The 115,343-nt window shown below is 44.5% G+C and carries 97 protein-coding genes (2 of these 97 cut by a window edge); 43 read left to right on the forward strand and 54 right to left on the reverse strand.

Translation table 11 applies throughout. The features are described 5' to 3' along the window. The 3 genes from K7R11_RS09610 to K7R11_RS09620 all read right to left on the reverse strand — a co-directional run. On the reverse strand, positions 1 to 145 hold the 5' end (the start) of the coding sequence (locus K7R11_RS09610) for a YggS family pyridoxal phosphate-dependent enzyme (RefSeq protein WP_224490332.1). 527 nt of this gene lie to the left of the window's left edge; only the first 145 of its 672 coding nucleotides appear in the window; the start codon lies at positions 143 to 145; its stop codon lies beyond the left edge, outside the window. Positions 146 to 413: 268 nt separating this feature from the next. Next, complete coding sequence (locus K7R11_RS09615) at positions 414 to 1,304, reverse strand: 3-hydroxybutyryl-CoA dehydrogenase (protein ID WP_224490333.1); 891 nt, start codon at positions 1,302 to 1,304, stop codon at positions 414 to 416. A 34-nt stretch (positions 1,305 to 1,338) separates the two neighbouring features. Then, positions 1,339 to 2,310 (reverse strand): Gfo/Idh/MocA family protein, encoded by a 972-nt coding sequence (locus K7R11_RS09620; protein ID WP_224490334.1) that lies wholly within the window; start codon positions 2,308 to 2,310, stop codon positions 1,339 to 1,341. A 142-nt stretch (positions 2,311 to 2,452) separates the two neighbouring features. Between K7R11_RS09620 and K7R11_RS09625 the strand changes: the two genes are divergently transcribed. After that, positions 2,453 to 3,094, forward strand: a complete 642-nt coding sequence (locus K7R11_RS09625) for a protein-L-isoaspartate(D-aspartate) O-methyltransferase (protein ID WP_224490335.1) — start codon at positions 2,453 to 2,455, stop codon at positions 3,092 to 3,094. Here K7R11_RS09625 and smpB read toward each other — a convergent pair whose 3' ends face one another. Then, positions 3,095 to 3,550 carry an SsrA-binding protein SmpB gene (gene smpB, locus K7R11_RS09630; RefSeq protein ID WP_224490336.1) on the reverse strand — a complete coding sequence of 152 codons (456 nt, stop codon included), beginning with the start codon at positions 3,548 to 3,550 and terminating at the stop codon, positions 3,095 to 3,097. A gap of 118 nt (positions 3,551 to 3,668) precedes the next feature. Between smpB and K7R11_RS09635 the strand changes: the two genes are divergently transcribed. After that, entirely contained in the window at positions 3,669 to 4,409 is a 741-nt protein-coding gene (locus K7R11_RS09635) for a DUF6503 family protein (protein ID WP_224490337.1), read from the forward strand. Here the strand turns inward: K7R11_RS09635 and K7R11_RS09640 are convergent. Next, complete coding sequence (locus tag K7R11_RS09640; RefSeq protein WP_224490338.1) at positions 4,378 to 4,938, reverse strand: SixA phosphatase family protein; 561 nt, start codon at positions 4,936 to 4,938, stop codon at positions 4,378 to 4,380. The two genes, K7R11_RS09635 and K7R11_RS09640, sit on opposite strands and share 32 nt — an antisense overlap. A 236-nt stretch (positions 4,939 to 5,174) precedes the next feature. On the opposite strand from K7R11_RS09640, the gene K7R11_RS09645 reads away from it, so the two are divergent. Both K7R11_RS09645 and K7R11_RS09650 read left to right on the forward strand, forming a co-directional pair. Continuing rightward, complete coding sequence (locus tag K7R11_RS09645; protein WP_224490339.1) at positions 5,175 to 7,325, forward strand: Ig-like domain-containing protein; 2,151 nt, start codon at positions 5,175 to 5,177, stop codon at positions 7,323 to 7,325. A gap of 20 nt (positions 7,326 to 7,345) precedes the next feature. Next, positions 7,346 to 9,109, forward strand: a complete 1,764-nt coding sequence (locus tag K7R11_RS09650) for a PorP/SprF family type IX secretion system membrane protein (protein ID WP_224490340.1) — start codon at positions 7,346 to 7,348, stop codon at positions 9,107 to 9,109. Positions 9,110 to 9,151: 42 nt separating this feature from the next. Here K7R11_RS09650 and hutI read toward each other — a convergent pair whose 3' ends face one another. Continuing rightward, a complete protein-coding gene (gene hutI / locus K7R11_RS09655) occupies positions 9,152 to 10,402 on the reverse strand; it encodes an imidazolonepropionase (protein WP_224490341.1) in 1,251 nt (416 codons plus the stop codon). A gap of 84 nt (positions 10,403 to 10,486) precedes the next feature. Here hutI and pta point away from each other — a divergent pair, with 84 nt between their 5' ends. Together pta and K7R11_RS09665 are read left to right on the forward strand one after the other, a co-directional pair. Continuing rightward, positions 10,487 to 12,580, forward strand: coding sequence for a phosphate acetyltransferase (gene pta / locus K7R11_RS09660; protein WP_224490342.1), 2,094 nt, complete (start codon positions 10,487 to 10,489; stop codon positions 12,578 to 12,580). Positions 12,581 to 12,601: 21 nt separating this feature from the next. Continuing rightward, a complete protein-coding gene (locus K7R11_RS09665; protein WP_224490343.1) occupies positions 12,602 to 13,786 on the forward strand; it encodes an acetate/propionate family kinase in 1,185 nt (394 codons plus the stop codon). Between the two features lie 2,103 nt (positions 13,787 to 15,889). On the opposite strand, the gene fumC is transcribed toward K7R11_RS09665, so the two are convergent. The 4 genes from fumC to prfB all read right to left on the reverse strand — a co-directional run bounded on the left by fumC (position 15,890) and on the right by prfB (position 22,132). Continuing rightward, the gene (fumC, locus tag K7R11_RS09670; protein WP_224490344.1) at positions 15,890 to 17,287 is read right to left on the reverse strand and encodes a class II fumarate hydratase; all 1,398 of its coding nucleotides are present in this window, start codon (positions 17,285 to 17,287) and stop codon (positions 15,890 to 15,892) included. A gap of 753 nt (positions 17,288 to 18,040) precedes the next feature. After that, positions 18,041 to 20,536 (reverse strand): TonB-dependent receptor domain-containing protein, encoded by a 2,496-nt coding sequence (locus K7R11_RS09675; RefSeq protein ID WP_224490345.1) that lies wholly within the window; start codon positions 20,534 to 20,536, stop codon positions 18,041 to 18,043. A gap of 123 nt (positions 20,537 to 20,659) precedes the next feature. Continuing rightward, complete coding sequence (gene arsC, locus K7R11_RS09680) at positions 20,660 to 21,001, reverse strand: arsenate reductase (glutaredoxin) (RefSeq protein ID WP_224490346.1); 342 nt, start codon at positions 20,999 to 21,001, stop codon at positions 20,660 to 20,662. Positions 21,002 to 21,031: 30 nt separating this feature from the next. Further along, on the reverse strand, positions 21,032 to 22,132 hold the full coding sequence (prfB, locus tag K7R11_RS09685; RefSeq protein ID WP_224490347.1) for a peptide chain release factor 2: 1,101 nt from the start codon (positions 22,130 to 22,132) through the stop codon (positions 21,032 to 21,034). Positions 22,133 to 22,301: 169 nt separating this feature from the next. Here prfB and K7R11_RS15095 point away from each other — a divergent pair, with 169 nt between their 5' ends. The 3 genes from K7R11_RS15095 to K7R11_RS09695 are packed head-to-tail and all read left to right on the forward strand — an operon-like array spanning position 22,302 to position 25,769. Next, positions 22,302 to 22,655 carry a hypothetical protein gene (locus tag K7R11_RS15095; protein WP_317196473.1) on the forward strand — a complete coding sequence of 118 codons (354 nt, stop codon included), beginning with the start codon at positions 22,302 to 22,304 and terminating at the stop codon, positions 22,653 to 22,655. Positions 22,656 to 22,661: 6 nt separating this feature from the next. Next, positions 22,662 to 24,716: a zinc-dependent metalloprotease gene (locus tag K7R11_RS09690; RefSeq protein ID WP_317196474.1), complete on the forward strand. Its 2,055-nt coding sequence runs from the start codon at positions 22,662 to 22,664 to the stop codon at positions 24,714 to 24,716. 12 nt (positions 24,717 to 24,728) lie between these two features. Beyond that, on the forward strand, positions 24,729 to 25,769 hold the full coding sequence (locus tag K7R11_RS09695) for a threonine aldolase family protein (RefSeq protein ID WP_224490348.1): 1,041 nt from the start codon (positions 24,729 to 24,731) through the stop codon (positions 25,767 to 25,769). A 29-nt stretch (positions 25,770 to 25,798) separates the two neighbouring features. Here the strand turns inward: K7R11_RS09695 and K7R11_RS09700 are convergent, their stop codons facing one another. Both K7R11_RS09700 and K7R11_RS09705 read right to left on the reverse strand, forming a co-directional pair. Next, entirely contained in the window at positions 25,799 to 26,131 is a 333-nt protein-coding gene (locus tag K7R11_RS09700; protein WP_224490349.1) for a YegP family protein, read from the reverse strand. Positions 26,132 to 26,248: 117 nt separating this feature from the next. Then, positions 26,249 to 26,572, reverse strand: a complete 324-nt coding sequence (locus K7R11_RS09705) for a YbaB/EbfC family nucleoid-associated protein (protein ID WP_224490350.1) — start codon at positions 26,570 to 26,572, stop codon at positions 26,249 to 26,251. A 134-nt stretch (positions 26,573 to 26,706) separates the two neighbouring features. On the opposite strand from K7R11_RS09705, the gene K7R11_RS09710 reads away from it, so the two are divergent. From K7R11_RS09710 to K7R11_RS09730, 5 genes are all read left to right on the forward strand, one after another. Continuing rightward, complete coding sequence (locus K7R11_RS09710) at positions 26,707 to 28,764, forward strand: S9 family peptidase (protein WP_224490351.1); 2,058 nt, start codon at positions 26,707 to 26,709, stop codon at positions 28,762 to 28,764. Positions 28,765 to 28,832: 68 nt separating this feature from the next. Beyond that, positions 28,833 to 29,873, forward strand: a complete 1,041-nt coding sequence (locus tag K7R11_RS09715; RefSeq protein WP_224490352.1) for a PLP-dependent cysteine synthase family protein — start codon at positions 28,833 to 28,835, stop codon at positions 29,871 to 29,873. Positions 29,874 to 29,884: 11 nt separating this feature from the next. Then, positions 29,885 to 30,751, forward strand: coding sequence for a cupin-like domain-containing protein (locus tag K7R11_RS09720; RefSeq protein WP_224490353.1), 867 nt, complete (start codon positions 29,885 to 29,887; stop codon positions 30,749 to 30,751). Continuing rightward, entirely contained in the window at positions 30,751 to 31,605 is an 855-nt protein-coding gene (locus tag K7R11_RS09725; protein ID WP_224490354.1) for an SDR family oxidoreductase, read from the forward strand. The genes K7R11_RS09720 and K7R11_RS09725 overlap by 1 nt, the downstream gene beginning before the upstream one ends. A gap of 81 nt (positions 31,606 to 31,686) precedes the next feature. Further along, complete coding sequence (locus K7R11_RS09730) at positions 31,687 to 32,946, forward strand: aminotransferase class I/II-fold pyridoxal phosphate-dependent enzyme (protein ID WP_224490355.1); 1,260 nt, start codon at positions 31,687 to 31,689, stop codon at positions 32,944 to 32,946. Between the two features lie 277 nt (positions 32,947 to 33,223). Here K7R11_RS09730 and K7R11_RS09735 read toward each other — a convergent pair whose 3' ends face one another. Together K7R11_RS09735 and K7R11_RS09740 are read right to left on the reverse strand one after the other, a co-directional pair. Beyond that, positions 33,224 to 34,369, reverse strand: a complete 1,146-nt coding sequence (locus tag K7R11_RS09735) for a GNAT family N-acetyltransferase (RefSeq protein ID WP_224490356.1) — start codon at positions 34,367 to 34,369, stop codon at positions 33,224 to 33,226. 12 nt (positions 34,370 to 34,381) lie between these two features. Further along, positions 34,382 to 35,341, reverse strand: a complete 960-nt coding sequence (locus K7R11_RS09740) for a transporter (protein WP_224490357.1) — start codon at positions 35,339 to 35,341, stop codon at positions 34,382 to 34,384. 195 nt (positions 35,342 to 35,536) lie between these two features. Between K7R11_RS09740 and K7R11_RS09745 the strand changes: the two genes are divergently transcribed. The 4 genes from K7R11_RS09745 to K7R11_RS09760 are packed head-to-tail and all read left to right on the forward strand — an operon-like array spanning position 35,537 to position 41,036. Further along, positions 35,537 to 35,809, forward strand: a complete 273-nt coding sequence (locus K7R11_RS09745) for a DUF4834 family protein (RefSeq protein WP_224490358.1) — start codon at positions 35,537 to 35,539, stop codon at positions 35,807 to 35,809. Positions 35,810 to 35,830: 21 nt separating this feature from the next. Next, positions 35,831 to 38,272: a hypothetical protein gene (locus tag K7R11_RS09750; RefSeq protein WP_224490359.1), complete on the forward strand. Its 2,442-nt coding sequence runs from the start codon at positions 35,831 to 35,833 to the stop codon at positions 38,270 to 38,272. A 2-nt stretch (positions 38,273 to 38,274) separates the two neighbouring features. Further along, positions 38,275 to 39,573: a glycosyltransferase family 4 protein gene (locus tag K7R11_RS09755; protein ID WP_224490360.1), complete on the forward strand. Its 1,299-nt coding sequence runs from the start codon at positions 38,275 to 38,277 to the stop codon at positions 39,571 to 39,573. Beyond that, on the forward strand, positions 39,573 to 41,036 hold the full coding sequence (locus K7R11_RS09760) for an oligosaccharide flippase family protein (RefSeq protein WP_224490361.1): 1,464 nt from the start codon (positions 39,573 to 39,575) through the stop codon (positions 41,034 to 41,036). Before K7R11_RS09755 ends, K7R11_RS09760 begins: the two co-directional genes overlap by 1 nt. Positions 41,037 to 41,091: 55 nt before the next feature. Here the strand turns inward: K7R11_RS09760 and K7R11_RS09765 are convergent, their stop codons facing one another. The 3 genes from K7R11_RS09765 to uvrA (K7R11_RS09775) form a co-directional block, all read right to left on the reverse strand. Next, the gene (locus K7R11_RS09765; protein WP_224490362.1) at positions 41,092 to 42,249 is read right to left on the reverse strand and encodes a hypothetical protein; all 1,158 of its coding nucleotides are present in this window, start codon (positions 42,247 to 42,249) and stop codon (positions 41,092 to 41,094) included. 384 nt (positions 42,250 to 42,633) lie between these two features. Then, positions 42,634 to 43,278, reverse strand: coding sequence for a peroxiredoxin-like family protein (locus K7R11_RS09770; RefSeq protein WP_224490363.1), 645 nt, complete (start codon positions 43,276 to 43,278; stop codon positions 42,634 to 42,636). Between the two features lie 76 nt (positions 43,279 to 43,354). Continuing rightward, the gene (uvrA, locus tag K7R11_RS09775; protein WP_224490364.1) at positions 43,355 to 46,132 is read right to left on the reverse strand and encodes an excinuclease ABC subunit UvrA; all 2,778 of its coding nucleotides are present in this window, start codon (positions 46,130 to 46,132) and stop codon (positions 43,355 to 43,357) included. Between the two features lie 236 nt (positions 46,133 to 46,368). Between uvrA (K7R11_RS09775) and K7R11_RS09780 the strand changes: the two genes are divergently transcribed. After that, positions 46,369 to 46,950, forward strand: coding sequence for an RNA polymerase sigma factor (locus K7R11_RS09780; RefSeq protein WP_224490365.1), 582 nt, complete (start codon positions 46,369 to 46,371; stop codon positions 46,948 to 46,950). Positions 46,951 to 47,175: 225 nt separating this feature from the next. On the opposite strand, the gene nth is transcribed toward K7R11_RS09780, so the two are convergent. Beyond that, positions 47,176 to 47,838: an endonuclease III gene (gene nth / locus K7R11_RS09785; protein WP_224490366.1), complete on the reverse strand. Its 663-nt coding sequence runs from the start codon at positions 47,836 to 47,838 to the stop codon at positions 47,176 to 47,178. A 43-nt stretch (positions 47,839 to 47,881) separates the two neighbouring features. Here nth and bcp point away from each other — a divergent pair, with 43 nt between their 5' ends. Further along, on the forward strand, positions 47,882 to 48,340 hold the full coding sequence (bcp, locus tag K7R11_RS09790; RefSeq protein WP_224490367.1) for a thioredoxin-dependent thiol peroxidase: 459 nt from the start codon (positions 47,882 to 47,884) through the stop codon (positions 48,338 to 48,340). A gap of 71 nt (positions 48,341 to 48,411) precedes the next feature. Here bcp and K7R11_RS09795 read toward each other — a convergent pair whose 3' ends face one another. Next, complete coding sequence (locus K7R11_RS09795) at positions 48,412 to 49,875, reverse strand: TonB-dependent receptor (RefSeq protein ID WP_224490368.1); 1,464 nt, start codon at positions 49,873 to 49,875, stop codon at positions 48,412 to 48,414. A gap of 84 nt (positions 49,876 to 49,959) precedes the next feature. Here K7R11_RS09795 and K7R11_RS09800 point away from each other — a divergent pair, with 84 nt between their 5' ends. The 4 genes from K7R11_RS09800 (at position 49,960) to K7R11_RS09815 (ending at position 54,474) form a co-directional block, all read left to right on the forward strand. Next, positions 49,960 to 50,724: an MBL fold metallo-hydrolase gene (locus tag K7R11_RS09800; RefSeq protein WP_224490369.1), complete on the forward strand. Its 765-nt coding sequence runs from the start codon at positions 49,960 to 49,962 to the stop codon at positions 50,722 to 50,724. A 17-nt stretch (positions 50,725 to 50,741) separates the two neighbouring features. Further along, positions 50,742 to 51,236, forward strand: a complete 495-nt coding sequence (locus K7R11_RS09805; protein ID WP_224490370.1) for a hydrolase — start codon at positions 50,742 to 50,744, stop codon at positions 51,234 to 51,236. Between the two features lie 49 nt (positions 51,237 to 51,285). Further along, the gene (locus K7R11_RS09810; protein WP_224490371.1) at positions 51,286 to 52,683 is read left to right on the forward strand and encodes a short-chain fatty acid transporter; all 1,398 of its coding nucleotides are present in this window, start codon (positions 51,286 to 51,288) and stop codon (positions 52,681 to 52,683) included. Positions 52,684 to 52,764: 81 nt separating this feature from the next. Continuing rightward, entirely contained in the window at positions 52,765 to 54,474 is a 1,710-nt protein-coding gene (locus K7R11_RS09815; RefSeq protein WP_224490372.1) for an N-acyl-D-amino-acid deacylase family protein, read from the forward strand. Between the two features lie 24 nt (positions 54,475 to 54,498). Here K7R11_RS09815 and K7R11_RS09820 read toward each other — a convergent pair whose 3' ends face one another. The 10 genes from K7R11_RS09820 to K7R11_RS09865 form a co-directional block, all read right to left on the reverse strand. After that, positions 54,499 to 55,488, reverse strand: coding sequence for a YitT family protein (locus K7R11_RS09820; protein WP_224490373.1), 990 nt, complete (start codon positions 55,486 to 55,488; stop codon positions 54,499 to 54,501). A 95-nt stretch (positions 55,489 to 55,583) separates the two neighbouring features. After that, complete coding sequence (locus K7R11_RS09825; RefSeq protein WP_224490374.1) at positions 55,584 to 56,636, reverse strand: lactonase family protein; 1,053 nt, start codon at positions 56,634 to 56,636, stop codon at positions 55,584 to 55,586. A 52-nt stretch (positions 56,637 to 56,688) separates the two neighbouring features. Then, positions 56,689 to 57,351 carry an alpha/beta hydrolase gene (locus tag K7R11_RS09830; RefSeq protein WP_224490375.1) on the reverse strand — a complete coding sequence of 221 codons (663 nt, stop codon included), beginning with the start codon at positions 57,349 to 57,351 and terminating at the stop codon, positions 56,689 to 56,691. Positions 57,352 to 57,379: 28 nt separating this feature from the next. Beyond that, positions 57,380 to 57,706: a DUF4870 domain-containing protein gene (locus K7R11_RS09835; protein ID WP_224490376.1), complete on the reverse strand. Its 327-nt coding sequence runs from the start codon at positions 57,704 to 57,706 to the stop codon at positions 57,380 to 57,382. A gap of 3 nt (positions 57,707 to 57,709) precedes the next feature. After that, entirely contained in the window at positions 57,710 to 58,972 is a 1,263-nt protein-coding gene (locus K7R11_RS09840; protein ID WP_224490377.1) for a dihydroorotase, read from the reverse strand. Next, entirely contained in the window at positions 58,969 to 60,894 is a 1,926-nt protein-coding gene (locus K7R11_RS09845; protein WP_224490378.1) for a BatA domain-containing protein, read from the reverse strand. The genes K7R11_RS09840 and K7R11_RS09845 overlap by 4 nt, the downstream gene beginning before the upstream one ends. A gap of 46 nt (positions 60,895 to 60,940) precedes the next feature. Then, a complete protein-coding gene (locus tag K7R11_RS09850; RefSeq protein ID WP_224490379.1) occupies positions 60,941 to 61,762 on the reverse strand; it encodes a patatin-like phospholipase family protein in 822 nt (273 codons plus the stop codon). Next, positions 61,752 to 63,248 (reverse strand): S10 family peptidase, encoded by a 1,497-nt coding sequence (locus tag K7R11_RS09855; protein WP_224490380.1) that lies wholly within the window; start codon positions 63,246 to 63,248, stop codon positions 61,752 to 61,754. Before K7R11_RS09855 ends, K7R11_RS09850 begins: the two co-directional genes overlap by 11 nt. A 109-nt stretch (positions 63,249 to 63,357) precedes the next feature. Next, positions 63,358 to 64,125 carry a TIGR02757 family protein gene (locus K7R11_RS09860; protein WP_224490381.1) on the reverse strand — a complete coding sequence of 256 codons (768 nt, stop codon included), beginning with the start codon at positions 64,123 to 64,125 and terminating at the stop codon, positions 63,358 to 63,360. Then, positions 64,125 to 64,817, reverse strand: a complete 693-nt coding sequence (locus K7R11_RS09865) for an ABC transporter ATP-binding protein (RefSeq protein WP_224490382.1) — start codon at positions 64,815 to 64,817, stop codon at positions 64,125 to 64,127. The genes K7R11_RS09860 and K7R11_RS09865 overlap by 1 nt, the downstream gene beginning before the upstream one ends. A gap of 179 nt (positions 64,818 to 64,996) precedes the next feature. Here K7R11_RS09865 and msrA point away from each other — a divergent pair, with 179 nt between their 5' ends. The 3 genes from msrA to K7R11_RS09880 are packed head-to-tail and all read left to right on the forward strand — an operon-like array spanning position 64,997 to position 66,461. After that, on the forward strand, positions 64,997 to 65,545 hold the full coding sequence (msrA, locus tag K7R11_RS09870) for a peptide-methionine (S)-S-oxide reductase MsrA (RefSeq protein ID WP_224490383.1): 549 nt from the start codon (positions 64,997 to 64,999) through the stop codon (positions 65,543 to 65,545). Next, positions 65,535 to 66,131 carry a GTP cyclohydrolase I FolE gene (gene folE, locus K7R11_RS09875; protein ID WP_224490384.1) on the forward strand — a complete coding sequence of 199 codons (597 nt, stop codon included), beginning with the start codon at positions 65,535 to 65,537 and terminating at the stop codon, positions 66,129 to 66,131. Before msrA ends, folE begins: the two co-directional genes overlap by 11 nt. 54 nt (positions 66,132 to 66,185) lie before the next feature. Continuing rightward, on the forward strand, positions 66,186 to 66,461 hold the full coding sequence (locus tag K7R11_RS09880; protein WP_224490385.1) for a hypothetical protein: 276 nt from the start codon (positions 66,186 to 66,188) through the stop codon (positions 66,459 to 66,461). Positions 66,462 to 66,466: 5 nt separating this feature from the next. Here the strand turns inward: K7R11_RS09880 and K7R11_RS09885 are convergent, their stop codons facing one another. The 11 genes from K7R11_RS09885 to K7R11_RS09935 all read right to left on the reverse strand — a co-directional run bounded on the left by K7R11_RS09885 (position 66,467) and on the right by K7R11_RS09935 (position 79,319). Then, a complete protein-coding gene (locus K7R11_RS09885) occupies positions 66,467 to 66,763 on the reverse strand; it encodes a DUF6787 family protein (protein WP_224490386.1) in 297 nt (98 codons plus the stop codon). Between the two features lie 29 nt (positions 66,764 to 66,792). After that, positions 66,793 to 67,254, reverse strand: a complete 462-nt coding sequence (locus K7R11_RS09890; RefSeq protein ID WP_224490387.1) for a DUF6146 family protein — start codon at positions 67,252 to 67,254, stop codon at positions 66,793 to 66,795. Positions 67,255 to 67,339: 85 nt separating this feature from the next. Beyond that, a complete protein-coding gene (locus K7R11_RS09895) occupies positions 67,340 to 67,972 on the reverse strand; it encodes a DUF937 domain-containing protein (protein ID WP_224490388.1) in 633 nt (210 codons plus the stop codon). 94 nt (positions 67,973 to 68,066) lie between these two features. After that, complete coding sequence (locus tag K7R11_RS09900; RefSeq protein WP_224490389.1) at positions 68,067 to 69,020, reverse strand: D-2-hydroxyacid dehydrogenase; 954 nt, start codon at positions 69,018 to 69,020, stop codon at positions 68,067 to 68,069. Positions 69,021 to 69,057: 37 nt separating this feature from the next. Next, on the reverse strand, positions 69,058 to 70,122 hold the full coding sequence (gene serC / locus K7R11_RS09905; protein ID WP_224490390.1) for a 3-phosphoserine/phosphohydroxythreonine transaminase: 1,065 nt from the start codon (positions 70,120 to 70,122) through the stop codon (positions 69,058 to 69,060). A gap of 282 nt (positions 70,123 to 70,404) precedes the next feature. Further along, the gene (locus K7R11_RS09910) at positions 70,405 to 70,923 is read right to left on the reverse strand and encodes a hypothetical protein (RefSeq protein WP_224490391.1); all 519 of its coding nucleotides are present in this window, start codon (positions 70,921 to 70,923) and stop codon (positions 70,405 to 70,407) included. Between the two features lie 215 nt (positions 70,924 to 71,138). Continuing rightward, positions 71,139 to 71,633: a hypothetical protein gene (locus K7R11_RS09915; RefSeq protein ID WP_224490392.1), complete on the reverse strand. Its 495-nt coding sequence runs from the start codon at positions 71,631 to 71,633 to the stop codon at positions 71,139 to 71,141. 266 nt (positions 71,634 to 71,899) lie between these two features. Beyond that, entirely contained in the window at positions 71,900 to 73,888 is a 1,989-nt protein-coding gene (locus K7R11_RS09920; RefSeq protein ID WP_224490393.1) for a helix-turn-helix transcriptional regulator, read from the reverse strand. A 121-nt stretch (positions 73,889 to 74,009) separates the two neighbouring features. Beyond that, positions 74,010 to 75,974, reverse strand: a complete 1,965-nt coding sequence (locus tag K7R11_RS09925; RefSeq protein ID WP_224490394.1) for a helix-turn-helix domain-containing protein — start codon at positions 75,972 to 75,974, stop codon at positions 74,010 to 74,012. Between the two features lie 7 nt (positions 75,975 to 75,981). Then, on the reverse strand, positions 75,982 to 77,970 hold the full coding sequence (locus tag K7R11_RS09930; RefSeq protein ID WP_224490395.1) for a helix-turn-helix domain-containing protein: 1,989 nt from the start codon (positions 77,968 to 77,970) through the stop codon (positions 75,982 to 75,984). A 287-nt stretch (positions 77,971 to 78,257) separates the two neighbouring features. Continuing rightward, positions 78,258 to 79,319 carry an acyl-CoA reductase gene (locus K7R11_RS09935; protein ID WP_224490396.1) on the reverse strand — a complete coding sequence of 354 codons (1,062 nt, stop codon included), beginning with the start codon at positions 79,317 to 79,319 and terminating at the stop codon, positions 78,258 to 78,260. A gap of 253 nt (positions 79,320 to 79,572) precedes the next feature. On the opposite strand from K7R11_RS09935, the gene K7R11_RS09940 reads away from it, so the two are divergent. The 4 genes from K7R11_RS09940 to K7R11_RS09955 all read left to right on the forward strand — a co-directional run bounded on the left by K7R11_RS09940 (position 79,573) and on the right by K7R11_RS09955 (position 85,920). Next, positions 79,573 to 79,926, forward strand: coding sequence for a 4Fe-4S dicluster domain-containing protein (locus K7R11_RS09940; RefSeq protein ID WP_224490397.1), 354 nt, complete (start codon positions 79,573 to 79,575; stop codon positions 79,924 to 79,926). Between the two features lie 93 nt (positions 79,927 to 80,019). Beyond that, entirely contained in the window at positions 80,020 to 81,111 is a 1,092-nt protein-coding gene (gene ychF / locus K7R11_RS09945; RefSeq protein ID WP_224490398.1) for a redox-regulated ATPase YchF, read from the forward strand. Positions 81,112 to 81,355: 244 nt separating this feature from the next. Beyond that, positions 81,356 to 83,218, forward strand: a complete 1,863-nt coding sequence (locus K7R11_RS09950) for a DNA topoisomerase IV subunit B (protein ID WP_224490399.1) — start codon at positions 81,356 to 81,358, stop codon at positions 83,216 to 83,218. Positions 83,219 to 83,307: 89 nt separating this feature from the next. Then, positions 83,308 to 85,920 (forward strand): DNA gyrase/topoisomerase IV subunit A, encoded by a 2,613-nt coding sequence (locus K7R11_RS09955; protein WP_224490400.1) that lies wholly within the window; start codon positions 83,308 to 83,310, stop codon positions 85,918 to 85,920. Here the strand turns inward: K7R11_RS09955 and K7R11_RS09960 are convergent. From K7R11_RS09960 to K7R11_RS09975, 4 genes are all read right to left on the reverse strand, one after another. Continuing rightward, on the reverse strand, positions 85,917 to 86,360 hold the full coding sequence (locus K7R11_RS09960) for an MgtC/SapB family protein (RefSeq protein ID WP_224490401.1): 444 nt from the start codon (positions 86,358 to 86,360) through the stop codon (positions 85,917 to 85,919). The genes K7R11_RS09955 and K7R11_RS09960 overlap by 4 nt on opposite strands. Positions 86,361 to 86,494: 134 nt before the next feature. Continuing rightward, positions 86,495 to 87,307: a TerC family protein gene (locus K7R11_RS09965; RefSeq protein ID WP_224490402.1), complete on the reverse strand. Its 813-nt coding sequence runs from the start codon at positions 87,305 to 87,307 to the stop codon at positions 86,495 to 86,497. Positions 87,308 to 87,311: 4 nt separating this feature from the next. Continuing rightward, positions 87,312 to 87,692, reverse strand: a complete 381-nt coding sequence (locus tag K7R11_RS09970) for a hypothetical protein (protein WP_224490403.1) — start codon at positions 87,690 to 87,692, stop codon at positions 87,312 to 87,314. A 90-nt stretch (positions 87,693 to 87,782) separates the two neighbouring features. Beyond that, a complete protein-coding gene (locus K7R11_RS09975; protein ID WP_224490404.1) occupies positions 87,783 to 88,214 on the reverse strand; it encodes a helix-turn-helix domain-containing protein in 432 nt (143 codons plus the stop codon). Between the two features lie 329 nt (positions 88,215 to 88,543). Between K7R11_RS09975 and K7R11_RS09980 the strand changes: the two genes are divergently transcribed. The 3 genes from K7R11_RS09980 to K7R11_RS09990 all read left to right on the forward strand — a co-directional run bounded on the left by K7R11_RS09980 (position 88,544) and on the right by K7R11_RS09990 (position 92,938). Then, a complete protein-coding gene (locus K7R11_RS09980) occupies positions 88,544 to 89,677 on the forward strand; it encodes a M14 family metallopeptidase (RefSeq protein WP_224490405.1) in 1,134 nt (377 codons plus the stop codon). 110 nt (positions 89,678 to 89,787) lie between these two features. After that, a complete protein-coding gene (locus tag K7R11_RS09985; RefSeq protein ID WP_224490406.1) occupies positions 89,788 to 90,267 on the forward strand; it encodes an Lrp/AsnC family transcriptional regulator in 480 nt (159 codons plus the stop codon). A gap of 85 nt (positions 90,268 to 90,352) precedes the next feature. After that, positions 90,353 to 92,938, forward strand: a complete 2,586-nt coding sequence (locus K7R11_RS09990) for a phosphoenolpyruvate carboxylase (RefSeq protein ID WP_224490407.1) — start codon at positions 90,353 to 90,355, stop codon at positions 92,936 to 92,938. Between the two features lie 38 nt (positions 92,939 to 92,976). Here the strand turns inward: K7R11_RS09990 and K7R11_RS09995 are convergent, their stop codons facing one another. The 5 genes from K7R11_RS09995 to K7R11_RS10015 all read right to left on the reverse strand — a co-directional run bounded on the left by K7R11_RS09995 (position 92,977) and on the right by K7R11_RS10015 (position 99,782). After that, on the reverse strand, positions 92,977 to 93,666 hold the full coding sequence (locus K7R11_RS09995) for an LOG family protein (protein ID WP_224490408.1): 690 nt from the start codon (positions 93,664 to 93,666) through the stop codon (positions 92,977 to 92,979). 9 nt (positions 93,667 to 93,675) lie between these two features. Continuing rightward, the gene (gene uvrA / locus K7R11_RS10000) at positions 93,676 to 96,507 is read right to left on the reverse strand and encodes an excinuclease ABC subunit UvrA (RefSeq protein WP_224490828.1); all 2,832 of its coding nucleotides are present in this window, start codon (positions 96,505 to 96,507) and stop codon (positions 93,676 to 93,678) included. Between the two features lie 279 nt (positions 96,508 to 96,786). Next, positions 96,787 to 97,494 carry a hypothetical protein gene (locus K7R11_RS10005; protein ID WP_224490409.1) on the reverse strand — a complete coding sequence of 236 codons (708 nt, stop codon included), beginning with the start codon at positions 97,492 to 97,494 and terminating at the stop codon, positions 96,787 to 96,789. 9 nt (positions 97,495 to 97,503) lie between these two features. Beyond that, complete coding sequence (ggt, locus tag K7R11_RS10010) at positions 97,504 to 99,186, reverse strand: gamma-glutamyltransferase (protein ID WP_224490410.1); 1,683 nt, start codon at positions 99,184 to 99,186, stop codon at positions 97,504 to 97,506. Continuing rightward, positions 99,183 to 99,782 carry an acyl carrier protein phosphodiesterase gene (locus K7R11_RS10015; protein ID WP_224490411.1) on the reverse strand — a complete coding sequence of 200 codons (600 nt, stop codon included), beginning with the start codon at positions 99,780 to 99,782 and terminating at the stop codon, positions 99,183 to 99,185. The genes ggt and K7R11_RS10015 overlap by 4 nt, the downstream gene beginning before the upstream one ends. A gap of 75 nt (positions 99,783 to 99,857) precedes the next feature. Between K7R11_RS10015 and glmM the strand changes: the two genes are divergently transcribed. Beyond that, the gene (gene glmM, locus K7R11_RS10020; RefSeq protein ID WP_224490412.1) at positions 99,858 to 101,249 is read left to right on the forward strand and encodes a phosphoglucosamine mutase; all 1,392 of its coding nucleotides are present in this window, start codon (positions 99,858 to 99,860) and stop codon (positions 101,247 to 101,249) included. Between the two features lie 132 nt (positions 101,250 to 101,381). Here glmM and K7R11_RS10025 read toward each other — a convergent pair whose 3' ends face one another. Then, positions 101,382 to 102,275, reverse strand: a complete 894-nt coding sequence (locus K7R11_RS10025; protein ID WP_224490413.1) for a lysophospholipid acyltransferase family protein — start codon at positions 102,273 to 102,275, stop codon at positions 101,382 to 101,384. A 53-nt stretch (positions 102,276 to 102,328) separates the two neighbouring features. On the opposite strand from K7R11_RS10025, the gene K7R11_RS10030 reads away from it, so the two are divergent. Further along, the gene (locus K7R11_RS10030; protein ID WP_224490414.1) at positions 102,329 to 102,970 is read left to right on the forward strand and encodes a rhomboid family intramembrane serine protease; all 642 of its coding nucleotides are present in this window, start codon (positions 102,329 to 102,331) and stop codon (positions 102,968 to 102,970) included. 93 nt (positions 102,971 to 103,063) lie between these two features. On the opposite strand, the gene K7R11_RS10035 is transcribed toward K7R11_RS10030, so the two are convergent. Beyond that, positions 103,064 to 104,173 carry a redoxin domain-containing protein gene (locus tag K7R11_RS10035; RefSeq protein ID WP_224490415.1) on the reverse strand — a complete coding sequence of 370 codons (1,110 nt, stop codon included), beginning with the start codon at positions 104,171 to 104,173 and terminating at the stop codon, positions 103,064 to 103,066. A 121-nt stretch (positions 104,174 to 104,294) separates the two neighbouring features. Next, positions 104,295 to 104,789: a hypothetical protein gene (locus tag K7R11_RS10040; protein ID WP_224490416.1), complete on the reverse strand. Its 495-nt coding sequence runs from the start codon at positions 104,787 to 104,789 to the stop codon at positions 104,295 to 104,297. Positions 104,790 to 104,858: 69 nt separating this feature from the next. Between K7R11_RS10040 and K7R11_RS10045 the strand changes: the two genes are divergently transcribed. Further along, entirely contained in the window at positions 104,859 to 107,759 is a 2,901-nt protein-coding gene (locus K7R11_RS10045) for an FAD-binding and (Fe-S)-binding domain-containing protein (RefSeq protein ID WP_224490417.1), read from the forward strand. Here the strand turns inward: K7R11_RS10045 and K7R11_RS10050 are convergent. Together K7R11_RS10050 and K7R11_RS10055 are read right to left on the reverse strand one after the other, a co-directional pair. Beyond that, a complete protein-coding gene (locus tag K7R11_RS10050; protein WP_224490418.1) occupies positions 107,748 to 108,527 on the reverse strand; it encodes a hypothetical protein in 780 nt (259 codons plus the stop codon). The genes K7R11_RS10045 and K7R11_RS10050 overlap by 12 nt on opposite strands. A 101-nt stretch (positions 108,528 to 108,628) precedes the next feature. Beyond that, on the reverse strand, positions 108,629 to 109,459 hold the full coding sequence (locus K7R11_RS10055; protein ID WP_224490419.1) for a UDP-2,3-diacylglucosamine diphosphatase: 831 nt from the start codon (positions 109,457 to 109,459) through the stop codon (positions 108,629 to 108,631). Between the two features lie 186 nt (positions 109,460 to 109,645). On the opposite strand from K7R11_RS10055, the gene aroC reads away from it, so the two are divergent. The 6 genes from aroC to K7R11_RS10085 form a co-directional block, all read left to right on the forward strand. After that, positions 109,646 to 110,710 (forward strand): chorismate synthase, encoded by a 1,065-nt coding sequence (aroC, locus tag K7R11_RS10060; protein WP_224490420.1) that lies wholly within the window; start codon positions 109,646 to 109,648, stop codon positions 110,708 to 110,710. Between the two features lie 15 nt (positions 110,711 to 110,725). Continuing rightward, positions 110,726 to 112,156: a dicarboxylate/amino acid:cation symporter gene (locus tag K7R11_RS10065; protein WP_224490421.1), complete on the forward strand. Its 1,431-nt coding sequence runs from the start codon at positions 110,726 to 110,728 to the stop codon at positions 112,154 to 112,156. A 321-nt stretch (positions 112,157 to 112,477) separates the two neighbouring features. Continuing rightward, on the forward strand, positions 112,478 to 112,846 hold the full coding sequence (locus tag K7R11_RS10070) for a histidine kinase (RefSeq protein WP_224490422.1): 369 nt from the start codon (positions 112,478 to 112,480) through the stop codon (positions 112,844 to 112,846). Then, positions 112,839 to 113,216, forward strand: coding sequence for a response regulator (locus tag K7R11_RS10075; RefSeq protein ID WP_224490423.1), 378 nt, complete (start codon positions 112,839 to 112,841; stop codon positions 113,214 to 113,216). The genes K7R11_RS10070 and K7R11_RS10075 overlap by 8 nt, the downstream gene beginning before the upstream one ends. Before the next feature lie 529 nt (positions 113,217 to 113,745). Beyond that, positions 113,746 to 115,041, forward strand: coding sequence for a carboxypeptidase-like regulatory domain-containing protein (locus tag K7R11_RS10080; RefSeq protein ID WP_224490424.1), 1,296 nt, complete (start codon positions 113,746 to 113,748; stop codon positions 115,039 to 115,041). Between the two features lie 103 nt (positions 115,042 to 115,144). Then, a protein-coding gene (locus tag K7R11_RS10085; RefSeq protein WP_224490425.1) for a hypothetical protein crosses the window boundary here: on the forward strand, positions 115,145 to 115,343 show its start. The gene runs 434 nt beyond the window's last position; only the first 199 of its 633 coding nucleotides appear in the window; the start codon lies at positions 115,145 to 115,147; its stop codon lies off the right edge, out of view.

The raw sequence follows: 115,343 nt of genomic DNA on the forward strand, positions 1-115,343 counted from the left end.
CCTGAACTTTATTTTCTCCGAAATCCCGGTGTCCGGCCTTGTAAGCCTCCATGATGTCTTCTTCCGGTTTCGTTTTTGAAACCGCAATAAGCTTTACATGTTCCGGTAGGTCCGTTGAAATTTCCTTGAGGTTTTCCGCTATCATTTGTATCGATGTTTTGCCTAATATATTAAAAATTCGCAGAGGGGAAGTCCGCTTTGTCAGCATATGTTTTTCCGGTGCAGGTTCCCTTGCTCTAAGGGTTACAAAAGCAGAGGCCCGGGAATAGTCCACCGGCAGATTTGCAGCGCATTCGCCCCCTATTTAATTCCTTCGGAGATTCTGTGCTATGCATTCGGACAAAGGACTTTAGAAACCTCGTTCCGCATGTGATGGTGAACCTCCGAAGGAATATTAAAAATCGTGTGCTGAATTATTTCAGAAACATGGACGATGGCTTTTCGGCCTTTCTGGATTCCGAATAATCGTAAAATCCTTCTCCTGACTTCACTCCGAGTTTACCGGCCATCACCATATTCACCAGCAGGGGGCAGGGGGCATATTTCGGATTTTTGAATCCGTCGTACAATACATGAAGAATAGAAAGACAAACGTCTAAGCCGATAAAATCGGCCAGCTGCAGTGGTCCCATCGGGTGGGCCATTCCCAGTTTCATTACCGTATCGATTTCCTTAACGCCTGCAACCCCGTTATAAAGGGTTTCGATCGCCTCGTTGATCATGGGCATAAGAATCCTGTTAGCCACAAAACCGGGGTAATCGTTCGCTTCCACCGGAACTTTGTTCAACTGCTGAGAGAGTTCCATGATGGCAGCGGTAACCTCGTCTGAAGTGTTATATCCTCGGATCACTTCTACCAGTTTCATGATAGGTACCGGGTTCATGAAATGCATCCCGATCACTTTTTCCGGCCGATTGGTTGCTGTAGCAATACGGGTAATGGAGATCGAGGAGGTATTGGTGGCCAGGATGGCTTCCGGCTTACAAACCTCGTCCAGTTGACGAAAAATTTTAAGTTTGAGCTCTTCATTTTCTGTGGCAGCTTCCACCACCAGGTCGGCATCCTTAACCCCTTCTTCCATATTCGTAAAGGTGGTGATCCCCTTGAGTGTGGCCTCTTTCCTGGCTTCGTCTATAGCCCCTTTGGAGACCATCCTGTCCAGGTTTTTACTGATGGTGCTTAGCCCTTTTTCAAGCGATTTTTCAGAGATATCGATCAGGTTTACTTTAAAATCGAATTGTGCGAAGGTATGGGCGATTCCGTTTCCCATGGTTCCGGCTCCAATAACTGCGATATGTTTCATGAACTATGTTGGTTTTTAGTGTTTGTTTTCCATTTTAGTGTTTTTGTTCTACGAGCCTAACGATCTCCATAGCCACTCTCAGGGCTTCTGTGCCCTGTTCCAGGGTTACAGGAGGCGTAGTGTTATTGTTGATGGCCTTTGCAAAGGCTTCCAGCTCATCGAGGATGGCATTGTTCTGGGTAACCTTAGGATTCTCAAAGTAGATCTGCTTTTTCTCTCCTTCCGCATTTTGCAGTACCAGGGCGTATTCCCCGGGGTTCTCCGGGGCATTTTTCATCTTGACCACCTCAACCTTTTTCTCCAGGAAATCAACGGAGATGTAGGCATCCCTTTGAAAGAACCTCGATTTTCTCATGTTTTTCAGGGAGATCCTGCTGGCTGTGAGGTTGGCAACACATCCATTTTCGAACTCGATTCGGGCATTGGCAATATCCGGGGAGTTGGAGATCACATCCACGCCACTGGCCACGATATGGCGTACCTTCGATTTGACCACACTCAGGATAATGTCGATATCGTGAATCATGAGGTCCAGGACTACCGGCACATCGGTACCCCGCGGATTGAACTCTGCAAGGCGGTGGGTTTCGATAAACATTGGATTTTCCAGCTTTTCTGCCACCGACATAAAAGCAGGATTAAACCGCTCGACATGGCCTACCTGGCCCATAACGCCTTTTTCGCGTGCCATTTCGATGATGGCACGGGCCTCTTCAACGGTTTTGGTAATGGGTTTCTCCAGGAAGATGTGTTTGCCTTTGCTAACCGCTTTTATAGCGCAGTCGTAATGCGAAAGTGTTGGCGTAACAATATCAACCATATCAACCCGGTCTATAAGTTCATCGATAGAACTGAAATAGGTATACCCGAATTCTTCCGAAACCTTTTTTGCATTATCTGCATCCGGGTCATAAAACCCGACCAATTCATACTGATCTGATTGCTGAAGTAATTTTAGGTGAATTTTCCCAAGGTGACCTGCACCTAGAACCCCTGCTTTAAGCATAGTGTATTATTTTCCACAAAAATAAACTTATAAAGGCATTCTTTCAACCGGATGCACTATAAATTTGGTAAACTAAGGTCATCAGAAGATCGAAAAACGGGGAATATTTTTAATTTTACCACCTGTTAAAACCCAGCCACTTTTGAAAGATAGCCTGAAACATCAGGGCATGAGAAATAAACTTGCCCAAACGGTTGAAGCCAAAGGAATTAAAGATAAAAAGGTGTTGAAAGCGATAAAAAGCATTCCGCGTCACCTTTTTATGGATAGTAGTTTTGAAGATCATGCCTACCAGGACAAGGCCTTTCCCATTGCGGCCGATCAGACGATCTCCCAGCCTTATACCGTGGCCTTTCAAACCGAACTTCTGGAGATAAAACCCGGGGATAAGATCCTGGAAATAGGTACCGGAAGCGGATATCAGACAGCGGTTCTGCTGGAAATGGGAGCCCAGGTGTTTACTATAGAACGCCAGCATGAATTGTTCAAGAAGACCAGCAGATTTCTTCCCAAACTGGGTTACAAACCCAAGCGTACGATCTTTGGTGACGGGTATAAAGGGTTGCCGGAAGAAGCGCCCTTTGACGGTATCATCGTCACCGCAGGTGCCCCATTCGTGCCCAAGCCTTTGTTGTCGCAGCTGGATGTAGGAGGGAAGCTGGTGATACCGGTAGGAGATGAGGTTCAGGTGATGACCAGGTTTATCCGCAAATCGGCAACTGAGTTTGAGAAGACGGAATACGGGGATTTTCGTTTTGTACCCTTACTGGAAGATAAGAACTGATCAGAACGATTTCTTGATTCGGTCTAATTGCCGCTTGCTGTCCCTGTCTTTTATAGTTTCCCGTTTATCGTAAAGTTTTTTACCCTTTGCCAGGGCGATTTCCATCTTGGCCAGTCCCCGGTCATTGATAAATACCCGCAAGGGAACAATGGTATTTCCTGAATTTTTGACCTGTTTATGCCACTTTCTCAATTCCTGTTTCTTAAGCAGGAGTTTGCGCTCACTCTTGGGCTGGTGATTGAAGTGGGTGGCATGAGTGTATTGCTGTATGGTCATATTGATCACAAAGAGCTCTCCATCCTCATTGAATTCGCAGAAACTTTCGGCAATGGAAGCCTTTCCCTGGCGTATCGATTTTATCTCTGATCCCGCCAGGACGATCCCTGCAATATAGGTGTCGAGGATCTCGTATTCAAAACGAGCCCTTTTGTTCTTTATGTTGATGTTATTCTTCATAGGCGTGGTCAAATTTAACATTAATTACCGAGAAAACTGTTTCCTGCTCCCCATGGATTTATTCCCGGTGAACCGTTATATTTGCAGCCGAAAGTTTTGAAAAATCAATTCAGGTACTATGAAAAAGACCCTCTTACTGATGCTTACCCTTACCGGATTGTATTCCTGTACCCCAAGCGCCGATGAAATCGTGGAAAAAGCCATGGAGCAAGCAGGTGCAGATCAATTCGATGGTAAAGAGATCCGCTTTGACTTCAGAGATAAGCATTATCGTTCTTATCGAAAAGATGGGAGATATCTGCTTGAACGTAGTTTTCAAAAGGATTCTATGGAGATCAGGGATGTTTTAACCAACGATGGTTTTGAGAGGTTTTCCAATGATAGCCTGATCGCGGTAGCAGACAGCATGGCTGTGAGATATTCAAATTCGGTGAATTCGGTGCATTATTTTGCTTATTTGCCTTATGGGTTGAATGCTCAGGCTGTAAATAAGGAACTGTTAGGCAAGGTCCGTGTAAATGATAAGCCTTACTATAAGGTAAAAGTCTGGTTTGATGAGCAGGGTGGCGGGTCTGATTACGAAGATGTGTTTTTGTACTGGATTGGACAAGAAGATTTCCAGATCGATTACCTCGCCTACGAATACCATACCAATGGAGGAGGTATCCGCTTCAGGGAGGCTTTTAACCGCAGAAATATCGACGGTATCGATTTTGTGGACTACCGTAATTATAAACCCGCTGCGCAGAAAGCAACGCTATTTACCCTGGACAGCCTTTATATGAATGATGGTCTTGAACTGCTTTCCCTTATCGAACTGAAGGACGTTAAGGTTGGTCCGTGTGAGGACTGCAAATAGGCTCCGGATGGAGTATAATGGGTCTGGCCTCACCTGCTAAATACTGCACGATGTATAGATTTCCGTTGTTCGAATCGTCAATATCAGGATATTTCTCAGTACCCATGAGCTGATTGACAAGTGCTGGGGTTGTATTGCTGTGACCAACCACAAGAACATGTTGTCCCTTATGCTTCTGCGACCAGTTCCTTAAATTGGTCGTATCCGGATCGTAAAGATCGATCTTCAATGCTTTAGCTTCAGCAACCGGTGTTACTGTTTGTACCGTTCTTTTATAGTTAGTGCTGTATACCGCAGTAAGTGGTACCTGGTTTAAGACTTCCTTCCAGTAATCCGCCCGCATGTGTCCCTTTTCTGTAAGTTCCGGATCCCTGTTTTCCGGATTGCTCCTGTCTTTTTCTGCATGACGAATCAGATAAAATGTAGTGGTCTCTTCCAATTTTGGGGATTCCATATTGTTGTGAACCTCCTGATCACAGGAAGCAAAAAACAGGATAAACATGTAAAACGACAGGTAAATTGGTCTCATTTCAGAAATTTTTTACCAAGATAAGTTTTTCTCCGATTAAAGCCCTAAAGTCTTGTAGGGTTGATGTTTCCGTAGCTGGGAAAGTCTTATTAGCATTTCTTAAAAAGTGCATTTCATCGAAAAAACAATGCAGATAATCGGAGTATTTAAATTGTTTACCTATCTTCATTTTACAAAATGTAGGAAAAATCATGTTCTGATTCATTATTTATCCTACTGCCCCAAAACCGAAGATTATGAAAAAACAACCATTATTAGTATGCATTTTGTTTTTTTATACGCTAATGGGCCAGGCCCAGAACCTACAGCAACCAGAACCGGGTTTTACCCATGCGTGTATCAGCAATTCCTTCAATGCTTTTGAAGTAGCCTTTTCCTTTACCGGAGGGGCATTTAACAGCGACAACGCGTTTATAATAGAACTTTCGGATTCGACAGGAGATTTCTCTGAAATTACCGTTCTAAAGACCGTAACCGATAAGAATAATGCTTATGAGTTTAAAACTGCACTGGAATTTCCTCAATCCTTATCGGGGAAAGGGTATCGGCTAAGGATCAGGGCTACCTCTCCGGCAATGGTGAGTGAACCAACTGCCGCCTTTGAAGCCTTTTATGTTCCAGACACCCAACTTATCCTTAATAATTACGAGGCCTCTAGTCTGTGTGCTGCAGAGCCTACGCTTCTTGAACTCAATGAAGACATTGCCGATTCCTATATCTGGTATAAGGACGGAGAAGTTTTCACCCAGACCGATGTTCCTTATTTGAATATTGAGCAGGCCGGTCAGTATTATGCAGAGCCGGATCTCGGAGCCTGTTCCGGATCCCTCATTTCGAATATTGTAACCGTAGATGCGCTGGATCCTATAACGGTGTCCCTGGGAGTGCCCCGGGAAATCGTTTCATGTACTAATGAAGACATTACATTAAAAGCTGCTTCCGACGACCCTTCGCTTACCTATCAATGGTTCAGGAACGACAGTCCGGTTGCCTCACCTGTTAACGGCAATTCTTCATATAGTTTCAGCACGGGAGAAACTACTTTCGGAAACTATTACCTGAAGGCTACCAATGTAAACGGCTGTTCTGCTGTAACAGCTACTGTCGTGGTAAGCGAAAAGGATCCGCTTCAAATCTCCCAACTAACCCCTGACCATGCCGTTATTCTGGGGAATACGAGTATGGATCTCGGTCTGGAGGCTAATAAATCCGGATTGGAAGTGGTATGGTACCGGGATGGCAATGAGGTGGATCGGGGGACAGACAGGTTACATCTCACGGTAAGCGGGGAAGGGGTATATGTAGCCGAGATCACAGACCCTGCGGGCTGTGGTACCTCTATGGTTTCTTCGGAGTTTTATGTATATGAGCCGGTAAGCTTTACTGCAGTGATTGGATTAGATGAGGAATATTCTCCTTGCGATAATTCCAATGCCAATATATCCCTGGAATCACTTTATGGATTGCTCTCCAATGGAGATCAGTTTCCGGTAGATTCTTCTCTATACCACAATTTTGAATTTAACTGGATCAGGGATGGGGAGCTCCTGTTGTCGGGCCCATCTCAAATTGCGCTTAACGATCATACCTATACCGGGGAATATGTTTTAGAGGTGGTTTATGCAGGAGAAACATTCTGGTCTGCTGCTCAGGAGGTTCATATCGGATTACCGGAAATAACCCTTGTTCAGGAAAATGCCCTGACCTGCCTGGAGGCAGCTGTGCTGAAGGTACCAGTAATGGAAGAGGTAATTTATACCTGGTACAGGGATGACATTATTATGTATTCCGGTCTGGAAGCTTCCTACGAGGCAGATCTTCCCGGGGTTTACAGGGTAGAGGCCGAGTATATGGGATGCCTGGTAAGTTCAGGAAAGAAAGACGTGGTGGCAGAGCAGGATGCTCTTGTAAATGTATTCCCGGGTGATCGGGTGGCATTAATTCCCGATCAGGAGGTAGCCCTGGTTGCCAGCGGGGCAGAAGCCTACACCTGGAGCAATGGGTCAGGAGAAATACTTTCTCAAAGTGAAACGCTGAATGTAAGCGATGAAGGTATTTATTACCTGACAGCGGTTACAGGTGGATGTGAAACTAAAAAGGAAGTGGAGGTATATTTCAACCTTACCACCGCCATACCCAATGTGGTGACACCCAACAGTGACCAGGTAAATGATCGATGGGTATTGCCGCAAAAACTTCTCGACGATCCCGAGCTGCAGGTGATTATCTGTGACTCTTATGGAAACCCGGTATTAAAGACCAATAATTATGATAACAGCTGGCCTTCTTCGGTGGAGCAGTTGTCTTCCGGGGATCCAAATTATTTCTACATCCTGAATAAGGGAGGTCGGAATATTCAGAAAGGAATGATTACCCTGGTCAGGTAAGGAACCTAATCCCTGGAATTATGGAAAAGAAACATATATATATAGCCATCCTTGTATTCCATTGGTTTGCCATGCTTGCTGCTCAGGAAGCAGATACGCCAACCATTGTAGACTGGAGGCAACACAATCTAACCAAGTACAACAGGATGCTGGTACATCCGGCCTACAGTGTGGTGGGGGAAGAGGGAACGGCCATCAGTTTCTGGAGCCGTATCCAGTGGACCGGAGTAAACAATTCCCCACAGACCTTCCTGCTGAATTATTCAGGGAAGGTCGGGGCCTCTTCCGGAGCTGGAATCGGACTCTATCAGCAAAATCTGGGATTGCTTACAGATTCTGGTATGTTAATGAATTATGCATACCGGGCGAGATTCAGTGAGCATACTTATCTTTCCTTTGGTATCAATTCAGCCCTCTTCCGGCGAGGCCTGAACAAAAATGCGGTAAGCTCGTCAGAACCCGACCCGGCAATCCTTGAAAACCAGGATGATTTCCTTTGGATCTTTATGCCCGGGATCAATCTTAGTATTGGTGGGGTGGATATAGGGGTGTATGCAGAAAACCTTTTTGATTATAACCTTAACGAGTCGAGGTCGGTTACAGGATTTGACCATAAGATCTACTCTGCCCAACTTGGGTATACACACGAATTTAAAAATGCCATTGGCCTTTTGGATGGGGCAAAATGGCGATCATTGTCTTATGCAAAGACGCAACCCAACAATCAACCCCAGTATGGAGGAAGTACCCTGTTGGACCTGCCCCGTTATGGCTGGTTGCAAATGGGATATAACAATGTATACGGTATTAATGGTGCCCTTGGGGTAAAACTCGGGGACGGGATTAGTGTGGGAGTGATCTTTGAGACGGGTACCAATCTGAGCAACCGTAATTTTGGTCCTACCTACGAAGCTATGGCTACTGTGGAATTAGGTGGTCGCAGAAACAGGAATTCCAGAAACGGTCTTGCAGCCTATGCCCCAAAAAAGGGAACTCAAAAGGTTGCCAACCAGGCTGATCAACAGAACCCGGAAGGTGACCATTCAAAAGCAGAAGATATACCAGTCACTCCCGGTGCCCCTTTAAAAAGAGTGTATGCCGTTTTTGGAGCCACTACTAAGGAAACACAAAAACAGGACACCCCTATGGTGGGGCGCCCGGTAAGTGTTGAGAATACTGGGGAAGAGATTGCTATTAAGAAAAAAGAAGATCAAAACCAGGACCTGGAACGGATCGTAGCGGAGGTTTTAAAGGATGAAATTACGACACCAGCGGAAACCACCGGGAGTACAAAGAAAAGCAAACCGCTGCCTTCTTTAACCGGATCCGGCCATCAGGAGATGCTGTCTCCTAAATCGGAAACGGATGTCCATCCGGATGCGGAAAAGACAGTTGTTGCAGCTACCTCCGTTATCAGGGAAAAGGCTGTACCTGCAGATAATGACAGTGTTCAGGAAGATGTGGCGGAAGCAGAATCAGAAGCTTTGGTTACCCGGAAGGTATTTGGAGAAACGACTTCGTACCGCACCTTAAAAGCTGCCACAGGAGTCGAAAAGGGATTCTACCTGGTAGTTAATGTTTTCTCCAGGGAACATTATTTTAAGGATTTTACCAGCGAACTCCGGGAAAAGGGATTTGAACCCCTCTACTTTAAAAACCCCGACAATGATTTTTGGTATGTATACCTGGCTTATGCCGATAATTATTACAGGGTAAAACAACTTCAGCGATCGCATCTGGATGGACAGTACAAACAAGACAAATGGGTGTTGTGGGTAAAATAGATGTAGTTTAGTATGAAAAAAAGGCCCGCCACGGGCCTTTTTTTATGCTTTTACTTCCGGAAATTCTTTTCCTTCAAGGATCACCCTGTCAATATTGTTGTTTCCAAAATCATAGGGGAGGTACTCGTAAGACGGTATTTCCCTGGTTATGATGAAACTGGCTTTTTTTCCTTTGGTGATGCTTCCATGAGAGGTGGAAAGTCCCATGGCATAGGCCCCGTTTACTGTTGCGGCGTTAATGGCTTCCTCCGGTGTCATTCTCATTTTAATACAGGAAGTGGCAACCGCCAGATTCATATTGCCGCTTGGCGCTGTTCCCGGGTTGTAATCGGTGGCAATGGCCAGGGGGAGTCCTGCATCAATGATCTTCCGTGCAGGCGTGTAGGGTATGGATATAAAGAAGGAGCACAGTGGCAGGGCCACCGGTATGGTGGAACTGTCCTTCAGGGCTTCCAGGTCGTTTTCATTTAAAACTTCAAGGTGGTCTACACTTAAAGCCTTGTTCTTTACAGCAGCCGGTATACCTCCAATAATGTTAAACTGGTTGACATGTACCTTTGGGGCGAGATCATATTGGGCAGCAGCTTCAAGGAGCCGTTCCATGTCTGCTACCGTAAAATAGCCTTCCTCGCAGAAAATATCAATATAATCCGCCAGTTTCTCCCTGGCAACCTCGGGCAGGATCTCATCGATTACCATATCCATGTAGCCTTCCCGGTTATTTTTGTAATTGGCAGGAATGGCATGAGCACCGAGGAAGGTTGATTTAATGCTTACAGGATATTCTTTTTGCAGTCGTTTAATTACTCGGAGCATTTTCAGTTCGGCTTCTTTGGTAAGTCCGTAACCACTTTTGATCTCTATAGCTCCGGTTCCCTGGGCAATTACCTGTTCCAGGCGCTGTCTCGATTGCTCATAAAGTTCTTCTTCGGAGGTTTTTTGCAGCCTTTCTGCCGAATTGAGAATACCACCACCCTTTTTGGCGATCTCTTCATAGGTGAGTCCGTTGATCCGGTCAACAAATTCCTGTTCCCGGTTCCCTGCGTATACCAGGTGGGTATGGCTGTCTATCCAGGTGGGAAGTACGAACCGTCCCTTCAGGTCGACCACCCTGTCTGCAATTTCGGTATTGACATACCGCATCTCGCCAAAGTCGGCTATGGTATCGTTTTCCACCAGTAAAAAAGCGTCCTGTAGCCTGGGAAGAATATTCATAGCTCTCCCTTTGAGAAGGGTTACATTTCTGTCTCTTACCTGTAAGAGTTCCTTTATGTTTATATAGAGTGTTTTCATGATCTGAGCCTTAAACTCAAAGGTATTAAAACATTTAGGAAAGCTCTTGGTAATAGCGTAAATTTGAAGTACAAAGCGCTATTTATGAATAAAGGAATTTATATCGCCACCCTGGAGGCCAACAGCGGAAAATCGCTGATCTCCCTGGGGCTGATGCGAACGCTCCTGGGTAAGACTTCAAAAGTGGCTTATTTCAGGCCTGTGATTGAGGACCTTCCTGAAGGAAAAATGGACAATCACATCGAAACCATTCTGAGTTATTACGAGCTTCCTATCCCTTATGAGGATTCTTATGCATTTACCCGTTCAGAAGTCATTCAGATGCGTAATAAAGGGCAATCGGGTGATATTATGGATGCCATCATAGACCGGTATAAGAAACTGGAGAGTCAATACGATATGGTGCTGGTAGAGGGATCCGATTTTTCAGGGGAAGGCAGTGTATTCGAATTCGATGTAAATGTACTTATAGCGAGAAACCTGGGATTGCCAACCATTATCGTAGCCAGTGGTGTCAATAAAACCAAGGAAGAGCTCCTGGGAAGTATGGAGATGGCTTACAAGACCTTTATGGGGAAGGATGTGGATGTGATCGCTCTCATCGCTAATAAGATTCAACCTGAAAACCTGGAGCTGGTTACCGGGGAAATGGGCAGGTTTCTGCCTGAGGAGGTGGAGCCCTTTGCCATTCCGCTGATGAATACCCTTTCCAATCCCACCATCAAAGAGATCATGGAAGCACTGGATGGAAAAGTGGTGATAGGGGAAGAATACCTGGATAACCAGGTGGGAAGCTATGGGGTAGGAGCCATGCAATTGCGTAATTACCTCAATCACCTCAATAACGACAGCCTTGTGATTACACCCGGCGACCGGGCAGATATAATCCTTGGGGCACTACAGGCCAATATATCCAGCAACTACCCGAGAATCTCCGGGATCGTGCTTACCGGAGGCCTGATCCCGGAAGAGTCGATCCTGAGACTTATCGACGGACTCTCGCAGGTGGTTCCTATTATATCGGTACAACAGGGTACTTTTAATGCCACCAACATGATCGGGGATATACAGGCCAATATCTATGCCAGCAGTATACAGAAAATAGAGACCTCTATCGATACCTTCATGAAATATGTCGATTTCGACGCTGTCATAGAGCATCTTATCAACTTAAAGCCAAGGGGGATTACCCCGAGAATGTTTCAGTACGATCTGATGAAAAGGGCCCAGAAGGAGAAAAAGCATATCGTCCTTCCCGAAGGTTCAGACGAAAGGATCCTGCTTTCCGCATCGCGTTTACTGGCGATGGATATCGTTGATATTACTCTTTTAGGAGAGCCTTCTAAAATAGAGGAAAAGATAACACAATTGGGGATCCAGTTTCCCAACCGACGTCCGCATATCGTTAACCCGGTTTCATCCGGGCACTTTGAAGATTATGTGCAGACTTTTTACGAGTTAAGGAAACACAAGAATATCAATATGGATATCGCCAGGGATATGATGAGTGATGTTTCTTATTTTGGGACCATGATGATCTACAAAGGCCATGCAGACGGAATGGTATCGGGAGCGGTACATACCACCCAACATACCATAAGGCCAGCCCTGCAGTTTATCAAGACCAAACCGGGGGTGAGTGTGGTGTCTTCCATATTCTTTATGTGCCTGTCAGATCGGGTTTCTGTATTCGGAGATTGTGCGATTAACCCGAACCCAACCGCAGACCAGCTCGCAGAGATCGCGATCTCTTCGGCAGACAGTGCAAAGGCATTTGGAATAGAGCCCAAAATAGCCATGTTATCCTATTCTTCGGGAACTTCCGGAAAAGGGCAGGATGTGGATCGCGTTAGGGAAGCTACCGAGATCGTTAAATCGAAACGACCGGACCTCAAGGTCGAGGGGCCCATTCAGTATGATGCTGCGGTGGATATGACCGTAGGCCGGAGTAAGTTACCCGATTCTGAAGTGGCCGGTCAGGCCAACGTGTTGATCTTTCCAGATCTCAATACCGGAAATAATACCTACAAGGCTGTGCAAAGGGAAACCGGAGCCCTTGCGATTGGTCCTATGCTTCAGGGCCTGAACAAACCGGTGAATGACCTGAGCCGTGGGTGTACTACCGATGATGTGTTTAATACAGTGATCATTACTGCTATTCAGGCGCAGGGTCTTTAATATAAAATTTTTGAAAATCATATGAACGCGATACTAGTTATTAACTCCGGTAGCTCCTCCATCAAACTTCAACTGATAAAAATGCCCAGTGAAAGTGTGGTAGCCTCGGGGCTTATCGAGCGTATAGGCCTGGAGAATTCGGCCCTGCACCTGCAAACGGGCAAGCATAAGATCTCCAGGGAGCTCAGCATCCCTGATCACGAAACCGGGTTAAAAGAAATTACCCGGTTACTCATGGATGAAGAACAGGGGGTTATCAGAAATACCTCGGAAATCACTGCAGTGGGCCACAGGGTGGTACATGGGGGAAGCGCATTTTCGGATACCATTGAGGTGAATGAGGAGGTTAAAAAGAGCATCAGGGATCTTTTTTCTCTTGCTCCCCTGCATAATCCGCCGAATTACAAGGGTATAGAAGTGGCAGAAAAAATATTCCCGGAAGCAAAACAGGTGGCGGTTTTTGATACGGCTTTTCATCAAAGCATACCCACCAGGGCTAAAAAATATGCCATTCCGAATGAGTTTCACGACAAATACGAGTTACAGGTCTATGGATTTCATGGAATAAGCCATAAGTATGTATCAGAAAAGGCAATGGAATTCCTGAAAAAGCCCAAGGGAAAATTTATAACCATTCACTTAGGGAACGGCTGCAGCATAACTGCTGTCAGGAACGGGAAGAGTATCGACCATTCCCTTGGATTTGGTCCTGTAAATGGCCTGATCATGGGAACGCGCAGTGGCGATATCGATCAGTCTGTGATCTTTTATATGATCGAAAAACTGGGGTATTCTGCGGCCCAGGTGAGTGAAATACTTCATAAGAAAAGTGGGATGCTCGGGCTAACCGGTTATAGTGATCTCAGGGATATTGAGGAGCGCGCAGCCGGGGGAGATGAAATGTGTCAGCTAGCCCTTGAGATGAACGCCTACCGGATTAAAAAATACATAGGAGCCTATATTGCCGCGATGAATGGAGTGGATGCTATCGTGTTTACTGCCGGAATAGGGGAGAACAGCGATGTATTGAGAGCCCTGGTATGCAAGGATATGGATTACCTGGGAATTACCCTGGAACCGTATAAAAATAACATTCGGGCCAAGGAGCCCAGGGTGATCAGTAAAGACAATTCCAAGGTCACCGTCCTGGTGGTTCCCACTAATGAAGAACTGGAGATCGCCAAGCAGGTGAACGCCTTACTGTAGTTGATATTACACTTCACCGTTAGAACTCCGGTATGTAAAGAGGTAACCCGGCTGGTGGGTAAATAGGCAGATAGGTAAGTAGGTAAGTAGGTAAGTAGGTAAGTAGGTAAGTAGGTAAGTAGGGTGGAGTCGTAAAGTCGTAAACCTGCCTGCCGGCAGGCAGGGTCGTGAAGTCGTAAACCTTGCAGCCGGCAGGATGTTAGCGTCGGGAAGATGAAGCAGCCCTTGATCCATCTATAATTTATCATCTATAATCCCTTACCTCGTACCTCCGTACCTCCGTACCTTCGTAACCTCGAACCCAAAAAATTACCAAATAACTCAATAACAGCACTTAACAACAATTAAGACTATTCTTACAACAATAATTTCCAAAACCCATGATGTGAATCTATATTAGAGGTGTTGTTAGTTCAATACTGATAAACAAGCCCCAAGATGTTGTCAGTTAGCATACCCCAAATTGATCTCAATAACTAACCTACATTATGAGTTACGAAAAAAAAGTTCCGGTGCCCCCCGGAACTTTTTTTTGATGCCTACCCGGCGGCAGGCAGGCTTGTGCCTCCGTAACTTTATTATGGAGATTGCCGCGTCGGCCCGAAGGCCTCCTTGCAATGACAGCAGTCAGGGTGGCAAATAGGCAGATAGGTAAATAGGGTGAAGTCGTAAAGTTGTGAAGTCGTAAACCTGCCAGCCGGCAGGATGTTAGCGTCGGGAAGATGAAGCAGCCCTCTCATCCATCTATAATTTATCATCGATCATCTATAATCCATAATCCCTTACCTCGTACCCTCGTACCTTCGTTGCAGGTTGGTAAATAGGCGGATAGGTGAATAGGGTGAAGTCGTAAAGTCGTAAACCTGCCATCCCTTACGGCAGGAAGTTAGAGTCGGGAAGGTGAAATAGCCCTCTCATCCATCTATAATTTATCATCGATCATCTATAATCCATAATCCCTTACCTCGTACCCTCGTACCTTCGTGGCTGTACAACAGGCAGGTTGGCAAATAGGTAAATAGGCGGATAGGTGAATAGGGTGGAGTCGTAAAGTCGTAAACCTGCCATCCCTTACGGCAGGATGTTAAAGTCGGAAAGATGAAGCAGCCCTCTCATCCATCTATAATTTATCATCGATCATCTATAATCTATAATCCATAATCCCTTACCTCGTAACTTCGTACCCCTGCTTGCATGGCTGCGGGCAGGCAGGTCCGTACCTCCGTACCTTTAATATGGAGATTGCCACGTCCCGCAAGGCGGGACTCGCAAAGTCGAACTGTTTCAGAATATATGCCTCGTTCCCCTGTCTTCTTGGTTGTACAACAGGCAGGTTGGCAAATAGGTAAATAGGTAAATGGATAAATAGGGTGAAGTAGTGAAGTCGTAAACCTGGCAGCCGGCAGGATGTTAAAGTCGGGAAGATGAATCAACCCTGGAATCCATCTATAATTTATCATCGATCATCTATAATCCCTTACCTCGTACCCTCGTACCCCTGCCTGCATGGCTGCGGTCAGGCAGGTCCGTACCTTTGTACCTTTAATAGGGAGATTGCCACGTCCCGCAAGGCGGGACTCGCAAAGACGAACTGTTTCGTAGTAGGTGCTTCGTACCCCTGCCTTCTTGGCTGTACAACAGGCAGGTTGGCAAATAGGTAAATAGGCGGATAGGTGAATAGGGTGGAGTCGTAAAGTCGTAAACCTGCCATCCCTTACGGCAGGATGTTAAAGTCGGAAAGATGAAGCAGCCCTGGAATCCATCTATAATTTATCAACTATAATCTATAATCCCTTACCTCGTAACTTCGTACCTTAAAAAAACACCAAATAACTCACTAACAATACTTCACAACAAATAAGGCTATTCTTACAACATAAATTTTCGCATCCCTGGGTGGGGTGGTATATTAGCAGTGTTGTTAGTTTGACTACTGATTACAACGCCCCAAAGATGTTATCAGTAAATCATAACCCGGATCCAAAATGAATAGTTAACCTGCTTTGGATTACAAAAAAAAAGAGTTCCAGTGCCCCCTGGAACTCTTTTTTTTTGTTGGTATGGCTATAAAGCGAAAACTGCTTTTCAGAGATTCGCGTTACTTCAGGAATTGGATCCTACCATATTTTCCGGTTTCACCCATTCGTCAAATTTTTCTGCAGTAAGGTATCCAAGGTCAAGGGCAGCCTCTTTGAGGGTGGTTCCTTCCTCGTGAGCCTTATTGGCGATCTCTGCGGCTTTATAATACCCGATCTTTGTATTCAGGGCCGTAACCAGCATCAGGGAATTGTTCACCAACTCCTTAATTCGCTTATGGTTAGGTTCGATACCTGCTACACAGTTCCTTTCGAAACTCACACAGGCATCTCCGATCAGGCGGGCAGATTGCAGCAGGTTGGCCGCCATCATGGGTTTAAACACATTAAGCTCGTAATGTCCCTGTGTACCTCCAACGGTTACGGCAACATCGTTACCCATGACCTGGGCGCAAACCATGGTCAATGCTTCGCTTTGTGTTGGGTTAACCTTTCCGGGCATGATAGAACTACCGGGTTCATTAGCTGGAATAATGATCTCACCGATTCCGGAGCGTGGTCCGGAGGCCAGCATTCTGATGTCGTTAGCGATCTTATTAAGCGATACTGCAAGCTGTTTCAGGGCGCCGTGAGTTTCCACAATAGCGTCGTGGGCAGCAAGGGCTTCAAATTTATTCTCAGCGGTTTTAAAGGGCAGTTCAGTGAACTTTGCGATATAATTGGCCACTACTTCCGCATAGCCTTCAGGAGTATTAATGCCCGTTCCTACAGCTGTACCACCAAGGGCGAGTTCAGAAAGATGCTCCAGGGTGTTGTTCAGTGCCTTAAGACCATGGTCGAGTTGAGATACATATCCTGAGAATTCCTGCCCCAGGGTTAGGGGAGTGGCATCCATAAGGTGGGTACGCCCGATCTTAACCACATTCCTGAATTCTTCCGATTTCTTCGCCAGCGTATCTCTCAAAAGGGTAACCCCTGGAATGGTGGTTTCCACGATCATTTTATAAGCGGCAATATGCATCCCGGTTGGAAAGGTGTCGTTAGACGATTGTGATTTATTGACATCGTCATTGGGCTGAAGGGTTTTTTCGCCTTCTCCTATGGTTTTACCGGCTATCTGGTGTGCCCTGTTTGCAATAACTTCATTTACGTTCATATTGCTTTGGGTACCCGAACCGGTTTGCCAGATCACCAACGGAAACTGGTCATCGTGTTTTCCTGCCAGGATCTCATCACAGGCCGCTGCGATAAGGTCGCGTTTTTCTTCAGAAAGAACTCCAAGTTCACAATTGGTATAGGCTGCAGCCTTTTTCAGAAAGGCAAAACCATAGACCACTTCAAGGGGCATGGAGGCCGGGGCCCCGATCTTAAAGTTGTTTCGGGAGCGTTCGGTTTGGGCACCCCACAATTTATCGGCGGGTACTTTTACCTCTCCCATAGTATCTTTCTCTATTCTGTATTCCATAGGATATATTGATTTTTTGTTGCACAAATTTACATTTTTTACAAGCCATTTCCGCCTTAAAACAGGGTTCATTTTTAAGGATGGAAAGGAAAGGGTAAACGGCGGATTTAGAATGAAGTACCTGCAATTCCAAAGGGTTTGAGGTGGGCAGGAAAGCCTGTGGTGGCAGCAGAAGATTCGCAGAACCCCAGAAATAATTCATGAAATACTGGGCATAAATAAACAAATCTGGTTATCTTTGACGCGAATTCAGAAAATTTCCGGAAACTATGTTCGAATTTGATCAGTATCTTGGCTTTTTAGCCTTCTTAACCATCCTGACCATCGGGTTTTGGTTAATGATCTTTCTCCTAACCTTCGTAATCCCTTATTGGGTGGGAGGTTCAATCATTGAAATGATCAAGGAAAAAAGAGCTGCTAAAAAAGCTGAGCAAGGAGAATAAAAAAAGGAAGCGAAAAGCTTCCTTTTTTTGTATTAAACCCTTCCCTTTTTCCTTCTCTCTGTCTCTTTTTTCAAAATGAATTGCACATCCATTTTGGAAGACTGTCTTTCAGGTGATGTCTGTTCCCTGTGTCCTGTTATTTCGAATGATTCAGATAGTGTGATTCGAAAGTAGACAGGGGGGAAGGAATCCCAGATACCTGAATTTATCTTGTTAACAGTAAGGCTTTGTACGGCCCGTTAGAATATAAAAGAGGGAAGCTTTTGCTTCCCTCTCTCTTTTAACAAGTATGTGTTTCCGATAGCACGGATCAGAATCCGCCTTCATCTTCAAAATCATCCCCTCCGCGATTTCGTTGTGCGTCCCGTTTGCTTTGGTTGAAGCGGTATACAAAACCGATCAGGAATTGCCGCTCTCTCCACTGGAATTCACTGTTGGAGGTAAAGAATTCTGTTTCCGTAAAAGACATCCTTCTCCGGGAGTTTAATAAGTCTCTTACGTTCATACTAATGGTGGCGTTGTCATTAAAAATGTCTTTTGCAAAGGCCAGGTCTAAGGAGAAAATTCCCTTGTTCCTGGTCTGTGAGTTTTCACTGGGTCCCCTGTAAAAGGCATTCGTTTGCCAATCAATTTTTCCGGGAAGGGTAACCTTGGAACTGAAGCGGGCGAACCAGCTGAAATTGGAAGCACCATAATCAATTCCGTTGTATTCTCCGGTTGTAATAAATTTAAAAACATTCACATTGGAGTTGATCCTAAGCCATTTTGCAGGATTCCAAAGAATGGCTGCTTCCCCCCCGTACCGTTCATTAGTGGCCAGGTTAATGGGGATGGTTCTGATGATATTAATACCGTCTGGCGTGGTGAGACCGGTATCTTCCTGCACCCTTTCAAAGGCTTCGGTCTCTCTTTGGAAATACACCGAAGTGGTCAAAGTAAGTTTATCCCATCGTTTCAGGTATCCCAGATCATAGGCATTGGCATATGCGGGATTCAGGTCCGGATTTCCCTGGAAGATATTGGTTCTGCTGGAACGCGAAGGGAAAGGATTAATGAACCATCCCCGCGGCCTGTTGATCCTACGGTTATACCCTAAGGTAATATTTTCGTTTTCGGCTAATTCCCAGGTAAGGTTCAGGGTGGGGAAGAGCCCGATAAAATTTTTATTAAAATTAGGGTCGAATGTGAGGCCCAGCTCTTCTTCAAGTGTGCTCTCGTCGAGTTCAGATTCTACCTTTCCTTTTAATTGGGTGGTTTCCATTCGAAGACCGGCAAGAAAGGAGAACTTTCCAAGTTTGGTCCCGTATTGAGTATACAGGGCATTAACATTTTGTTCGAAGGTAAAGATATTGGTAAGACCAAAGTTAGTCACAAATTCTCCCAGGCTTCTGTCGAGCGAATCCAGTTGATAATCGTTCACCGACTTTTCAAATGAACCCCGATATCCCGCCTCGAAACGTGCATCATCTCCAAGTGGCAGTACATAATCGGCCTGAATCAGGTAATCATCCTGGCTTTCTGTCTCAAAAACCCTTTCCTCTGCGACTAAAAACGGAGTAGGCTGTGTACGGTCTTCGCGGATCCCGGTATTTATGGTCTCATCATCGAAGGAATACTGAAAGTCTACGGTTAAATTGTGGCCTTCATCATTAAAATTATTCCTGTAATTCAGGGATACCTGGTAACTTTTGTCGTCCTCATTTTCTTCTTCCACCCGAACGGTCTGATCAAAGCCGCCGTCCCTGAAAAATCGATCGCTGCGATTTTCCGTGCGGTCTTTTTCATCTGATAAACGGGTAAAGAAACTGGCTGTTACCGATGATTGTTCGGTTAAAAAGTATTCTACCCCGATATTGGCGTTGAAACCATTGTTAAGACGCGAAATATCCCGGTCTTCTATGATCTTATCAAAAGTACCCTCGTTGTAATCATTCTCAAAGAAACCATTTCCGGGAGGTGCACTGTAGCTATAACCCAGGGTATTGAAGAAATTGAATTTTTTTGTTCTGAAATTTAAGTTGGTTGTGGTTTGGAATCGATCGGGATATCCCCCGTTTACCTGAACCGTACCGTTAAATCCCAGCGTCTTATCCCTTTTCAAAACAATGTTCAGGATTCCCGCAGTACCTTCAGCATCATATCTTGCAGATGGGCTTGTAATAACTTCAACGCGTTCAATGGCATCTGCTGGTAATTGCTGCAGGGCATCAGTAGAACCAAAACCTGCAAGGGCCGAAGGGCGCCCGTTGATCAGGATGCGTACGTTATCATTTCCTCTTAAGGAAACATTCCCTTCGATATCCACAGCTACAGAGGGTACATTGTTTAGTGCATCTGTTACGGTTGCACCGGCTGTGGTAAGATCTTTTCCTATATTGTAAACCTTTTTGTCAAGTTTGATCTCCACAGTGGTGCGCTCTCCTGTAACCTCTACGGCATCAAGAGTGGCGACATCCAGGGCCAGGGAGATGGTTCCAAGATCTACTCTGCCGCTGAGGGTCTTATTCTTTACTTCATAGGTTTTGTAGGAAATAAATTCTACCCGGATATTATAGTTCCCGGAGGGAGCTTCCACCTCAAAAGCGCCTTCTGCATTGGTAACGCCTCCCGTTACGGTATTGGAGTCATCAGTGCTTTCCAGCACCAGGGTAGCGAATTCCAGTGGAGTTCCATTATCTGCGTCTACTACTTTTCCTGTAACTGTGGTTTTACGTTGGTCGCCCTCACCCGGAGTTTGAGCGAAAGAGAGTGCTGTGCTGCATAAGAGAAGAAATAGCACACATTTGATCTTAAGATCCTGTTTCATAGTTAGTTAGTGTCTAATCTTTTTTCGAAATCGTTAGACACCAAATATAGATGAAGCACTAAACCCCCGCGGTTAAAGCATTGTTAAATAAAAACCGGTATGCTGGCATACCGGTTAATATTTTCATAAAATATTTTTAATGTTTTCGGGTGGCCTGCCAATTACGGCTTTAGCGTTTTTCACCACGATCGGACGTTCGATCAACCTGGGATGTTCGATCATGGCCCGGATGATCTCTTCATCACTCATAGACTTGCCTTTGTATTCTTCTTTCCAGATCTTTTCGTTCTTACGAACCAGGTCGATTGGGGCCATACCCAGGCATTTCAATACCTCTTTGAGCTCGGTTTCGTCGGGCACCGTATCGAGATATTTAATCACTTCGAACTTCTCCCCGGAATTCTCCAGGATCTCAAGACCTTCTCTTGATTTGCTGCATCTCGGGTTGTGATATATTTTAATCATAAGAATATGGATTTTAGGGTAAAATAATACTTAGATTTCCTCTTCCTTTTGTCCCATCATCATAAGGTATGCCTTTAAAAATCCATCCAGGTTACCATCCATTACTGCATCAACATTTCCGGTTTCATGTCCGGTTCTTACATCTTTGATCAGTTTATAGGGATGCATAACGTAGTTTCTGATCTGTGACCCCCATTCTATCTTCATCTTACCGGCCTCGATCTCATCCTTCGCCGCCTGTCTTTTCTTCAGTTCAATCTCATAGAGCTGCGATTTCAGCATTTGCATGGCCTTCTCCCTGTTCTCCAGCTGGGAACGGGTTTCTGAATTGTGGATCACGATTCCCGTAGGGTGGTGGGTCAGGATAGCCTTGGTTTCTACCTTGTTTACATTTTGTCCTCCCGCACCACTGGAACGTGCAAAATCCCATGAAATATCAGCGGGATTAATCTCAATTTCAATACTGTCGTCTGCCAGAGGGTATACATAAACCGAAGCAAAGGAGGTATGTCTCTTCGCATTGCTGTCGAAAGGCGAAATACGCACTAACCGGTGCACTCCGTTTTCCCCCTTAAGCCAGCCGAAGGCGTAATCGCCATCAAACTCCAGGGTTACTGTTTTAATTCCGGCCACATCGCCCTCCTGATGGTTCAGCTCTTTAATCTTGATGCCGTGTTTTTCACCCCACATAATATACATACGCATCAGCATTGAAGCCCAATCACAGCTTTCCGTACCACCTGCACCAGCGGTGATCTGCACCACGGCGCTCATGCTGTCGCCTTCCTCAGAAAGCATATTTCTGAATTCCAGGCTTTCTATTTGTTCCCGGGCTTTTTCATACTGGGTATCCACATCTTCTTCGGTGGCATCTCCTTCTTTGTGAAACTCGAGCAAAACCTCCAGGTCATTAACAAGGGTTTTGGCGGTGTTGTAATCTTCCACCCATTTCTTTTCGGTTCTCAGTGCCTTCATAATGACCTCTGCCTCCCTGGGTTTGTCCCAAAAATCCGGGGCAAAGGTCTTTTCCTCTTCATTTTGTATCTCAATAAGCTTAGCCTCTATATTGAGGTATTTCTTAAGGGCTTCCACCCGTTGGGCAAGGTCTTTAAATTGATCGGTAGTGATCATAAGGATCTAATTTTGCTCAAAAGTAAGATACTTTTTCCATACCTCCTATTACTCAAAAGTAACGGACTGAGGCGAGGAATGAATATTAGGGGTTTACAACTTTATAATGTAAGAATTGGTTTTAAATATTCTTTAGTTATTTTTAGGCTTCGTTTAAAACCCTACTAGTATGACACCAAGCTATAAAAAATCGGCTATGGCCTTTGCATTATTATTCCTGGTTGCTTTCACCGGAATTAATGCTCAGGAAACAAAAGTGAAAGACCTTGAAAAAACTTCCGGGTATTTTGATTTCTATTATAATGACGACAAAGGGAAGTTATTCCTGGAGGTAGACCGGTTGGATGAGGAATTCTTATATGTATACTCCCTCAAGACCGGGGTTGGAAACAATGATCTCGGTCTCGACCGCGGGCAGCTGGGAAATGAGCAGGTAGTTTATTTTACCAAATCCGGCAATAAGATCCTCCTGGTGCAGCCTAATCTTAAGTACCGCGCAGATTCAGAAAACCTGCAGGAGTGACAGTCTGTGGAGCAGGCTTTTGCCAGGTCTGTGCTCTACGGGTTTGAAATAGAAGAGCGCCTGGAAAACGGAAGTTATCTGGTAGACCTCACCCCATTTCTCATGGAAGACTGGCACGGGGTGGCCAGGAAAATCAAGGGTGCTAATGCGGGAAGTTACAGTCTGGACAAGTCGCGATCGGTATTGTGGATGGAAAACACCAAAAATTTCCCGGAAAATACGGAGCTGGAGGCTTTACTGACATTTAAAGGGGAGCCTAAGGGAAGAATGATCAGTTCTGTTACCCCTGATGCCCGTCTTGTTTCCGTGGTTCAGCACCATTCTTTTATCAAACTACCCGACAGCGATTATAAAACCAGGGCGTTTCATCCCGGAGCCGGGAACATCATGATGAGCTATTATGACTATGCAGGGGCCATAGGGACCGATCTGGTAAAACGACTGGCAATACGTCACCGTCTGGAGAAAAAAGATCCGGGGGCAGAGGTAAGCGAGGCGGTAGAACCTATCGTTTATTACCTTGATAACGGAACCCCTGAACCTGTTCGAAGTGCCCTGATGGAGGGAGCTTCCTGGTGGAATCAGGCTTTTGAGGCCATTGGGTACAAAGATGCCTTTCAGGTAAAAATACTTCCTGAAGATGCCGACCCTATGGATGTTCGCTATAATGTAATACAGTGGGTACACCGCTCTACCCGGGGATGGAGCTATGGTGCCAGTGTTACCGATCCCAGAACCGGGGAGATCATTAAAGGTCATGTGAGTCTGGGAAGCCTTAGGGTGCGCCAGGATTACCTGATCGCCCAGGCGCTTTTGGATAAACCCTTTGATCGGGATGGCGATCCGATGCTGGAGATCGCCCTGGCCAGGATACGGCAATTGGCTGCTCATGAAGTGGGGCATACCCTGGGCTTTACGCACAACTTTGCGGCCAGTATCAGCAACCGGGCTTCGGTTATGGATTATCCCCATCCCCTGTATGAGTTAAAGGGCGGACAGATCACCGCTCCTGAGGCATACGACAAAGGAATAGGAGAATGGGATAAGGTTACCGTAGCCTATTTATATGGAACTATTCCGGAAGGGGCAAATGAAAAGGCGTATCTGGATAAGGTGCTTGATTCTGCTGCAGAACAAGGGCTTCAGTTTATATCGGACAGCGATTCCCGGGCCAGGGGCGGGGCTCACCCATATGCCCATCTCTGGGATAACGGGAAGGATGCGGCACAGGCACTGAATGAGGTATTGGATATCCGCGAGAAAGGGATCAGCCAGTTTGATGCTTCCCACATTCAGGAAGGCGAACCCTACTCTGTCCTGGAAGATGTTTTCGTACCACTGTATCTCTTTCACAGGTATCAAACCGAAGCTGCTGTAAAAGTACTGGGAGGAGTAGATTACAGTTATGCCGTTAAGGGGGCTTCTGCTGTAATACAGCGACCGGTACCCGAAAAAATGCAGGAGGAAGCTCTTGATGCTTTGTTGCGTACGCTTTCTGCGGAAGAACTGGCCATTCCGAAGGCGCAATTAGCCCTTTTTCCACCACGGGCATACGGCTATCCCAGAACACGCGAGAGTTTCAAATCGAAAACCGATGTAGCCTTTGACCCTTACAGTGCGGCAGAAACGGCAGCAGATATGACACTGTCCCTCTTATTACATCCTTCCAGAGCCTCCCGGTTGGTACAGCAAAAGGCTTTTGATAAAAATTTACCGGGTCTGGAAGATTTGATGAAATCATTATTAGAGAATACCTTTGAAAAAAATCATAAGGATCCCTATCTGCAGGAAATTCAGCAAATGATAAATTTCCGGGTACTGGAACATCTTATGATCCTGGCCTCGGCCACCGAGGCGTACGGGCAGGTAAATGGCGTTGCCAGGTGGACCATCAATGAGATCGAAAATACATTGAAGAGTACCAATCGTTTACCGGAGTATTATTCCGTGGAGTATGTGAACCGTATCCGTGAGTTCAGGGAACACCCGGAAGAATTTAAGTTCACTCCGGCTAAGCCTTTACCTGACGGGGCTCCTATTGGAAGTTATTGTGAATTATAAGGAAGGAATACTATGGAAATAAACCTGATAAGTGATACGGTAACCAGGCCCTCAAAAGGGATGCTGGAAGCCATGATGCAAGCAGAGGTGGGTGACGATGTTTTTAAAAACGACCCTACTATTAATGCCCTGGAAGAAAAGGTGGCAAAACTGTTCGGAAAGGAGGCAGCCCTGCTTTTTCCAAGTGGAACCATGGCCAATCAAACCGCTATAAAACTACATACACAACCGGGAGATCAGCTTATCGCGGATAAATACGCCCATGTGTATAATTACGAAGGCGGAGGTGTAAGTTTTAACAGTGGGGTCTCGTGTAAATTAATAGACGGAGAGCGCGGAATGGTTACCGCCAAACAGGTAGAGGCTTCCATTAATCCACCGGACTTTTATCATAGTCCGAGAACTTCCCTGGTTTGCCTGGAAAATACGACTAACAAGGGAGGGGGTGCCTGCTGGGATCTTGAGGAGATGAAGGCCATTCGAAAGGTTTGTGATACACATGGGCTGAAATACCACCTGGATGGAGCCCGCCTTTGGAATGCCATGGTGGCCAGAAAACAAAAGCCCCAAGACTTCGGGCATCTTTTTGATACGATCTCTGTATGTTTTTCCAAAGGACTGGGTTGCCCGGTGGGCTCCATGCTGGTTGGTTCAAAGGAAGATATGGATAAGGCACTTCGTATCAGGAAGGTACTGGGCGGTGGCATGCGTCAGGCCGGTTACCTTGCAGCCGCAGCCATATATGCCCTGGATCACCAGTGGGAACGACTCGAAGAAGATCACCGGAAAGCGGAAGAGATCGCCGCAGTGCTGCGCACGTTACCCTTTATAAAAGGGGTGGAACCCGTAGAAACCAACATCCTGATCTTTAATATCACCGATGATGTGGATGAATCGGGATTTCTGAACACCCTTAAAGAACACGGCGTCCATATTATCAGTATGGGGCAGGGAAAATTGCGCATCGTGACGCATCTCGATTATACCGATACGATGCATCAGTATTTTCTGGACCTGATTCAACGTATACCAGTAAAAAAAGCGACCCTTTAGGAGTCGCTTTTTTTTCTTGATGATGTGTGTTATTCTACAGAAAGGTCCTTGATTTTCGCTCCTGCAGCGTGATTCTTAACCGAAGAAATTCCATTTTCCATCCCTGCTTCAGAGGTGTACATTTGAGAACTACCGATTACCTGGCCGTTTGCAGCCTTAAGGTTAAAATGAAATTTGCCGTTGGATGCTGTTTTTCTTTCGTATTTCCCGTCATCATCGGCATTGTCCATTACCGACTTTATTCCCTTTTCTGCCCCGTTCTTACTCTCGTACCCCTGGCTTGACAGTATGATCTGTCCGTTATTTGCCTTCAGGTTAAAGTAGAATTTTTGATTTTTGTCGCTTTGAAATATTTCAAACATGGGTTCAGGTATTTTTTAAGATTTAACTTTTAAGAACTTAAATATACCTCAAGTATGAAAAAATATCCCTTTACAACTTGTTAAGCGGGGTTTAAAATCCGTTAAAGTACAGTAGCCCTATTTAAACATATCCATTCCCGGAATATCGGGCATTCCCTCTTTGGCCACTGCTCCAAGCTCCGCCTCATTGACCTTGGTGGCTTTTTCGATCAGGTTGTTCACCTGCAGGATCAGATAGTCTTCCAACTGCTCTTTATCTTCCAGGAGTGAATCGTCGATCTCGATACTTTTCATTTCCCGGTTCGCTGTCATACTGAGTTTGAGCAGGCCATCATTACTTTCCTGGGTAACGATAACGGTATCCAGCCTTTTTTTGGTTTCTTCTATTTTTTTCTGGGTTTCCTTGATCTTGCCCATCATTCCCATTAAATCTCCAAACATGGTCTTTTTCTTTAAGATTAACGGGACAAAATTAATAATTTCACCGGGCAATTATTAAAACTTTTACCAGAAGCAGCAATTCTATACCGAAGTAGTATTTTTGTTGCCATTGGTTAAAAAGATGTATTAGATATATGAAGGTATTAAATGCCCCTGTAGCGGAGCAACGTCCGTTCAAGCTGGAAAAGCACGGTGATATCAGAGAGGACGAGTTCTATTGGTTAAGGGATCGGGATGCAGATGCGGTTATCGCCTATCTGAACGAAGAAAATGCCTATTATGAAGCGCAAACAGCTCATACAAGGGGGCTTAAAGAGAAGTTATTCCTGGAAATGCGCTCGCGTATCAAGGAGGACGATGAATCGGTACCCTACCATTATAATGGTTACTGGTATATTACCCGGTATGAGGAAGGTAAGGATTACCCCTTGTATTTCAGAAAAGCAGATACAGAAGGGGCGGAAGAAGAGTTGCTGTTTGATTGCAATGAAATGGCTGCCGAGCACAGTTATTTTCATCTCCGGGGCATCAATATTAGTCCGGATAACCGTTGGGTGGCCTATGGGGTGGATACGGTAGGGAGGAGAATTTATACCATCTATATAAAAAACCTGCAGACCGGGGTTTTTTATGAGCACGAGATCGAACATACCACCGGAAGCAGTGTTTGGGGAAACGACAATTCCACGCTGTTCTATACCAGAAAGGATGAAGTGACCCTGCGCTCAGACCGGATCTACCGCCATCAGTCGGGCTCGGACCCCGAGCGTGATGTGCTGGTGTATCATGAGGAAGATGAAACCTTTAACGCCTTTGTCTATAAATCCAAATCGAATCGCTATATTATTTTCGGATCGGAAAGTACCCTTACCTCAGAATACAGCATTCTGAACGCGGATGATCCTTTAGGCGCTCCGGTGGTGTTTCAGCCTCGGATCAGAGGATTGGAATATGGCATATCGCATTATGAGGATCATTTTTATATTCTTACCAATGCCGATAATGCGACCAATTTCAAGCTGATGAAAACCAGGACAGATGCTACGTCCAGGGAGCACTGGCAGGAGGTTATTGCACATCGTGAGGATGTTTTGCTGGAAGATGTGGATATCTTTAAAAAGTACCTGGTGGTGAGTGAGCGTAAAGAAGGACTTAACCTGATCCGTATCATCCGTTGGTCTGACGGTTATGAATATTTTATTCCTTTCGATAATGAAACCTATACGGCGTTTCCATCGACCAACCTGGATTTTGATACGGTCAACCTGCGTTATGTATATAATGCCCTTACTACGCCGGCAAGTACCATAGATTTCAATATGGATACCATGGAAAAAACCATCCTGAAAGAGCAGGAGGTGCTGGGTGGGAATTTCAATAAGGATCACTACGCTTCAGAGCGGATCTGGGTTGAGGCTGCAGACGGGGTAAAGATTCCGGTTTCAATTGTGTATCGAAAAGGCATAAAACTGGATGGAAAAAATCCGTTGTTGCTTTATGGATACGGGTCTTACGGAGCTATTATAGATCCGTATTTCTCCTCGGTACGACTGAGTTTACTGGACCGGGGCTTTATTTATGCCATAGCACATGTAAGAGGAGGGGAATACCTCGGCAGGCCTTGGTATGAACAGGGAAAATTATTGCATAAGAAAAATACGTTCTCGGATTTTATCGCCTGTTCCCGTTCCCTGATCGAAAGGGGGTATACCTCAAGCGAACATTTATATGCCATGGGAGGGTCTGCCGGAGGGTTGCTAATAGGGGCAGTGATCAATGAAGCTCCTGAATTATATAATGGGGTTGTGGCCCAGGTACCCTTTGTGGATGTGGTAACCACCATGCTGGATACGACCATACCGCTTACAACCGGGGAATTTGATGAATGGGGAAATCCGGAGGAAGAATCCTTCTATCATTATATCAAATCCTATTCTCCCTATGACAATGTAAAAGAGCAGAACTATCCTCATATGCTGATCACCACAGGGCTACATGATTCCCAGGTACAGTATTGGGAGCCTGCAAAATGGGTGGCTCGCCTTAGAGACCGGAAAACTGACTCTAATTCCCTGCTTTTTTATATTAATATGGATGCGGGGCACGGCGGTGCTTCCGGGCGTTTTGAGGCCTTGAAGGAGGAGGCAATGGAGTACGCTTTTCTCCTTGATTTAGAAGGTATAAGCATCTAATTAAAAAAAAATTTTAAATTTGCATCAATCCGAGTCCCTCCAAATTCTTTGGACCTAACTTGATATCTATGGAACAAAAGATTAAAGCTTACAACAACGTACTTGAGTTAGTAGGAAATACTCCTTTGATCAAACTCAATAAAATCACCAGTAATTTCGATGGTAACTTTTACGCTAAAGTGGAAGGATTTAATCCTGGTCACTCCTCTAAGGATCGTATTGCGCTCCATATTATTGAGGAAGCTGAAAAGCGAGGGGTATTGAAACCTGGGGACACCATTATTGAAACCACTTCGGGTAATACCGGTTTCAGTATCGCCATGGTGAGTATTATTAAAGGGTATGAATGTATCCTGGCGGTAAGCTCCAAGTCGTCTAAAGACAAGATCGACATGCTCCGTTCTATGGGGGCCAAGGTTTATGTTTGTCCTGCCAACGTAAAGGCAGACGATCCCAGGTCGTATTACCAGGTAGCCAGGCGGCTGCACGAGGAGATCAAGGGGTCGGTATATATTAACCAGTATTTTAACGCGCTCAATACAGATGCACATTACCGAACCACAGGACCCGAGATCTGGGAACAAACCGGTGGGGCCATCACCCATTTGGTAGCCTGTAGCGGAACCGGAGGTACTATTTCAGGTACTGCCCGTTTCCTTAAGGAAATGAACCCTGATATCCGTATCATAGGTGTTGATGCTTATGGGTCGGTCTTAAAGAAATACCATGAAACCAGGGAGTTCGACCCTGCAGAGATCTATCCCTACAGAATTGAAGGACTGGGAAAAAACCTTATTCCTACCGCGACTGATTTCGACGTAATTGATACCTTTGTAAAGGTGACCGATGAGGAGGCCGCCCATTCTGCCAGAGAGATTTCAAAAACTGAAGGGTGTTTTGTGGGATATACCAGCGGGGCTGCCATGCAAGCCGTTAAGCAACTGGCTGCAGAAGGTGAATTTAATGAGAAAAGCAACGTGATCATTATATTTCCCGATCATGGCTCGCGATATATGAGTAAGGTTTACAGCGATGACTGGATGGAGGAGCAAGGATTTTTTGACGCTGTGAATTCTGAACTGGAACAGGACATTCAATACGTGAAATAAATTATAATAACATGGAATTCGCCAAGGTAGAAAAAGTTGAAAAACTTGATCCCCTGGAATTCTATGAGCTTTACCTGCGTCCCTGCAAACCGGTTATTTTTAAGGATCTCGCCTCCGAATGGGCTGCCGTGAACAAATGGACCCTGGAATTCTTCAAGGAGCGATACGGGCATTGGGAGGTCCCCATGTACGATAGCTCCTATCACAATCCCGGGAAAGGATATATGAAACCCGTGGTCTATAAAAAATTCGGAGATTATCTCGATCTTATTGCAGCAGGCTCCACAGACCTGCGGTTTCATAATTTTCAGATCATGAAAAGGGCTCCTGAACTTTCAGGCGATTTCCAGATCCCTGATATTATGGATGGCTTTTTGCGGTTTGCTTTGATGTTCTTTGGAGGAAAGGGGGCTGCGCTGAACCTGCATTACGATATCGATTGTTCTCATGTGTTTCTCACCCATTTTCAAACCCAGAAAAAAGTTTTTCTGTTTTCCCCTGATCAGGGGCCATTGCTTTATCATTTGCCTTTTACCAATCACGCCCATGTGAACGTGCTCAATCCCGATTTTGAAAAATACCCTGCTTTTCGGATGGCTGAAGGCCTGGAAGCTATTATTGAGCACGGAGAAACATTATTTATTCCCAAGTTATGGTGGCATTTCGTATATTACTCCGAAAGTGGGTTTTCCCTGGCTTTAAGAGCCAATGATTCGTGGGCTACCAAAACCAGGGGAATATGGAATCTTGTAAGGCTGTTTACCATGGATAATGGTATGAATTTGCTTGCAGGAAATTCCTGGAAAACTTTTAAAGAGCAAACCGCTCATAAGCGGGCTGCAAATTACCTGAATCAAAACAGAAGAAAATCTGCTTAATGAAAAATATTTTGATCACCGGGGTTTCTTCCGGTATTGGCTATGGAACTGCATTGTATTTCCTGGAAAAAGGATACCGCGTTTTCGGTAGTGTAAGAAAGCAAAAAGACCTGGAAAGAATCGCTGAACGCTTTCCGGACCGGTTTATCGGACTGGTATTTGATACCACCTCTGATGAAGGCATTGCCGGTGCCCTGGAACAGGTTAAAGAAGTACTTGGGCCTGATCGCGGGCTTGATGTTTTGGTAAACAATGCGGGCATTTCTGTAAATGGTCCAATGGCCTACATTGCTGTTGACGAATTCAGGCATCAGCTTGAGGTTAATGTTTTGGGGGTGCTTCGGGTAACCCAGGCCTTTTTACCATTACTCGGTTTCGATAATTCCCTTCCCAAAGGTCATATTATAAATATAAGTTCCGGATCCGGAAGGGTTACAAGACCTTTTATGGGGCCGTATTCTGCTTCTAAATTTGCGCTTGAATCCATGTCGGATGCTTTTCGAAGAGAATTGATGGGCATGGGGATCAAGGTCACCGTGGTAGAACCGGGTCCGATCAAAACAGATATCTGGTCAAAGGCCAGGAAAGGCGATGAAGAAGTTAAATATTCCGGAACCGTTTACGGGGAGGTGTATCGCAATCTCGATAAGATGGTGGATAAAATGGAGGCCATGGCTCTTGATACCGAAGAAGTGGCTGAATTGATATATGATATTGCGGAAGGTAGGAAAAATAAGACCCGATACCTGATTGCTCCAAAGCGTTGGATGTTCCTGTTAGCCATCTATTTATTGCCAGACAGGACTCTCGACCGGATGTTTAAAAAGCAATTCGACGGGCTGGTTCGGCAATGATAAATATGTTATGATAAGAGTTTTAAATTCTTTACTTTTGCCAGCTGTTAAATAAGACAATCTTAAAAACACTCCATATACATGAGAGATTTATTTGATAGAATTATCGAAAACAAAGGGCCTCTTGGAAAATGGGCCTCACAGGCTGAAGGTTATTTTGTTTTTCCAAAACTGGAAGGACAAATTTCCAACAGGATGAAGTTTAATGGGAAGGAAGTAATCACATGGAGTATTAATGACTATCTGGGATTGGCCAATCACCCTGAAGTGATTAAGGCAGATGCCGAGGCTGCAGCCGAACACGGGGCAGCTTACCCTATGGGGGCCAGAATGATGAGTGGACATACCGATCTTCATGAACAATTACAAAACGAACTTGCAGCTTTTGTAAATAAGCAAGCTGCTTACCTGCTTAATTTTGGATACCAGGGTATCATGTCGGCCATCGACGCACTGGTAACTAAAGACGACATTATTGTTTACGACGTAGACTCGCACGCATGTATCATAGACGGTGTACGTCTGCATATGGGAAAACGCTTTACCTATCAGCATAACGATATGGAAAGCCTGGAGAAGAACCTGGAGCGCGCTACCAAAATGGCGGAGCAAACAGGTGGTGGGATCCTGGTGATCTCTGAAGGGGTTTTTGGTATGCGAGGAGAGCAGGGACGTCTTAAAGAGATCGTTGCGTTAAAAGAAAAATTTAAGTTCAGACTTCTCGTTGATGATGCTCACGGATTTGGTACTCTTGGTGCCACAGGGGCAGGAGCAGGAGAGGAGCAGGGAATACAGGATGGGATCGATGTATATTTCGCGACCTTCGCGAAGTCGATGGCCAGTATCGGTGCATTCCTTGCCGGAGATAAAGAGGTGATCGACTATCTGAAATACAACCTGCGTTCGCAGATGTTCGCCAAGTCGCTGCCAATGATCTTCGTAAAAGGAGCCCTGAAACGTCTTGATATGCTCAGGACTATGCCGGAGCTCAAGCAAAAGCTATGGGATAATGTGAATGCCCTTCAGAACGGACTGAAAGAACGCGGTTTTGATATTGGAACCACACAGAGTTGTGTAACTCCGGTATATCTTAACGGAAGTATTCCTGAGGCTATGGCCCTGGTAAAGGACCTTAGAGAGAATTACGGTATTTTCTGTTCTATTGTTGTGTATCCTGTGATCCCAAAAGGCCTCATTCTTTTAAGAATGATCCCTACGGCAACACATACCATGGAAGATATTCAAATTACCCTGGATGCTTTTTCAGCGATCCGTACCCGACTCGAGAACGGAACCTACAAGCGACTGTCGCAGGCAGTTGCCATGGCAATGGGTGAATAAAGAAACTGATCCTGTTTTAAATATTAGATCCGCCGGTATTTCCGGCGGATTTTTTTTGACTTTAACCTGCGGATTCAGGGAGGTAGTACAGAGACCTATGTGTTTAACTATTTTTATTATCCTTTAAGGATCGTTTTTAGTCTATACCAAAGCATAACCCATTCCAGCCTATCTGAACTGTCTGACAGGAGCAAAATAGCCTAAGGCACCTCTTAGAAATAACCGCAGTCATCATAAAGATGTCTGCGGGTTTTGAATTTAATTTTTGAATAAGGCCTTAAGCTTCAAATTTTGAAAGTTCTTTGCGATAGGTACGCCATTTCTTGATGAGCCTCGGGTCGTAATCCTTCCATAGGGCCTGTACCTGGTTATTGGTTTCCAGTTCGGGATTGGTTTCCACTACCTTGACGCCCTTGGCATTAAATAGATTGATCACTTCTTTGAAAATGATCGCGGTAATGCCCTTCCCGGTGTATTCCGGGCTCACTCCGATAAGCAGCAAGGTAGCCTTGTCGTTCTTTTTCATGGCTCGCATAAGGTGATAAAATCCAAAGGGGAATAGTTTTCCATTGGCCTTTTGAAGCGCCTTGGTGAACGAGGGCATTACTACGGAAAACGCGACGAGCTCCCCTTGTTTATCCGCGATAAGTGCGATATAGTCGGGGTGGATGAATTTCAGAAACTTTTGCTTGTAATGCGCTACCTGGTAAGGCTTTATAGGGGTAAAAGACTGTAAGGAACCGTAAGCCTTGTTCATAAGGTCAAAGATCTTATCGGCGTAGGGCAGGAGTTCTTTATTGGTTTTGAATTTTAATAGATGTAGCCCGAAACGTTCCATGACCAGGCCTGCGAACTTATCTACCTTGGGCGGCACCCCTTTGGGTACGTCTATTTCATATTCCTTCCAGTCGATCTCTTTGGTAAACCCGGCATCTTCCATCAGGGTGTTGTAATAGGGAGGATTGTAATAGGTAGACATGCTTCCCGGGCGGTCAAAGCCTTCCAGTAGCATCCCGGCCTTATCCATGTTGGTAAAACCGGCAGGCCCTTCAGCATATTCCAGACCCAGTTCCCTGCCTTTTTCTGCTACTTTTTTAAACAGTTTTTTTGCTACGGCCATATCATTGATGGCTTCAAACCAGCCGAATCGTATTTTTGGTTTCCCAAGTTCCTTAACCTCCGGCCAATTAACGATAACCGCGATCCGGCCAACAGGAGTATTATTTTTAAAAGCCATATAGAACCAGGCATCAGCTTCGCGGTAGGCAGGATTCTTCTCCGGATCAAAATTATCGATCTCTTCCTTTATGATGGGAGGCACCCAATTCGGGGAACTTTTATACAGTTCAAAGGGGAATTTCACAAATTGCTCAAGACCTTTCCTTCCGGCAATTTCCCTGATCTCAATCGTAGTATCACTCATATTCTCGTCCAATTAAAAGGATTTATTCCTTTTCTTATTTCTCTTCTGTTTTTTAAGAGCCTTCTTCTCGAATGAAGACATATTGTCTATTTTCTTTTTCGGGTCCTTGTGAAAGTCCAGGCGGTACGCCACCCCCATCTCTCCGAAATACCTCCCCGGAGTATCCTTTATGTTCAGGCCACCGGAAAGATCTACCTGCAGGTTTTTATTTAATAAGTGGGCAGCCCCAAGGCGAAATACTCCGTCTCCGTAAAAATCACTTTTAAACCCCTGGTGTTCCGCAAATAAAGACCAGCGCCCGTTACTAAGGGCATGGGTTAGCGTGATCACATAGTTCAATGCAGGATCATCGCCGGTAAATTTATCATAAATGAGGTTGGAAACCAAAACCCATCGTGGGGTTAGCTGGTGTTGTGCCGCCAGCATAACCTTTGGGCTTACGGTAGGTTCATTGGGAGGGAGGAAAGGGTTGTCTCCAAAATTAAAATTTGCCCCGGCATAAATGGCAATGGCCGGTATCAGGTTCTTCCATTGAAAAGAATTGTTGGCCTTCCAGCTGTAGATGTTGGGTTTGCTGCGCTCTTCATTTTTAAAAGGGTCATAGATCAGGTATTTTGCTCCTACCGTATTGTGCAGGAAATTAGTGCGGTTGTAGCTGGATGCCGGCAGGGTGGAATTGTCTGTAACCTGTTCATAGGCGGCACTACCATCTATAATGATCTCCAGTTGTTCAAAAAACAATCCGAACCGGAAGACATAATCCAACCCGAATTGATCAGCGCTGGTTCGTAGTCCAGCATGTTCCCTGTTTTCATAAAAAAAACCGTTTTCTCCCTGTATAACCCCTGTTCCAACACCGTAGGCGCTGTAGGAGGCACCGGGCCGGTTGGAGTTAATGGTATTGGTGTACTGGGAATAGCCGGGAAAGGCAAGCAGAACAAGAAGCAGGAGGCAGGTATATGGGCTTTTCATGGGTGAAAATTTTATAAGTTTCGGGGTATTATCTTTCGGTTTTACCGCTCTAAAATAATAAGATTGTGGCATTATTCCTTCTATGTTGAGAAACTCTGTTGTGATTATAACTGAAATCGGGGTAATTTATTATTTTTTTAAGGCGGCCCGCCATGGGAAACCCTTATTTTTGCGGTGTAATTCAAAACCAAAAGCATGCAGTTACTCAGAACATTGCTTATCATTTTGATGATCCTTTTCGGAATGAGAATTCTGGCCAGGCTTTTCGGGCCGTTTCTAGTGAAATATGCCTCAAAGAAGGTAGAGAAAAAATTCAGGGAACGCTTCGAAAAACAATATGGAGGCAGGAATCCGGACAGCAATTATAAGGAAGGTGAAACCATCGTTGAGCCTGATAAGACCACTCGAAATTCCAAAAATTCTTCAGAAAAAGTTGGAGAATACATCGAATTTGAAGAAATTGACTAACCTAACTAACTAGACGACTTAATGACAGACCAACTGAAAAAGGCAGTACCTCATTTTGTGGTACTGTTGTTGTTTATTGCAGCTTCTCTTTTTTACTTTTCTCCGGTTCTTCAGGGGAAACAGATCTTTCAAAGTGATATTGTTCAATACATTGGTATGGCCCATGAACGGGACCAGTACAAGCAGGAAACAGGGATCGAATCTTACTGGACCAACAGTGCCTTTGGGGGCATGCCTACCTATCAGTTAGGCGCAAATTACGCCCATAATTACATCAAGAAACTGGACCGTGCGCTGCGGTTTTTACCCAGGCCGGCAGACTATCTTTTTCTCTATTTTATAGGCTTTTATATGCTCATGCTGGTTCTCAGGGTACCCTGGAAGCTTGCTGCAGTCGGGGCACTTGGATTTGGTTTTTCCACCTATCTCATTATTATTCTGGGGGTAGGGCATAATGCAAAAGCCCATGCTGTTGCCTATTTTCCCTGGGTGTTGTCCGGTATCCTACTGGCGCTGAGAAAACGCTATGTTGCAGGGTTCCTGTTAACCGCCCTGGGTATGGCCCTTGAGATCAATGCGAATCACTTTCAGATGACCTATTACCTGTTGCTTCTTGTCCTGGTATTAGGAGGCGTATTTCTTTTTGATGCAATCAGAAAGAAAGAGCTCCCTTCTTTTTTTAAGGGGATAGGGGTTTTGGTGATTGCAGTTCTTCTTGCTATCGGAACCAATGCAGCGAACCTTCTTGCTACCAGTGAGTATACAAAATGGTCTACCAGAGGGGCCAGTACATTAACCATGGATCCGGAAGGGAACCCGGTTGAGCAAAGCAACGGACTGGATAAGGAATATATTACTGCATACAGCTATGGTATCCTGGAATCGTTCAACCTGTTTTCTTCCAGGTTGTTCGGAGGTGGCGATCAGGAAAATGCAGGGAAAGATTCGAATACGTATAAATTCCTGGTGAACCAGGGTGTAAATCCCGGACAGGCCGAGAATTTCACTAAAGCCCTACCCATGTACTGGGGCGGACAGCCTGGTGTTGCCGCACCGGCTTATGTGGGAGCCGTACTCTTATTTTTCTTTGTAGCAGGAATATTCCTGGTCAGGGAAAAACACAAATGGTGGTTGCTGGGCGGTGCCCTGTTATCGCTGGTACTTTCCTGGGGTAAGAATTTTGAAGCCTTAACCAATTTCATGATCGATTACTTCCCGCTTTACAATAAGTTCAGGGCCATTACCTCGGTGCAGGTCATTCTCGAGCTTTGTATTCCAGTACTGGCAGTATTGGCCATGGCGGCATTACTGGATAAATCGGTGGAGAAAGCTGTCAAGGAAAAGGCCATTACCTACAGTTTATTGATTTTCGGGGGATTAGGAGCGGTGTTGTTTTTATTAAAAGGAACCTTTGATTTTACAGGAGCCTATGATGAGTATTATGCCCAGTCTGTTGGACCGGAGGTGGTACAAATGATCGTGAGAGATCGAAAGGCATTCTATACCCAGGATCTTCTGAGGAGCCTGCTTTTTGTAGTGTTGTCCGGAGCACTGAGTTGGTTGCTGGTTCGTGGAAAATTGAAACGCGACCTGTTTATTGCAGGTGCTGGAATTCTCATACTTGCAGACTTGGTAACGGTAGATAAGCGCTATGTGAACGAGGAGGATTTTGTTCAGGCAAGGGTGATGAAGAAACCTTTTCAACCCGATGAGGCCGATCAGGAAATTCTTAAAGATCAGGGACATTTCAGGGTGTATGACACTCAGGAAGGTCTTAATGGCGCCGGAACTTCCTACTTCCACAACTCCATTGGGGGCTATCATGCAGCCAAACCGAAGCGAATTCAGGAACTGTTTGAATATCAACTGGCTCAAAATAATCCGGAGGTCCTCTCGATGTTCAACGTGAGATATATTAAAAGACGCGATGAACAAGGTCAGGTAGTTGCCATGAATAATCCGAATGCCAACGGGAATGCCTGGTTCGTGGAAGAGCTCGAAGCGGTAGAGAATGCCAATGCCGAGATGCAGGCACTTACCGGTCTTGACACGAGCAGAAAGGCTGTGGCAGACACCTCTTCCTGGGAAGAAAAGGAATGGAAGAAATATATCGGAAATTACGTGAAAGATTCTGCCAGTGCCATTTCCCTTGCGTCTTACGCCCCCAATAAAATGGTATACAAAAGTTCCAATGCACATGACGGGATCGCTGTATTTTCAGAAATGTTCTATCCACATGGTTGGGAGGTGAGCATCGATGGCTCAGAAACAGGACATTTCAGGGTTGATTATGCGTTAAGAGCTCTTTTTGTACCCGCCGGGGATCATGAGATCGTATTCGAATTTAAGCCTGAAGTGGTGCAAACGGGCACCACCATAGCCCTGATGAGTAATTTGTTGTTATTCCTGTGCTTTCTCGGAGGCATTTATCTGCTATTCGGGAAAAAGGCGATAAAGTCGTAACTGTGGAGCCGAAAACGCTAAAAAGAGTTCTTATCATAACCTATTACTGGCCTCCTGCCGGAGGCCCCGGGGTGCAACGCTGGCTGAAATTCGTTAAATACCTCAGGGAATTTGGCGTTGACCCCCTGGTATATGTTCCCGAAAATCCCAGTTACCCGCTGTTAGACCAGGACCTGATCAAAGAGGTGCCGGAGGATATCACAGTTTTTAAACATCCTGTATTTGAACCGTATTCCATAGCATCGGTATTTTCTAAAAAGGGAACCGAAGCCATGAGCAGTGGCCTGATAAAGGAAAAGGAACAAGGGATCAAAGAACGCCTGCTTTTATGGATAAGAGGGAATCTTTTTATTCCGGATGCCCGCAGATTCTGGATACACCCCTCGGTAAAATTTCTCGAACCGCTACTTGAGCAAAAACAAATTGATACAGTGGTCACCACAGGCCCTCCGCACAGCTTACACCTGATAGGATTAAAGCTTCAGAAGGAAACCAAGGTGAAGTGGATCGCAGATTTCAGAGATCCCTGGACCAGTATAGGCTATCATAAAAAACTGAAATTAAGCCGCTGGGCTGCAAAAAAGCATAAGCAACTGGAAAAAAAGGTGTTGAAAAGTGCGGATATCGTACTTGCCACAAGCCATACTACAGCAAAGGAGCTTGAAGGGATCTCAGGTAGGGGAGTTAAAACCCTGACCAACGGGTTCGATACAGCGGATACCCCGGTAGAGGTTGGCCCTTCTTCAAAATTCCGGCTTGCTCACATAGGATCCCTCCTTACCGGCCGGGACCCTAAAATTCTCTGGGAGGTACTGGGAGAATTGGTGGAGACTGAACGGAGTTTTAAGGACGACCTTGAGATCAATCTGGTTGGTGCTGTGAGTGAAGAGGTACTGCAATCGGTTAAAAATGCCGGCCTGGAACCCTTTCTGTTTGTGAAGGGATATGTATCTCATGACAAGGCCCTGCAATTGCAAAGGGAAGCCAGGGTATTACTGCTGCTGGAGATCGATTCAAAAGATACCCGCGGAATTATTCCCGGGAAACTTTTTGAATATATGGCTGCAAGGCGCCCGGTTTTGGCAATTGGTCCGGAAAACTGGGAAGCCGGAGAACTCCTTGCCGAAAGCAGGGCAGGAGCAGTATTTACCTATAAGGAGAAACAACCCCTTAAAGAAGCGGTAATTGAGCTTTACCGCAATTATAAGAACGGAACTATCTTCGGGGAAGAAACCCAAATAAGTCAATACACCCGAAAGGCCCTGACCGAAAAATTAGCCACCATTATTAAGGATATCTGATGGGAATCGTTAAAAAGCAATCTCTCGCAAATTTGATGAGTACCTATGTCGGTTTCGGAATAGGGGCAGTGAATACTATCTTTCTGTACACATACTTTCTAACCGATACCTATTACGGTCTGGTAACGTACTTGTTATCTACGGCTAACCTGCTTATGCCAGTTCTTGCATTTGGAGTCCAGAACACCCTCGTAAAATTCTATACGTCTTTTTCCGATACCGAAGAGCGACGAAAATTTACTGCCATGATGCTTTTTTTACCCCTGTTGGTTGCGGTAGTACTAGGAGGGATAGGGGTATTGACCTTTAAATTCATATCATCTTTCCTTACCGCTGGCAATGAGGTGATCTCTGATTATATATGGACCATTTATATTATTGGGTTTGCCATGGCCTATTTCGAGGTATTCTATGCCTGGGCAAGGGTGCATCTTCGATCTGTATTCGGGAATTTCCTCAAGGAGGTATTCCCCAGGATCTGCATTATGTTGCTACTGCTGGCAGTATCTGTGAAATGGCTGGACGTAAAAGCATTTATCTATTCCCTTGTATGGGTATACCTGCTGCGAATGCTGCTTATGGCGCTTAGTGCGGCCAGGACACAAAAACCGTCTTTAGAATGGGGACTGCCATCCAGGTGGGTGGATATTTTGAAATACACGGTTCTGATAATTATAGGAGGGTCGGTAGCCGCTGTTTTTCTTGATATTGACCGGTTTATGATCAACCAGTATGAGCACATTGAAAACATTGCATACTACAGTGTAGCGGTTTACATAGCAGTAGTTATTGCAGTTCCGGCAAGAGCACTGCATCAGATCACCTATCCGCTGACCTCTAAACTGATGAATGAACGCAACCACAGGGAGCTTGCTGAACTCTATCGCAAGAGCTCCATCAACCTGCTTGTGGTAAGCGGCCTCATTTTTGTTCTCATCATGGTGAATATTGAACAACTTTATATGCTGCTTCCGGATTCCTACCGTGGCGGAATTACCGTGGTATTTTTGATCTCCCTGGCGAAACTTAGTGATAATCTTATTGGAAATAACAATGCCATTATTTACAATAGTAACTATTACCGTATGGTTCTGCTTTTCGGTCTTTTACTGGCGGTTTTAACGGTGGTATTGAATATGATCTTTATTCCTTTGTGGGGTATAAACGGAGCTGCATTTGCCTCCCTTTTGGCCTTTCTCATTTATAATGCCTCCAAGTTATGGTATATTAAAAGAAAAATGGGCCTTTTTCCGCTTACAGGAAATACGGTAATGGTCTTTGTGATCATGTTTGCATTTCTGCTGGTGTTCTATTTCTGGAGCTTTCCTTTCCATCCCATCCTGAATATCATTCTCAAGTCAGTAATGGTGGTGGGGCTTTATCTTTACCTGGTGTACCACCTTAAGGTTTCCGTTGAGATCAATGAAGAGATCGACAGCTATATAAAAAAGGGGAAGCCTTAATTGGGTTCCCCTTTTTTGTTACACTAATCAAACTCATTAAAATTGCCTAAGTCTCTCAGGATCTGTTTTTTCTTCCTCTGGTGCTTCTGTCATTTTTTGCATTACCAGATTTTGATCTGGAAGAATAGGTCCTGCTCATGTTTTTACCGCTCTTTCGGTTATCCTTTTTGCTGTAGGCTCTGCTTTTTTTAACTGCAGCCCTTTGCGGTTTCTGATAACTATTGCGTTTCGTCCGGTTTACCGTAGTAGAGCGGGTTATGGTTTTTCCGCCCTTTTTAACTTCTGTAGTTCGGGTACTACTTACACGAACAGGCTTTTTATTTTTAGCATTGTAATTCCTGTTATAACCTTTTCCGGACGGATTCCTTCTTGGTTTGTAATCTTTGTTATACCCCCTGGTATTGTTGGCTACAGTTTTCTTTCTTCCGTTGGAATTCGGAGTTGATTTATTGTAGCCTCTTTTATTCTTTTCATACCTGAGGCTTCGATCTCTGATATCCCGTCTTACCTGAACATCTCTCCTGTTCACCACTCTGCGGTCATTCATATAAACACTACTTCTGGGGTTCTTACCCTTATGGTGATAGGTTCTTCCCACATTGGCATAGGCCCTTCTGTGGTTGTTGTTGTACGGTCTGTAATAGGTGTATCGTACAGGGTGGTAATACCTTCTGTAGGGTCTCGGATTAACGATACAAAACCTGGCTGCTGGTCGTACAAAGTAATTGTATACCGGTCTGTACACGAATTGTCTGTTATACACATTTACATATCCCTGGAATCTGCTAAATCCGCCATAGGCATCGTAATACACGTATAGGCCACCAATTCTGGAGACACGTCCCCTGTTGTACCATACATTAATATTCCCGATCCGGTTTACTCTGCCATAGAAATCATAATATACAGGAGTGTTTTCGATCTGGATCACTGCCCCGTAATCGTCATACTGAACCCAGGGGTCGTAATTGAATCCTGAATTAAAACTGATACTTACTCCCGGACTGTGGTATGCGGCACCAAGGTAGGAGGGTTGATCGATAAAAAAGTCGAACTCCCCATCTGGATATACTGAAAACGTAATACCGCCTTCAACGAATATCATGGAATTGGAATAACCAAAAGTTCGTTGTGAAGCCTCTCCGGTAGTTCCGGCCTGTATTGCTCCATAGCTCAAAAAGATGCTTAAAAATGTAATGATAACGTGTTTCATGATCAAAAGGGTTTTAAGGTTCAACAACTTTTGGTTGGTATTACTTTCTTACATTCAAACAGCGTGCCAAAATTGATGATGCCCGAATTTACTGGGCTGCAGAAGTGTTTGTGGGAATAGTATACTATTGGTAAACAGTGTTTTATAAAAAAAAACTCCACAATCCGATCTTAGCGAAACGGTATTGCGGAGTTTTTAAAACTAACCAACCAATAATCAAAAAATTAGCACTGGGCTAATACCTTTATGTTTTCAGATCAGAACCGTTTTAGAAGATGTACTGAGGGTACGGTTTAAAACTCCTCAGGTTAAGCTCTTCAGATTTTGGGTCCTGATGTATAGTATTGATTTCAAATAGTGTGCCAAAAAGTATTCAGACGATCGCTACAGGACTTTTAATGCGTCTTCAAGCGCTTTCGGCTCAGCCCTTTTGGTGTAATCTTCATTGGCATAAACGTAACGTACAATCCCGGTTTCATCAAGAATAAAGGTCGCAGGTACAGGGAGGTTCCAGTCGCTGTTTCCCTGGGATGTTTCGAGATCGATCCCGAAAGTACTGTAAACTTCCTTAAGGCTTTCAGGAACCTGGAATACCAGTCCGGCCTTTTTAGCCAATTCATGATCCTTATCACTGAAAACTTTAAAGTTCAGGTTGTTCTTTTCTGTAGTGGATAGTGAATTATCAGGGGTTTCAGGACTTATGGCAATAAGTTGTGCTCCCAGCGCCTTGAAATTTTCAAGTTCTTCCTGCATACTTCTCAATTCCAGGTTGCAATAAGGGCACCAGCCACCCCTGTAGAAACTGATAATGGTTTTGGTGCCTTCTATTTCCTTGCGGAGGGATACCGGTTGGTGGTGAGGGTCGGTTAATGTGGCATCCGGAAATGAAGCTCCTGTTTTGAGTATGGTGTCGGTGATGGCTTTTTCTTTGAGTATAAGGGTGGCCTGATCCATGACAGATAAGGCCTCTTCAGGTATTTTATTACGGTTGGCCTGGTTGAGGGCATTCAGTTTTTCTGTTAATGACATAATGTAAATTGATTTTAGATTCCTTAAATGGGTCGTTTAAGAAAACCGTACATTACCCTAAATCACAAAAAATCAGCTACAGCTTTTCCCGAAGGTACTTCCAGGTATGCCCCTTTTTAAGTGCAACTACCTCTTCAGGAGTTCCGGAAGCAACGAGTTGCCCACCATTTATTCCGCCATCGGGCCCCAGGTCTATAAGATAGTCTGCACATTTGATGAGATCCAGGTTGTGTTCAATAACCACTACCGAATGCCCTTTTGCGATCAGGGCATTAAAGGATGCCAATAACTTTTTGATGTCGTGGAAGTGGAGCCCGGTTGTGGGTTCGTCAAAAATAAACAGGGCTTTGTCACTGCTGTTCCCTTTTACCAGAAAGGAAGCCAGTTTGATCCGCTGTGCCTCTCCGCCGGAAAGGGTGGAGGAGGACTGACCAAGGGTAACATAACCCAAACCAACATCCTGAAGGGGTTTTAATTTATTTACAACCTTGGTTTCCTTGTTCGATTCGAAAAAATCAACGGCATCGTCAATGGTCATATTCAGGATGTCGTCTATGTTCTTTTCCTGGAATTTAACCTCCAGCACATCCTTTTTGAATCTTTTTCCACCGCAGGTCTCACACTCCAGGTGGACATCGGCCATAAACTGCATTTCTATGGTTACCTCGCCCTCACCTTTACAGGTTTCACATCGGCCCCCTTCAACATTAAAAGAAAAGTGTTTAGGCTTATAGCCGCGAATTTTAGATAATTTCTGATTCGAAAAAAGTGACCGGATATCGTCATAAGCTTTGATATAGGTGACCGGGTTGGAACGGGAGGAACGCCCGATGGGGTTTTGATCCACAAACTCCACTGATTTGAGCTTACCGAAATTCCCTTCTATAGCAGTGAACTGTCCGGCCTTCTCTCCATACCCTCCCGTTTCCTTTAAAACTGCAGGAAAAAGGATCTTCTTTACCAGGGTGCTTTTCCCACTTCCGGAAACCCCTGTAATTACGGTCAGGCAGTTCAATGGAAATCGGACATCCAGATTTTTGAGGTTATTTTCCCGGGCTCCTTTAATGTCTATATAAAAGCTTCCTTTTCGGCGTTTTTCAGGCAGGGCTATTGTTTCTTTTCCGCTCAGATACTTCCCGGTAAGTGAACTGTTTTTTAGCAGTGATGCATAACTGCCGGTTGCGACCACTTCCCCGCCGTGGGTTCCGGCCTCGGGTCCAATATCGATAATCTCATCGGCAGCTTTCATGATATCTTCGTCGTGTTCCACCACGATAACCGTATTGCCAAGATCGCGTAGGGATTTGAGTACGCCAATAAGTTTTTCGGTATCCCTGGGATGCAATCCTATACTGGGTTCATCCAGGATATACATGGAACCTACCAGGCTGCTTCCAAGGGAGGTGGCCAGGTTGATTCTCTGGGATTCACCTCCACTGAGGGTGTTGGATTTACGATTGAGAGTCAGGTAATCCAATCCGACATTACTTAGAAAATCCAGCCTGTTGTTGATCTCTTTTAACAGGCGATTGGCAATGGTGGTTTCATGCGCCTCCAGAACGAGTTCCTTGAAGTATTTCTTTAACTGATCTACCGGAAGCTCCACCAGGTCAATAATAGTTTTATCACCCACCTTTACATAGGAGGCTTCCTTTCGCAGGCGTTTTCCTTTGCAAACCTCACATTTGGTCTTCCCCCGGTATCGGGACAGCATGACCCGATTCTGTATCTTATAGCTTTTTTCTTCCAGTTCATTGAAAAAGGTTCTCAGGCCTGTGAAATAGGAATTCCCTTCCCAGATCAGGTCCCTTTGTGCCTCGCTAAGCTGATACCAGGGTTTGTGAATGGGGAAATCAAATTTATAGGCGTTGTTAACCAGTTGATCGCGATACCAGCTCATACTTTCTCCTCTCCAGGGAAAAATAGCGTTCTCGTATACCGATAATCCTGTATTGGGAACGATGAGTTCTTCATCAAGGCCTATAACGTCGCCATAGCCTTCACATTTGGGACAGGCCCCGTAAGGATTGTTGAAACTGAAAAGATGTACATTGGGTTCGAGAAAGCTCATCCCGTCCAGTTCGAACTTGTTACTGAAAGGGTGTGTTTTTCCTGTGCGTACCTCCTCGAGGATACATTCACCCTTTCCTTCAAAAAAGGCCGTGTCTACCGCATCGGCAAGGCGGTTGAAAAAATCTTCATTATGGCTTACCACAACCCGGTCTACCACCAGGAAAAAATCGTGGTCGATCTCTTCTTCAATTTCGTCAATGCGCAGTACCTGTTCCTGGTATTTGATCCTTGCATACCCCTGTTGTGCCAAAATCTGTAGTGTTTTCAGAACACTCCTGTCGTCAGGGATGTGCACGGGTGCAAGGAGCAATAATTTACTGCGTTCCTCAAACTGTTTAACAAAGCGGATCACGTCGGTAACCGTATGTTTCTTCACTTCCTTCCCCGATACGGGAGAATAGGTCTTTCCGATACGGGCATACAGCAGCTTAAGATAATCGTAGATCTCTGTGGTAGTACCCACGGTAGAACGGGGGTTGGTGGAATTCACCTTTTGTTCTATAGCAATTGCCGGAGCTATTCCTTTGATGTAATCTACCTTAGGCTTATCCAGGCGACCCAGAAATTGCCGGGCATAGGAGGAAAGACTCTCCACATAACGTCGTTGCCCCTCGGCATACAACGTATCAAAGGCAAGACTGGATTTTCCACTTCCTGACAACCCCGTGATCACCACAAGTTTGTTCCGGGGGATCGCTACATCTATGTTTTTCAGGTTGTGGAGTTTAGCTCCTTTTATGAGGATATTTTTTTTGGGATCTAAAGTGGAAATATCAATCATAGCCTGGTTTGAAAACCACAAAGATAAGAATCTAATGCGATTGATTTTAAATGAGTTGTAAAAGAAAGATTATAAAAAAATGCTAAAAATTTTTTGTTTTTGTCTTTGAAATATAATTATATTTGGTTCAACCAAGCTAAAAGAATTACGCCTATACTATAGAATTACTTTTTATCAATCAACTAATTGCTATGCCTTTTGTTTTGAAGGGCATGCTATTCTTAAAAAGTAATTTTATGGACCAGGAACTTCAGGATTCATGTTTGGTAGCCAGCTACCTGCGAGGTAATGAGAAGGCACTTGAAGTGCTAATTAACAGACATTCCCAACGTATTTATAGTTTTATTTATTCGAAAGTTTACAACCGTGACATTACGGAAGATATTTTCCAGGATACCTTTATCAAAGTCATTCGTACCCTGAAAAGGGGGAAATACAATGAAGAGGGGAAATTCCTTCCCTGGGTTATGCGTATCGCGCACAACCTGGTGATCGATCACTTCCGGAAGAATTCCAGGATGCCCAAATTTGAAGGCAGTGATGATTTTAACATCTTTTCTGTTCTGGGTGATCCTAGCCTGAATGCAGAAAAACAGATCATAAAAGATCAGGTGGAGCACGATGTGCGTAGGCTGATCTGCGAATTGCCTGAAGATCAGCAGGAAGTGCTTATAATGCGGCTTTACAAGGATATGAGCTTTAAGGAAATTGCCGATAAAACAGGGGTTTCCATCAATACCGCCCTGGGAAGAATGCGTTACGCCATTATTAACCTCAGGAAACTGGTTGAAAAAAACAATATTATTTTAACCAATTGACACAATAACAAGAGGTTTGCCCCGTTATTCAAAAGAATATTAAACTAACAACATGGCAAATCTTTACATTTCAAATTCCTCTAAAAAGAAAGAATTAAAACCCAAAAAGGAAACCGTTGATTTCCTTCTCAATTATTCTAAAGCTTTAAGTGTTACTAAGTACCAGAAAATGATTTTCGAGACCATCTCGAACTGATCATTTCAAAAAAGCCCGGAATTGGTTGTTCACCGGGCTTTTTTGTTTTTGTAATAGTCGTTAATTACGCTTTTTCTCCCAATGGTTTTAGTGATGATGTCCTTTTCCAGGTCCCAGCCTCTTGCAGGGGAGTACTCTCTTCCGTAATAGATGATCTGCAGGTGGAGTTTATTCCATTTCTCTTCAGGAAATAATTTTTTCGCATCTTTCTCCGTTTGCACCACGTTTTTACCTGTGGTGAGATTCCACCGGTACATCAGCCTGTGAATATGGGTATCTACCGGGAAAGCGGGGATCCCAAAGGCCTGCGCTACAACCACGCTCGCGGTTTTATGACCTACACCCGGAAGTTTCTCCAGTTCTTCAAGGGTAGTGGGGACCTCGCCGTTGTGTTTGTCAATAAGGATCTGAGAAAGCTCATGAATGGCCTTTGATTTGGTTGGCGATAACCCAACCGGCTTTATGATTTCCCTGATCTCATCCACACTCAGGTGCACCATATGATGGGGAGTATTGGCTTTTTTAAAAAGTATGGGGGTAACGGTATTTACCCTGGCATCGGTGCTCTGAGCAGAGAGCAGGACCGCGATGAGAAGTGTATAGGGGTCTGTATGGTTCAGGGGTATGGGTACGGTGGGATACAGTTCTTCGAGGGTATCAACCACAAAGGCCGCTTTTTCTGCTTTGGTCATTATTTGTTAATTTAGAGCATCGTAAAACTATTAAAAAAAATCTATGAATACATTGAAAGCAGGAGATAAGGTGCCCGCCTTTTCGGGGACTACCGATAAAGGAGAGAAAATCAGCCTTGATGATTTTAAAGGCAGTAAACTCGTGGTCTTCTTTTATCCGAAAGCGAGCACTCCGGGTTGTACGGCAGAAGCATGTAACCTGAGAGACCATTATAAGGAATTGCAGGACAAAGGGTACAAACTGCTCGGAGTGAGTGCCGATTCTGAAAAGCGGCAGTCCAATTTCAGTTCAAAATACAAATTCCCCTTTCCCTTACTGGCCGACGAGGATAAGGAGGTGATCAATGCCTTCGGGGTTTGGGGCCCAAAGAAATTCATGGGTCGGGAATATGACGGGATTCACCGTATGACTTTTATAGTTAATGAAGAAGGTACGGTAGAACGCGTAATTGATAAGGTCAAGACCAAGGATCACGCCGCTCAGATCCTTGAGAATTCATAATTTGTGATACCCATTGAAAAAAAAGGCCCTGTTTAACAGGGCCTTTTTTATGGTTGTATATGATCTTCAGATCAGGATTTTGATTTATCCGTGATCTGCTTTGGAGATTTGTAATCAAAAAGGTGTTTTTGTTTGATCAGTTCGGCGATTCCCGACGGAAGCATTTCTTCCCATCCTTCCTCATTGTTGGAGATCTTTTTAAGTACTTCTCTGGAGAAGATGTTCAAAATATCCGGATCGTAGTCAAAGATGTCTACCACCTTACCGTTGTATTTAAAGAACTTGTAGAGTTCTTTCATACGCGGATGCACCTTCAGATTGTTGCTGGTAACCAGAAGCCCTGTTTCCGGATCCACCATAGGGTAGAGGTATACCCTGAGATCCTTGTAGAAAAGTTTTCCAAAGGCCTCCAGGATCCCTCCGCTCAGGTGACGGTAATACCGTTCGTCGAAGATTTCCACCAGGTTGTTTACACCCATGGTCAGGGCCATACGTTCTCTGGTATAATTGGAGAAGTATTCCACTAGTTTGTAATACTCCTGGAAGTTGGAGATAAGTACGGTTTGTCCGAGTGAACAAAGCAGTCTTGCGCGGTCCATGAAGTCTTCTTCATCGATCTCACCTTCGGCCCTCAGGTTGGAAAGCGTGATCTCGAAAATTACCACCGTGTTTTCCACGTCTACCTTATTTTCCCTGATAAATATGTCATATGATTTCTGAAACATATCCATATTTACCTTGGTTACGGGCCTGAAACTACCGCGAAGGGCAAGTATGTTCTTTTTGTACAGAATGGCAGCAGGCAGGATGTTATTCCCATCAGGGCCAAACATTACCGCTTCGGTCATTCCGTTTTTCACCAGCTGCAAGCTCATCAGTCGGTTATCGACATTTTCGAAGCGCGGCCCGGAGAAGTTTATCATATCGATCTCTATGGTGTCCTTGTCAATAAGATCATAGAGATACTTCAGTAATTTTTTGGGTTTATGATGTTTGTAAAAAGCACCATAGATCAGGTTAACCCCCAAAATACCCAGGGTTTCCTGTTGTAGCCTGGCTTCGGTTTGCTTAAAACGGATGTGAAGTACAATATCGTTATACGCTTCTCCCGGTTCCAGTTGAAATTTGATACCCAGCCAGCCATGGCCCAGGTATTTCTTGGCAAAATCGATAGTTGCCACGGTATTGGCGAAAGAAAAGAAGATCTTATTGGGGTGTTCCTCCCTGGAAATTCGTTCCTCCATAAGCTGCATTTCATGTGAAAGCATCTTGGTAAGCCTGGCTTCGGTTACGTATCTCCCGTCTTCTTCTACCCCATAAATAGCATCACTGAAGGCTTTGTCATAGGCACTCATAGCCTTGGCAATGGTACCCGAGGCACCACCCGCCCGGAAAAAGTGACGAACGGTTTCCTGACCGGCACCTATCTCCGCAAATGTTCCGTAAATGGTTTCATTCAGATTAATTCGTAAGGCTTTCGCCTTAAGGGAAGGGACGTTCTCGAAATTCCTATCTCCTTTTAAAACTATCGGCATAGTTCAATTTTCTTTGCAACAAAGTTAAAAAAGTTTCATGAAGCTAATCTGATAATAAATGATAAATTTGGTAAAAAATCAGGAGTGAAAGTTACGTTTTTAGGAACAGGTACATCACAGGGAATTCCTGTAATTGCAAGCGATCATCCGGTATGTCTTAGTGAAGACCCTAGGGATAAAAGACTTAGGGTATCGGTCATGGTATCCTGGGATGACTTTAATTATGTGGTTGATTGCGGTCCCGATTTCCGGCAGCAAATGCTGGCCAATAACGTAAAGCATATTGACGGCATTCTCTTTACACATGAGCATGCAGACCATATTATGGGACTGGATGATATACGTCCCTTTTTCTTTAAACAGGGAGATATTCCAATTTATGCCCATAAAAGAGTATTGGATTCTCTTCGGAATAAATTTGATTATATTTTTGCCACCGAAGACCGCTATCCCGGGGCTCCTGCCGTACAGGAAAACGAAGTGGTGAACGGGGAAAGCCTGGCTCTTGGAGGACTAGAGGTAATTCCTGTGAATGCGATGCACAACAGGCTTCAGGTATTTGGGTACCGGTTTGGGGATTTTGCCTACCTCACTGATGTCAAGCATATCGAAGATGAGGAAGCAGCCAAACTTAAAGGCGTAAAGGTGCTTGTGGTCAATGCCCTCAGAAAGGAGGCACATCACTCGCATTTTAACCTGGAGGAGGCTGTAGCCTTCGTTCAAAGCGTTGGCCCTGAACGCGCCTATTTTACGCACATCAGTGCTTATTTAGGTTTCCATGCGGAAGTCGAAAAAGAATTGCCTGAAGGTATTCACCTGGCTTATGATAATCTCGTAATTGAACTATAATAACCCTAACTACTACTATGAAAAGTAAAATATTCATGTATCTCTTTGTATTTGCAGCACTTTTAAACCTGTATCAGTATGTAAGTGCATCCAAATACATAGAATCTGAAACGGCAAAGATCGGGAATCTCAGGGCAGAGAAAGAAAGCCTTCAGGATTCGGTGCAGTCGCTGTTATTAAAGCAGATGGACCTGCAGTATTTCGACCTCGAACACAATGATGATGCATTCGCCTATTACGAACACCTGGACCTGGAGAATCCCTCCCGGTATATTGCTGATAAGTTGCTGGAAACCAACGAAGCCAAAGGGAATAACCCTTTGGTGCCTTACGATGGCATGAGCGGGGCTCCAATGAAGATCAACAAGATCAAGGTTTTAAACCACAGGTGGATCATAGCAGATTTCTCCGATGGGAAATACTGGGGAGAGATCCTGGTTGAATATTACCTGAATGATGATATGAGCATTGACTTTACCACGCTTGGTCATTTATTGTATTCCAGAAGCTAAATTTTTTTTCAAAGTGGCATAAACCCCCAACTTAAAAACTCTGATTTCCATGATCGAGCGTCTCGGGAAAACCTTTACAGATATCTACAGGCGCAATATGCCTGATGCCTTTGTATTTGCACTGCTACTCACCCTGGTTTGCGGTGGGGCGGCTTTGGTTCTGCGACCGGTAGGACTAATGGAGGTGGTCTCTGCCTGGTATGAGGGATTCTGGATGTTGCTCGAGTTTGGAATGCAAATGGTATTGCTGGTTATAACGGGATATAGTATTGCCTTATCTCCTTTCCTGAGGAAACAGATCGATGCCCTGGGAAAAGCCCTGAATACGCCCTGGCAGGTCTATTTTTTTGTCACCCTGCTGGGATGCTTACTGTGTCTGGTCAGCTGGGGGTGGATCATTATCACTGCGGTACTTGCCCGGGAGCTTGCCCTTCGGGTGGAGGGGATCCATTATCCATACCTTATCGCCTGTGTCTATTGTTCCTTTATCAGTTGGGTCGCGGGATTATCGAGCAGCATACCGCTATTACTGAATACGGAAGGTAATTTCCTGGTTGAATCAGGAATTTTAAATAACACCATAGGAACCGAATATACCCTGGGTTCAGGGTTAAACCTGGTGATGGTGCTGATCCTGGTGCTTTTCACCCCATTTGTTATGTTGCTGTTGCGACCAAAGAGATCAGAAGGCAAAGCTCTGAGTGACCTCCTGGAACAATCCGAGAACAGAGCAACTGAACTTTCCATCGCAGAAGAAGCGAAGCGCACCTCTATTGGAGGCCGGGCGGCCTCTGATGTATTAAACAACAGCAAAGGGTTGCTGTTGGTCATAACCACTGCAGGTATGGTCTATGTAGCACATCATTTCTACACCAGGGGCGTGGATCTGAACCTGAACATCATGATCTTTATTTTCCTTATGCTGGGAATGCTTCTCCATCAAACCCCGTTGCGATATGGTATTTCCATGAAAAGGGCAAGCAGTAATGTTTCCGGCATTCTGTTCCAGTTTCCATTTTATGCCGGGATCATGGGAATCATGATCCACACTGGGCTCGCAACCGAACTGGCAGCTCTTATGGTAAGAACAGCTACTCCGGAAAATTTCGGGGTTTTTGCATACATCACAGGAGGACTGGTCAATTTTGCCATTCCCTCAGCAGGAGGCGAGTTTGCGGTTATCGGTCCGAGCATACTCCAGGCCGTGAGTGAGTTGGCTGCTAATGAGGCCGAGGCTTTACAGATGATCGCTCGTTCGTCTATGGCCATAGCCTATGGAGAGTCTTTAAGTAATTTGCTTCAACCTTTCTTTCTTTTACTGGTAATCCCGGTAATGGCTGCGGGTATCCGTATACAAGCCCGGGATATTATGGGGTATTTGGTGATCCCATTTCTGTTATTCTTCCTGTTGCAGATGGCACTGCTGTTCTTATGGCCAATGTCATAAAATGTCAGATTTTCATTGCTTCGTATTTAGGATATTACCTCTATAATCAGTAGTTTAGGTGAAATCTAACTTTCATCTGTTATGTACTTTCGATCGATTTGGTTACTTCTGTTGGTTATTATTTTAGGCGCTTGTAAAAAAGAAGCTTCTTTCGACACCGTTATTGCTCATGCTACTATTATTGACGGGAGTGGAGCTCCGGGATACCCCGGGTATATCGGGATAAATGCCGATACCATTGCTTATGTAGGAAAGGAAGCTGTGGCTTCTGAAAATACCGTGGATGGCTCCGGACTGGTGGCTTCTCCGGGTTTTATCAATATGCTCAGCTGGGCTACCGAATCGCTCATCGAGGATGGCAGGTCGATGGGAGACCTAAGACAGGGAGTAACCCTAGAGGTATTTGGAGAAGGTTGGTCTATGGGCCCCCTTACTCCTGTGATGAAGAAGGAGGAAGTGGAACAGATGGCGGATATTAAATACGATATTCAATGGACCACGCTGAATGAATACCTGGAATTTCTTGAGCAGAAAGGTATCGCCCCAAATGTAGCCTCTTTTATTGGGGCTACCACCCTGCGAATTCACACGGTAGGGTACGACAACCGCAAACCTACGGAAGAAGAAATGGATAGTATGCGATTGCTGGTACGGGAGGCTATGGAAGCAGGGGCCATGGGTATAGGATCTTCCCTGATTTATGCTCCGGCGTTCTATTCAGATACCCAGGAGCTTATTGCACTTTGTAAAGAAGCTGCTGCCTATGACGGTATGTATATTTCTCATATTCGCAGTGAGGGTGATCGTTTGCTGGAAAGTATAGATGAGCTTATGGAAATAGCGGATAAGGCTGGAATTCGTGCCGAGATCTACCATCTGAAGCAAGCGGGCAAGAAGAACTGGAATAAACTGGATGCAGTGATCCGTAAGATCGATTCTGCCCGAAATGCAGGACTGGACATAAGTGCTAATATGTATAATTATACTGCGGGTGCTACCGGGCTTAATGCGGCCATGCCCCCGTGGGTCCAGGAAGGCGGATATGATGCATGGGCAGAGCGTTTAAAGGATCCGGAGATCCGAAGCAGAGTCGTCCGGGAAATGAGGGATCCCGAGGTGGAATGGGAGAACCTGATGCAGGCAGCCGGAAGCGCAGAGAAGATGCTTCTGGTGTATTTTAGAAATGACAGTTTAAAGCATCTTACCGGTAAAACTTTGGCAGAGGTGGCTGAAATAAGAGGCAAGAGCCCGGAAGAAACGGCTATGGATCTCGTTATCGAAGACGGCAGCAGGGTAGGTACGGTTTATTTTCTTATGGATGAGGAAAATGTAAAACGACAACTTCAATTGCCCTATATGTCCTTTGGTTCTGATGCAGGGTCCATGGCGCCGGAGGGGGTGTTTTTAAAATCCGGCACCCATCCGAGGGCCTATGGTAATTTTGCCAGGTTGCTGGGTAAATATGTTCGTGATGAAAAGGTGATCCCTCTGGAAGATGCCATACATAAACTCACAAAACTTCCGGCATCACATCTTAAGCTTCAGAAACGGGGATTGCTGGCACCGGGTTATTTTGCAGACATCGTACTTTTTGATCCGGAAAAGATCACCGATAACGCCACTTTTGAGAAACCGCATCAGCTCGCGGATGGGGTTGTCCATGTATTTGTAAACGGAGTTCAGGCTCTGGAGAACGGGGAACATACCGGACAGTTTTCAGGAAGGGTTGTTCGCGGACCGGGCTACCGTGAAAAGGGTTCGGAAGTCATGGGTTTGCCCCCTGAAGAATAGGGTTGCACGAAGCGTTAAAGCATCTCATTTTATATTGTGCAGTGGCTTCTTTCTGGTAAGCCCGCCAACAGTGTCTTTTACGGTGGTAAGCACCACAAAAGCTTTGCTGTCCACTTTTTCGATTTCCCTTTTGATACGGGCATATTCCAAACGGGTAATCACCGTATACACGATCATGATATCTCTGTTTGCAGATCCGGAAAGATAAGGGGAGTAGCCACTTTGACCCCGGAAGAGAGTACAGCCCTTCCCCATGGTTTCTACAATAACCCGGCGTACTTCTTCATACTTAAGTGAAATAATGGTAACAGCCATGTACTCCTCAACCCCGTCAATTACAAAATCTACCGTTTGGGAAGCGGCAAAATAGGTGAGAATGGCGTATAAGGCGATCTCAACAGAAATAATATAGGCTGCAGTGATAAAAATGATCAGGTTAAAGATAAGGATGACATTTCCAACCGTTAGCGGAGTTTTTCTACTGGTATAGATGGCAAGTACTTCTGTGCCATCAATGATTGCCCCGCCACGAATGGCCAGTCCGATACCCAGCCCCAGAAAGAACCCTCCGAAAGCCGCGACCAGGATCTTATCATCTGTAACAGCCGGGATCGTTATCAGGTGAACCAGGGTGGATAACAGGGTGATAGCCACAATGCTCTTTACTGCAAATCTTTTTGAGATAACAAAATAACCCAGGATAAGAAACGGCAGGTTGATGCCGAAAATCAGAATACCCAGAGGGATGGCCGAAACTGCCGAAATTATAAGGGAGATACCTGTAACTCCGCCATCAATAAAATTACTGGGAAGAAGAAATCCCTTGAGTCCGAAGGTAGCCGATACGATACCTATAAGGATGTAAATGCTGTCCGTTATCCAGTGTTTAACTTCTACTTCCAGGTCTTCAACCTGTTTTCTAAAGGTCTTTTCCGGAGCACTTCCACGTTTTAACTCTTCGCGATAATGCTTGCGTACAACATCGAGAATGATCTTTTTGAAGAAATAGCTCATAGGCTTCTGGTATTTCCTCCTAAAGATATCAATTAAAGCTTAGCTCTGATGGTATTTTGCAATCCGTATATTTAAAGGTACCGTTGATCCGGTGATTAAAAGGTGATACAAACCGGGGCAGGAACCTGAACCTGGTCTGTATAGATAAGATTACCCGAAAGCGTATCCCGTTTAAAACACACCAGGTTATCTGATCGTTCATTAGCAACAATAAGATACTTATTGTCCGGGGTTATATTAAAGTTTCTGGGCCAATCCCCGCGTACCGATTCGAACCCAACCAGGGAAAGTCTTCCGTTTTGCTGGTCAACCCGGTAGATCGCCAGGGTTTGATGTCCACGGTTGGAGACGTAAAGGAAGTTTCCTGAACGGTCCAGGTGTATATCTGCGCAGAGGTTTTCGCCGGTATAGCTATCCGGAAGCGTCGAAATTTCCTGTGCCACACTAAAGGCAGTGCCTGTAGTATCCATTTTGATAAGGTTAACCGTAGCACTGAGTTCATTGACTAGGTATATCCATTTTTGATTGGAATGGAAGGCCATATGACGTGGTCCGGATCCCGGAGCTAAAACAATGCTATCCGAAATTTCAGGATTTTGACCGGACTCCCCGTTGTTGACCCTGCTTATCCAGAGTTTATCTGTTCCAAGGTCAGCCGTAATGAGGTGGTTGTCATCCAGGAAATAGGAGCTGTGAGCATGCGGAGCTTCCTGTCGGGGATGAGGGCCGTTGCCTTTAAATTCGAGAGAACCCATTGAAGTGAGATTTCCTTCATCATTCATTCGGAACATGGCAACAGTACCGCTGCTGTAATTGGATACTGCAATATTCCTGTTTTTATCTATGCTGATATGACATGGATGGGTTCCAATTTCCTCTGCCAGAGATACCTGCTGAAGTGAGTCGCCATTGATCATGAAAGCCCTGAGACTTCCAATTTCCTGTTCACTTACGGCCAAAAGAAAGTTACCCTCTTTTGCTTTCGCCAGGTAGGAGGGGTCTTTAACATTCATCAAAGCTCTTAGCTCTTTAAATTTACCCTCTGGGGTAATGGCAGCCTTGTAGATTCCCTTACTGTTATTTTTGCTGTAGGTACCGATATAGAATTCAGTAGGTATATCCGGGTGATCACCTCCAGAATTTTGCATGCAGGAGGTCAGTGATGTTGTGATTGCGAATAAAAAAATGAAACGAAGCATATCAGTTATGAAGATTTAACCATTTGAGCAGGGAATAAAAATTTTGAGGTGCAACTCCATGACCTACGGGAAACTCTTCGTAGGTATGAGCAACCCCCAGTTCATTCAGGATCTTTGGTGTTCTTCTTGCCCATTCAACAGGGATCACCTGGTCTGCACTTCCGTGAGAGGCATAAACAGATAACCCGGAGAGGTCTTTGTCTGTAGGGATTCCGGCTATGAGGTCCTGGTTGATATATCCGCTCAGGGCAATTACATTGCTGATCTTTTCCGGATAGCTTAAGGCAACGGCATAACTTAGGATACTACCCTGGCTAAAGCCGAGAAGATTGATCTTATTTCGATTTAATCCGTAGCCCTCACAGGCTTCCTCAATAAAAGCCATGATCAGGTCGCGGGATTTTTTTGCCTGCTCGTTATCGCTCCATTTTCCTTCAACATCATCAAAATTTATAGCATACCACGCATAGGCATTCGGCATCAGGGTGTACGGAGCTCTTGCTGAGATGACTATACAGTGTTCAGGAAGCTCGTATGCAAATGAAAAAAGATCTTCTTCATTGCTGCCGTACCCATGAAACATAAATATTACGGGGGCGTCTTTTATTTCTATGCCTTCTGCGGGCCTGATCAGGTGATAAAGTGAAAGTTCCTTTGTGGTCAAAATAGCGTAAACAGATTTAGATTTATGATTATCGAATAAAAGTGAACCATTTCCGGAAGTAAGGTCCAACTACCGGTATGGAGTTCCATTTTTGTTGTATAGCACCCAGAATTCCGTAAAACCAGAGCGCAAAAAAGAAAATCCAGTAGGCGGTGTGCAGCATCCACATATCGAGGTTACCCACAGAATATCCTAACAGCCAGTAAAGCAAATGAAGGCCGAAAGCCTGGCGGATGTGAAACCGGGCGAACTCATTCTGAGGTTCCTGGTTCATGAAAATAGCAATAAGTGCTCCGATAATGGTTAGGTAGCTAACGATGGCGGTGGTTTTTCCCTGTTCTTCGGTTACGCCCATAGCTTAAGTTGTTGGGTTGATCTCGTGGTGCTTTCCATGAATAACCCCATATACCATCCCTTTCATTTCTTTTCTTAGAAAAGCACTGTTTTTGGAGGCAGAAAGGATATGTTGTTTTTCAAAGACATATTCCTTATCCGGATCAAACAGGGTCAGGTTAGCGATCTGACCTTCTTCAATGGCGGGAGCAGCTATATTGAACCGCTCTCTTCCGGAACTAAGGATACGAATAGTATCTTCCAGGGGGAGGATCTTGTGAAGCGATCCCAGAGCACTTTCCAGTCCGATAGTGCCATAATCGGCGTAATCAAATTCCACCTTTTTTCTTTCAATATCCCGGGGATCATGATCGGTAGTCACCATATCGATTATCCCGCTTTTTAAACCTTTAAGCAATGCTTTACGGTCCTTTTCCGTGCGCAGCGGAGGCAACACCTTATACCGGGTGTCAAAACCCTTAAGCTCTTCTTCTGTGAGAAAAAGGTTGTGAATGGCTACGCTGCAGCTTACATCCAATCCTTTTTTCTTACCTGCTGCGATAAGGTCCACCGATCGTTCGGTAGATATGGTTGGAATATGCAACTTGCCGCCGGTATATTCAAGGATGTAAAGGTCTCTTGCGATCTGTAATTCTTCTGAAAGGGCTGGGATTCCCTTTAACCCGAGAGCTATAGCAGTTGCCTCCTCATTCATAACCCCTTTTCCGGAAATGTCCTTTTCCAGGGGGAAGGATTGCACCAGGGCATCGAAATTCTGAGCATACTGCAAGGCTATTTTAAGCAGATTCGGATTGCGAACGGGACTTTTGTAGTCTCCAAAAGATATAGCCCCTGCCTGCTTCATATCATACATTTCAGCAAGGTCTGTGCCTTCTCCCTTAACCGTGAGTGCGCCTACGGGATGTATCTTGGTGGGCGTATCTGCACTTTTGGACTTAAGAAAAGTCATGTCGGTATTGGAATCGGCTACAGGGTTGGTGTTCGGATTCAGGGCAATATCCGTAAAACCACTTCTGGCGGCAGTGAAAAGACCGTTCTTCAGGGTTTCTCTTTCCTCGAAACCGGGCTCCCCAAAACTCACGCTGCTGTCAAACCATCCCCTGGATACGTGCAGGTTGGGCAATGCTATAACAGAAGTGTTTTTGTCTGCAGCTACCGAAGAACCGATGCTGGCAATTTTTCCGTTTTTAATCAGGATATCACAGCGCTTCGCGTGGTATTTTCCCTGGGGATCAATGATCGTGGCTGATCTTAGGAGGATATTCATTTAAAATATTTTAAAATGAGCATTTCGGTTAGGAAAAAGACTAATGCAAAAATAACAAACCATTTCCAAAGCTCGTTGACCTTGTTTTCAATTTTTACCTGATCCAGTCCTTCATTGATCGAATCGTAAAAGGTTATATCTTTCAGCATTTCCGGATCGAGAAATTCAAGCACGCTTTCAGTTCGTGGTAAATTAAGGCTGAGATTCCCGACCTTTTCCATGTCTTTCATCACCCCGTAGTGCCCGGGGGCAGTAAATTGTTCATCCAGAAAGATCCTGATGTAATTCCCGAAGTTCTGTTGCCTCGGGATAAATGATCCTGACGCGTGTTGAAGGGAAAGGATCTGATCTTTCTTTAATTGCGTTTTTATATCGGCTTCCCGATCTGCTGAAAGGGTAAAATATGCCTTTGGGCGATTCAGGCTTTGAAGGCCAATGTTGTAGAAAACGGGAACGATCAATGCGGATGACTGAAAATCTGAACTCTCTTCATCCAGGGAGGCAGTAAAGGCATAATGTCCGTTGGATCCGTATAGAAAAGGAATGTTTCCGGAGAATTCCAATACACTTTGAGCACTTCCCCGTATCGAAAAATATCCCGAAACCAAGGGATACCTGAAGTTTTGTATCCTGTCATTAAAAACATCCCTCACCAGGGGGTGGTCATAATTTATCGTATTTACCACTGCCTCGCTGCGTACAATGCTATCCCTAAGCGGCAGTCCAAGAGATTGATTGAGAGCGTTAAAGCTTTCCGTAACCTCTTTAAAGGAGGGAACCTGTACTATTTTTATACCGTTTTCTGCGAGATCCACCAGAGTTTTACCCAGGGCTTCAGGTAATTGATCCAATTGGTCGAGGATGACCAGGTTCTGGTTGGAAAGCTGGTTAAAATCGACAGCATTCGGGGATACTGACACAAAATTAAATTCATCATCGGTAAAGATTCGCCCCAGGTGGGTCGCAGGGAATCCCCCAATGTGCATTACATTTATTTTCTGATCTTCCTCTGTGCTGAAATAAAGGTAGTTGTCGTATTTAAGACCGGAATCGGAGATTTCAACGCGGTTTAGCGTGAGGTCTTCCTTTGGCAGGGTAAACTGTACCTTCGCAGACCCGGACCGGAATGCTGCCGTACCTCTGGCAAGGAGTTCGCTATCAGAAAAAATGGATACCGGAGTGCTTTCTTCCTCTTCGTCGTCTGTAATGCTCAGCGAGACACTAATGGTAATATTTTCAGGGCCATCATCAGACAGGGAAAGGGAGTCAATACTGATATTCCTGAGGTTTGGACTTCTGAGGGGAATTAACCGGACCTCTGCATTGCCGGGTGGCAATGTCTCCTGAATGTCTGTTGTTTTTTGCAGGTCTGAAAGTATGTATAAGGCATTGTTCTTTTTCCTGGGACCAAATTCTGGATTGGCTTTTAACACCACCTCATTTAGATCAAGTTGTTTTGGGGTATAGGTTAGGGCCAGTAACTGATTTCTGATCTCAGATTTAGTCCCCGGGCCGAATTCCCCGTCATTGGTAATCACCTTTACAGGAATATCTGCCGGCCATTCAGAGAGAAATCGGTTAACCGCAGACTCCAATAATGATCCCTGTGCAGCGGGCATCTGCATACTGTAGGAATTATCGAAATAGATCACATAGGTGGCGTCCTGTTCACTGGCATCGGGATCGCCCAGGTAAGGTTGGGCAAATGCCAAAACGAGCATGGCTAAGCCAAATAAACGCATCAAAAGAACCAGCCATTTCTTCAGGGTTGAACTTTTCCGGGTTTGCAGATCGATCTCCTTTAAAAACCGCACATTGGTAAACACCTCTTTTTTAAACCGCCTTAACCTGAATAAATGCACGATTATGGGTATCAAAAGCAGTAAAAGAGCCCAAAGAATTTCCGGATGTTTTAAATGCATTCCCTATTGAATATGTATAAATATAAGATTAATCTTCAGGTAAGTTTTATTTATCCAACCATCCTGTAAATTTTTTCCACCAGGAGCTTCCCGAGGTATCCTTTAAGTTCAGTTCCATGTTCAGGGCATGCGAATACCCGATCTCAAACAACTCATCGGCCTTTTGGGTGTCGAATATAGGGAAGGAAGAGAGTTCAGGGGGTTCGATGTAGATATCGCATTGAGATTTAATAGTGCTGTTTTGCCCGTTAACACTTAACTGAAACGTCCTGGCCGCAATATTGGCAATATTTCCAAGCTCTTTGATTTTATCCATTGGACTTATATTGATCACTATGGTATATTCACAGCAGCTCTTAAGGGGGGCCAGCGGGATATTGCTGAAAACCCCGCCATCTGCGTAATACAGGTCATCAATTTTTACAGGAGAGAACAACACCGGGATGGAGGCCGATGCCTGTACGATTTCCGAGAGATCTCCCTCCCGGAAATAAGTGACCCGGGCGTTTAGTATATCCGTGGCTCCCACAATCATCGGGATCTTAAGTTCCTTAAGATCTATTTTACCCAATTTGGATTGCAGTAAGGCTCCCAGCTTATCGAGATTGAAAAGCCCGGTTTTGGGCATCTGAAAATTAGTGAGATCCATCATGGAAAGCGCTTTGACGGCTTCATGGGTCTCCTCGGGAGTTTTTCCAGCAGCAATAAAAGCTCCTGCTACTGCTCCTGCACTTACCCCTGATATAATATCCGGTTCGATGCCTCTTTCCTTAAGGGCTTTTATAGCGCCCAGGTGTGCGAAGCCCCGGGCGCCACCACCCCCAAGTACGAAACCATACTTATAGGGTTTAGCCTGTTTAGCGCTCATATTTAGCGGCCTTGCCGTTGGAAGAAGAACTTTCAATAAAAACTCTCAGATCATCATTGGCTTTCTGAAGGTCTTCTGCCCGAAGGTACATCATATGGCCACTGCGATACCCCTTAAAACTCAACCGGTCTTTCATCTTTCCGGAAGGGTCCAGTTGCCACATGCTGTATTTGGTATTGAAATAGGTGGTTGCACCATCGTAATATCCGGCCTGATATAACACATTGAGATACGGATTCTGTGCCATGGCCTGTCTCAGGTTGTCGCGTGTCTCGTCGTCGTCGTTATTCCACGGATGTACCGGACCAAATACATTGTACTTGATGTCTGTATGAAAACCAAGCTCCTGTTGTATATAGTAGTTTATGGCCGGAGTAAATGAATGCAGCCAGGAAGTAAGTTCAGCACTGTAGTCGGGGGCGTCTCCGGATTCTTTCTTGTCGATACCCAGATACCTGGAATCCAGACGGCCAACGGTGTAACCTTCATCCCTCAATAGTTCTTTCCAGAAGAATCCGTTTGGCACCGAAAGGTTGTGTTGCAAAATAACTCCGGCATCAATTCCGGTGTACTTTGCCATTTTTTGAGCAATAGCCTCGCGTTCTGCGGGCTCAATAAATCCGCCTTTGGCCAGGGCAGGAATAAGTTCGTCTATGGTAAAACGCTCTGATTCCGGTAAGATCTCCAACAAGTCTTTTTGCTGAAGAGACGGGTCCAGGGCCTTATGATGCCATGCGGCAGCGGTGTAGTAGGGGGTATTCAGGGCTTCTGCCACTGGTCCGCCTCGTCGAAGCACCTGGTAGTCGGCAGGTGAAACCATGATCACTCCATTCAGGTACATCCACTCGCTGTTCTGCAGCTCAAGAGCCAGGCCGGCAACACGGGTGCCTCCGTAACTCTCCCCGATAATATATTTCGGACTTCGCCACCTGTTGTGTCGGGTTACAAAAGTATTGATCCAATCGGCCAGGTATTTGATGTCTTCATTCACGCCAAAGAACAATTCTCTCTCCGGCATTTCTCCATCTTTATTAGGGACCATTCTGGAATATCCCGTGTTTACCGGGTTTACATATACAATATCTGCAATGTCCAGAATGGAATTCGGATTGTCCTTAACACCGTAAGGTTGTACCGGATATCCTTCATCATCAATATTCAGGATCTTAGGCCCGGTGTAGGCCAGGTGCATCCAAACCGAAGCAGATCCGGGACCTCCGTTAAATGAGATCACTAACGGACGGTTGGCATAATCCTTAAGATCGGTGCGGTAATAATAAGTATGGTAGAGAGTGGCAATAACCTCTCCGGTTTCATTCCATACCGGTTGGGTACCGGTAGCAGCATTGTACTTTACCTGTTTCCCTTTGATGTTCACCGAATGACTGGTGGTGATAAGCGTATCTACAGGAAGTTGAAGATTTTGGGCATTTACACTAACCACCCATAAAAGCGATAATAGCGTATAGAAGGAAATTGTTCTCATGAAGATTTTCTTTATTTGGACATAAAAATAGGAATAAAGAAAATCTTACAAAAAAGTAAAGTAAAGAAGTATTTTATACTGCTGAATGCCAGTGATTTAAAGGGGTGTATCAGAACTTTTCAAAAACCCCTAAGCCAAAGAGGGCGAAATCATACCGAACCGGATCCTGTGCATCTAATTTTCGTAAGGAATCATCGAGTTCTATCAAGGCTTTTGCATCGTTTTGTTTTCTTTTTAACAAGCCCAGTTTTCGGGCCGCTTTACCGGAGTGTACATCCAGCGGACAGGAGAGTTGTGCCGGTGACACCTGTTTCCAGAGTCCCAGGTCGACCCCTTTATTATCCTGCCTCACCATCCAGCGAAGGAACATATTGATGCGTTTGGCAGAAGATCCTTTTAGCGGGTTGGAGACGTGCTTTTCGGTACGCTGCAGATGAGGGATCTCGAAAAACCGGCCTCTGAAATCCGCAATGGCTTCCTGGAGGCGGGGAGCATTGCGGTATTCTGAAAAAACGGACTCTATACCTCCGTATTCGTTATAGATGTGTCTGAGTCCTTTTATGAAGTGTTTGAAATCGTCTCCGTTGTATGTGCGATGAACGAAAGGGGAGAGCCTTTCCAGGTCTGTTTCCCGGTGCGACATCACAAAGTCAAAAGGGCTGTTCCCTAAAAGTTCCATCATGCGATTCGCATTATTGATGATGCTTTTGCGGTTTCCCCAGGCAATGGTAGCAGTGAGAAAACCCGCAATCTCCATATCTTCCTTTTGCCGGTATCTGTGAACGATCTGGACAGGATCGGTGTCGATAAATTCCGGATTGTTGTATTGTGTGGCCTTCTCATCCAGAAAGGCCTTGAGTTCGTTATGGGTAAGCATTACACAGGGACTTCCGCTCGTTCCACCTCCCGATTGACAATGCGCCCGTCTACCATGACCAGCTTCCTGTCGGCCATATCTGCGAGTTCATCATTGTGGGTCACAATAACAAAGGTTTGCCCAAATTCGTCCCTGAGCTCAAAGAAGAGTTTGTGTAACCGGTCTGCACTTTCAGAATCCAGATTCCCGCTGGGTTCATCTGCAAAAACGATATCAGGCTTATTCATCAGGGCCCTGGCAACTGCAACCCGCTGTTGTTCGCCACCCGATAAGGTTCCCGGTTTGTGGTCGAAGCGATGAGACAACCCCAGGAAGGTCAATAACTCCTTTGCCCTGGTTTCAGCCTCCTTTCGAGGCGTATTTTTGATAAAGGCCGGGATACATACATTCTCAAGGGCTGTAAATTCGGGAAGTAGTTGATGGAATTGAAAAATAAATCCGATATGATCATTCCTGAATTTGGCTAACGCTTTGTCCTTTAAAGGATGTATATCCGTTCCATTTATGCGTATAGAACTATCGTTACGCTTATCGGGAGTATCAAGGGTACCCAGAATTTGTAAAAGCGTGGTTTTTCCTGCCCCGGAGGCTCCTACAATAGACACCACCTCCCCCTTGCTGATATGCAGGTCTACTCCCTTGAGGACTTCAAGAGACCCATAGGTCTTATGGATGTTTTGGGCTATGATCATAATTTCGAATAAAAGTTGCGGAAAAATACGGATTACCGTTAGAACTGGCAAAATTTACATCTTTTACCCCTGGGTTTTTGCCTGCCAAATAATCGTTAAAGAAGAGATTGTTGTTTAATAATTAAATATATTTGTTAAACAACATTTTGACATTTCAATATTAAGTAACTTTTATTACCATGAATAGAGAAACAGCAATACTTGCAGGCGGATGTTTCTGGTGTACAGAAGCAGTGTTTGAGAGGCTGGAGGGTGTTTTATCTGTGAGGTCTGGGTATACAGGCGGTTCAATAAAGAATCCTGCCTACAGGGAAATTTGTACAGGCAGAACCGGGCATGCAGAAGGTGTTATGATCGAGTTTAATCCTGACATTATCAGTTTCAGAGGGCTTCTCGAGATTTTTTTTGCCACCCACGATCCTACAACCTTAAATCGTCAGGGCAATGATATGGGAACCCAGTATCGCTCTGCAATATTTTGCACAAATTCCAGGCAAATAGAAGAGGCCCGGGAATTTATCAAAATGCTCGGGGAGGAAGGAGTCTTTGAGAATAAGATCGTTACCACTATCGAAGAGGCAGGCCCGTTTTACGAGGCTGAAGACTATCACCAGGATTATTACAGGCTTCATAAGGAACAACCTTACTGCAGGATAATTATAGACCCGAAGATCAAAAAATTAAAACAACATTACGCTAATAAATTAAAAACCACCCATGCCTTATAAAAACTTTGAGGAATATAACATTAAGATAACGGAAGAAGTCAAAGACCGTTATCGTCACATCATTACGGAATTAGGGGAAGATGCCGATCGTGAGGGGTTAGCCAACACTCCTGAGCGCGCTGCCAAAGCCATGCAATTTCTAACCCAGGGGTACTACCAGGATGCCTCGGCCATTCTTAAAAGTGCCATGTTCAAGGAAAGTTACAACGAGATGGTTATCGTAAAGGATATAGAGATCTACTCGTTGTGTGAACACCATATGCTCCCTTTTTTCGGGAAAGCTCACATTGCCTATATACCAGATGGTTATATTGTGGGGTTAAGCAAACTCCCGAGAATTGTAGATGTCTACGCAAGAAGACTTCAGGTTCAGGAAAGGCTCACGCATGATATTCTGGAGTGCATTAATCAAACCCTAAAACCAAAAGGCGTTGCAGTTGTTATCGAGGCGGCCCACATGTGTATGATGATGCGGGGCGTTCAAAAGCAAAATTCGGTAACCACCACTTCAGGATTCCGGGGTCAGTTTGAAAAAATAGAAACGCGGAATGAATTTCTAAAGCTCATTAGCTCTCATCTTACCTGATCGTACAAGATAGGAGGGTTTTTATTTCTGCTGATTTTTGCCTTACTTGGAAAAATGAAATACGGAAAACTGGTATTAAGTATTATTCTTGACCTTGTGGGTATGGGGTCTTATCTCTATCCAGGCATAGGGGAGGGGGCAGATTTGATCTGGGCGCCATTGGCCGGTTTTCTCATCACCCGGATGTACCCGGACCGTAGTGGTAAAATTGGTGGGTTAATAGGGTTTGTGGAAGAACTAATTCCGGGAATGGATGTGATCCCCACCTTTACCCTAATGTGGATCTACACCTACGTTTACAAACGTAAAGAAATCGGCGAGGTTTCCTGAGTGATTTATTTGATTTTGATCCCAAACCGGGATAACATCTTCTTTTCAAAATTCCAGAAAAAGGAAAATTGCCCGAACAACCATCCGAATACCACCAGCAACACCTGGTAAACAGGAAATATGACAAAGATCCTTACGGGCCAGTAGATCCAGGCATTGGTTGTTTCCTGGTCGAGTCCCATAAAGTGTGTTACCGGGCTGGCTAATTTTGCTGCAGTGGATCCTGTGATCGCAAATACCACAAAAACAACGAAAAGTTGAAAATTAGAATCAATTCCCCAGCGTTCTTTTAATTTCTTCATGCCTTTAATTTTCCGGCTGCAAATATAAGTCAATTTATTCTTGGATAAAAAGGGCCGAGGCGTTGATTGTACTTCCGTAGGAAATACAGGAAATAATTAAACAACATATAATTCACCTCGTAACCATAATCGGTAGAGGGATCATAATTTATGGGAAACATATAAAGGTTAGGGTCATAGGTCTGGGGTTGCATGACCCGGTTATTCCAATTTGTAACGAAAATATTGTTGCGGTTTTCCATAAAATTCTGAGAATAATAGCCGCGGGGTTGCGCTATTCTGTTGAGCCATGGATAAAATCCGGGATCCATGATGATGATGTCATATTCTGTGGAATCATTTCCGATCCGCACCGTATCCTGACCCTCAGATTCGAAAATCTCCTGCTCTTCTGGGGTGATTTCTAAATCCTTATTGCTGTTCTGGCTTTTACCTCCGGAACAGGCTGTGATCAGGGCAATGATGAAGATCGAAATTAAAAACGTTCTCATAGCTTTAACGTACTTTATCTTAAGATACAAAAAAGAAAGCTCACCACACGAATCTCCACCCCTGATTACATGATATATGCAGGTGTTATCCAAACAAACCCTCGATCAGGCCGGAGAGTCCACCTTGTTTTTTCCCGGAGCCCACTATCATATCACTAACATCGTCCAATATGCTTCCATCTCCATCCTTATCGAGTAGAGACATAAGTAAATTTTGATTTTGTTTGGGTTGCCCGCCAAGCATACTCGCCAGCAAAGTATTCAGCTGGTCGGGATTACTGATCTGATTCCTCCGCTTTTGTCGTCCCAGCATACCAAGCAGGATAGGAGCAAGGGTCATCATCATTTTAGAAATATCCCTTGTGTTTAATCCACTTCGCCTGCTCAGTTCATTTTCCATTTCCGGAGTGCTTTGCCCGAAGATATGCCCAAGGATCCCTGCTCCGTCTTTAAGGATTTCTTCGTTGACCCCGCCCTGGAAAAGCCCGTCCAGGTCGTCCAGTATTCTCCCGTCATGCCGCTCCGTATTGAGGGCATCGAGCAGGCCACCGGCCTTTTCCGGAGATTTGGCATTCTTCTTTAGGGCGCCCATGATCAGCGGCATGGCCATACCGGTAAATTCTGCTGCCCGGGCCTGATCTACTCCTGTTTCATTACTCAATCCTCCGATGATTTGTTTTCCTAAATCACTTTCCAGCAAACTCACCAATCCTGCCATGATGTATAGTTTTAAAATATTGGAAATCCAAGTTTTAAGATACAAAAAAGCCCCCAAATTAATGGAGGCTTCAGAAATGCGGGTATTTAAAGCCTTATTTTTTAAGTAATTCCGTGATCTGAGTAGCCAGCTCTGTACCAATGCGGTCCTGTGCCTCATCTGTAGCAGCCCCGATATGGGGCGTAAGAGAGACTTTTGGGTGCATAAGTACCCTGATGGCCGGAGTGGGTTCATTTTCGAATACATCCAACCCTGCAAATCCCAGGAGGCCATTATCCAGGGCGTCAACCATAGCGACCTCATCGATCACACCGCCCCTGGCTGCATTAATAAGTCCGGCTCCCTTCTTCATGATCTTGAATTCTTTTTCTCCGATCACATAGTCTTTCTGGGCAGGGACGTGCAGGCTGATAAAATCGGCATTTTTCAGGACTTCTTCCTTAGAAACAGTTTTGATATTAAACTGTACTTTTTGTCCGTCATAAAAGGATAATTCAAGGTTTACCTCTTCGATAAAGGGATCAAAAGCGATAACCTTCATGCCAAGGCCCAGGGCGATTCTGGCAGTTTCCTGTCCGATCCTTCCAATTCCGATAATTCCCATGGTTTTTCCGCGTAATTCCGAACCGCGGGCATAGGCTTTTTTGAGCTGGCCGAATTTACTCTCTCCTTCCAGAGGCATATTTCTGTTGGCATCATACAGGTATCGTACACCTCCAAAAAGGTGGGCGAAAACCAGTTCTGCAACAGAAGAGGAGGAGGCAGCAGGGGTATTGATCACATGTAGCCCTTTACTGCGGGCATAATCCACATCAATATTATCCATTCCAACACCACCACGTCCGATAATTTTTAAAACAGGGCAGGCATCTATCAGATCCTTACGCACCTTGGTGGCACTGCGCACCAATAGAACGCCCACTTCATGTTCATTGATGAAATTTTCCAGTTGTTCCTGTGCCACCGTAGTGGTGATCACTTCAAATCCGGCATCTTCAAGAGCTTTTTGTCCGCTGGTTGAAATCCCGTCGTTGGCTAAAATTTTCATGCTGTATTGTACTTCTCTTTTGATTATTACTTTACTATCAGGCTTTGTTTTCAAGCTCCCGCATTACGTCTGCGAGTACCTGTACGCTTTCTGTTTCCATGGCGTTATACATGGAGGCGCGGTAGCCCCCAACACTCCTGTGACCGTTAATACCGTTAAGTCCGGCCTCTTTTGCCATTTCGTCAAAAACAGGTTTTAATCCTTCATCAGTAAGGTTAAAGGTCGCATTCATGACTGAACGGTCCTCCTTTTCAGCAAACCCTTTGAACAAGGGGTTTCTGTCGATCTCATTATAGATGATCTCCGCTTTGCGGTTGTTGTGCTCTTCAATGGTTTTTATTCCGCCAAGCGTTTTGAGCCATCTCATGGTAAGCATGGATACATAAACGGAGAATACCGGAGGGGTGTTAAACATACTTTCTTTTGAGATGTGCTGGCGATAATCGATCATGGAAGGTATCGGGCGGGATACTTTACCCAGGATATCTTCTTTGATCACCACCAATACGGTTCCGGCAGGTCCCATATTTTTCTGAGCCCCGGCATAGATCAGGGAGAACTTCGAAAAGTCTATGGATCTGGAAAAAATATCGGAACTCATATCCGCTACCATGGGTACAGCTGTTTCCGGAAACGACTTCATCTGGGTTCCGAAAATGGTGTTATTACTGGTGCAGTGAAAATAATCGGCATCTTCTGGCACTACATAACCTTTCGGGATATAATTAAAATTGGCATCAGCGGAAGAAGCTACTTCTGTAACCTCTCCAAAGAATTTTGCCTCTTTAAGCGCCTTAGCAGCCCAGGTTCCGGTATTGAGATAAGCCGCCTTGTTTTCCAACAGATTATAGGCAACATTGAGAAACTGCATGCTTGCTCCTCCCTGTAAAAACAATGCTTTATATCCCTTTCCTTCCAATCCGAGTAGTTCCAGGGCCAGGGCCTGAGCCTCCTCCATTACGGCAATGAATTCCTTACTGCGGTGAGAGATCTCAAGGATAGACAGGTCTATCCCGTTAAAGTTCAAAACTGCCTTTGAGGCTTCCTGAAATACCGTCTGAGGTAAGATACATGGACCGGCACTGAAGTTGTGTTTTTTCATAGAAATAAATGGTCAGTTGTGTGTTAAAGACGAATACAAAGTTGCATATAATTGCTTGAATAGCCTTGAAGAAAAATCATAATTTTAGTTCTATATTCCAGAGGATTGTTATCAATATTTCAATAGATTAATAAAAAAATTGTCAGAATAATAATACAGAACGAAAAACTCCTTTTAGTTTTTAATTTTTACCTGAAACAAAAAACCGGAATGCTGCAAAAAACAGCAAACCGGTCTTTTCTTTTTAAAGATTTCCATTCAGACGAATGGAAGGGACTCTTGTTAATGATCGAATTTCTGAAGATCGACAATAACCACTTTATTATTATCTCCGTTTTTTAAATACATTTTAAATTCCCTTTTTATCAACTGGTCGTCTTTAAACACGGATTTGTACTGGTTTTTATCAATCTGCCATCCTGTATTTTCATTGTAGACCTGGTCTCTTACGGGTTTTGGTATGGCGATGTTTTTATATCGCTCTGAACACACAGAGATATCTCCATTTTCATCATAAACGGCATACATATATCCTTTGTTGGATATAAACTCCACTACATAATCTGTCTGGGTGATATTTGTGATATGGGTCAGGGAAAATGGATTGTGCTCCAGATCATAGCGCGCAGCCAAGGCTTCCATATCCCGTGCGATGTCCGGGGTATATTCATCCTGAACAGTACTCAGAAATTTTTCATTCTTTGCAGACACGACTACATCTTCAAGTTCTACGGGGACTTCCTGTGCGGTGACGATCCCGATGGTCAGGATCGCTAACATGCTTACTACTAAAGTTTTCATTGTAATTGGGTTTTAAAGGTTATTGATTGGATATCTCAATTTTTGAGATCCACATGGTAATAGGGAACCAGCAGGGTGTCTTATTTATTTTAATCCATTACATGTACCACAACAGTTCCGGGTTTCCTTAAACAGGGAAAGGAATCCTGTTGGTGCAGAATTCCGGTCCCTCCTGATTATTGGTTGTTTACGGATGTGTTAAAGAAATCAGGAAGTTATTTCAGGTCGATGATCATGATTTTTTTATCTCGCCCTTTCTTTAAGGTAACCTTATATATTTTCTTAAACACTTCATCATCTTTGTACAGGGTTGTATAATCACACCCTCTGTATTCCCAGCCGAGATTGTCTTTTAAGATTTCATCTCTTACTGCCACAGGGAGGGCAATATCTTTGTACTTTTCCTGACATTTGGTGATTTCTCCCCTTCGGTCATAGGTGGTATACATACTTCCCTTATCACTTTTGAACTCGATGAAATAGTCACTTTTTGCGCTACCTCTGTAATGTTCACTATGTATAAGGTCATAACTGGCCGCCTTGTTTTGCATTTTAATAGCATGATTAGGAGTGTATTCATCCTGCATGGCATGTAAGAAGGTGGAGTTTTTAGGGGATACGGTTACATCTTCAAGTTCTACCGGAGTTTCCTGTGCGCTGAGGATCCCTATTCCCAGGATCGCTAATGCGCTTAATACTAAAGTTTTCATAATTATTGGATTTAAAGGTTTGTGATGCTTTCAAAACAAAGGTGTGGAAATAAAGCAGTGAAGTGATAGCAGTCTGGTTGCAGAAAATGTAACCCTCGTTCCGAAATGTTAAAATGAATTTTTAAAACCTTTAAAAAATTATTTCAAGGCTTTAAATTATGTTGCAAAAAACTTCGGTAAGCCTTGATTTTTCTGGAGATATTGAAAAAGAAAGAAGTAGAGGTGTATGAGGCGTAGTTTTACGTATTTTTTGAATGAAATGAACCTTAAAAATCCGGGTTCATCGTGTTTTTTACATGGGCTCTGGCACTTTGGGGGAAATTCATGCTGTCCAGCAGGGCAATATACCGCGGGTGGTCGCCCACCAGCTCCAGGTCGGGTTCCTGGGCCAGCCAGGTCATTTCCATTTCTCTGGCTGCATACGATTTTTCAAGCCATTCAAGGGTTTTGTCTGCATCCTTTCTGTAAGCGTGATAAAGGGCGATAAACCAGGCTGGACTTCCTGCCTCACTGTTTTGATAGCTTTCCAGAAGAACCTGCAATTGTTTGTCAACCTCAGCCCGGTTGTTGTTTAGGTCGGCTACTATGGCTCTTAGCCATCTGAATATGGGAGAAATGTCTTCATGCTCAAAAGAGTTGTAGAAATGCATGACCACTTCTTCCATTTTCTCGTATTCCCCCAAAAAGTAATAGGCTTTGGAAGCTTCCCTTAGATAATTGAGATCATCTTTGTGTCTTGGATAACTTTCATCGAGTTTCTGGACAGCTTCTGCAGGTCGATCCAGAAAATAATAATTAAGAGCGATCATTGCACTTACAATGGCATTTATAGGATCCCGTTGTTGCCAATTTAAGTTTGATTCAAGTGCGTTTTTATGTTGACCGGTTTTCTCGGCATGATCCGGGTGGGTTCTGATCCAGGTTTCATATGGAATTCCAAAATGTTCAGGTACCGTATCCTGCACATTGAGTTCGTAGTAAAAAATTCCATTTGCCAATCCGTCTTTTGCATCATCATTGTCCGGGTCAATTTGCAATACTTTGTTGTATAGCGCTTTAGCGTTATTCCAGCCTTCTTCCTGAGAAGTATATGCCCAGTTCATCCCCCCGTATAACCATAATTCAGCAAGTTCGGAATAGGCATCAACAAATTCGGGATCTTTCTCCAGGGCCTTATTAATCAAAGCAAGGGCCTTTTGCCAGCCTTCGCTCGTATAACTATTTGCTTCATACAACCCTTTGGAATAATAATCCATGGCGATGGGGTTTTCTGTTTTATTTGTTGGGTCTGCTACTTCGGGTGTGTTTACACCTAATTCTTTTGCAAGTAAAAACGCTGTATGGTTAAACTCCCTGTACGTTTGATCAGCCTCCTCGGTTTTATATTTGAACATATGATTCCAAATAAGGGTTTCCTGAGCGTCAAATAGCTCAAACATGAGCTGGTAGCCCTCCGAATTATTTCCGTTGAGATATCCCTGAAGAATATAATCCACCCCAATGCGCTCCGTCAGTTCCTTGGCAGAAATGTCAAGAGAGTCTTTATATTTCCCCACCAATCGTAATGGGGGAACTTTTGTTATGGAGTCAATCCCGTTCAAACTACTAATAATCTCAAAGGTAGCATAGTAACTTATGACATCATTTTCGGGGATTCCGGTATAATTAAGAATGGGTAAAGCAGCTATCGATAATCCTTTATTTTTTTTTGTATGAATTAGGGATAGCCCTTCGGTTTTCTTAGAATCATTTTCCGAATCCTGAGGCTGCGATCTTATTAGGAAAAACCAGCTAATGGATATAAGTCCAATGAGAATAGCAAGAAGAGATACACCTTTTTTCCAAGAACTTTTATTTTCAGTATTTCCGATTTCCTCTGGTATCGTTTTTAATATCGCATCGATCTTATCCCGGTAATGCTCGGCGTCCCCGGGGGTAAACCCAAATTTATCCTTAAAGCATTTATTGAAGTAGGTAGGACTGCTGAAGCCTACCTTATAAGACACTTCGGCCACCGTATGGGTGCCATCCCCGAGGTATTTTAAGGAGGTACGCAACCGGATATCCCGAACAAATTCGGTGACTGATTTTCCGGTGTGTTTTTTGATCTTCCGGTACAGGTCAGAGCGACTTCCTCCTGCAAGGGCCGCAAAGGATTCCACATCGAAATCTTCGTTTTCGATGTTTTCCAATACGATCTCCCGAAGTTTTTTCACATAGGGATGTTCCTTGGATGAAGAAGTCTCGGAGTTCATTTATGGTTGGTGTACTGGTTGTTTTGACTATTAAATTTAGTGATATTTTACTTATAATCTAAGAGGTTAGTTCCATTGTGTGTTCTTATGTGATCCTATGCCGCAACAAGGTTAGCAAGGCTCAATCCAAAAGTTTAACATGTTTTCGGGCACTTTCCGGGAAGTTCATGCTGTCCAACAGGGCGATATACCGAGGATGGTCGCCCACCAGCTCCAGGTCGGGTTCCTGGGCCAGCCAGGTCATTTCAACCTCCTTTGCCGCGTAAGAACGTTCAAGCCAGCTTAAGGTGGCCATAGCGTTCTTCTTATGGGCGTAGTACAAGGCGATGAACCATCCCGGGCTACCCGGGGCTTTATTGTCGAATGCAGTTTCCAGATGCTGTAAAAGTTCCTTCCTTAAGGCAACCTCATTATTGTGTTCAGCCAGTACAAGGCGTAACCAATCTAATACCGGTGGACGTTCCTCGAACTGAAAGGTGAAATCCTGAACCACCCTTGACAAACCATCGTAATCTTCTAAAAAGTAGTAGGTTTTCCCGGCCTCTCTCAAAAAATCCAGGCTTGCTTTATAATCTTCATAGGAAGCATCGAGAAGCGTTTGAGCAGCATCTGCATCCCCGTTAAAGTAATGGCTCTGTGCTAAAAGTGAAATAAAGAGTCCGTTGTAAGGATCTTCTTTTAAAACCTCCCTGATGATCCGCTCATTTTTTGCGTGGTTTCCGATCTTTTTCGCAAAATCCTGACTGTAATCGCTAAGATCAAAAAATGCCAGCCCCGGGATGCTGTCTGCCGTATTGCCCGCATTTAACTCGTAGTAGAATCGGATATTGCTCATGATCCTTAAAACCTCGGTGTTGGCAATTCCTTTATCAACTGCCATATCCAGGTATTTTAATGCATTCTTCTTACCCTCTTCCTGGGAACAATACGCCCAGATCATGCAGCTTAATAGCCAGGATTGTGCCAGGGCAATATAGGGGTGCAAAAAGTCAGGATCGGCTTCTATGGCCTTTTCAAAAAAATCACTGGAGAGTTCAAATCCCTCCCGTGTAGACTTCGTGGATTCATAGATTCCCTTCAGGTAATTATTGTAAGCCAGGGTAGAGGAAGTGGGCAGGGTGATGGAGGTAAAGCGCTCCTTATCAAAATTCATATCCAGGGTCATGGCGATCTCCCGGGAAATCGATTTTTGCAGTTCAAAGGCCTGTTCCGGATCCCATTGGATGATGAATTCCTTCATCCAGTGAATTTTCCGGGAGGCAACGTTGTAGAATTGAAAAGAGAATTTAAGTTGGTTTCCAGATTTTTGAATATTACCGGTTAAAAGATTACCCACCTCATAAGTATCGGCCAGGGTATCGAGATCCTGCAGGGTGTCCTGTGCCTTATTGATGGCGCTTAAAGGCGTGATCCGGTCTACTGCCTCAAGGGCGGTGAGCCTGGCAATAATGGCATCAGACATGCCATAGCAAATGTAATTGTAGTCTTTTTCACCCGTCCAGTTTTTAAGGGGAAGTACGGCAACGGAGTTGTTTTTAAGATTCTTAAGTGGTATATCTGCCTTCTCTTCCAGGGGTTCTGAAGGTGGTAGCCCGTTGTTTTGAACAGAGATATAATACCAGGATCCCAGTCCCAGAATGATAAGGATTCCTATCATGATCCAGGAATTTCGAATATGCCATACCCCGCTTTTCCGCTCAGGTTGGGCAGTCTGGGCTTCATAAATACTTTTATATTCTGGTTGCTTTCCTTTATCCGCTTCTCCGGGGGTGATCCCGTATTTGTCCTTAAAGCATTTGTTGAAATACGTTGGGCTGTTAAATCCTACCTTGTAAGAGATCTCGGCAGCCGTTAAATCGGTATCCCGCAATAATTCCATTCCCTTGTGCAACCGGATATCCCTGATAAACTCTGTGACCGACTTCCCGGTCTGGGATTTAATTCTGCGATACAACTCCGATCGGCTTACCCCGGCGAGCCCGGTAAGCGTTTTTACGTCAAAGTCTTCCTGATCTAAATGCGCTTCTACAATAACATGGAGGTGCTCAATAAACTCCGCTTTCTGTTTGGCGTTCTTCCCTGTCATGCCCACATTATTTTTGACTGATCATTGAAGTGTTCACATGCGTCCGTGCACTTTGAGGAAAATGCATGCTGTCCAGCAGGGCAATATATCTGGGGTCATCACCCACAATTTTCAGATCAGGTTCCTGGGCGAGCCAGGTCATTTCCGTTTCCCGGGCTTTATAAGATTTTTCCAGCCATTCCATGGTTTTCGCCTTGTTTCCCTTATAAGCATGGTAAAGGGCTATAAACCAGGCAGGACTGCCGGAGGCCCCTTCCCGGTATTTCTGTTGAAGGATACGTATTTGGTTTTCAACCTCATTCTCATCCTTATTTTGATCTGCGACCATAGCCCTTAGCCACCTTAAGATCAAAGGGCGTTCTTTAAAATTTTCGAAGAAATAGGTCACCGCCATTTCCATGTTTTCATAATCTCCGAGGAAATACCAGGCTTTGGCCGACTCCCTTAAAAAGTCGAGGTCGGTTTTATATATATCATAATTTTCCGCTAACAGGGTCCTGGCTTTGTCATAGTCTCCCAAAAAGTAATAATTAATAGCCAAAAGCGCGTAAACCGTTCCGGCATAAGGTTCGTTTTTAAGCCATAATAGATTGCCTTCAATTGCCCGCAGGTGCCTTCCCATTTTACCAGCAAAATCTGCATTGAAATCTAACATGGCTTCGTGTGAGATATTGCTGTATCCGGGGATTTCAGGAGCTATATCCAGCTCAAAATAAAAATACCCATCCTTCAAGTAGAAGAGGGCTGTTTTATGTCCGGGATCAATCTGAAGAATTTTCTGCAGATAATACTTCATGTTACCCCAGGCTTCCTGCTGGGAGGTATATCCCCAATTCATGCCTCCAAAGCCCCACGTTTTGGCAAGTGCCTCATAGGCATCGATGTACACCGGATCTTCCTCTATGGCCTTATTGAACAGCAGCAGGGCATTTTCCCAGGATTGCCGGGTTAAAATGTTCGACTTCTGAATTCCCTGGAAATAGTAATTCCTGGCTTTACTGGAGGTGGTGGGCGCTTCCCGGGAAAACATTTTTACGGGAGTGCGCCCCATGATTCCTGAGATCTGATCGGCGATATCTGCTTCCATCAGATAGTACGATTCCGTATTCTTGTAATCGATAACGTAGACTTTAGACAGGTAAAGGGAATCTTCAACTGCATTAATAATATCGATGGAGAATTTATAAAAATCTCCCGACTTTTGAATCCCTCCCCAGAGTAAAAAAGCTACATCCAGATCTTTTGAAATCAGGTCTACGTTAGGCACAGAATCTTTATAAGGGATCACCGAAAGCATGGGAGCCACCCTTCCCAGAGTATGGTTTCTGGAGACCATATTGATCAGGTCATGTGCCAATCCCTGGCCCATGAAGTCATTCGAGGGCTCCCCGGTCCAATTATAAAGCGGCAGTATGGCAATGGAATTTTCGGAAATATTTGAAGGTGATTCTCCTTCGGGAAGTATGGTCCCAAAACCTGGCAGGGTACTGCCCGAAGTACCCGACTTATCAGAACCCGATCGCATCCAGATCAGGGTCCCGAAGATGATAATAGATGCTGTTAATACAATTGGAATATAAACCAGCTGAACCCCAAACCAGTCTTTCTTCTTTGTTTTTGGCGGATGGTACAGAATCTTTTCCACTTCCCCCTGATGAAATTCGGTTTCCCCCGGGGTAAATCCGTATTTTTCCTTAAAACATTTACTGAAATAGGTGGGACTGTTAAAGCCTACGGCAAAGGCCACCTCCGAGGCCGAGAGATCGTCTGAGGAAAGAATTTTCAGGGCTTTTTCCAACCGGATTTCCCGTATGAATTGGGTAACTGACTTTCCGGAAAGTCTTTTGATTTTGCGGTAAAGTTCGGACCTGCTCATTCCGGCCTTGCTGGCAAATGACTCTACATTGAAATGCTCGTTTTCAAGGTTGTCAAGAACAATCTGCCGCAGCTTTTGTAGTTTGCTGTCGCCTTTAATGGAAGCCAAAACAGATTCCATGAGTTCATAATTTATTGGTCGGAATGAATGGTAAAGATACTGAAAAACAGGATTTTAGACAGTATTATAAGCGGTAAAACTGTGTTAATCCACCTTTGAAAAACGCTCCCGGATATACTTTTAAATCTGTTCGATTACAGGGTTTAGTCCGGGATCCAGATACCCCGTCAGGTAAATTATCTGATTTTGAGTTTGAATGATACAACACCAATGTAAATACTGTCGTTTTCCAAAAAAACGAAGGACTGAATGAAATTACAGGGGGTCTGCTGCAGCCCGGGGCGATTCTAAAGGGCAAGCAAAAACCGGATCACATCTACTCCGTCTGCATAATCTGTCAGGCCAGGTCGCTGGGTCTCACCAAAGGGAATGCTGTCTGCGCTCCAGGAGTTGCTTACCACACATTGAATTTTTTCAGCATCCTGTTCCAGCCTTGCTCTTAATGCGTGTTCATCTTCGTAGTATTCGTAGAACAGGGTAGCGATCGGGGAGGGGTAAGAAGCATCTTCCTTAAGCATGAGGAATCCATTCTCCAGTAATTTATACAAGCTCATCAGGTAGACCGCCTTGTTGTAGTCGTAATTATTAGCGTATTTCTGTTCTTCGATGATCTCCCTGTAAGGATAAATCCCTTTAAAGAAGGTGTCAAAGTCGTACCCATTAGGCACAAAAAGCTTGGAAACACTGCGGCAGCCCAACCCATAATACCTGAAGATATCTTCTCCCAGAGCGTTTAGATCTTCCCGAGTCTCATCTCCCCGAAGTATGGCTACGGAATTCCTGTTTTTCCGGATGATATGGGGTTTGCCTTTAAAGTAATATTCAAAATACCTCGAGGTGTTGTCACTTCCAGTGGCAATGACGGCATCGTAGCCTTCAAGTTTACCATTGGAGAAAACTACTTTTTCCTTAAAGGATGGTTCTATATGTTCCAGGTATTTCACCAGATAGGGAAGCAGGTGTTTGTCGTTTGACGAGGGTTTAACCACTGCCTTATGGCCAAGGATAAGTACGGATAACAGATCGTGAAAACCAACCATGGGTATATTGCCCGCCATAACAATGGCGATGGTTTTAGGTTCCTTGTCCTCTATAAGATAGCCCGACATCCATTTTTTAAGTTCCCCGGAACGAAGCAGGGCCGACCACCCTTTAAAAGCATACGCCAGTTGTTCGCGATTGAACCATTGATTGTGCTCCCCGGCAAGTTTAATCTGATGTTTATATCCGTCGAAAAACAGATCATTAAAGGGAATATCCTCCTTGACCACGGGCTCGGGAGTACTGAATTGATCCAGGAAACTTCCCAATTTATCAAAGGCTTCAATTCTTTTATGGATATCGCTCATGGCTGTATGCTGTTTTTCCGGTGAAACTTTTCAAGGTGCAAATTTACGATTTGCTGTTCAGAAAACCATCATCCCTTTTCAAATCCGGATCTCCACGAGACCGCCGTCATTTCCCGATGTCCGGCACAAAGAGGGAGGGTGGGTCTTTTAGGAAAGTCGGATTACTGCAGTATTTGACTATTTTTTTTTCAGAAAGGGTTAATTCCCGTATTTTTGATGCATTGTTTAAGTCTTTACCGAAAGAAACTGTATTATGGCTATAATCATCACTGACGAATGTATTAATTGTGGGGCTTGTGAACCCGAGTGTCCTAACACCGCTATCTATGAGGGCGCAGACGACTGGCGCTACAGCGATGGGACGGAGCTTGGAGGTAAAGTGGTGCTTCCGGATGGCAAATCTGTGGATGCCGATGAAGCCCAAACCCCGATAAGTGACGAGATCTATTATATCGTTCCCGACAAATGCACTGAATGTAAAGGATTTCACGAAGAACCTCAATGTGCTGCGGTATGTCCTGTAGATTGTTGTGTCCCGGATGACGACCATGTGGAGTCGGAAGAGGAGCTGTTGGCTAAGCAACGATTTATGCATCCGGAAAACTAGATCATTTAATTCCAAAAGATTCGAAAATCCCGGGCTTTGGCTTGGGATTTTTTTGTTTTTAAATAGTATTTTTGCCGCTCAAAATCTGATTATATGAAAGCCGGTATCGTAGGTTTACCCAACGTTGGAAAATCGACATTGTTCAATTGTTTGTCGAACGCCAAGGCGCAAAGCGCAAACTTTCCTTTTTGTACCATAGAACCTAATCTTGGGGTGGTGAATGTGCCGGACCCCAGGTTACAGAAACTGGAGTCTCTTGTGAATCCCGAACGGGTAATGCCTGCTACCGTGGAGATCGTTGATATCGCCGGGCTTGTTCGGGGAGCCAGTAAAGGAGAGGGTCTTGGAAATCAGTTTTTAGGGAACATCAGGGAGTGTAATGCGATCATTCACGTACTGCGGTGTTTTGATAACGACAATATCGTTCATGTCGATGGCAGTATAGATCCTATCAGGGACAAGGAGACCATCGATATTGAGTTACAACTAAAAGACCTGGAAACCGTTGAGAAGCGTCTGGAAAAAGTAAATCGGGCAGCAAAGACAGGAGATAAGGAGGCGCAGAAAGAACAGGCAGTTCTGCAGCGTTTTAAATCGGCCCTGGAAAGTGGTGTCTCTGCAAGAGCGGTTGAAATGACTGAAGATGAAGAAGAAATTATGAGTCCCTTCCAGCTGCTTACTTCAAAACCTATTCTGTATGTGTGCAATGTAGACGAGGCTTCAGCTAAAGACGGGAATGCATATGTGGACAGGGTGAAGGAAGTGGTCAAGGACGAAAATGCAGAGATCCTTGTATTGGCCGTAGCTACGGAAGCAGATATCGCAGAACTGGAAAGCTATGAAGAACGTCAGATGTTCCTCGAAGACATAGGACTGGATGAACCGGGTGTTTCAAAACTCATCCGTTCGGCCTACAAGCTGCTGGATCTTCAGACCTATTTTACCGCCGGGGTGAAAGAGGTAAGAGCCTGGACAGTTCCTGTTGGGGCCACAGCTCCAAAAGCGGCAGGGGTGATCCATACCGATTTTGAACAAGGATTTATTCGGGCCGAGGTTATTGCATATGACGACTATGTGACTTACGGCAGTGAGAGCAAAGTGAAAGAAGCAGGGAAAATGCGGGTGGAAGGAAAAGAGTATATCGTAAAGGATGGCGATGTGATGCATTTCCGTTTTAACGTATAAAAAGGTGTTGCAATACCTTGCTAAAAAACAGGTCATTAGGCCTGTTTTTTTGGTTTTGGCCCTTTAGGGGGATTTCCCTTAAATAGGATATTTCTTAAAAAATGAGGAGGAACGGTTTAATCAAACCCCAAAAAATCAGATCCTTAACATAAATACAGTAATTCTTGTTAATTACTTTAGGAGTTTACATATTTTATATTATACGCTGAAACATTATATTAGCAGCAAACCCATTTCATTTCATATGTCGCAAACAGTACAGTATACCGAAGAGAATATTCGTTCATTAGACTGGAAAGAACACATCAGAATGCGTCCCGGGATGTATATCGGAAAGCTTGGGGACGGATCTTCTGCCGATGATGGGATCTATATTCTTATCAAGGAGGTATTAGACAACTGTATAGATGAGTTTGTGATGGGAGCCGGGAAAACCATTGAAGTCTCTGTTCAGGGAGAGCGGGTTACCGTTCGCGATTATGGACGGGGAATACCCCTGGGAAAGGTGGTGGATGTGGTTTCTAAAATGAATACCGGTGGAAAATACGATACCCGCGCCTTTAAAAAGTCTGTCGGACTTAACGGGGTAGGTACAAAGGCCGTTAATGCCCTTTCCACCTTCTTCAGGGTAGAGTCCAACCGGGACGGACAATCCATGGCTGCTGAGTTTGAAATGGGGAACCTGGTTAATGAAGAGAAACTGGAGGAAACCACCAGAAGAAGGGGGACCAAGGTAACCTTCGTTCCGGATGAAACGATCTTCAGGCATTACAAGTATCGCCTGGAATATATCGAGCGCATGGTGCGAAACTATGTGTATCTGAATCCCGGACTTACGATTGTTCTCAACGGTGAGAAATTTTATTCTGAAAACGGTTTAAAAGACCTTTTGGAAGACACCACCAACAAGGAAGATATGCTCTATCCGATCATTCATTTACGGGGAGATGATATCGAAGTGGCCATGACTCACAGCCGGAGTCAGTATAGCGAAGAATACCATTCATTTGTAAACGGACAGAACACCACCCAGGGAGGAACGCACCTGGCTGCCTTCAGAGAGGCAGTGGTGAAAACGATACGAGATTTCTACGGTAAGAACTACGAGGCGTCGGATATAAGGAAATCGATCATCGCTGCAGTTTCCATTAAGGTTATGGAGCCTGTGTTCGAGAGTCAGACCAAAACCAAGCTCGGTTCGACAGAAATGGGAGGGAAGCTCCCTACTGTAAGAACCTATGTGAATGATTTTGTGGGTACCTATCTGGATAACTTTCTTCATAAGAACCCGGAAACTGCAGAAAAAATTCAACGTAAGATCCTCCAGGCAGAGCGGGAACGCAAGGAATTATCCGGTATCAGGAAGCTAGCCAAGGAAAGGGCGAAAAAAGCGAGCCTTCACAATAAGAAACTACGCGACTGCAGGGTGCATCTCGGGGACATGAAAAAGGACAGACGTCTGGATACAACCCTGTTTATTACGGAGGGGGATTCGGCTTCCGGGTCCATCACCAAGTCAAGGGATGTAAATACCCAGGCCGTTTTTAGTTTACGCGGTAAGCCTCTGAATACGTATGGGATGTCCAAAAAGATCGTTTATGAGAATGAAGAGTTCAACCTGCTGCAGGCGGCTTTAAACATTGAAGAATCGCTCGAAGACCTCAGGTATAACAATATCGTGATTGCCACGGATGCCGATGTTGACGGGATGCACATTCGTTTACTGCTCATTACATTTTTCCTGCAATTCTTCCCTGAACTAATCAAGGAGGGACACCTGTACATCCTGCAAACGCCGCTGTTCCGGGTTCGTAATAAAAAAGAAACCATTTACTGCTACAGTGAGGAGGAAAGAAGGAATGCCGTTCAGAAATTGAAGGGCAAGCCGGAGATCACCCGATTTAAAGGACTCGGGGAGATATCACCGGATGAATTTAAACATTTTATCGGCGATGATATCCGTCTGGACCCGGTAATGCTTGATAAAGCCATGTCTATAGAAAGCCTGCTGGAATTCTATATGGGAAAGAACACCCCAGACCGGCAAAAGTTTATCATCGAGAATCTGAAGGTAGAACAGGATGTGATCGAAGAGGAAGAAGTGTAATTCCGTAATATTTTTTCAAGAGGCTTATCCTGATCAGCCAGGATTAGTAAAAAGTATTTCCCGTAACTATAAAAACAAACCAAAAATAAATGTCTGACGAGATCAATATCAACCAGGAAGGATCTGAAGAGAACCAGCAGGACACCATCACCCGTGTGGGAGGGATGTACAAGGACTGGTTTCTTGATTATGCTTCATATGTAATTCTGGAAAGGGCGGTTCCTGCCATCGAAGACGGATTTAAGCCCGTTCAGAGGAGGATCATGCATTCCATGAAAGATCTCGATGATGGACGATATAACAAGGTAGCCAATATTGTCGGTCACACCATGCAGTACCACCCGCACGGGGATGCAAGTATTGCCGATGCCATGGTACAGATTGGCCAGAAAGACCTTTTAATTGACACCCAGGGGAACTGGGGAAATATTTTAACTGGAGACAGTGCTGCAGCTTCCAGATATATCGAAGCCCGTCTTTCTAAATTTGCCACGGAAGTGATCTTCAGCCCGAAGATCACCGAATGGCAGCTGAGTTATGACGGCCGTAAGAAGGAGCCCATCAATCTTCCCGTTAAATTTCCTTTACTATTGGCTCAGGGGGCAGAAGGGATCGCTGTCGGGCTATCCACAAAAATTCTCCCTCATAATTTCATAGAGCTCATTGAGGCCTCGGTAAAACATCTGAAAGGAAAACGTTTTACCCTTTATCCGGACTTCCCGACTGCCGGAGTAATGGATGTTTCCAACTATAATGACGGGAACAGGGGCGGAAAGATCAGGATACGGGCCAAGATCTCGCAACTGGATAAAAACACCTTGGTTATTTCCGAGATCCCTTTCGGAACCAATACCTCAAGTCTCATCGATTCGATTCTTAAGGCCAATGATAAAGGGAAGATCAAGGTGAAACGTATCGAGGATAACACGGCAGCAGAAGTCGAAATCCTGGTGCATTTACCCCCGAACATTTCCCCGGATAAGACCATTGACGCCCTGTATGCCTTCACCGCTTGTGAGACCTCCATTTCTCCGCTTGCCTGTGTTATTGAAGATAATAAACCCTTGTTCATAGGCGTTTCGGAAATCTTAAGGCGTTCTACCGATAATACGGTAGACCTGCTCAAAAAGGAGCTGGAGATCGAACTGCAGGAATTGGAGGAAAACTGGCATTTTGCGTCTCTGGAACGCATCTTTATTGAAAACCGGATCTACCGCGAAATTGAGGAAGAAGAGACCTGGGAAGGTGTCATAAAAGCAATAGACGAGGGACTCAAGCCGCATATCACTCACCTGAAAAGAGCAGTTACCGAAGAGGATATTGTTCGGCTTACCGAGATTCGGATCAAAAGAATTTCAAAATTTGATATCGACAAAGCCCAGCAAAAGATCGAAGCCCTGGAAGGGGAAATTGAAAAGGTAAAGCACAACCTGGCAAACCTGATCGATTTTGCTATTGCCTATTTCGAGGAACTCAAGAAGACCTACGGAAAAGGCAAGGAACGCAAGACCGAGATTCGTGTCTTTGATGATATTGAGGCACAGAAAGTGGTGATACGTAACTCCAAGCTCTATGTTAACCGTTCTGAAGGATTCATCGGAACTTCCCTGAAAAAAGATGAATATGTTTGCGACTGTAGTGACATTGATGATATCATCGTTTTCACCGCAAACGGGAAAATGATGGTGACCAAGGTGGATGCTAAAACCTTTGTCGGTAAGGATATTATTCATGTGGCGGTATTTAAGAAAAAGGATAAGCGCACCATTTATAATATGATCTATCAGGATGGAAAAGGAGGAGCCACCTACATTAAGCGCTTTTATGTTTCCAGTGTAACCCGCGACAGAGAATACGACCTGACAACAGGCAAAGCGGGATCTTCCGTACTTTATTTTACAGCTAATCCTAATGGGGAGGCCGAAACCATTACCGTGATGCTGCGTCAAAAGGGCAGTATTAAAAAATTGAAATGGGATATTGATTTCGCAGATATCCTGATAAAAGGAAGAAATTCAAAAGGAAATATCGTAACCAAATACGCTGTAAAACGCATCGAATTAAAAGAGAAAGGTGTTTCTACCCTAAAACCCAGAAAGATCTGGTTTGATGACACCGTGAAGCGACTCAATGTAGATGGCCGCGGGGAATTGCTCGGGGCATTTAAAGGAGAAGACCGTTTGCTGGTGATCCATTCCGATGGTCTGATAAAAACCATTACCCCGGAATTGACTACTCATTTCGATGACAACATGATCATCCTGGAAAAATGGAATCCGGAGAAACCCATTTCTGCAATTTATTACGAAGGCGAAAAAGAACGCTATTACGTTAAACGTTTTCTGGTGGAGAACGAGAATAAGGAGGATAAATTCATCTCTGACCATCCGGATACCCGCCTGGAATTTGTTTCTACACACTGGAAGCCGGTTGCTGAAGTGGACTTCGTGAAACCGAGAGGCAAAGAAGTAAAACCTGCTATGGAGATCGTGCTTGAAGATTTTATTTCAGTGAAAGGGATTAAAGCCCTTGGAAATCAACTTACTGCAGATAAAATTAAATCTGTGAAAGAGCTGGATCCGATCCCTTATGAAGAGGAGGAAGAAGTACATGCAGAAGACATGGAGGTGGTTGATGAAGAGCGTATCGGTCAGGATGACGAAAAGGATGGGGAAGGTCAGATAACCATGGAACTTGACTAAGGTTTCTTCCTGTTACGGCTTTCAATTTTTGAGTCAATAAATCCGAAAAGCAGATTTACGGTAACCACCAGGAGCGTGGTGATCAGAAGCTCGGGAAACATACCCAGGGCCGCGAGACACCCTATGGCTGCGCTGCACCAGATCGTTGCAGCCGTAGTGAGGCCCTTTACCTTTTCTCTTTGCTGAAGAATTACGCCCGCACCAAGAAAGCCTATACCTGTGACGACCTGGCTAAGCACCCTGGTAATGTCAACGAAATCTTCACCATGAAACTCCAGGGAAGCCAGAACAAATATAGCGGAGCCCAGGGCAACCAATCCGTTGGTTTTTATACCTGCGCTTTTCCCTTTGAACTCTCTTTCGAGCCCAATGACTAGTCCTGCTATCAACGCAGCAAGAAGTTTTACAATAAAGGTAAAATGTGCAACTTCCCAATTCATGAGATTACAGTTAATTTAGAAGGGGTTTTAGTTAAAGTAATTATTCACATAAGTACGCTAATCCCTTATTGGTAACGATGTGGCGCGATATGCTTAATGCTTTGCTTCAAGCGGTCCTTACTTGAAATGCGAAATTATTTCCCGGCCTTGTCATTTGTTTTTACCATATTCTTTTGCAAACGCATATTCAGAAATTCCACCAAGAGCGAGAAGGCTATGGCAAAATACAGGTAGCCTTTTGGAATAGCTCCGATACTTTGATCAAAAATAACTGTGTGAGATAGATGGGCAGCCTCAGTAATCAGCATAAACCCGATGAGGATCAGAAAGGATAAGGCAAGTATTTGTACAGTAGGGTTGCTCTCGATGAATTTTCTGATTCCGTTTGCGAAAATCATCATGATCAGGATAGAGATCACCACAGCAATGACCATGATCAAAAGGGCATCATTCGGATTTTTGCTAATTCCGTTAGTCATTCCCACTGCGGTAAGAATGGAGTCAATTGAAAATATGAAATCTATGATCATAATCTGTACGATCGCCTTAGAAAGTGTAGTGATATTCCTGGATTTTATCTGATCTGCATCGTGTTCAGGATATTCTACTTTTTCGTGGATCTCGCTGGTGCTCTTATAGAGCAGGAACATTCCTCCAGCGAATAAAATGATGCTTTGCCAGCTAATTCCAGCCTGAATCCATCCGGTGTCGAGATATAAAAAAGGATTCTTCAAACTCACCAGGAAAGAAACCGCCATCAATAGAAGGATTCGTTGCACCATGGCCGCCAGTAAACCAATATTGGTAGCTTTCCTACGTTGGTGGCTGGGAAGCTTATTGGCTGCGATAGAAATGAACACGATATTATCGATACCGAGAACAATCTCCAGGAATGTAAGCGTTAAAAGGGCTACCCATGCATCAACACTGGAAAAAATCTCAAACATAAGATCATTTGATTTTATATGCCGTTCCCCGCTGCTTGTTCTTTAAATCGCCCAGGAGGGAATATTCGAAGTTATAACTTTCTTCAGAAGTAGACAAAATTCTGAAATGCAATGGCTTAGACTCCTGAAGTGTTGCAGGATTCACTTTTTTAACGATGTATTCGCAGTCGTTCACCCATTTTACCGTATTGGTATCGATACGATCTTCATAATAATCATACTCGGTACTGTCGGTTCGTACAAACCTGCTTTCCTTTTCTTCTCCGTTCAGGGTGTATTTAAATAGAAACTCCCCGGTTCTGAACTGATCGCAATTTCGGTTCCCGCTGTCGTAGCAGGATTGCATACTGATCAAAACAATTATTGCGTACAAATACCTTTTCATAGTGTGTGTTTTCACGCTCAAAGGTACCAATTTTTTATGCCATAAAAGACGGATTTACCCTAATCTAAAAAGCCTTGAAGGTCAATTTTTTCAGGAATTGATGATCTCTTCATAAGAGCCGTTATCATAGAAGATAACAACCTTACGGATCTTTTTGCCTGCAGTCATCCCGGAGTGCACAAAACGTTCTGTAGCCTCCTGATGTATAGCTGGTGAAGAGGATTCAGTCAGGGCTTCCGGTTGAGATGGCTCCGTAAACAGATCCTGATCCATTTGCTTCCCGGGTTTTGCTGCCTTAAAGGGATTTTGGCCTTTTCCGTTTAGCAACCAGTACAATTCGACATCAGGGTAGGTGTCTAATATCTTCATAACAAACTCCAGGCTTGGTTTATTTCTCCCGGACAGAATATGAGAAATAGCTGATCGCTGCACTCCAATACTTTCTGCAAAGGCAGAGCCATTTAAGTGGTAGTGATCCATGATCTGCTGCAAACGTGCGGCGAATTCTTCACTGTTTACCATTGGTATAATTTATTTACAAATGTATACAAAATAACCCATCAAACTAATGTTACATCTGTAAACAATTGATATACTCCCAGGTTAATCACCTGTAAAACAGCTTTAAAAGCTTTAACTTACAGGTTAACTTAGCGCATCTAACTAATTGATTTACAGTAATTTAATTTTAGAAAAGGTAGAAGTATAGATGTTTTCTATTAGCCGTCCATTCAATGCTTTACAGTTGCATCGGCTTTTTAATTAAGTGTATACAGTTGTAAATCGCAGGGTTGTTTTTAGTATTCACATCTGTAAACAGAGTTTAGTTTATTTTTGTGAACACGAAATTTATGAAGTATTCTACCCAATATATCAGCAGCTACGTTCAGGATTCATTTTCCGGACGCTATTTGAATCCTGAACACCTGGAGGAGGCATTTGCGTCTATCGCCCATCTTTTTGTTTCCAGGGAAATGTTAGGCACTTCCGTAGAGGGTCGAAATATTGAAATGATACGAATCGGGAACGGTCCTGTCAGGGTGCTCCTTTGGTCTCAGATGCACGGTAATGAATCTACCACCACCAGAGGCCTGTACGATTTTTTAAAATATCTCAATGCTGAACCCGAATTTTTACGACAGATAAACACTGCGGTAAGCCTGTTTATAATCCCACAACTAAATCCTGACGGAGCCCATGCCTATACCAGGGTAAATGCTAATAAAATTGATCTAAACCGGGATGCACAGGATTTAAGTCAGCCGGAAAGCAAGGCACTCAGAATGGCCTTCGAGAAGGTGCAGCCGGACTATTGCTTTAATTTGCACGACCAGCGGACCATATTCAGTGCAGGAGATCAACGCGAACCTGCAACCATTTCTTTTTTAAGTCCGGCTTTTAACGAGGATCGTGATGTAAATGGTGTTCGCGAGATCAGTATGAGCTTAATTTCAGCCATGAATTCTCTGTTGCAGCAAGTGATTCCCGGTAAAGTAGGTCGTTACGATGATGCATTCAACCTGAATTGTGTGGGGGACACCTTCCAGTTTATGGGAGTTCCCACGGTTTTATTTGAAGCAGGACATTTTGAGCTTGACTATCAACGACTGGAAACCCGAAAATTTATTGCTTTTTCCCTGTGTGCGGCTATTGAAACAATCAGCATGGGGGAGCTTTCTCAATACGATTACCGGGATTACTTTAAGATTCCTGAAAATAAAAAGCGCTTTGCAGATCTAATTCTCAGAAATGTACAATTGAAGCCTTCCGGGAGTAAGGAAGCGTTTACGGATCTCGTATTTCAGTACAGGGAAGAACTTCGTGACGGGCAGATCCGGTTGGTTCCGGAATTCAAAGGACCGGCTGATCAGGAAACCCGTTTCGGACACAAAGAGATGGATATGCGTGAATTACCGGCTATTACTTACCATACGGAAAAGGAACTTAAAGAAAAGGCTACCCGTTTACTGTCGATGATTAAATGACAATACTATAACGATTTCGTAGAAAAAAGGGGGTGGAAACCTCTGATAATTATGAAATATTTACAAATTTTGCTTTAGCTTTGCATTATTCTTAATAATTAAACTTGATTATGGCAAAATTTAAGTTGGACGAGGTTGACCATCAGATCCTTGATATGCTTATCGATAATACCCGGACCCCATTTACAGATATTGCTAAAAAATTGCTGATTTCTGCGGGAACGGTCCATGTACGGGTAAAGAAAATGGAAGATGCCGGAATTATTAAAGGATCTTCCCTTACCCTGGATTATGAAAAACTGGGGTATTCCTTTATCGCTTATGTGGGGGTCTTTCTGGAAAAAACTCACCAAACCAAATTCGTACTTGAGCGTCTCAACCAGATCCCTTATATTACTGTAGCACACATTACCACAGGTAAGTTTAATATTTTCTGTAAGGTCAGAGCCAGAGACACGAAACACGCCAAGGATATTATTTTCAAAATTGATGACATCGACGGCGTTTATCGTACGGAGACAATGATCAGCCTGGAGGAGAGCATCAATGACAAAAAGCGACTGATGCATACCATCTTCAATGAGATATGATACGATGCTGTTAGAGCACATCAAAAAAAGCCCTCTTGAAGATTCTTCAGAGGGCTTTTTTTACTAATAACCAAAACCAAAATCAATGCTACGAAAACCGCGAATAGAGCGCTTTAATGAAAGTGTTCTTTCAAAATACCAGATCTATAACAGCATCTTTATGACGCTGCCTTTTGATGAAGTAACCAATACCGGGGTGCTTTTACCCTTATTTGCAGAATGCTGTGAGCAGGGCTTTCAGGACAATCACAATCCTGAGCAAATTGTCAATTCTTTTTTCAAAAAATATTTTGAGCATCCCAGTGAATCGGACCGGTTCTCCCTGATGTTCCGATTTATCCAGTACATTGAACGACAGGTAGTGCTTTTTGACGCCATTGAAGATGCTGCCTTTTCGGTAGTGAATAACATGAATGGAAGGGGAACACTCCGGAATGTAAAGGAGGAGGCAGAGGCAAAGGGGAAGATCCCGGAACTTCGGTCTTTCCTGGAAAATTTTAAAGTAAGAACTGTTTTAACAGCCCATCCCACACAATTTTACCCCGGATCGGTATTGGGAATTATTACCGACCTGGACCGTGCCATTCGGGAGAATGACCTGATACTCATTAAAAAACTTTTGGCTCAATTGGGTAAAACACCTTTTTTCAATCAGGAAAAGCCTACGCCTTACGATGAGGCAGTTAGTTTGGTTTGGTATCTTGAAAATGTATTTTACCACGCCTTCTCGACCATCTATAATTACCTGCAAAGCAATATTTATGATAATAAGGTCATTGATAATGAGATCTTAAACCTGGGGTTCTGGCCCGGAGGCGACAGAGATGGAAATCCTTTTGTAACCACCGAGATCACCCTTAAGGTGGCTGACAGGCTTCGCAGTACCATTCTTAAAAATTATTACAGGGACGTACGGAAATTAAGACGCAGAATTACCTTCCGACTGGTGGATAAGATGATCACCGACCTGGAGCGGCGCCTGTATGAAAATATATTTCTGGAGCACGGCCGAACCACGATCTCACCGGAAGAAACCCTTGAGGTACTTCAGCAGATCAGGGAAATCCTTATCAATAAGCATCAGTCCCTGTTCGTGGAAGAGGTGGATGATCTGATCAATAAAGTGCATTTGTTCGGGTTTCATTTTGCCAGCCTGGATATCCGTCAGGATTCCAGGGTACACCATGATGTGCTTTCCAATATTGTCAGGGAAAGCAGGGAGATGGGGTTGGATATCTTTCCTGAAGATTATGAAAAAAAATCTGAGGAGGAGCAAATACAACTGCTATCGGGAGTAACCGGGAAAATAAACCCCGCGCTTTTAAAGCATGAGATGGCGAGGAATACCCTTGAATCGATCTATGCCATTAAAACCATACAGAAAAACAACGGGGAAAAAGGATGTAATCGTTACATCATCAGTAATAACGGAAGTGTATTGAATGTGATGGAGGCTTTTGCCATGATCCGTCTTTGCGACTGGAAATCCCCGGATGTGGATGTGATCCCGTTATTTGAGACCGTAGACGACCTCAAAGTGGCTCACAAAGTGATGAAAACCCTTTACACCAACACCGAATATGCCAAACACTTAAAGCGGCGTGGCAATAAGCAAACCATTATGCTTGGTTTCTCTGACGGAACCAAGGACGGAGGATACCTGATGGCCAACTGGAGTATTTATAAAGCCAAGGAAGCCCTGTCAAAAGTTTCAAGGGAACACGGAATAGAGGTAATGTTTTTTGACGGACGTGGAGGTCCGCCGGCCCGGGGAGGGGGAAAAACACATCAGTTCTACGCTTCTCTTGGACCTACCATAGAGAATAAGGAGGTTCAGCTCACCATTCAGGGGCAAACCATCAGTTCAAATTTCGGTACCCGGGAAAGTTGCCAGTATAACCTGGAACAACTGCTCTCTTCAGGAATTATGAACGGCATTGAACTCACCTCGAACGGGGCGTTGAGCAAGGAAGAGCGCAAAACCATGGAAGAACTGGCAGAGCGCAGTTATAAAGCCTATGTGGATTTTAAAAATCACCCCTGTTTTGTGCCCTACCTGGAACATATGAGTACTCTGAAATATTACGCGAAAACCAATATCGGCAGCCGTCCTTCTAAAAGGGGGAAATCTGATAAACTGGTGTTCTCTGATCTTAGGGCAATTCCTTTTGTAGGAAGCTGGAGTCAGCTCAAACAAAACGTACCCGGATTCTACGGGGTAGGTATGGCCATTGAAGGTTTTAAGCAAAGGGGAGAGATCGACAAGGTAAAGGCTTTGTATAAGAATTCGGCATTTTTCCGTACCCTGATTGAGAATAGTATGATGAGCCTGACAAAATCTTTCTTTAAGCTCACGGCTTATATGTCTGAAGATCCTGAATACGGGGACTTTTGGAAACAGATCTATGAAGAATACCAACGCAGTAAGGAGTTGATCCTGGAGATTACCGGATATGAGGAGCTTATGGAGGATTCAAGAACCATGAGGGCTTCCATACAGGTCAGGGAAAAAATCGTACTTCCGCTGTTAACTATCCAGCAATACGCCTTGTTGCAGATCCAGAAACTCAACCAGGACGAAGCGGATAACCCTGAAAAAAGGGAGATCCTGGAGAAAATGGTCACCCGATCCCTTTATGGAAATATCAATGCGAGCAGGAACTCCGCATAAAAATGAGAAAGGCCGGTTTTACCGGCCTTTCTTTTGTTTTAAAAGTTCGGACTCAGATTGTATTTCTTATAGAAATTATTAAGCACCTGGCATACTTCATCTTCCGTATCCACTACTTCAAACAGATCCAGGTCATCCGGACTGATGTTTCCTGCTTTCTCCAGCAAGGTGCCTTTGATCCAGTCTACCAGACCGCCCCAGAAATCGCTTCCCACCAGGATAATGGGGAATTTGGCAATTTTATGGGTCTGTATCAGGGTAAGCGCCTCAAAAAGTTCGTCCAGGGTCCCGAACCCCCCCGGTAAAACTACAAAGCCCTGACTGTATTTTACGAACATCACTTTACGCACGAAGAAATAATCAAAATTCAGATTCTTGTCTGCGTCTATATAAGGATTGTCATGTTGTTCAAAGGGAAGGTCAATATTCAATCCAACGGAGGTTCCTCCGGCCAGATGAGCACCCTTGTTTCCGGCCTCCATAATTCCAGGTCCACCCCCGGTGATGATACCATAGCCCGATTCGACGATCTTTCGGGTCACCCGCTCGGCCAGTTTGTAGTATTCGTGATCCGGCTTGGTTCTGGCTGATCCGAAGATAGAGACACAGGGACCGATTTGGCTGAGTTTTTCATAGCCACTTACAAATTCCCCCATGATCTTAAAAATAGCCCATGAGTCATTGGTTTTGATCTCATTCCAGCTTTTGTGGTGCATGTCTTTTCTCATAATAGTGCTTTAAAGTTCTTTTTTCAGGTATTTGGCGGTATAGCTTTTTGTGTTTTTTACGATCTCCTCAGGCGAGCCGATGGCAACCACCTTACCGCCTCCCTTACCACCTTCATAACCAATGTCAATAATGTGGTCTACCATCTTGATCACATCCAGGTTATGTTCAATGATAAGTACCGTGTTCCCTTTGTCGGTGAGGATATTCAGGACATTCATCAACACCCTGATATCTTCGAAATGGAGCCCTGTGGTGGGCTCATCGAGAATATAAAAGGTGTTTCCGGTATCTTTTTTGGATAGTTCCGTGGCAAGTTTTACCCTTTGCGCTTCTCCCCCGGAAAGGGTAGTTGACTGCTGGCCTAAAGTAATATATCCCAATCCTACATCCTGGATGGTCTTGAGCTTTCTGTGGATCTTGGGGATATTCGAGAAAAACTCCACGGCTTCATTCATGGTCATCTCCAGCACATCTGCTATGGATTTTCCCTTATACCGTATTTCAAGGGTTTCCCGGTTAAAGCGTTTTCCCTGGCAGGTCTCACATTCTACCGTGACATCGGGTAAAAAGTTCATTTCAATAACCTTTACACCACCCCCCTGACAGGTCTCACAGCGCCCGCCCTTTACGTTGAAACTAAAGCGCCCCGGTTTATAACCCCGGATAGAAGCTTCGGGAGTTTGAGCGAACAACGATCTGATCTCACTGAAAACCCCGGTATAGGTAGCCGGATTTGATCTTGGAGTTCGTCCTATAGGGCTTTGATTGATATCAATAACCTTGTCGATATGTTCGATGCCCTTTATACTTTTATAGGGCATGGGTTTTTTTACCGCATTGAAAAAATGCGCGTTGAGAATGGGGTAGAGGGTTTCATTGATCAGGGTAGACTTTCCACTACCTGAAACGCCGGTTACCCCGATCATTTTCCCAAGGGGAAAAGTAACGTTGACCGACTTGAGATTATTTCCGGTACACCCTTTTAGTACGATCTCATGTCCATTGCCTTTTCTTCTTTCCTCTGGAACCTCGATCTTTTTGGTTCCTCTGATATAGCTCGCTGTGAGGGTTTCGTCTGAGAGGATCTCCCTGGGGCTACCCTGGGAAATGATCTCCCCGCCATGGCGGCCTGCTTTTGGTCCTATATCAATCACATGGTCTGCCCGAACGATCATATCCTTATCGTGTTCCACTACAATGACAGAATTGCCTATATCCCTGAGGGATTCCAGGGAGGCGATCAAACGGTCATTATCCCGCTGATGCAGTCCGATGCTGGGTTCGTCCAGGATATAGAGCACCCCGACCAGTTGGGAGCCGATCTGCGTGGCAAGTCTTATACGCTGTGCCTCTCCGCCGGAAAGGGATTTTGAACTTCTGTGAAGGGAGAGGTAATCCAGTCCAACATCCAGAAGAAAGCGTATCCGGGCATTGATCTCCTTTAGCACCTCCTCTGCAATAGCCATCTGTTTTTCGGAGAGATGATCGGGCAGAGTTTCGAAAAATGCCTTAAGATCGGAAATATCCAGATGCGATAATTCGGCGATGTTCTTCTGATGGATCTTAAAATACAGTGATTCCTTTCGCAGGCGGGCTCCATGGCATTCCGGGCATTCTACCTGATCCATGAAATCCCGGGCCCATCGCTTAATGGAAGCCGAACCACTTTCTTCGTACTGATTTTTTATAAAACGTTCGATACCTTCAAAATCGATCTTGTAATCACGCGTTACTCCAAGGGATTTTGAGGAAACAGAGAATTTTTCATTACCCCCTTCAAGGATCATGGTAATGGCTTCTTCCGGTATATTTTTGATCGGATCGGTGAGTTGAAATTCAAAACGCTGTCCGATGGTTTCCAGTTGCTTAAAGATCCATGACTTTTTAAAATTTCCCAGTGGGGCTATTCCTCCGTTTTTAATGGAAACAGTATCATCGGGAATTACCTTTTTCCGATTTACCTTGTAAATCCTGCCCAGTCCGTTACAGGTGGGGCACATGCCTTTGGGAGAGTTAAAGGAAAATGTATTGGGTTCAGGGTTGGGGTAGGAGATACCTGAGGTGGGACACATCAGGTTTCGGCTGAAATACCGGGTATTACCCGTATCGTGATCCATTACCATCAGCACGTCATCCCCGTGATACATCGCCGTATTAATGGTCTCCATAAGTCTTTTGGAAGTTTCATCACTGGAGGCGTCCACCTTGATACGATCGATTACGATCTCGATATCGTGGGTTTTATAGCGGTCCAGTTTCATACCTTTTTCAAGGTCTCTGACCTCCCCGTCGACCCTGACCTTAACAAAACCCTGTTTGGAGATTTGTTCGAAAAGTTCCCTGTAATGTCCCTTCCGGCTTTTGATCACAGGGGCGAGCACATTAATTCGCTTACCTTCAAAGTCGCGAAGGATCAGGTCTTTAATATGTTCATCGCTGTAGCTCACCATGAGCTCTCCTGTTTTATAGGAGTACGCATCTGCCGCCCTGGCGAATAACAATCTCAGGAAATCGTAGATTTCCGTAATGGTGCCCACAGTGGAACGGGGGGATTTCGAGGTGGTTTTCTGCTCGATGGCGATCACAGGAGATAACCCGTCGATCTTATCTACATCCGGCCTTTCCAAGCCTCCTAGGAACTGCCTGGCATAGGCACTAAAGGTTTCTATATACCGCCTTTGCCCTTCGGCATAGATCGTATCAAAAGCAAGAGACGATTTTCCACTACCGGATAACCCGGTAATCACCACGAGCTTTTCCCTTGGTATGGTAACATCTATATTCTTAAGATTGTGCACCCTGGCACCCTTAACTTCAATATGTTCTTCAAAATTGGTCATATTCATAGCAAAGAAGCGAAGTTACGTATTTGAGCGTTAATTTTGAAGTGTGGGGGCAGGGGAGTTCTTCAGAATCAGGGGCTGAAATCCGGAAGGGCTTCCTGGTACAGATGGGTTCCTTTCTGAGGGGTCCCGGGAACAAAGATTCCAGGGAATGACTTCCGGCCATAGCCCTCGGGTAACAAAGGATTTTACGGCTGTACCATTTTAGGGGGAAATGTCTATCCGGGTCGGTTTAAAAGGAACTATGGTGTGCATTTACTGCCGGATCTTAGGTAGTCACTCTATTTCGCCGTATGCCTTTACGTTGTTAAGTTTAAGGTTGAATAAAAACAATTTATGTCCGGTGGGCAGGTAGGTAGCTGTTTCTGTAATCTTCCACTGTTTCCAACCGGCCTTCAGTCCGCCAAGGGGAATGATCTCCACCCACATTTTCCAGGCGACCGGAAATCCCTTTTCATCAAACAACCACAGATAGGAATCTCCTGGTGTTGACCCACCGCTGGTATAGGTAACCAAAAGTGCATCTCCGTATTCCTCAGTTTTAACCAACCGCCGTTCTACCCCCTTATCGTAGATCTTATAGGGGGCAACCAGCCAGAAGGAATCGTTATTAAAATAGGCTATTGCTTGTTCAATAGGTTCCTCTTTTTCTTCGGTATGGATGCGTACCCCATCAATATAGACCTCACTTTTAGAATAGTCCTCCAGGTTTAACACCACTTTGCGATCTTTCCATGAAACATCTGCGATCTTGCGCTGCCGATCCCATTTATAAGAATGGATTCCGTTAAAATCCCATTCGATATACCTGGTCTTATTATAATTAACCGCATTGAGGGATTGAAGCATTTTTTCAGCAAGGGCTTCAGCCCCGGGGCCTTGCTCCCCTTCGGGAAGAGGTTCATTGTAGATGAGAAAGAGCACCGTCCCAAGGGTTAATACTACAATGAAAAAATACAGAACACGTTTTAAAATTCGTTTCATACCCTAAAATTAATAACCTTTAGCCGAATCATCGCCCCTGGGGTCTGCTCCGGCCTCCAGCTTACCATCTTCTCTGACCAGAATGGCATCGACCTTTCCTATGATCCTGTTTTCTCTGATATTGATCTTGTAACCCATATCTTCAAGTTCCCGGATAAGTTCAGGAGCAAACTTCCCTGGTTCCATCATGATCTCATCTGGTTTCCACTGGTGATGAAATCTTCCCGCATTTACGGCCTCCTGCATGTTCATGTTGTAATCGTATACATTGAGGATGGTCTGTAAAACGGAGGTGATGATGGTGGACCCTCCAGGTGTTCCCACCACCATAGAAAGTTCCCCGTCCTTTTCCACTATGGTAGGCGTCATGCTGCTCAACATTCTTTTTCCGGGGGCAATGCTGTTCGCCTCGGCTCCGGTAAGTCCGAACATATTGGGCACCCCGGGTTTAGAACTAAAATCATCCATCTCGTTATTCAGGAAGAATCCAAGGGCATCGCAGAATAATTTGGAACCATAAGCCCCGTTCAGGGTGGTAGTAACAGAAACCGCATTTCCTTCTTCATCTACAATGGAATAATGCGTGGTTTCCATACTTTCAGCGTAATTGATCTCACCTTTTCTGATTTCCTCCGATGGGGTAGGCGTTCCGTATCCAAACCCATCCATTCGTTCCCTGAGATAGTTTTCACTAAGCAGGGTATTCATTGGGATCTCTGCATAATCAGGATCTCCCAGAAAATAATTGCGATCTGCATACGCGTATTTCTCCGCTTCGGTAAGTAACTGGATCATTTCAGGAGAATGGTAATCCAGTGTTTCGGGTTGATAAGGCGCGATCATTTTCATGATTTGTGCCAGGGTGACTCCTCCGCTACTGGGAGGCCCCATGGAAACTACAGTAAGGTCCCTGTAGGAAAACAGGATAGGGTCTCTCCATACTGCCTCATAATTCGCCAGGTCTCCCCGGGTGATGTATCCGCCTTCCTGCTGAATGAAATTCGCCAGGGTAGCTGCAATTTCTCCTTCATAAAAAGAGGTTATCCCCCTTTCTTTGATGGTGCGAAGGGTTTTTGCAAGAGCCGGTTGCACCAGGGTGTCTCCTGCTTTAAATGTTTTGGAGAAAAGCGATTCCGGCCCATTGACCTCCTCGATAAGCGATCGGTAATTATTGAGGGTTTTCGCCTGATTTTCGGTGATGATCACCCCGGTTTCGGCAAGAGCGATCGCTGGGTCCAGCAGACTTTCAAAAGGCAGCTTCCCGAATTTGCTGTGAGCACGGTAAATTCCCATTAAACTTCCGGGAACACCTACAGCGGTGGCACCTGTGGTACTCTTCCCGGGGATCACATTACCCAGAGAATCGAGGTACATATCACGGTGTGCTGCTGCAGGGGCCTTTTCACGAAAATCCAGGGTGCCTTTGTTTCCGTCATTTAAACGGTAAACCATAAACCCACCCCCGCCGAGGTTACCCGCAAAGGGGTAAGCCACCGCCAATGACAGATGGGTGACCACCATGGCATCAAATGCATTTCCGCCCTTCCTGATGGTTTCCAGTCCCAGTGTGGAGGCTTCTTCCCGGGCACTTACCACCATAGCCTTTTCTGCTACATAAGGTTGGGGGGCATTTTGACATCCCTGAAAGAGGATCACAAGAACTAAAAGACTGTGTAGAAAAAATCGATTCATAAGTATTGGTTATTAAGTGCTTTTAATTTGGATATACTGTGTTCCCGGAGGTCCTCAAAAAAGATCCGGAATTCATTTTCAAAATCTACGTAATGAACCATAAGGTCATCTATGGCCTCGTGCATGCCTACGCGATTTTTGGTGCGTCGGTTCATTCCCTGCAATACCCTGGCAATGCCTTCGGGTTGGGCATAGCTGTACAGCCAGTTGTCTGCAATCATATAGGGCATGAATTTTTTAACATGAAGAGGAAGTACATGATAGTACTCATTCAGGGTGGTGTAAAAATCCAGGGTATAGTCCAAAAGCGGCTCTTTAGAATATTCCGCCCAATTTTTGGCCAGAAAATGGTCGTAATAGATGTCCACGATCACCCCGCTGTAGTGGCTGTAATTGTGGTGCAACCGTTTGGTGCTCTGACGGAATACAGGGTGAGCATCGGTATAAGTATCAATAAACCTGTGCAATACAATGCCTTTTTGAATCCCGGTATCGTAGTCCAGGTATTTTTTGCCGCGAATACTATCGGCCATAAAGTTACCCACTTTTACAGCTTTGTCATTTCCAGATAAGTAGATGTGAGCCAGAAAATTCATCGGTCTAAAATACAAATTCGGGCAAAACAAAAGCGTTTTGGAATTGTATATTTGCAGAAACCAAAATTATTGACAATGACATTAATTAAATCAATTTCAGGGATTCGGGGGACCATCGGAGGAGAAGCAGGAGAGAACCTGACCCCGATCGATGCCGTCAAATTTGCCGGAGCCTATGGTAGCTGGCTAAAAGAGAAAAATCCCGGAAAACGATTGAGAGTTGTCATCGGCAGGGATGCCAGGCTTTCCGGAGCAATGATACAGACTCTGGTAAGCTCCACCCTGGTGGGCCTGGGTATTGATGTTACAGATCTTGGCCTTTCAACAACCCCTACCGTAGAGATCGCTGTACCCCGGGAAAAGGCCGATGGAGGTATCATTCTTACTGCCAGTCACAATCCCAAGCAATGGAATGCACTTAAATTGCTCAACGAGAAGGGAGAGTTTCTAAGCGGTAATGACGGAAAGGAAATCCTGGAAATTGCAGAGAGCGGAAATTACAGTTTTGCAGAAGTTGATGATCTGGGAAATGTAACCGAGATCAGTGATTATATTGACAGGCATGTTGCCTCCGTTCTGGCACTGGATCTGGTGGATGCTGAAAAAGTGAAGCAATCAGGGTTTAAAGTAGTGGTAGACGGAGTAAATTCTTCAGGCGGTATAGCCATTCCGGCCTTGTTAAAGGCCATGGGTGTCGATGTGGTTGAACTGTACTGTGAGCCTAACGGACACTTTCCTCATAACCCGGAACCTCTGAAAGAACATCTTGGGGATATTATGAAAAGGGTAAAGGAGGAAAATGCCGACCTTGGTATTGTGGTGGATCCTGATGTAGACCGCCTTGCCTTTATTTGTGAAGACGGAACTATGTTCGGGGAAGAATATACCCTGGTGGCCTGCGCCGATTATGTTTTAGGGAAAACGCCGGGAAATACAGTTTCCAATATGTCTTCTTCCAGAGCACTTCACGATATCACCAGAAAGCACCAGGGCTCTTACGAGGCCTCTGCTGTGGGAGAGGTAAATGTGGTAGAACTTATGAAGAAGAATGGCGCTGTGATAGGTGGCGAAGGGAATGGAGGAATCATATATCCGGAGAGTCATTACGGACGCGATGCACTGGTAGGTTCTGCATTGTTCCTTACTCACCTTGCTGAGAAAAAGATGAAGGTAAGCGAACTTCGAAAATCCTATCCATCGTATTTTATGGGCAAGAAGAAAATTGAACTCACTCCCCAGCTGGACGTGGATGGCATTTTAAAGGCCATGTATGAGAAATATGCTTCGGAAAAAGTAACCACGGTAGATGGGGTGAAAATTGACCTCGCAGATCACTGGATACATCTCAGAAAATCCAATACCGAGCCTATCATCCGGATCTATACAGAAGCGCCTAACCAGGAAATGGCCGATGGAGTGGCTGATAAGATCATAGGAGAGATCAGGGCGATAGCAGGTTTGGCATAACCGAATTGTTTTGTCCGATATCCGGAAAATTAGAAATAGATTCAATAACAAGAAAAAGCCGGGGATGAAAATCCCCGGCTTTTTTATATCAGGCGGTATATCCGCAAAGACTTGAAAAAACTTAAAAGTAGATTAACGTTTTAATACGGCAGGAACCTTATCGCGATGTTTAAACCGGTTATGCGTCCAGAGGTAATATGCAGGATCTGCCTTTATCTGCTCTTCAAGCAGCTCTGTGAAACGGTCTGTAATTTCATAATCCGCAAAGTCATTTGGCGAATCGGTAATTAATCTGAAGGTTGCCTTGTAATGGCCTCTTTTTTCCTTTTCGATCCCGCAATAGATAACGGCCATATCCAATTGTTTTGCCAGGGTTTCGGCATAGGTAAAGACCGGAACAGTAACCCCCATAAAGGGGCGCCAGTAGCGGGCCTTTTGTGCTTGAGGAGACTGGTCATTGGCAAAGCCATAAACTGCTAGTTTCCCTTCTTTGAGGTGTTGTTGGATGATCTCTACGGTTTTATACCGGGAAATCAGGAAGGCATTGTGCTTAGAACGAATTCGCTTTACCAGTCTGTCAAAATACTTATTCGAAAGAGGGGCGTAAATGGCGTAGCCTTCATGTTTTATAAAATACCCTAAGGACATAAGCCACTCATAACTGCCGTAATGGCCTATAACAATAACCACACTCTTGCCTTCTTCCTCGTATTTGGATAACAGGTCGAGATTGGTATATTGAAAACGCTTGAGGAGTTCTTCTTTGGAAATATTCATCGATTTGATCATTTCCAGGAAAAGATCCACCATATGCCGGTAAAACCGGGACTCAATAGTATCTAGCTCTTCCTTGCTTTTTTCAGGGAAACTCAGTTCAAGGTTTTTACGCACCACTTTTTTTCGGTATCCAATGATGCGGTAAACGAGAAAATAAATGGCATCCGAAACCCAGTAGAAGACCCTGAAGGGTAAAATGGAAATAAGCCACAGGATTGGATAGATCAGTATGTAGGCCAGTAATTGCATTCACGATAATTTTGCGCAAATTTATATATTTGATCACAAACCCATCAGTAAAAATGAACTTAAGCATGCTTCTGGTCATCGCGGCCAATGTAGTAGTCTCCTTAAAAGGCTTTAACGACTTTAGTTTTTTCGAGCGTTATAAGTTTAATATAGGGGCTATCCAGAGAGGAGAACACATCAGATCGATCACCTCCGGTTTTCTTCATGTGGACTATACCCACCTGATATTTAATATGATTACGTTGTATTTTTTTGCACCTATTGTGATCAGTTATTTCGGAGGAGGAAAATTCCTTGTCATCTACTTTATTTCCCTGATCGCAGGAAGTCTGCTGGCCACGGTTTTTCACCGCAATGATTATCACTACAGCGCAGTAGGAGCAAGTGGGGCAGTAACAGGGGTTTTATATTCGGCAATACTACTTAGGCCCGATATGAAATTGTTTCTGTTCTTTATTCCTATAGCGATCCCTGCCTATATTTTCGGGATAGGCTATCTGATGTATTCTATTTACGGAATGAAGAATCGTCTGGGGAACATAGGGCACACTGCCCATTTTGGGGGTGCAATAGGGGGGTATGCCATGACTCTTATTCTTATGCCATCTCTATTTGTGGAAGAAACCCTGATGGTTATTTTACTGGCCATCCCTATTGTCATCCTCTTTATCCTGGAAAAAGCCGGGAAAATATGAGTACAGACTGCAATATTACCGACTCAATGAATAGAAAAAGGGCGTTTTCCGTGTGGACAACGCCCTTTTATAATTTTAAATTGAGAAATCTACTTAAGGCAACATTTCTGCGATCTTGTTGTAAAGCTCTTCTCCTCTTAATCCCTTAGCTACAATAACCCCGTTCTCATCGAGTACGAACGTAGCAGGAATGCTGTTTACATTATACATCCTTGCAATAGGGTCGTTTCCGCGCTGCAGGTGGGATACCTGGTGCCAGGGAAGCCCATCTTCTTCAATAGCTTTTACCCAGGCATCTTTTGTGGCGTCTAACGAAACTCCGATCACATTTAGTCCTTTGTCATGGTACTCTTCATAAAGTTTAACCATATTAGGATTTTCTACACGACAAGGCTTGCACCACGCTGCCCAGAAATCAATAATAGTTACCTTACCAAGGATCTCATTTAGAGCAAGCTCACCTCCTTCAGGGGTGGGTGCCGAAAATTCAGGAGCCTTTGCGCCGATCTTTACTTTATTGTTGGCTTCGATACTTTCACTTACAAACTTTCCGAAATCAGAGGTTTTTAGATTTTCATCCAGGGCATTGTACAATTTACTTACCGAATCTATCGGCTGTGATTGTGTTCTGAGCATATTGTTCATCAGGATCACGGAAAAGAAAGACGACGGATTGTCTTTCGCAAACTGGTACTCCATGCCGGAGGCATCTTCCTGCAATTCCATCATGGTTTCCCTCATAACATTAAGGGTTACGGTATCTCCCTTCATGCTGGCGTCACGCATTTGACCCATAATATCATTATACCTTTTACCCAGTTCCTCGGTGGCATCGGTATAGTTGCTTATATCAGCATTGGTAGGTGTGCCCTCAACCAGCGAACGGTTAATAGAGTCTTTGTAAGCCGTGATTTCTATGTTCCCTTCTTCAAGGATAAAAGGTAATCCCCCGCGTACGTTTTCAATGATCAGGGCATGAAAACCTGGTTGGGCAGCTGTACCCGAAAGAGTAGCGGTTTCATTCATGATCTCAAGGGTATCGATAATTTCTCCCTGAGCAGCGGGGCTCAGTTTCTGAATGAACACTTTGGTGCTATCGGCAATACCTTCGGCTTTGATATTAAGTGTAAAGGAATTTTTAGCGGTTTCCGAACAGCTGGCGAACAACAGAAGGAAACCAAAAATACTAAGGATCTTTTTCATGAGATCTTATTTTGTTTTTAGGGTTTGTGCAAATTTAAAATATAAGGATACCCGGCAAAGCGAATTAACAAAAAAAGCCCTGTCTTTTAAGAACAGGGCTTTGATATAGGTGTTGTAATGCTTAGAACTGATAGCGAATACCTAATGCGATATCAAAATCAAGATCATTGTTAAAGTCTCCAAAACCAATTTCCGGACGAAAATCGAGGGAAAGCAATAATGGGATCTCAAAATTGTACTCGATTCCCACGTCTCCTGCAGCAAAAATAAAGGTACCGCTGTCGTCAACATCGTTATCAAAAGCAAAATCATCATCGTAGTTGTAGCTACCTAAACCTCCACCGGCACCTACATACCAATGGAAATTCCCATCGAGGGGCATAACCCATTGATAAAGCCCGGTAAGTTTAAAGGCGTCCCAATTGTTACTGTCGCGCCATCCAAGGTCGGCTTCTAAACGGTTGTTGCCTCCAAGAGCACGTTGGTAAGAAATTTCGGCTCCAAATCCGTCACTGTCTCCCAGTCTTAATCCAAGGGCGTTTGGCGCAATTTGCTGAGCCTGAGCAAGAGAAACCATTCCCGCGATCAGCAGGAAGGAGAAAAATAATTTTTTCATTAAAATTGATTTTATGTTTCACTAATTTAACGACGAATTTAATCTGAAATTATCGTGGCCACCAAATATATGAACGAAAATTTGCACCTCGGAAGGTTAAAAAACCGTGTAAATGGAGAAATATTCACGGATGACCTGCACCGAATGATCTATGCCACAGATGCTTCGGTGTATCGTTCCTTACCACAGGGCGTAGTATATCCTAAAGATAAAAACGACCTGGTTCTTCTCATTGAATTTGCAAACCAGACCGGAATATCGCTTACCCCCAGAACTGCGGGAACCTCCCTGGCAGGGCAATGCGTAAGTGACGGTTTGATCGTTGATATGTCCCGGCATTTCACACAAATACTGGACCTGAATACAGAAAACAGGACTGTAAAAGTAGAGCCGGGGGTAATCAGGGATGAGCTCAACCTGAAGATCCAGGACAGCGGATTGTTCTTTGGCCCGAATACCTCGACTTCGAACCGTTGTATGCTTGGCGGAATGACCGCGAACAATTCCTCAGGATCAACCTCCATTAAATATGGGGTAACGCGTGATAAAGTGCTGGAGTTGGACATGTTGCTTAGCGACGGCAAAGAGGTCACCTTTAAAGCGCTTAATGCGGCAGAACTGGAAGCCAAATTGGCCCAGGACGACAGGGAAGGGGAGATCTACCGCTTTTTTATGCGGGAATTACAATCTGAAGAGGTTCAAAAGCGTATTACCCAGGCATATCCCAAACCAGACATTCACAGGCGAAATACTGGCTATGCGGTAGATGTGATCTGTGGGATGAAACCTTTTGTCACAGATGGAGCGCCGTTTAATCTTGCAAAGCTCATATCGGGAAGTGAGGGTACCCTGGGAATAATTACTGCCATTACGTTGCAATTGGATGTACTGCCTCCCGTAGAAAAATTTATGATGGCAGCGCATTTCCGGTCTATTGAAGATTGTTGTAACGCTGTGGTTCCGCTCATGAAACACGACCTCTTTGCGTGTGAAATGATGGATAAGGTTATTTTGGATTGTACAAAAAACAACAAGGCCCAATTGCCCAATCGGTTTTTTATAGAAGGAGATCCGAAAGCTATTCTTTTACTCGAGATATGCGATAATGATCCCGGAGTTCTTAAGGAAAAGAAACAGACCCTGCTCCATACCCTGGACCATGAGACGGCCTCCTACGCACATCCGGTGCTTTCCGGAATGGAGATCGATCAGGCATTTGAACTTAGAAAAGCTGGATTGGGGTTGTTGGGGAATATGATCGGAGATGATAAAGCAGTGGCGTGTATTGAAGATACTGCGGTGAGTATCGAAGATCTGAGCCCTTACATCCGGGAATTTGAAGACTTAATGCGTTCTTTCGGTCAGGAGGCTGTATACTATGCTCATGCCGGGGCAGGAGAGCTACACCTGCGCCCGATATTGAACCTGAAGCAAGCTGAGGGGGTAAGGAATTTTCGTGAGATCACCACCGCCGTGGCCCATCTTGTGAAGAAATACAGAGGTGCTATGTCTGGGGAGCACGGGGAAGGCAGGGTAAGGTCGGAGTTTATCACCCTGCTCATCGGGGAAGAAAATTACAATCTTTTAAAGGATTTAAAATTAACCTTTGATCCCAATAACATCTTCAATCCGGGAAAAATCGTGGATGCCGTGCCTATGGACGACTCCCTCAGGTATGTAACAGACCGAATCGAACCGGAGGTATCTACTTTTATGGATTTCTCCGATTCCCAGGGGTTCCTCAAGGCTGTGGAAAAATGCAATGGAAGTGGAGATTGCCGTAAAACAGAACTGAGTAAAGGGACCATGTGCCCAAGTTATCACGCCACAAGGGACGAAAAAGACACCACCAGGGCAAGAGCCAATGCACTTCGGGAGGTTTTAACCAACACCTCGGGAGCGGAAAGATTTAACAGCAAGGAGATCAAAGAAGTGCTGGATCTTTGCCTTAGTTGTAAGGCCTGCGGAAGTGAGTGTCCGTCCAACATTGATATGGCCACTTATAAAGCAGAGTTTCTGCATCAGTATCAGCAAATTAATGGAAGAAGTCTTAGAGACAAGCTTTTTGCATACAATGGAAAATTAAATAAATGGGCCTCAAAGGCTCCTTTTCTGGCAAATAATCCTCTGGCACAACAGGTAGTAGCTTCTGCTTTGGGTATCGCTAAAGAAAGGAAGTTGCCCAAAATCAAAAAGGAGAATCTGGACCGTTATTTAACATCACTCCTGAAACCAGAAAGGACCTATGCAAAGGTAATCCTGTATATCGATGAATTCAGTGAATACCTGGACTCTGATATTTCCAAGGACGCCATTTACCTGCTAACGGCCCTGGGGTATCACCCTGAACTCGTTTACGGGGAAAGTGGGAGAACTTATATCTCCAAAGGATTTTTGCCTGAGGCAAAACAATGCGTAGACCAGCTTCTTGAGCAGATTGGTCGCGCTGCGGACCTTTCCGTACCCGTGCTGGGAATAGAGCCCTCGGCCATACTTGGATTCAGGGATGATTTTTTAAGACTGGCTACTGATAAGGATCTTGCGTCAGATATCGCAAAACGATGCCAGACCATTGAAGAGTTTATATCAGGTCTTATAAGGTCTGCAGTGCTAAAACCTGACCTGTTTACCAAGGAGAAAAGAATTGTAAAGTATCATGCTCACTGCCATCAAAAGGCCCTTTCCGATATCCGTTCAACTTTTGATATGCTTAGTCTCCCTGAGAATTATAAGGTAAGCATGATCAATTCCGGTTGTTGCGGAATGGCCGGTTCTTTTGGTTATGAGAAGGAACATTACCAGGTAAGCATGAAGATAGGGGAGCAGCGCTTATTCAAGGCGGTTCGCAATTGTGAAGACGAGGTACTGATCGCCGCAAACGGTAACAGTTGCCGACATCAGATCTCGGATGGAACCGGAAAGAAGGCATTGCATCCTGTAAGCATTCTCAAAGCAGCCTTACTCTCCTGAACTTCCTGTGCGAAGTAAGGTTTGAATGATCTCTTCCCTGTAGGTATTTGCTATAGGCAGATCCAGCAACTGGGTATTGGAGAGTTCATAGGAAAGGATGGCCTCGGAATATACTAGACCGGTATCTTCAGCAAATGACAATTCCATTCGCAGGATTTCCTGTTCCCCAAGAACTGGAATGGTTATGGGTACCCCATCAAGTTCCCCGGTTACAGCTGCAGAGGCGGTCACCGTGATTACAGAGGATCTTATATTGGTATAGGAGATCCCGTTCAATTCCAAAGTGGCGGTGGTACCCAGCATTTCTGAACGAACCGTGGCGAAGCCCGTTAATGAAGCTGCTTCATAGGGGATGGTAATTTCCTGCTCTGTTATATCCAATTGACTTCCCGGGGATGCGGAAGGATCCAGAATGAGCAGGTCGTCCAGCGGGATCGATAATTCCGGAAAAGCATCTCCAAAGGCGCTGAGTTCCCCCCGAACATAGATCCTGCCGCTCTCACTCTTTAGCAAATTTTCTTTTGCAAAAAGGGTATATAAGCCATAAAACGGCTCCCTTGCATCAAACTGTGCGTATGTACTTCCATCGACCTGCCTGCTTCCGGTTACGAACAAACTGTCTGTACCACTTTTGTTGGCCATTACTTCATAAATCCAATAAGTACCCTCGGAGTTGGGGTGAAAATCCACAGAAGATCCTCCGTCATCATCATTATTAGAGCAGGATACAAGTATCAATCCCAACAGGAACAGAATAATATTTTTCATCTAATCAGCTTTGAATCAGCAATTTAATGAATTCGTTCTTTTCAAGTGAGATTCAGGCAGCATATTCAGGGATATATCGTTGAAAAACAAAGAAAAAGGCTTCAGATACGGGGTGTAATGGTGATTGCGGTCAGAAGTTCTTTATAATCCATCTTTTTAAGGTCCTGATCTGCGAAGAACGGACTTAGTTTGTCATTCTTAAAATAATAAAGTTCCCAGCGTTTTCCGGAATATTCCAGGGCAGACAGGTTTTCCACCCAGTCTCCGGAATTAAGATAGAGGCAGGTACCGTGCTTATTTACTTTTCTAATCATCCTGGGCTGATGAATGTGACCACAGATCACATATTTATAGTGGTTTGCAATGGCCAGGTCAGCGGCCACATTTTCAAAGTCGTGAATGTATTTTACTGCCTTTTTTACGCTGTCTTTGATTTTTTTACTGAGGGAGTACCGTTCTTTTCCAAGAAATAACAAAATTTTATTTAAGACCCTGTTGATCAATATCAAAAGGTCATAACCCCAGCCTCCAAGGCGTGCCAGCCATTTTGTGTGTCGCATAGAAGCATCGAATACATCTCCGTGAAAAAACCAGGCTTTTTTACCGCTAAGATTCAGTACCAGTTTATTGACAACATGTATTTTCCCCAGTTTAATATCGGTGAATTTGCGTAACATTTCATCGTGATTACCGGTGATGTAATACACCTCTGTACCCTTAGCGGCCATGTCGAGGATCTTTTTTATAACCAGGAGGTGTTGCCTGGGGAAATACCTTTTACGAAACTGCCATATATCGATGATATCGCCGTTAAGCACCAGGATCCCGGGGTCTATACTGTTCAGATAGGTGAGCAATTCTTCCGCATGACATCCGAAGGTGCCCAGATGGGTATCTGAAATTACAGCAAGTTCAATTTTGCGCTTCCTCAAAATAATTATTCTTTTACGTCGCAAGTAAATACATTTCACGAGCTTTTGTATTACCTGATTTTTAAGCCTTTATGATCTTCACGTTACAACAGTGTAAAGGCCTGGTAAATAAGTTTAAATTACCTTAATCCGCATTAATTTTTGATTATTGGCTTTTACGTCTATTTTTGTTCAAAAACCAACTTAATGGCAGGAAATTCCTTTGGCAATCTATTTAAAGTAAGCACTTTTGGAGAATCACATGGTGAGGCCCTGGGAGGTGTTGTTGATGGTTGCCCTGCAGGCATCACACTGGATACAGCTAAGATCCAGGCTGAATTGGAAAGGCGCAGACCGGGCCAATCGGCTATCGTTACCCAGCGAAAAGAACCGGATCACCTAAGGATCTTATCCGGGGTGTTCGAAGGAAAAACTACCGGGACCCCGATCGGATTCATCATTGAAAACACCAACCAGCGTTCCGGAGACTATTCCCATATCAAAGATCAATACCGTCCATCACATGCCGATAAGGTATACGATGAAAAATATGGATTTCGTGACTACAGGGGAGGAGGTAGAAGTTCTGCCAGAGAAACCGCCAGCAGAGTAGTGGCTGGTGCCATTGCAAAACAATTTCTGGAGGGCGTGAATATTCAGGCCTATGTCTCTTCGGTTGGCCCGCTCCATCTTAACGTGCCATATGCCGAACTTGACCTCCCCGCAGCCGAAAAAAACCCGGTTCGATGTCCGGACGCCACCATGGCTGCAGAGATGGAAGCATATATCCGCGAGATCAGAAAAGCGGGAGACACCGTGGGAGGCGTGATCACTTGCGTGGTTCAGGGATTACCTGCAGGACTGGGAGAACCTGCCTTTGATAAATTGCATGCCGACCTGGGAAAAGCAATGCTTTCCATCAATGCCGTGAAAGGTTTTGAATACGGGAGTGGATTTGAGGGAGCTGCCATGAAAGGTAGTGAGCACAATGACCTCTATAACCCTGACGGCACTACCAAAACCAATTTCTCAGGAGGCATTCAGGGCGGTATCAGTAACGGGATGGACATCTATTTTCGGGTGGCCTTTAAGCCGGTGGCAACGATCATGCAAAAGCAGGAAACTATCGACAGTGCGGGCAACCCGGTGGAAATGCAGGGGAAAGGAAGGCATGACCCTTGTGTTGTGCCCAGGGCCGTGCCTATTGTCGAGGCCATGGCGGCCTTGGTTCTTGCAGACCATATGTTAATAAAACGAAGTAATAAGAAATAACCCAAAATCACGTACATGAAAAAACTTGCGCTGCATTGGCAAATTATAATAGGTTTAATTCTGGGGATCATCTGGGCGCTTCTTTCCAGTAAATTCGGGTGGAGTGAATTTACCCTGAACTGGATCGCACCCTTCGGGACCATTTTTATCAACCTGCTTAAGCTCATAGCCGTACCCCTGGTATTGTTCTCTATCATAAACGGGGTAGCCAATATTGGTGATCCTTCAAGTTTGGGAAGAATGGGAGGGAAGACCCTGCTGGCCTACCTGTTAACGACCATCCTTTCGGTTACCGTGGGACTTACCCTGGTGAACCTGATGAAACCCGGGAAGCTCATAGATGAACAAAGCCGAATCGATAACAGGATAAGTTATGAATTATGGGCATCGTCCCAGGGCCTGCAGATTAAAGACGGGGTAAATTACCTTAAGGATCCGGAATACTTTCAAAGAGCCCAGGAAATCTCTGAGGTAACCAAATCAGAATTACAGGATGCCACGGTAAATGAGAAGATGCAAACCGCCAACAAGGCTAAAGAGGCGGGCCCTTTACAACCTTTGGTGGATATAGTTCCGCAGAATATCTTTTTATCCCTGGGGGATAATGGCCTGATGCTTCAGGTGATATTCTTTGCACTGTTCTTTGGAGTGAGCTTGCTGTTTATTCCAAGAGATAAGGCCCAACCGGTGATGAGTTTCATCGATGGAGTTATGGAGGTATTTCTGAAGATGGTAGACCTGGTAATGCGGGCTGCTCCGTTCTTTGTTTTTGCATTGCTGGCAGGCGTGGTTGGCCAAATGGCAGGCGATGATATCAATAAGGTAACAGAGATCTTTAAAGGGTTGAGCTGGTATTCGCTTGCGGTATTCCTGGGGCTGGTGCTCATGATCTTCGTGATCTATCCCCTCATTATTAAAACTTTTACAAAAGGAATCTCTTATATCGGATTCTTTAAAGCCATGAGTCCTGCCCAGACACTTGCCTTTTCAACCTCCAGCAGTGCAGCAACACTTCCCGTTACCATGGAGTGCGTTGAAGATAATCTTGGGGTAGACAAAAAGATCACAAGTTTCGTGCTGCCTATCGGAGCAACCGTGAACATGGACGGCACCTGTTTGTACCAGGCAGTGGCAGTGGTTTTTCTGGCTCAGTTGCATATGATCGACCTCACCCTGGGACAGCAGTTAACCATCGTTTTAACGGCAACCCTGGCTTCAATCGGCTCTGCAGCGGTACCAAGTGCCGGATTGGTGATGCTGATCATCGTGTTGCAATCGGTAGGGTTGAATCCTGCATGGATCGCCATCATCTTACCTGTAGACCGAATCCTGGATATGTGCCGTACGGTGGTAAACGTAACAGGAGACGCTACCGTATCATCCCTGATAGCAAAAAGTGAGGGAATGTTGAATTATCCAGGGAAAAATCTGAGGAAAGGATATTAAAAATCCTGTATTGATATAGATTGAAAACGCCCTTTACCAGGGGCGTTTTTTTATGGATCAAATTTTCGTCATTAAAGAAAATAGACCATCTGATTTTTCACATACAAAAATCGCACTTACACAACATTTATTTGAAACCAAAGCAGGATGTGGCTATTTTTAAATTTAAGATAAAACAGGAATTATTTTACAGCCCCAAAATATGAGCCTTCAAATCTTACCTGAATCCTGCTTAAAAAAGCTTTTGGACCAAAAAGACCGAAAGCTTTTTTATCATTTTTAACAGTGTTGTGTAACCCCCAAACCGAAAAGAAATTGATTTTGAGCACTACAGATAAAACATACCGGGCCAATATCTTTAAACTGTTCGAATACTGTTTGAACGACAGAGAGAACCTGGAAGAATTGTTAAAGCTTTTGCATGAACGTGTGGAAGAATTTTTGGCTTCGGCCAGAATGTACCTGAAAGCAAAAGACCGTTTTTCCATTGCGAGGGTAAGTCATCGCTTAAGGAACAGTTTATTAATGATCGAAGCCAAGGGATTGCTGGACTTTCTGGATATTATTGAACACGAATGTCAGCAATTGGATTCTATTGTATTTCTGGAGAAACTCCTCGAGGACTTTGAAGCGGAATACAAGCTGGTAGATGCCGATATTCAACAACAAATGAAAAGACTCTATGCCTGATAAGAAACTGATATTAATAGCTGAGGAAGATAAAATGCAGGCTACTTTACTGGCCTTTCGTTTGCGCCGCAATGGTTACCGGGTGGAACAGGTTAGCCATGGAGAAGCAGCCTTAAAATTTCTCAAAAATTACAATCCCGACATGATCATTTGTGGAATAGAAATGCCGGGGCTCCATACATTTGATTTTCTGAAACTCATTCGCAAAAAATACACCAGAGATCTTCCGGTGGTGATTCTTACCCATGAATCAGAGAACCGGCTTCATTCCAAATTGTTTGAGGCAGGAGCAACCGAATGTATCACCAAACCTGTAGATCCTTCCCTCTTCCTCGATATGGTAGAGGTGGAAATGGGAAGTTATCAGTAAACCCGCGGATACAAGAGCGTTCCATTTAGCGCAGTTGTAATTGGTCAACGAATCCAATTTCAAACATCGGACTGATTTACAGGGGCATATAAGACCGTAAGACCCTTAAAGATCATTTGTTTACAACGGGTTATAATGCCTACACAACATAAAGTTTCAAGATTCCTCTTTAGAGCATACTTTTATAATGCTCTTGAAGGTGAACCCTAAATAGGCCTTCGGGAACTTGACCAAAATATCACCTGCAAAATTTGCCTGAGCTTAACCTAATTATGCGGGATAAAATTTAAAGTTACAGACTGGAAGGTTCCGGTTAATATGGAGTCCTTTCATCTAAAAGTCAGTTTTTTCGGGTTTTCATTAAAACCGATTGGTTGTTTTCATTGTCGGCCTTTTGTCTTTTAATCCAGTGATACCTACGCAGGATTAAAAGTCAGAAGGCCGGCTTCATTTCACAATACTTTAAGATTTCTTTATCAGGGAAAATTCGTATCTTTTTTAAGAAAAAAATGCTATTTAAATGAATAAAATGCAAACCCTATTTAATCATAAGAGTATTTATCTGCTTTTCTTTCTGTTTCTTACCGGAGCCGTTGCCCAAAACACTCCCGAAACTGCCGTGAGCCAGGATTCGACCTCAGTTAAGGAATTCAAAGGAAATGTAATCGGTTCAGATACTGAGGAACCCCTTGTATTTGCCACCCTTACCGTGGAAGGCACCAACATAAGTACCATTACCAATGCAGAAGGCGACTTCTCTCTTAAGGTACCTGTGGCATTGGCGGAGGGATACATTAATGTTTCCTTCCTGGGATATCAATCAAAACAGATAAGTTTAAACCGCTTTACCCGTAATGGTAATACCATTGCACTTACCCCTGCTGCGATTGCCCTGGAGGAGGTTAGTGTGAGCAGTCCAAAAAATGCACTCAACCTGGTTCAGAGCATGCTCAGTAAAAGGGGGGACAACTATATTTCCCAACCGGTCAAAATGACTGCTTTTTACAGGGAAACCATTAAAAAGCGCAGAAGAGACGCCTCCTTATCGGAAGCTGTGGTGCAAATCTATAAGCAGCCCAATAAAAGTTCCAGAAACGATATCGTTACGCTTTATAAATCCCGAAAAAACACGGATTATGATCGCCTGGATACGGTGTCGGTGAAACTACAAGGGGGACCATTTACCCCTCTATTTCTGGATCTGATGAAATATCCGGAGAATATTTTCACCGATGATATGATTGAAGCCTACATTTTTACTTTGGAGCAACCCACCCAGGTAAATGGAAATACGGTTTATGTGGTCAACTTCAGACAGCATGAAAACATCGTTAATCCGCTTTATTACGGAAAACTCTACATAGACACCGACACGCATGCCCTGGTTAGTGCGGTGTTCAATCTCAATGTGGAAAACAGGGACATGGCCAGCGATCTACTGGTTCGTAAGAAACCGCCACGTACTTCTGTATATCCTACCAATGCGGCATACCGGGTAGATTACAGGATCAAAAATGGCAAATGGTACTACGGATACAGTAACGTACAACTGGCCGTGGTTGTCGATAAAAAGGGAAAATTGTTCAATTCAAAATATTACCTGAGCAGTGAAATGGCTATTACCGATTGGGAACCCTTTGACAGTGATGTGCGCATTCCAGGGAAGGAGCGGCTGCGTCCTACGGTTATTATATCGGATGAGGCGTCAGGGTTCTCAGACCCTGATTTCTGGGGGCCGTTTAATGTGATAGAACCAGAGAAGTCCATTGAATCTGCTATCGAGAAAATCCAGCGGCAGTTGGAGAAAGACGATAATTCCAAATGATCTGCTATTTTTGACATATTTAACAGGTAAGATTCCTTGGATCTTACCTTTTGGCACTATTTTAGCTGTAACAGAGGAGAAGAACTATTTGTAAACCGAAACAATGAAACACATTCTTTCCTACATATTCATCTTTGGTGTTCTGTGTATTTCAGGAACAGGGATTGCTCTGGCCCAGGAATTACCTGCTAATCCTGTGAAGATCGAGGGAATTAATGTGAAGAAGGAAAAGAACGATAATTCCCTTAATCTCCTCAATCTTCCTAAAACCAATACCTCTTCCTTATCCGATCTTAAGGAAA

It is taken from the genome of Robertkochia flava (assembly GCF_020166515.1).
Lineage (GTDB): Bacteria > Bacteroidota > Bacteroidia > Flavobacteriales > Flavobacteriaceae > Robertkochia > Robertkochia flava.

Bases quoted from the DNA above. Each gene is read 5' to 3' on its own strand.
- K7R11_RS09615 (WP_224490333.1), bottom strand. From the start codon at position 1,304: ATGAAACATATCGCAGTTATTGGAGCCGGAACCATGGGAAACGGAATC.
- K7R11_RS09620 (WP_224490334.1), bottom strand. From the start codon at position 2,310: ATGCTTAAAGCAGGGGTTCTAGGTGCAGGTCACCTTGGGAAAATTCAC.
- smpB (WP_224490336.1), bottom strand. From the start codon at position 3,550: ATGAAGAATAACATCAACATAAAGAACAAAAGGGCTCGTTTTGAATAC.
- K7R11_RS09635 (WP_224490337.1), top strand. From the start codon at position 3,669: ATGAAAAAGACCCTCTTACTGATGCTTACCCTTACCGGATTGTATTCC.
- K7R11_RS09640 (WP_224490338.1), bottom strand. From the start codon at position 4,938: ATGAGACCAATTTACCTGTCGTTTTACATGTTTATCCTGTTTTTTGCT.
- K7R11_RS09645 (WP_224490339.1), top strand. From the start codon at position 5,175: ATGAAAAAACAACCATTATTAGTATGCATTTTGTTTTTTTATACGCTA.
- K7R11_RS09650 (WP_224490340.1), top strand. From the start codon at position 7,346: ATGGAAAAGAAACATATATATATAGCCATCCTTGTATTCCATTGGTTT.
- hutI (WP_224490341.1), bottom strand. From the start codon at position 10,402: ATGAAAACACTCTATATAAACATAAAGGAACTCTTACAGGTAAGAGAC.
- pta (WP_224490342.1), top strand. From the start codon at position 10,487: ATGAATAAAGGAATTTATATCGCCACCCTGGAGGCCAACAGCGGAAAA.
- K7R11_RS09665 (WP_224490343.1), top strand. From the start codon at position 12,602: ATGAACGCGATACTAGTTATTAACTCCGGTAGCTCCTCCATCAAACTT.
- fumC (WP_224490344.1), bottom strand. From the start codon at position 17,287: ATGGAATACAGAATAGAGAAAGATACTATGGGAGAGGTAAAAGTACCC.
- K7R11_RS09675 (WP_224490345.1), bottom strand. From the start codon at position 20,536: ATGAAACAGGATCTTAAGATCAAATGTGTGCTATTTCTTCTCTTATGC.
- arsC (WP_224490346.1), bottom strand. From the start codon at position 21,001: ATGATTAAAATATATCACAACCCGAGATGCAGCAAATCAAGAGAAGGT.
- prfB (WP_224490347.1), bottom strand. From the start codon at position 22,132: ATGATCACTACCGATCAATTTAAAGACCTTGCCCAACGGGTGGAAGCC.
- K7R11_RS15095 (WP_317196473.1), top strand. From the start codon at position 22,302: ATGACACCAAGCTATAAAAAATCGGCTATGGCCTTTGCATTATTATTC.
- K7R11_RS09695 (WP_224490348.1), top strand. From the start codon at position 24,729: ATGGAAATAAACCTGATAAGTGATACGGTAACCAGGCCCTCAAAAGGG.
- K7R11_RS09700 (WP_224490349.1), bottom strand. From the start codon at position 26,131: ATGTTTGAAATATTTCAAAGCGACAAAAATCAAAAATTCTACTTTAAC.
- K7R11_RS09705 (WP_224490350.1), bottom strand. From the start codon at position 26,572: ATGTTTGGAGATTTAATGGGAATGATGGGCAAGATCAAGGAAACCCAG.
- K7R11_RS09710 (WP_224490351.1), top strand. From the start codon at position 26,707: ATGAAGGTATTAAATGCCCCTGTAGCGGAGCAACGTCCGTTCAAGCTG.
- K7R11_RS09715 (WP_224490352.1), top strand. From the start codon at position 28,833: ATGGAACAAAAGATTAAAGCTTACAACAACGTACTTGAGTTAGTAGGA.
- K7R11_RS09720 (WP_224490353.1), top strand. From the start codon at position 29,885: ATGGAATTCGCCAAGGTAGAAAAAGTTGAAAAACTTGATCCCCTGGAA.
- K7R11_RS09725 (WP_224490354.1), top strand. From the start codon at position 30,751: ATGAAAAATATTTTGATCACCGGGGTTTCTTCCGGTATTGGCTATGGA.
- K7R11_RS09730 (WP_224490355.1), top strand. From the start codon at position 31,687: ATGAGAGATTTATTTGATAGAATTATCGAAAACAAAGGGCCTCTTGGA.
- K7R11_RS09735 (WP_224490356.1), bottom strand. From the start codon at position 34,369: ATGAGTGATACTACGATTGAGATCAGGGAAATTGCCGGAAGGAAAGGT.
- K7R11_RS09740 (WP_224490357.1), bottom strand. From the start codon at position 35,341: ATGAAAAGCCCATATACCTGCCTCCTGCTTCTTGTTCTGCTTGCCTTT.
- K7R11_RS09745 (WP_224490358.1), top strand. From the start codon at position 35,537: ATGCAGTTACTCAGAACATTGCTTATCATTTTGATGATCCTTTTCGGA.
- K7R11_RS09750 (WP_224490359.1), top strand. From the start codon at position 35,831: ATGACAGACCAACTGAAAAAGGCAGTACCTCATTTTGTGGTACTGTTG.
- K7R11_RS09760 (WP_224490361.1), top strand. From the start codon at position 39,573: ATGGGAATCGTTAAAAAGCAATCTCTCGCAAATTTGATGAGTACCTAT.
- K7R11_RS09765 (WP_224490362.1), bottom strand. From the start codon at position 42,249: ATGAAACACGTTATCATTACATTTTTAAGCATCTTTTTGAGCTATGGA.
- K7R11_RS09770 (WP_224490363.1), bottom strand. From the start codon at position 43,278: ATGTCATTAACAGAAAAACTGAATGCCCTCAACCAGGCCAACCGTAAT.
- uvrA (WP_224490364.1), bottom strand. From the start codon at position 46,132: ATGATTGATATTTCCACTTTAGATCCCAAAAAAAATATCCTCATAAAA.
- K7R11_RS09780 (WP_224490365.1), top strand. From the start codon at position 46,369: ATGGACCAGGAACTTCAGGATTCATGTTTGGTAGCCAGCTACCTGCGA.
- nth (WP_224490366.1), bottom strand. From the start codon at position 47,838: ATGACCAAAGCAGAAAAAGCGGCCTTTGTGGTTGATACCCTCGAAGAA.
- bcp (WP_224490367.1), top strand. From the start codon at position 47,882: ATGAATACATTGAAAGCAGGAGATAAGGTGCCCGCCTTTTCGGGGACT.
- K7R11_RS09795 (WP_224490368.1), bottom strand. From the start codon at position 49,875: ATGCCGATAGTTTTAAAAGGAGATAGGAATTTCGAGAACGTCCCTTCC.
- K7R11_RS09805 (WP_224490370.1), top strand. From the start codon at position 50,742: ATGAAAAGTAAAATATTCATGTATCTCTTTGTATTTGCAGCACTTTTA.
- K7R11_RS09810 (WP_224490371.1), top strand. From the start codon at position 51,286: ATGATCGAGCGTCTCGGGAAAACCTTTACAGATATCTACAGGCGCAAT.
- K7R11_RS09815 (WP_224490372.1), top strand. From the start codon at position 52,765: ATGTACTTTCGATCGATTTGGTTACTTCTGTTGGTTATTATTTTAGGC.
- K7R11_RS09820 (WP_224490373.1), bottom strand. From the start codon at position 55,488: ATGAGCTATTTCTTCAAAAAGATCATTCTCGATGTTGTACGCAAGCAT.
- K7R11_RS09825 (WP_224490374.1), bottom strand. From the start codon at position 56,636: ATGCAAAATTCTGGAGGTGATCACCCGGATATACCTACTGAATTCTAT.
- K7R11_RS09835 (WP_224490376.1), bottom strand. From the start codon at position 57,706: ATGGGCGTAACCGAAGAACAGGGAAAAACCACCGCCATCGTTAGCTAC.
- K7R11_RS09840 (WP_224490377.1), bottom strand. From the start codon at position 58,972: ATGAATATCCTCCTAAGATCAGCCACGATCATTGATCCCCAGGGAAAA.
- K7R11_RS09845 (WP_224490378.1), bottom strand. From the start codon at position 60,894: ATGCATTTAAAACATCCGGAAATTCTTTGGGCTCTTTTACTGCTTTTG.
- K7R11_RS09850 (WP_224490379.1), bottom strand. From the start codon at position 61,762: ATGAGCGCTAAACAGGCTAAACCCTATAAGTATGGTTTCGTACTTGGG.
- K7R11_RS09855 (WP_224490380.1), bottom strand. From the start codon at position 63,248: ATGAGAACAATTTCCTTCTATACGCTATTATCGCTTTTATGGGTGGTT.
- K7R11_RS09860 (WP_224490381.1), bottom strand. From the start codon at position 64,125: ATGCTTACCCATAACGAACTCAAGGCCTTTCTGGATGAGAAGGCCACA.
- K7R11_RS09865 (WP_224490382.1), bottom strand. From the start codon at position 64,817: ATGATCATAGCCCAAAACATCCATAAGACCTATGGGTCTCTTGAAGTC.
- msrA (WP_224490383.1), top strand. From the start codon at position 64,997: ATGAATAGAGAAACAGCAATACTTGCAGGCGGATGTTTCTGGTGTACA.
- folE (WP_224490384.1), top strand. From the start codon at position 65,535: ATGCCTTATAAAAACTTTGAGGAATATAACATTAAGATAACGGAAGAA.
- K7R11_RS09880 (WP_224490385.1), top strand. From the start codon at position 66,186: ATGAAATACGGAAAACTGGTATTAAGTATTATTCTTGACCTTGTGGGT.
- K7R11_RS09885 (WP_224490386.1), bottom strand. From the start codon at position 66,763: ATGAAGAAATTAAAAGAACGCTGGGGAATTGATTCTAATTTTCAACTT.
- K7R11_RS09890 (WP_224490387.1), bottom strand. From the start codon at position 67,254: ATGAGAACGTTTTTAATTTCGATCTTCATCATTGCCCTGATCACAGCC.
- K7R11_RS09895 (WP_224490388.1), bottom strand. From the start codon at position 67,972: ATGGCAGGATTGGTGAGTTTGCTGGAAAGTGATTTAGGAAAACAAATC.
- K7R11_RS09900 (WP_224490389.1), bottom strand. From the start codon at position 69,020: ATGAAAATTTTAGCCAACGACGGGATTTCAACCAGCGGACAAAAAGCT.
- serC (WP_224490390.1), bottom strand. From the start codon at position 70,122: ATGAAAAAACACAACTTCAGTGCCGGTCCATGTATCTTACCTCAGACG.
- K7R11_RS09910 (WP_224490391.1), bottom strand. From the start codon at position 70,923: ATGAAAACTTTAGTAGTAAGCATGTTAGCGATCCTGACCATCGGGATC.
- K7R11_RS09915 (WP_224490392.1), bottom strand. From the start codon at position 71,633: ATGAAAACTTTAGTATTAAGCGCATTAGCGATCCTGGGAATAGGGATC.
- K7R11_RS09920 (WP_224490393.1), bottom strand. From the start codon at position 73,888: ATGAACTCCGAGACTTCTTCATCCAAGGAACATCCCTATGTGAAAAAA.
- K7R11_RS09925 (WP_224490394.1), bottom strand. From the start codon at position 75,974: ATGACAGGGAAGAACGCCAAACAGAAAGCGGAGTTTATTGAGCACCTC.
- K7R11_RS09930 (WP_224490395.1), bottom strand. From the start codon at position 77,970: ATGGAATCTGTTTTGGCTTCCATTAAAGGCGACAGCAAACTACAAAAG.
- K7R11_RS09935 (WP_224490396.1), bottom strand. From the start codon at position 79,319: ATGAGCGATATCCATAAAAGAATTGAAGCCTTTGATAAATTGGGAAGT.
- K7R11_RS09940 (WP_224490397.1), top strand. From the start codon at position 79,573: ATGGCTATAATCATCACTGACGAATGTATTAATTGTGGGGCTTGTGAA.
- ychF (WP_224490398.1), top strand. From the start codon at position 80,020: ATGAAAGCCGGTATCGTAGGTTTACCCAACGTTGGAAAATCGACATTG.
- K7R11_RS09950 (WP_224490399.1), top strand. From the start codon at position 81,356: ATGTCGCAAACAGTACAGTATACCGAAGAGAATATTCGTTCATTAGAC.
- K7R11_RS09955 (WP_224490400.1), top strand. From the start codon at position 83,308: ATGTCTGACGAGATCAATATCAACCAGGAAGGATCTGAAGAGAACCAG.
- K7R11_RS09960 (WP_224490401.1), bottom strand. From the start codon at position 86,360: ATGAATTGGGAAGTTGCACATTTTACCTTTATTGTAAAACTTCTTGCT.
- K7R11_RS09965 (WP_224490402.1), bottom strand. From the start codon at position 87,307: ATGTTTGAGATTTTTTCCAGTGTTGATGCATGGGTAGCCCTTTTAACG.
- K7R11_RS09970 (WP_224490403.1), bottom strand. From the start codon at position 87,692: ATGAAAAGGTATTTGTACGCAATAATTGTTTTGATCAGTATGCAATCC.
- K7R11_RS09975 (WP_224490404.1), bottom strand. From the start codon at position 88,214: ATGGTAAACAGTGAAGAATTCGCCGCACGTTTGCAGCAGATCATGGAT.
- K7R11_RS09980 (WP_224490405.1), top strand. From the start codon at position 88,544: ATGAAGTATTCTACCCAATATATCAGCAGCTACGTTCAGGATTCATTT.
- K7R11_RS09985 (WP_224490406.1), top strand. From the start codon at position 89,788: ATGGCAAAATTTAAGTTGGACGAGGTTGACCATCAGATCCTTGATATG.
- K7R11_RS09990 (WP_224490407.1), top strand. From the start codon at position 90,353: ATGCTACGAAAACCGCGAATAGAGCGCTTTAATGAAAGTGTTCTTTCA.
- K7R11_RS09995 (WP_224490408.1), bottom strand. From the start codon at position 93,666: ATGAGAAAAGACATGCACCACAAAAGCTGGAATGAGATCAAAACCAAT.
- uvrA (WP_224490828.1), bottom strand. From the start codon at position 96,507: ATGACCAATTTTGAAGAACATATTGAAGTTAAGGGTGCCAGGGTGCAC.
- K7R11_RS10005 (WP_224490409.1), bottom strand. From the start codon at position 97,494: ATGAAACGAATTTTAAAACGTGTTCTGTATTTTTTCATTGTAGTATTA.
- ggt (WP_224490410.1), bottom strand. From the start codon at position 99,186: ATGAATCGATTTTTTCTACACAGTCTTTTAGTTCTTGTGATCCTCTTT.
- K7R11_RS10015 (WP_224490411.1), bottom strand. From the start codon at position 99,782: ATGAATTTTCTGGCTCACATCTACTTATCTGGAAATGACAAAGCTGTA.
- glmM (WP_224490412.1), top strand. From the start codon at position 99,858: ATGACATTAATTAAATCAATTTCAGGGATTCGGGGGACCATCGGAGGA.
- K7R11_RS10025 (WP_224490413.1), bottom strand. From the start codon at position 102,275: ATGCAATTACTGGCCTACATACTGATCTATCCAATCCTGTGGCTTATT.
- K7R11_RS10030 (WP_224490414.1), top strand. From the start codon at position 102,329: ATGAACTTAAGCATGCTTCTGGTCATCGCGGCCAATGTAGTAGTCTCC.
- K7R11_RS10035 (WP_224490415.1), bottom strand. From the start codon at position 104,173: ATGAAAAAGATCCTTAGTATTTTTGGTTTCCTTCTGTTGTTCGCCAGC.
- K7R11_RS10040 (WP_224490416.1), bottom strand. From the start codon at position 104,789: ATGAAAAAATTATTTTTCTCCTTCCTGCTGATCGCGGGAATGGTTTCT.
- K7R11_RS10045 (WP_224490417.1), top strand. From the start codon at position 104,859: ATGAACGAAAATTTGCACCTCGGAAGGTTAAAAAACCGTGTAAATGGA.
- K7R11_RS10050 (WP_224490418.1), bottom strand. From the start codon at position 108,527: ATGAAAAATATTATTCTGTTCCTGTTGGGATTGATACTTGTATCCTGC.
- aroC (WP_224490420.1), top strand. From the start codon at position 109,646: ATGGCAGGAAATTCCTTTGGCAATCTATTTAAAGTAAGCACTTTTGGA.
- K7R11_RS10065 (WP_224490421.1), top strand. From the start codon at position 110,726: ATGAAAAAACTTGCGCTGCATTGGCAAATTATAATAGGTTTAATTCTG.
- K7R11_RS10075 (WP_224490423.1), top strand. From the start codon at position 112,839: ATGCCTGATAAGAAACTGATATTAATAGCTGAGGAAGATAAAATGCAG.
- K7R11_RS10080 (WP_224490424.1), top strand. From the start codon at position 113,746: ATGCAAACCCTATTTAATCATAAGAGTATTTATCTGCTTTTCTTTCTG.